Annotated in this window: 121 protein-coding genes and 3 pseudogenes (1 of these 124 only partly in view); 55 read left to right on the plus strand and 69 right to left on the minus strand. The window is 67.1% G+C overall.

What is annotated here, in order from left to right; translation table 11 throughout:
• Positions 1-230: pseudogene (locus A5752_RS27795) on the plus strand (HNH endonuclease signature motif containing protein); the annotation flags it as partial.
• Here A5752_RS27795 and A5752_RS19735 read toward each other — a convergent pair.
• The 13 genes from A5752_RS19735 to A5752_RS19795 all read right to left on the minus strand — a co-directional run bounded on the left by A5752_RS19735 (position 227) and on the right by A5752_RS19795 (position 14,317).
• Positions 227-1,492 carry a WS/DGAT domain-containing protein gene (locus A5752_RS19735; RefSeq protein ID WP_067089010.1) on the minus strand — a complete coding sequence of 422 codons (1,266 nt, stop codon included), beginning with the start codon at positions 1,490-1,492 and terminating at the stop codon, positions 227-229. The pseudogene A5752_RS27795 and the gene A5752_RS19735 overlap by 4 nt on opposite strands.
• Positions 1,493-1,502: 10 nt before the next feature.
• Positions 1,503-2,414 (minus strand): alpha/beta fold hydrolase, encoded by a 912-nt coding sequence (locus tag A5752_RS19740; protein ID WP_067089014.1) that lies wholly within the window; start codon positions 2,412-2,414, stop codon positions 1,503-1,505.
• 5 nt (positions 2,415-2,419) lie between these two features.
• Entirely contained in the window at positions 2,420-3,184 is a 765-nt protein-coding gene (locus A5752_RS19745) for a hypothetical protein (RefSeq protein WP_231983460.1), read from the minus strand.
• Positions 3,181-3,852 (minus strand): Rv1363c family protein, encoded by a 672-nt coding sequence (locus tag A5752_RS19750; RefSeq protein ID WP_067089016.1) that lies wholly within the window; start codon positions 3,850-3,852, stop codon positions 3,181-3,183. The genes A5752_RS19745 and A5752_RS19750 overlap by 4 nt, the downstream gene beginning before the upstream one ends.
• 133 nt (positions 3,853-3,985) lie before the next feature.
• Positions 3,986-5,491, minus strand: a complete 1,506-nt coding sequence (locus A5752_RS19755) for an MCE family protein (RefSeq protein WP_067089019.1) — start codon at positions 5,489-5,491, stop codon at positions 3,986-3,988.
• A 1-nt stretch (position 5,492) separates the two neighbouring features.
• Positions 5,493-6,644, minus strand: a complete 1,152-nt coding sequence (locus tag A5752_RS19760) for a virulence factor Mce family protein (protein WP_067089021.1) — start codon at positions 6,642-6,644, stop codon at positions 5,493-5,495.
• A complete protein-coding gene (locus A5752_RS19765; protein WP_067089024.1) occupies positions 6,644-7,972 on the minus strand; it encodes an MCE family protein in 1,329 nt (442 codons plus the stop codon). The genes A5752_RS19760 and A5752_RS19765 overlap by 1 nt, the downstream gene beginning before the upstream one ends.
• A complete protein-coding gene (locus A5752_RS19770) occupies positions 7,969-9,321 on the minus strand; it encodes an MCE family protein (RefSeq protein WP_067089546.1) in 1,353 nt (450 codons plus the stop codon). The genes A5752_RS19765 and A5752_RS19770 overlap by 4 nt, the downstream gene beginning before the upstream one ends.
• Positions 9,318-10,358, minus strand: coding sequence for a virulence factor Mce family protein (locus A5752_RS19775; protein ID WP_067089027.1), 1,041 nt, complete (start codon positions 10,356-10,358; stop codon positions 9,318-9,320). The genes A5752_RS19770 and A5752_RS19775 overlap by 4 nt, the downstream gene beginning before the upstream one ends.
• Positions 10,359-10,386: 28 nt before the next feature.
• On the minus strand, positions 10,387-11,844 hold the full coding sequence (locus A5752_RS19780) for an MCE family protein (RefSeq protein ID WP_067089030.1): 1,458 nt from the start codon (positions 11,842-11,844) through the stop codon (positions 10,387-10,389).
• A 2-nt stretch (positions 11,845-11,846) separates the two neighbouring features.
• Entirely contained in the window at positions 11,847-12,701 is an 855-nt protein-coding gene (locus tag A5752_RS19785) for an ABC transporter permease (protein WP_067089033.1), read from the minus strand.
• Complete coding sequence (locus A5752_RS19790) at positions 12,698-13,465, minus strand: MlaE family ABC transporter permease (RefSeq protein WP_067089035.1); 768 nt, start codon at positions 13,463-13,465, stop codon at positions 12,698-12,700. Before A5752_RS19790 ends, A5752_RS19785 begins: the two co-directional genes overlap by 4 nt.
• 237 nt (positions 13,466-13,702) lie before the next feature.
• The gene (locus A5752_RS19795) at positions 13,703-14,317 is read right to left on the minus strand and encodes a TetR/AcrR family transcriptional regulator (protein WP_231983461.1); all 615 of its coding nucleotides are present in this window, start codon (positions 14,315-14,317) and stop codon (positions 13,703-13,705) included.
• Positions 14,318-14,410: 93 nt separating this feature from the next.
• On the opposite strand from A5752_RS19795, the pseudogene A5752_RS19800 reads away from it, so the two are divergent.
• Positions 14,411-15,285, plus strand: a pseudogene (locus A5752_RS19800) (alpha/beta fold hydrolase).
• A gap of 97 nt (positions 15,286-15,382) precedes the next feature.
• Here the strand turns inward: A5752_RS19800 and A5752_RS19805 are convergent.
• Positions 15,383-16,339: a hypothetical protein gene (locus A5752_RS19805; protein ID WP_067089037.1), complete on the minus strand. Its 957-nt coding sequence runs from the start codon at positions 16,337-16,339 to the stop codon at positions 15,383-15,385.
• Positions 16,340-16,364: 25 nt separating this feature from the next.
• Here A5752_RS19805 and A5752_RS19810 point away from each other — a divergent pair, with 25 nt between their 5' ends.
• Positions 16,365-17,150: an adenylate/guanylate cyclase domain-containing protein gene (locus tag A5752_RS19810; RefSeq protein ID WP_067089039.1), complete on the plus strand. Its 786-nt coding sequence runs from the start codon at positions 16,365-16,367 to the stop codon at positions 17,148-17,150.
• Here A5752_RS19810 and A5752_RS27565 read toward each other — a convergent pair.
• Positions 17,132-17,308 (minus strand): hypothetical protein, encoded by a 177-nt coding sequence (locus A5752_RS27565; RefSeq protein ID WP_156614019.1) that lies wholly within the window; start codon positions 17,306-17,308, stop codon positions 17,132-17,134. The two genes, A5752_RS19810 and A5752_RS27565, sit on opposite strands and share 19 nt — an antisense overlap.
• Positions 17,309-17,350: 42 nt before the next feature.
• Here A5752_RS27565 and A5752_RS19815 point away from each other — a divergent pair, with 42 nt between their 5' ends.
• Together A5752_RS19815 and A5752_RS19820 are read left to right on the plus strand one after the other, a co-directional pair.
• Positions 17,351-18,028, plus strand: a complete 678-nt coding sequence (locus tag A5752_RS19815; protein WP_067089552.1) for a guanylate cyclase — start codon at positions 17,351-17,353, stop codon at positions 18,026-18,028.
• A 66-nt stretch (positions 18,029-18,094) separates the two neighbouring features.
• Complete coding sequence (locus A5752_RS19820; protein WP_067089040.1) at positions 18,095-18,340, plus strand: hypothetical protein; 246 nt, start codon at positions 18,095-18,097, stop codon at positions 18,338-18,340.
• Here the strand turns inward: A5752_RS19820 and A5752_RS19825 are convergent.
• The 3 genes from A5752_RS19825 to A5752_RS19835 form a co-directional block, all read right to left on the minus strand.
• Entirely contained in the window at positions 18,337-19,041 is a 705-nt protein-coding gene (locus tag A5752_RS19825) for an LmeA family phospholipid-binding protein (protein ID WP_082963999.1), read from the minus strand. The two genes, A5752_RS19820 and A5752_RS19825, sit on opposite strands and share 4 nt — an antisense overlap.
• A gap of 411 nt (positions 19,042-19,452) precedes the next feature.
• A complete protein-coding gene (locus tag A5752_RS19830) occupies positions 19,453-19,725 on the minus strand; it encodes a WGxxGxxG family protein (protein ID WP_067089045.1) in 273 nt (90 codons plus the stop codon).
• A gap of 152 nt (positions 19,726-19,877) precedes the next feature.
• A complete protein-coding gene (locus A5752_RS19835; protein WP_067089048.1) occupies positions 19,878-20,363 on the minus strand; it encodes an SRPBCC family protein in 486 nt (161 codons plus the stop codon).
• Between the two features lie 125 nt (positions 20,364-20,488).
• Between A5752_RS19835 and A5752_RS19840 the strand changes: the two genes are divergently transcribed.
• The gene (locus A5752_RS19840; protein ID WP_067089051.1) at positions 20,489-20,752 is read left to right on the plus strand and encodes a hypothetical protein; all 264 of its coding nucleotides are present in this window, start codon (positions 20,489-20,491) and stop codon (positions 20,750-20,752) included.
• Between the two features lie 7 nt (positions 20,753-20,759).
• On the opposite strand, the gene A5752_RS19845 is transcribed toward A5752_RS19840, so the two are convergent.
• From A5752_RS19845 to A5752_RS19860, 4 genes are read right to left on the minus strand one after another with little or no spacing between them, the layout of a single operon-like run.
• Entirely contained in the window at positions 20,760-21,308 is a 549-nt protein-coding gene (locus tag A5752_RS19845; protein WP_067089055.1) for a VOC family protein, read from the minus strand.
• A gap of 24 nt (positions 21,309-21,332) precedes the next feature.
• Positions 21,333-21,869 carry a GNAT family N-acetyltransferase gene (locus A5752_RS19850; protein ID WP_067089058.1) on the minus strand — a complete coding sequence of 179 codons (537 nt, stop codon included), beginning with the start codon at positions 21,867-21,869 and terminating at the stop codon, positions 21,333-21,335.
• A complete protein-coding gene (locus A5752_RS19855; protein ID WP_067089060.1) occupies positions 21,866-22,231 on the minus strand; it encodes a DUF1801 domain-containing protein in 366 nt (121 codons plus the stop codon). The genes A5752_RS19850 and A5752_RS19855 overlap by 4 nt, the downstream gene beginning before the upstream one ends.
• A 24-nt stretch (positions 22,232-22,255) precedes the next feature.
• The gene (locus A5752_RS19860; protein ID WP_067089063.1) at positions 22,256-22,654 is read right to left on the minus strand and encodes an ester cyclase; all 399 of its coding nucleotides are present in this window, start codon (positions 22,652-22,654) and stop codon (positions 22,256-22,258) included.
• A gap of 124 nt (positions 22,655-22,778) precedes the next feature.
• Here A5752_RS19860 and A5752_RS19865 point away from each other — a divergent pair, with 124 nt between their 5' ends.
• A complete protein-coding gene (locus A5752_RS19865; protein ID WP_067089067.1) occupies positions 22,779-23,150 on the plus strand; it encodes a VOC family protein in 372 nt (123 codons plus the stop codon).
• Between the two features lie 176 nt (positions 23,151-23,326).
• Here A5752_RS19865 and A5752_RS19870 read toward each other — a convergent pair whose 3' ends face one another.
• Positions 23,327-23,758: a hypothetical protein gene (locus A5752_RS19870; RefSeq protein ID WP_067089070.1), complete on the minus strand. Its 432-nt coding sequence runs from the start codon at positions 23,756-23,758 to the stop codon at positions 23,327-23,329.
• 82 nt (positions 23,759-23,840) lie between these two features.
• On the opposite strand from A5752_RS19870, the gene arr reads away from it, so the two are divergent.
• Positions 23,841-24,251, plus strand: coding sequence for an NAD(+)--rifampin ADP-ribosyltransferase (gene arr, locus A5752_RS19875; RefSeq protein ID WP_067089072.1), 411 nt, complete (start codon positions 23,841-23,843; stop codon positions 24,249-24,251).
• A 10-nt stretch (positions 24,252-24,261) separates the two neighbouring features.
• On the opposite strand, the gene ychF is transcribed toward arr, so the two are convergent.
• The gene (gene ychF, locus A5752_RS19880; RefSeq protein WP_067089075.1) at positions 24,262-25,335 is read right to left on the minus strand and encodes a redox-regulated ATPase YchF; all 1,074 of its coding nucleotides are present in this window, start codon (positions 25,333-25,335) and stop codon (positions 24,262-24,264) included.
• An 84-nt stretch (positions 25,336-25,419) separates the two neighbouring features.
• On the opposite strand from ychF, the gene A5752_RS19885 reads away from it, so the two are divergent.
• Complete coding sequence (locus tag A5752_RS19885) at positions 25,420-26,538, plus strand: DUF6542 domain-containing protein (protein ID WP_067089077.1); 1,119 nt, start codon at positions 25,420-25,422, stop codon at positions 26,536-26,538.
• Here the strand turns inward: A5752_RS19885 and A5752_RS19890 are convergent.
• On the minus strand, positions 26,535-28,328 hold the full coding sequence (locus tag A5752_RS19890; protein WP_082963982.1) for a penicillin-binding transpeptidase domain-containing protein: 1,794 nt from the start codon (positions 28,326-28,328) through the stop codon (positions 26,535-26,537). The genes A5752_RS19885 and A5752_RS19890 overlap by 4 nt on opposite strands.
• Before the next feature lie 11 nt (positions 28,329-28,339).
• Positions 28,340-29,341, minus strand: a complete 1,002-nt coding sequence (locus A5752_RS19895) for a 4-hydroxy-3-methylbut-2-enyl diphosphate reductase (protein ID WP_067089080.1) — start codon at positions 29,339-29,341, stop codon at positions 28,340-28,342.
• Positions 29,342-29,414: 73 nt separating this feature from the next.
• Between A5752_RS19895 and A5752_RS19900 the strand changes: the two genes are divergently transcribed.
• From A5752_RS19900 to A5752_RS19915, 4 genes are all read left to right on the plus strand, one after another.
• Positions 29,415-29,981 carry a lipid droplet-associated protein gene (locus tag A5752_RS19900; RefSeq protein WP_067089083.1) on the plus strand — a complete coding sequence of 189 codons (567 nt, stop codon included), beginning with the start codon at positions 29,415-29,417 and terminating at the stop codon, positions 29,979-29,981.
• A 22-nt stretch (positions 29,982-30,003) separates the two neighbouring features.
• Positions 30,004-31,242, plus strand: a complete 1,239-nt coding sequence (gene xseA, locus A5752_RS19905) for an exodeoxyribonuclease VII large subunit (protein WP_067089085.1) — start codon at positions 30,004-30,006, stop codon at positions 31,240-31,242.
• Entirely contained in the window at positions 31,239-31,451 is a 213-nt protein-coding gene (locus tag A5752_RS19910; protein ID WP_067089088.1) for an exodeoxyribonuclease VII small subunit, read from the plus strand. Before xseA ends, A5752_RS19910 begins: the two co-directional genes overlap by 4 nt.
• 63 nt (positions 31,452-31,514) lie before the next feature.
• A complete protein-coding gene (locus tag A5752_RS19915; protein WP_067089090.1) occupies positions 31,515-32,627 on the plus strand; it encodes a 3-beta-hydroxysteroid dehydrogenase in 1,113 nt (370 codons plus the stop codon).
• Between the two features lie 9 nt (positions 32,628-32,636).
• Here A5752_RS19915 and A5752_RS19920 read toward each other — a convergent pair whose 3' ends face one another.
• A complete protein-coding gene (locus A5752_RS19920) occupies positions 32,637-32,915 on the minus strand; it encodes a DUF1876 domain-containing protein (protein WP_067089093.1) in 279 nt (92 codons plus the stop codon).
• A 95-nt stretch (positions 32,916-33,010) separates the two neighbouring features.
• On the opposite strand from A5752_RS19920, the gene A5752_RS19925 reads away from it, so the two are divergent.
• On the plus strand, positions 33,011-33,727 hold the full coding sequence (locus A5752_RS19925) for an alpha/beta fold hydrolase (protein ID WP_067089559.1): 717 nt from the start codon (positions 33,011-33,013) through the stop codon (positions 33,725-33,727).
• On the opposite strand, the gene A5752_RS19930 is transcribed toward A5752_RS19925, so the two are convergent.
• Together A5752_RS19930 and A5752_RS19935 are read right to left on the minus strand one after the other, a co-directional pair.
• Positions 33,724-34,248, minus strand: coding sequence for a 2'-5' RNA ligase family protein (locus A5752_RS19930; protein WP_067089095.1), 525 nt, complete (start codon positions 34,246-34,248; stop codon positions 33,724-33,726). The two genes, A5752_RS19925 and A5752_RS19930, sit on opposite strands and share 4 nt — an antisense overlap.
• Before the next feature lie 141 nt (positions 34,249-34,389).
• Positions 34,390-34,839 carry an SRPBCC family protein gene (locus A5752_RS19935; protein WP_197500694.1) on the minus strand — a complete coding sequence of 150 codons (450 nt, stop codon included), beginning with the start codon at positions 34,837-34,839 and terminating at the stop codon, positions 34,390-34,392.
• Between the two features lie 76 nt (positions 34,840-34,915).
• On the opposite strand from A5752_RS19935, the gene A5752_RS19940 reads away from it, so the two are divergent.
• Genes A5752_RS19940 through A5752_RS19950 form a run of 3 tightly spaced genes read left to right on the plus strand, consistent with a single transcriptional unit; the run spans position 34,916 to position 37,744 of the window.
• A complete protein-coding gene (locus tag A5752_RS19940) occupies positions 34,916-35,692 on the plus strand; it encodes an SDR family NAD(P)-dependent oxidoreductase (RefSeq protein WP_067089100.1) in 777 nt (258 codons plus the stop codon).
• Between the two features lie 28 nt (positions 35,693-35,720).
• Entirely contained in the window at positions 35,721-36,548 is an 828-nt protein-coding gene (locus tag A5752_RS19945; RefSeq protein WP_067089102.1) for an SDR family oxidoreductase, read from the plus strand.
• A gap of 11 nt (positions 36,549-36,559) precedes the next feature.
• A complete protein-coding gene (locus A5752_RS19950) occupies positions 36,560-37,744 on the plus strand; it encodes an AI-2E family transporter (RefSeq protein WP_067089104.1) in 1,185 nt (394 codons plus the stop codon).
• Here the strand turns inward: A5752_RS19950 and A5752_RS19955 are convergent.
• Together A5752_RS19955 and A5752_RS19960 are read right to left on the minus strand one after the other, a co-directional pair.
• A complete protein-coding gene (locus tag A5752_RS19955; protein WP_067089106.1) occupies positions 37,725-38,534 on the minus strand; it encodes a dienelactone hydrolase family protein in 810 nt (269 codons plus the stop codon). The two genes, A5752_RS19950 and A5752_RS19955, sit on opposite strands and share 20 nt — an antisense overlap.
• 14 nt (positions 38,535-38,548) lie before the next feature.
• Positions 38,549-39,220 (minus strand): DUF4245 domain-containing protein, encoded by a 672-nt coding sequence (locus tag A5752_RS19960; protein ID WP_067089109.1) that lies wholly within the window; start codon positions 39,218-39,220, stop codon positions 38,549-38,551.
• Between the two features lie 54 nt (positions 39,221-39,274).
• Between A5752_RS19960 and glpX the strand changes: the two genes are divergently transcribed.
• The 5 genes from glpX to A5752_RS19985 all read left to right on the plus strand — a co-directional run bounded on the left by glpX (position 39,275) and on the right by A5752_RS19985 (position 47,650).
• The gene (gene glpX, locus A5752_RS19965; RefSeq protein WP_067089111.1) at positions 39,275-40,303 is read left to right on the plus strand and encodes a class II fructose-bisphosphatase; all 1,029 of its coding nucleotides are present in this window, start codon (positions 39,275-39,277) and stop codon (positions 40,301-40,303) included.
• A gap of 23 nt (positions 40,304-40,326) precedes the next feature.
• Positions 40,327-41,751 carry a class II fumarate hydratase gene (locus tag A5752_RS19970; RefSeq protein ID WP_067089114.1) on the plus strand — a complete coding sequence of 475 codons (1,425 nt, stop codon included), beginning with the start codon at positions 40,327-40,329 and terminating at the stop codon, positions 41,749-41,751.
• Between the two features lie 34 nt (positions 41,752-41,785).
• Positions 41,786-44,521, plus strand: coding sequence for an AAA family ATPase (locus tag A5752_RS19975; RefSeq protein ID WP_231983462.1), 2,736 nt, complete (start codon positions 41,786-41,788; stop codon positions 44,519-44,521).
• Between the two features lie 40 nt (positions 44,522-44,561).
• Positions 44,562-47,354 carry a helix-turn-helix transcriptional regulator gene (locus A5752_RS19980; RefSeq protein ID WP_082963983.1) on the plus strand — a complete coding sequence of 931 codons (2,793 nt, stop codon included), beginning with the start codon at positions 44,562-44,564 and terminating at the stop codon, positions 47,352-47,354.
• Positions 47,355-47,437: 83 nt separating this feature from the next.
• A complete protein-coding gene (locus A5752_RS19985) occupies positions 47,438-47,650 on the plus strand; it encodes a hypothetical protein (RefSeq protein WP_067089119.1) in 213 nt (70 codons plus the stop codon).
• 3 nt (positions 47,651-47,653) lie between these two features.
• On the opposite strand, the gene phoH2 is transcribed toward A5752_RS19985, so the two are convergent.
• From phoH2 to A5752_RS20005, 4 genes are all read right to left on the minus strand, one after another.
• Entirely contained in the window at positions 47,654-48,967 is a 1,314-nt protein-coding gene (gene phoH2 / locus A5752_RS19990; RefSeq protein WP_067089122.1) for an RNA 5'-3' helicase PhoH2, read from the minus strand.
• 219 nt (positions 48,968-49,186) lie between these two features.
• The gene (locus A5752_RS19995) at positions 49,187-50,014 is read right to left on the minus strand and encodes an acyl-ACP desaturase (RefSeq protein ID WP_067089124.1); all 828 of its coding nucleotides are present in this window, start codon (positions 50,012-50,014) and stop codon (positions 49,187-49,189) included.
• Positions 50,015-50,075: 61 nt separating this feature from the next.
• The gene (locus tag A5752_RS20000; RefSeq protein WP_067089127.1) at positions 50,076-51,539 is read right to left on the minus strand and encodes a glycine hydroxymethyltransferase; all 1,464 of its coding nucleotides are present in this window, start codon (positions 51,537-51,539) and stop codon (positions 50,076-50,078) included.
• Between the two features lie 23 nt (positions 51,540-51,562).
• On the minus strand, positions 51,563-52,774 hold the full coding sequence (locus A5752_RS20005) for a DUF885 domain-containing protein (protein ID WP_067089129.1): 1,212 nt from the start codon (positions 52,772-52,774) through the stop codon (positions 51,563-51,565).
• 30 nt (positions 52,775-52,804) lie between these two features.
• Between A5752_RS20005 and coaA the strand changes: the two genes are divergently transcribed.
• A complete protein-coding gene (gene coaA / locus A5752_RS20010) occupies positions 52,805-53,758 on the plus strand; it encodes a type I pantothenate kinase (RefSeq protein WP_067089131.1) in 954 nt (317 codons plus the stop codon).
• Positions 53,759-53,761: 3 nt separating this feature from the next.
• Here the strand turns inward: coaA and A5752_RS20015 are convergent, their stop codons facing one another.
• The 4 genes from A5752_RS20015 to A5752_RS20030 all read right to left on the minus strand — a co-directional run bounded on the left by A5752_RS20015 (position 53,762) and on the right by A5752_RS20030 (position 56,940).
• Positions 53,762-54,172 (minus strand): hypothetical protein, encoded by a 411-nt coding sequence (locus A5752_RS20015; RefSeq protein ID WP_082963984.1) that lies wholly within the window; start codon positions 54,170-54,172, stop codon positions 53,762-53,764.
• Positions 54,173-54,262: 90 nt separating this feature from the next.
• Positions 54,263-54,691 carry a hypothetical protein gene (locus A5752_RS20020; protein ID WP_067089134.1) on the minus strand — a complete coding sequence of 143 codons (429 nt, stop codon included), beginning with the start codon at positions 54,689-54,691 and terminating at the stop codon, positions 54,263-54,265.
• A 77-nt stretch (positions 54,692-54,768) separates the two neighbouring features.
• Entirely contained in the window at positions 54,769-56,127 is a 1,359-nt protein-coding gene (locus A5752_RS20025; protein WP_067089137.1) for a hypothetical protein, read from the minus strand.
• Positions 56,128-56,142: 15 nt separating this feature from the next.
• Entirely contained in the window at positions 56,143-56,940 is a 798-nt protein-coding gene (locus tag A5752_RS20030; RefSeq protein WP_067089140.1) for a (2Z,6E)-farnesyl diphosphate synthase, read from the minus strand.
• A 55-nt stretch (positions 56,941-56,995) separates the two neighbouring features.
• Here A5752_RS20030 and trhA point away from each other — a divergent pair, with 55 nt between their 5' ends.
• On the plus strand, positions 56,996-57,736 hold the full coding sequence (gene trhA, locus A5752_RS20035) for a PAQR family membrane homeostasis protein TrhA (protein WP_067089142.1): 741 nt from the start codon (positions 56,996-56,998) through the stop codon (positions 57,734-57,736).
• An 8-nt stretch (positions 57,737-57,744) separates the two neighbouring features.
• Here the strand turns inward: trhA and A5752_RS20040 are convergent, their stop codons facing one another.
• Genes A5752_RS20040 through mca form a run of 4 tightly spaced genes read right to left on the minus strand, consistent with a single transcriptional unit; the run spans position 57,745 to position 61,273 of the window.
• On the minus strand, positions 57,745-58,116 hold the full coding sequence (locus A5752_RS20040; protein ID WP_067089145.1) for a nuclear transport factor 2 family protein: 372 nt from the start codon (positions 58,114-58,116) through the stop codon (positions 57,745-57,747).
• Positions 58,117-58,126: 10 nt separating this feature from the next.
• Positions 58,127-60,139 carry a thioredoxin domain-containing protein gene (locus A5752_RS20045; protein WP_067089147.1) on the minus strand — a complete coding sequence of 671 codons (2,013 nt, stop codon included), beginning with the start codon at positions 60,137-60,139 and terminating at the stop codon, positions 58,127-58,129.
• Positions 60,123-60,407, minus strand: coding sequence for a hypothetical protein (locus tag A5752_RS20050; protein ID WP_067089150.1), 285 nt, complete (start codon positions 60,405-60,407; stop codon positions 60,123-60,125). Before A5752_RS20050 ends, A5752_RS20045 begins: the two co-directional genes overlap by 17 nt.
• A complete protein-coding gene (gene mca, locus A5752_RS20055) occupies positions 60,404-61,273 on the minus strand; it encodes a mycothiol conjugate amidase Mca (RefSeq protein WP_067089569.1) in 870 nt (289 codons plus the stop codon). Before mca ends, A5752_RS20050 begins: the two co-directional genes overlap by 4 nt.
• 119 nt (positions 61,274-61,392) lie before the next feature.
• On the opposite strand from mca, the gene A5752_RS20060 reads away from it, so the two are divergent.
• The 3 genes from A5752_RS20060 (at position 61,393) to A5752_RS20070 (ending at position 63,270) form a co-directional block, all read left to right on the plus strand.
• Positions 61,393-61,815 (plus strand): DUF4307 domain-containing protein, encoded by a 423-nt coding sequence (locus tag A5752_RS20060; RefSeq protein ID WP_067089153.1) that lies wholly within the window; start codon positions 61,393-61,395, stop codon positions 61,813-61,815.
• A 236-nt stretch (positions 61,816-62,051) separates the two neighbouring features.
• Positions 62,052-62,546 (plus strand): transcription elongation factor GreA, encoded by a 495-nt coding sequence (greA, locus tag A5752_RS20065; protein ID WP_067089155.1) that lies wholly within the window; start codon positions 62,052-62,054, stop codon positions 62,544-62,546.
• Between the two features lie 55 nt (positions 62,547-62,601).
• Positions 62,602-63,270 (plus strand): GOLPH3/VPS74 family protein, encoded by a 669-nt coding sequence (locus A5752_RS20070; RefSeq protein WP_067089158.1) that lies wholly within the window; start codon positions 62,602-62,604, stop codon positions 63,268-63,270.
• Here A5752_RS20070 and A5752_RS20075 read toward each other — a convergent pair.
• On the minus strand, positions 63,267-64,430 hold the full coding sequence (locus A5752_RS20075; RefSeq protein ID WP_067089159.1) for a cystathionine gamma-synthase: 1,164 nt from the start codon (positions 64,428-64,430) through the stop codon (positions 63,267-63,269). The two genes, A5752_RS20070 and A5752_RS20075, sit on opposite strands and share 4 nt — an antisense overlap.
• 54 nt (positions 64,431-64,484) lie before the next feature.
• Between A5752_RS20075 and A5752_RS20080 the strand changes: the two genes are divergently transcribed.
• A complete protein-coding gene (locus A5752_RS20080; protein ID WP_156614021.1) occupies positions 64,485-65,657 on the plus strand; it encodes an acyl-CoA dehydrogenase family protein in 1,173 nt (390 codons plus the stop codon).
• 6 nt (positions 65,658-65,663) lie between these two features.
• Here A5752_RS20080 and A5752_RS20085 read toward each other — a convergent pair whose 3' ends face one another.
• The 5 genes and pseudogenes from A5752_RS20085 to A5752_RS20100 all read right to left on the minus strand — a co-directional run bounded on the left by A5752_RS20085 (position 65,664) and on the right by A5752_RS20100 (position 69,880).
• Positions 65,664-66,299 carry a DUF2189 domain-containing protein gene (locus A5752_RS20085; protein ID WP_231983463.1) on the minus strand — a complete coding sequence of 212 codons (636 nt, stop codon included), beginning with the start codon at positions 66,297-66,299 and terminating at the stop codon, positions 65,664-65,666.
• A 123-nt stretch (positions 66,300-66,422) separates the two neighbouring features.
• Positions 66,423-66,641 (minus strand): annotated as a pseudogene (locus A5752_RS28345) (hypothetical protein); the annotation flags it as partial.
• 18 nt (positions 66,642-66,659) lie between these two features.
• Entirely contained in the window at positions 66,660-67,268 is a 609-nt protein-coding gene (locus tag A5752_RS20090; RefSeq protein ID WP_067089166.1) for an RDD family protein, read from the minus strand.
• Between the two features lie 108 nt (positions 67,269-67,376).
• Entirely contained in the window at positions 67,377-68,777 is a 1,401-nt protein-coding gene (locus A5752_RS20095) for a cystathionine beta-synthase (RefSeq protein WP_067089169.1), read from the minus strand.
• A gap of 41 nt (positions 68,778-68,818) precedes the next feature.
• Positions 68,819-69,880 carry an alpha/beta hydrolase fold domain-containing protein gene (locus A5752_RS20100; protein WP_067089172.1) on the minus strand — a complete coding sequence of 354 codons (1,062 nt, stop codon included), beginning with the start codon at positions 69,878-69,880 and terminating at the stop codon, positions 68,819-68,821.
• Positions 69,881-70,086: 206 nt separating this feature from the next.
• On the opposite strand from A5752_RS20100, the gene A5752_RS20105 reads away from it, so the two are divergent.
• Entirely contained in the window at positions 70,087-71,040 is a 954-nt protein-coding gene (locus A5752_RS20105; RefSeq protein ID WP_067089175.1) for an SGNH/GDSL hydrolase family protein, read from the plus strand.
• Positions 71,041-71,074: 34 nt separating this feature from the next.
• A complete protein-coding gene (locus A5752_RS20110) occupies positions 71,075-72,292 on the plus strand; it encodes an acetyl-CoA C-acetyltransferase (protein ID WP_067089178.1) in 1,218 nt (405 codons plus the stop codon).
• A 64-nt stretch (positions 72,293-72,356) separates the two neighbouring features.
• On the opposite strand, the gene A5752_RS20115 is transcribed toward A5752_RS20110, so the two are convergent.
• Positions 72,357-73,238 carry a type IV toxin-antitoxin system AbiEi family antitoxin gene (locus A5752_RS20115; RefSeq protein ID WP_067089180.1) on the minus strand — a complete coding sequence of 294 codons (882 nt, stop codon included), beginning with the start codon at positions 73,236-73,238 and terminating at the stop codon, positions 72,357-72,359.
• A 145-nt stretch (positions 73,239-73,383) separates the two neighbouring features.
• Positions 73,384-74,238, minus strand: coding sequence for a Bax inhibitor-1/YccA family protein (locus A5752_RS20120; protein WP_067089575.1), 855 nt, complete (start codon positions 74,236-74,238; stop codon positions 73,384-73,386).
• A gap of 166 nt (positions 74,239-74,404) precedes the next feature.
• On the opposite strand from A5752_RS20120, the gene A5752_RS20125 reads away from it, so the two are divergent.
• From A5752_RS20125 to A5752_RS20135, 3 genes are read left to right on the plus strand one after another with little or no spacing between them, the layout of a single operon-like run.
• Positions 74,405-75,451, plus strand: a complete 1,047-nt coding sequence (locus A5752_RS20125) for an enoyl-CoA hydratase/isomerase family protein (protein ID WP_067089183.1) — start codon at positions 74,405-74,407, stop codon at positions 75,449-75,451.
• Positions 75,448-76,224 carry an enoyl-CoA hydratase gene (locus tag A5752_RS20130; protein ID WP_067089186.1) on the plus strand — a complete coding sequence of 259 codons (777 nt, stop codon included), beginning with the start codon at positions 75,448-75,450 and terminating at the stop codon, positions 76,222-76,224. The genes A5752_RS20125 and A5752_RS20130 overlap by 4 nt, the downstream gene beginning before the upstream one ends.
• Positions 76,225-76,233: 9 nt before the next feature.
• The gene (locus A5752_RS20135; protein ID WP_067089188.1) at positions 76,234-77,952 is read left to right on the plus strand and encodes an alpha/beta hydrolase; all 1,719 of its coding nucleotides are present in this window, start codon (positions 76,234-76,236) and stop codon (positions 77,950-77,952) included.
• Here A5752_RS20135 and A5752_RS20140 read toward each other — a convergent pair.
• Together A5752_RS20140 and A5752_RS20145 are read right to left on the minus strand one after the other, a co-directional pair.
• Complete coding sequence (locus tag A5752_RS20140; RefSeq protein ID WP_197500690.1) at positions 77,949-78,323, minus strand: rhodanese-like domain-containing protein; 375 nt, start codon at positions 78,321-78,323, stop codon at positions 77,949-77,951. The two genes, A5752_RS20135 and A5752_RS20140, sit on opposite strands and share 4 nt — an antisense overlap.
• On the minus strand, positions 78,320-78,865 hold the full coding sequence (locus tag A5752_RS20145; protein ID WP_067089191.1) for a cysteine dioxygenase: 546 nt from the start codon (positions 78,863-78,865) through the stop codon (positions 78,320-78,322). The genes A5752_RS20140 and A5752_RS20145 overlap by 4 nt, the downstream gene beginning before the upstream one ends.
• A gap of 263 nt (positions 78,866-79,128) precedes the next feature.
• Here A5752_RS20145 and lpqV point away from each other — a divergent pair, with 263 nt between their 5' ends.
• Both lpqV and A5752_RS20155 read left to right on the plus strand, forming a co-directional pair.
• Positions 79,129-79,572 (plus strand): lipoprotein LpqV, encoded by a 444-nt coding sequence (gene lpqV / locus A5752_RS20150; RefSeq protein WP_067089194.1) that lies wholly within the window; start codon positions 79,129-79,131, stop codon positions 79,570-79,572.
• Between the two features lie 33 nt (positions 79,573-79,605).
• Positions 79,606-80,595, plus strand: coding sequence for a patatin-like phospholipase family protein (locus tag A5752_RS20155; protein ID WP_067089197.1), 990 nt, complete (start codon positions 79,606-79,608; stop codon positions 80,593-80,595).
• Here A5752_RS20155 and A5752_RS20160 read toward each other — a convergent pair.
• Both A5752_RS20160 and A5752_RS20165 read right to left on the minus strand, forming a co-directional pair.
• Positions 80,592-81,437, minus strand: a complete 846-nt coding sequence (locus A5752_RS20160; RefSeq protein ID WP_156614023.1) for a patatin-like phospholipase family protein — start codon at positions 81,435-81,437, stop codon at positions 80,592-80,594. The genes A5752_RS20155 and A5752_RS20160 overlap by 4 nt on opposite strands.
• Positions 81,438-81,487: 50 nt before the next feature.
• Positions 81,488-82,537: an NAD(P)H-dependent amine dehydrogenase family protein gene (locus A5752_RS20165; protein ID WP_067089199.1), complete on the minus strand. Its 1,050-nt coding sequence runs from the start codon at positions 82,535-82,537 to the stop codon at positions 81,488-81,490.
• Positions 82,538-82,624: 87 nt separating this feature from the next.
• On the opposite strand from A5752_RS20165, the gene A5752_RS20170 reads away from it, so the two are divergent.
• From A5752_RS20170 to A5752_RS20190, 5 genes are all read left to right on the plus strand, one after another.
• Entirely contained in the window at positions 82,625-83,764 is a 1,140-nt protein-coding gene (locus A5752_RS20170) for a BTAD domain-containing putative transcriptional regulator (RefSeq protein WP_156614025.1), read from the plus strand.
• A 51-nt stretch (positions 83,765-83,815) separates the two neighbouring features.
• Positions 83,816-85,498: a serine/threonine-protein kinase gene (locus A5752_RS20175; protein ID WP_067089202.1), complete on the plus strand. Its 1,683-nt coding sequence runs from the start codon at positions 83,816-83,818 to the stop codon at positions 85,496-85,498.
• A 97-nt stretch (positions 85,499-85,595) separates the two neighbouring features.
• Positions 85,596-85,934 (plus strand): DUF732 domain-containing protein, encoded by a 339-nt coding sequence (locus A5752_RS20180; RefSeq protein ID WP_067089205.1) that lies wholly within the window; start codon positions 85,596-85,598, stop codon positions 85,932-85,934.
• Positions 85,935-86,061: 127 nt separating this feature from the next.
• Positions 86,062-87,264, plus strand: a complete 1,203-nt coding sequence (locus A5752_RS20185) for a lipid-transfer protein (protein WP_067089208.1) — start codon at positions 86,062-86,064, stop codon at positions 87,262-87,264.
• Positions 87,265-87,282: 18 nt separating this feature from the next.
• Positions 87,283-87,597, plus strand: a complete 315-nt coding sequence (locus tag A5752_RS20190; protein WP_067089586.1) for a hypothetical protein — start codon at positions 87,283-87,285, stop codon at positions 87,595-87,597.
• Positions 87,598-87,606: 9 nt separating this feature from the next.
• Here A5752_RS20190 and A5752_RS20195 read toward each other — a convergent pair whose 3' ends face one another.
• On the minus strand, positions 87,607-87,903 hold the full coding sequence (locus A5752_RS20195; RefSeq protein WP_067089210.1) for a hypothetical protein: 297 nt from the start codon (positions 87,901-87,903) through the stop codon (positions 87,607-87,609).
• A gap of 99 nt (positions 87,904-88,002) precedes the next feature.
• On the opposite strand from A5752_RS20195, the gene A5752_RS20200 reads away from it, so the two are divergent.
• Entirely contained in the window at positions 88,003-88,899 is an 897-nt protein-coding gene (locus tag A5752_RS20200) for an alpha/beta fold hydrolase (RefSeq protein ID WP_067089213.1), read from the plus strand.
• Here the strand turns inward: A5752_RS20200 and A5752_RS20205 are convergent.
• The 7 genes from A5752_RS20205 to A5752_RS20235 form a co-directional block, all read right to left on the minus strand.
• The gene (locus A5752_RS20205) at positions 88,889-89,908 is read right to left on the minus strand and encodes an MmpL3/TtfA transport complex stabilizer (protein WP_082963985.1); all 1,020 of its coding nucleotides are present in this window, start codon (positions 89,906-89,908) and stop codon (positions 88,889-88,891) included. The two genes, A5752_RS20200 and A5752_RS20205, sit on opposite strands and share 11 nt — an antisense overlap.
• 384 nt (positions 89,909-90,292) lie before the next feature.
• Positions 90,293-90,700, minus strand: coding sequence for an STAS domain-containing protein (locus A5752_RS20210; RefSeq protein ID WP_067089216.1), 408 nt, complete (start codon positions 90,698-90,700; stop codon positions 90,293-90,295).
• Between the two features lie 165 nt (positions 90,701-90,865).
• Entirely contained in the window at positions 90,866-91,312 is a 447-nt protein-coding gene (locus A5752_RS20215) for an ATP-binding protein (protein WP_067089218.1), read from the minus strand.
• Between the two features lie 31 nt (positions 91,313-91,343).
• Positions 91,344-91,691 (minus strand): STAS domain-containing protein, encoded by a 348-nt coding sequence (locus tag A5752_RS20220; protein ID WP_067089221.1) that lies wholly within the window; start codon positions 91,689-91,691, stop codon positions 91,344-91,346.
• 185 nt (positions 91,692-91,876) lie between these two features.
• Positions 91,877-92,584 carry a GAF and ANTAR domain-containing protein gene (locus A5752_RS20225; RefSeq protein ID WP_067089591.1) on the minus strand — a complete coding sequence of 236 codons (708 nt, stop codon included), beginning with the start codon at positions 92,582-92,584 and terminating at the stop codon, positions 91,877-91,879.
• Positions 92,585-92,631: 47 nt separating this feature from the next.
• The gene (locus A5752_RS20230; protein ID WP_067089594.1) at positions 92,632-93,549 is read right to left on the minus strand and encodes an esterase family protein; all 918 of its coding nucleotides are present in this window, start codon (positions 93,547-93,549) and stop codon (positions 92,632-92,634) included.
• Between the two features lie 140 nt (positions 93,550-93,689).
• The gene (locus A5752_RS20235) at positions 93,690-93,971 is read right to left on the minus strand and encodes a DUF732 domain-containing protein (RefSeq protein WP_231983464.1); all 282 of its coding nucleotides are present in this window, start codon (positions 93,969-93,971) and stop codon (positions 93,690-93,692) included.
• Positions 93,972-94,468: 497 nt separating this feature from the next.
• Here A5752_RS20235 and ectA point away from each other — a divergent pair, with 497 nt between their 5' ends.
• From ectA to A5752_RS20270, 7 genes are all read left to right on the plus strand, one after another.
• Positions 94,469-94,933 (plus strand): diaminobutyrate acetyltransferase, encoded by a 465-nt coding sequence (ectA, locus tag A5752_RS20240; protein ID WP_156614048.1) that lies wholly within the window; start codon positions 94,469-94,471, stop codon positions 94,931-94,933.
• A gap of 18 nt (positions 94,934-94,951) precedes the next feature.
• On the plus strand, positions 94,952-96,241 hold the full coding sequence (gene ectB / locus A5752_RS20245; protein WP_067089224.1) for a diaminobutyrate--2-oxoglutarate transaminase: 1,290 nt from the start codon (positions 94,952-94,954) through the stop codon (positions 96,239-96,241).
• Positions 96,242-96,267: 26 nt separating this feature from the next.
• Positions 96,268-96,663, plus strand: coding sequence for an ectoine synthase (locus tag A5752_RS20250; RefSeq protein ID WP_067089228.1), 396 nt, complete (start codon positions 96,268-96,270; stop codon positions 96,661-96,663).
• On the plus strand, positions 96,660-97,574 hold the full coding sequence (thpD, locus tag A5752_RS20255) for an ectoine hydroxylase (RefSeq protein ID WP_067089230.1): 915 nt from the start codon (positions 96,660-96,662) through the stop codon (positions 97,572-97,574). The genes A5752_RS20250 and thpD overlap by 4 nt, the downstream gene beginning before the upstream one ends.
• Before the next feature lie 532 nt (positions 97,575-98,106).
• On the plus strand, positions 98,107-99,627 hold the full coding sequence (locus tag A5752_RS20260) for a hypothetical protein (protein ID WP_067089233.1): 1,521 nt from the start codon (positions 98,107-98,109) through the stop codon (positions 99,625-99,627).
• Between the two features lie 104 nt (positions 99,628-99,731).
• A complete protein-coding gene (locus tag A5752_RS20265) occupies positions 99,732-100,403 on the plus strand; it encodes a hypothetical protein (RefSeq protein WP_231983465.1) in 672 nt (223 codons plus the stop codon).
• The gene (locus tag A5752_RS20270; protein WP_067089602.1) at positions 100,400-101,107 is read left to right on the plus strand and encodes a Type 1 glutamine amidotransferase-like domain-containing protein; all 708 of its coding nucleotides are present in this window, start codon (positions 100,400-100,402) and stop codon (positions 101,105-101,107) included. The genes A5752_RS20265 and A5752_RS20270 overlap by 4 nt, the downstream gene beginning before the upstream one ends.
• Before the next feature lie 3 nt (positions 101,108-101,110).
• On the opposite strand, the gene A5752_RS20275 is transcribed toward A5752_RS20270, so the two are convergent.
• The 3 genes from A5752_RS20275 to A5752_RS20285 form a co-directional block, all read right to left on the minus strand.
• On the minus strand, positions 101,111-101,944 hold the full coding sequence (locus A5752_RS20275; RefSeq protein WP_067089605.1) for a DUF4344 domain-containing metallopeptidase: 834 nt from the start codon (positions 101,942-101,944) through the stop codon (positions 101,111-101,113).
• 175 nt (positions 101,945-102,119) lie between these two features.
• Positions 102,120-102,440, minus strand: coding sequence for a DUF732 domain-containing protein (locus A5752_RS20280; RefSeq protein ID WP_067089239.1), 321 nt, complete (start codon positions 102,438-102,440; stop codon positions 102,120-102,122).
• A 296-nt stretch (positions 102,441-102,736) separates the two neighbouring features.
• Complete coding sequence (locus A5752_RS20285; RefSeq protein WP_067089241.1) at positions 102,737-103,390, minus strand: SDR family oxidoreductase; 654 nt, start codon at positions 103,388-103,390, stop codon at positions 102,737-102,739.
• Positions 103,391-103,457: 67 nt separating this feature from the next.
• Here A5752_RS20285 and A5752_RS20290 point away from each other — a divergent pair, with 67 nt between their 5' ends.
• Both A5752_RS20290 and A5752_RS20295 read left to right on the plus strand, forming a co-directional pair.
• Entirely contained in the window at positions 103,458-103,793 is a 336-nt protein-coding gene (locus tag A5752_RS20290; protein WP_067089243.1) for an ArsR/SmtB family transcription factor, read from the plus strand.
• Positions 103,794-103,838: 45 nt separating this feature from the next.
• Positions 103,839-104,333 carry an SRPBCC family protein gene (locus A5752_RS20295; protein WP_067089246.1) on the plus strand — a complete coding sequence of 165 codons (495 nt, stop codon included), beginning with the start codon at positions 103,839-103,841 and terminating at the stop codon, positions 104,331-104,333.
• A gap of 21 nt (positions 104,334-104,354) precedes the next feature.
• On the opposite strand, the gene A5752_RS20300 is transcribed toward A5752_RS20295, so the two are convergent.
• Positions 104,355-105,710, minus strand: coding sequence for an acetamidase/formamidase family protein (locus tag A5752_RS20300; protein ID WP_067089247.1), 1,356 nt, complete (start codon positions 105,708-105,710; stop codon positions 104,355-104,357).
• Between the two features lie 169 nt (positions 105,711-105,879).
• Here A5752_RS20300 and A5752_RS20305 point away from each other — a divergent pair, with 169 nt between their 5' ends.
• The 4 genes from A5752_RS20305 to A5752_RS20320 all read left to right on the plus strand — a co-directional run bounded on the left by A5752_RS20305 (position 105,880) and on the right by A5752_RS20320 (position 109,566).
• Positions 105,880-106,215 carry a hypothetical protein gene (locus A5752_RS20305; RefSeq protein WP_067089250.1) on the plus strand — a complete coding sequence of 112 codons (336 nt, stop codon included), beginning with the start codon at positions 105,880-105,882 and terminating at the stop codon, positions 106,213-106,215.
• Between the two features lie 154 nt (positions 106,216-106,369).
• A complete protein-coding gene (locus tag A5752_RS20310) occupies positions 106,370-107,044 on the plus strand; it encodes a LuxR C-terminal-related transcriptional regulator (protein WP_067089252.1) in 675 nt (224 codons plus the stop codon).
• Between the two features lie 133 nt (positions 107,045-107,177).
• A complete protein-coding gene (locus A5752_RS20315; RefSeq protein ID WP_082963988.1) occupies positions 107,178-107,405 on the plus strand; it encodes a hypothetical protein in 228 nt (75 codons plus the stop codon).
• A gap of 601 nt (positions 107,406-108,006) precedes the next feature.
• Entirely contained in the window at positions 108,007-109,566 is a 1,560-nt protein-coding gene (locus A5752_RS20320) for a C39 family peptidase (protein ID WP_156614026.1), read from the plus strand.
• 32 nt (positions 109,567-109,598) lie between these two features.
• Here the strand turns inward: A5752_RS20320 and cynS are convergent, their stop codons facing one another.
• On the minus strand, positions 109,599-110,048 hold the full coding sequence (gene cynS / locus A5752_RS20325) for a cyanase (RefSeq protein WP_067089259.1): 450 nt from the start codon (positions 110,046-110,048) through the stop codon (positions 109,599-109,601).
• Positions 110,045-110,905, minus strand: coding sequence for a formate/nitrite transporter family protein (locus A5752_RS20330; protein ID WP_067089262.1), 861 nt, complete (start codon positions 110,903-110,905; stop codon positions 110,045-110,047). The genes cynS and A5752_RS20330 overlap by 4 nt, the downstream gene beginning before the upstream one ends.
• Positions 110,906-111,091: 186 nt before the next feature.
• Here A5752_RS20330 and A5752_RS20335 point away from each other — a divergent pair, with 186 nt between their 5' ends.
• Positions 111,092-111,147, plus strand: the 5' portion of a protein-coding gene (locus tag A5752_RS20335; RefSeq protein WP_067089265.1) for an NAD(P)/FAD-dependent oxidoreductase. Its footprint extends 1,306 nt past the window's final position; 56 of the gene's 1,362 nt are visible here — the first part of the coding sequence; the start codon lies at positions 111,092-111,094; the stop codon falls past the right edge of the window.

The following is a 111,147-nucleotide window of genomic DNA, read 5'->3' on the forward strand; positions in this document are numbered from 1 at the left end:
CCTACACCACCCACCCCGGCAGCCGCCTGCTGTTCCCCGACCTGTGCCAACCCACCGCAGCGGCCACCACCGACACCACCACCACCGACACCGACCTCGACACCGCGCGCACCCTGAAAATGCCGCGCCGCAAACGAACCCGCGCCCAAACCCGCGACAACCACATCACCGACGAACGCCGCCGCAACCAGCCCTACGCCGACGAACGCAACAAACCCCCACCCTTCTAAGGGCCGTCGGCTGTCAGAGCGACCTCCAACTTCTCGGCGTACGAGTCGATTTCGCCGATCGCGGATTCGGCCGCATGAACGCTGACGGCGATGGTGTCGCCGATGCCGTGGACGCCGTGCGTGAGTCCCATCATCGGAGACAACGCGGGGAAACCGGCCGTGATCACCACATGCGAATCTCCGAAGCGCAGATCTGCGGGTCCTCGGTTGACGCTCGAGACGACGGTGTTCCCGGTGACCGTCGGCGAGCGCAACGTCGTATCGAATTTGTCTACGCCCCAACGTAGTAACGCGGCGGGCACCGCAGCCGAGGCGCGGCTGGCCGCGATCATCGCGGGGTGCACGGCACGCCTTCGGCGTCGCTCCAGCTCATCGACGATCCGTTCGATACGCGCGTCAAACGGCATATCCGGATACAGGTTCACGCCCACGTTGCCGAAATGGTTGTGCGCGCGGCGCTCCCCCGCCTTCGCCATCGGCACCTCCGCGCCCAACAGCGACGGGTCATCACCCAACTCCCGCAGGTGCCCGGCCAATGCCGTCGACACCGCGGCCAGCACACCAACCGTCACCGTCGGCCCCCGAATCTCCGACCGCCGCCGGACCACCGTCCGGATGCTGCGCAGCCCCTCCGGCCGCGCATTGCTCCGCAAGGCTGGACGCGAATCCGCCTGGGGCGGAACCTGTCCGGCCTCGGTATCCCGGACGAGCCGCCCATGCGCTCGCGCCGCTGCAACACCCCGCCACGGCATCCGAAGCCCCCGGAACGGCTCCGGTGCCGCGATACCCGGTACCGCCGTCTGCCGCCCGAACAACCACGCCGCCAACGCCGATGACCGCATACCGTCCCCCAGCGCATGCGCCACCTGCAGCACCACGACCGCGCCGACGGCCGCGCCGGGAATCCCCTCGACACCCGGAAAGATGTGCAGTCGCCACGCCATGTCCCGCGGATCGAGTTGGTCCGCACTCAACCCCGCCACGGTCGCCAGGCATCCCGACCAGCTGCTGCCTTCGGCGTGCGTCACAAACTGATTCGGCGCGACATCCGCCGACACCCACTGCGGATACGTCAGCGCATTGCCGTCCCGCACCCTCATTCGCAACTCGCCACAGCCGCGCGCCCGGTCAACGACTCGCGCCACGGCCGCGTCGAGATCGCCAACGAGGCCCGCGAAACCATAGAGCAGGAACTGATCACTCGGGATTTTCGCCGACATCCAATACGTCTGCGCATCCACCGTGGCCAGCCGCCGGCTCATGTCCCCCAGGCTAAGCGCTCGCCGCGCCGATGAAGTCGATGATGTGTCCGGCCACCGCCTCGGGCTGTTCGAGCTGCAGGAAGTGTCCGGCCCGTTCGACCTTGGCGACAGCGCTACCCTCCGGCAGCACCCGCTGTACCCAGTGCGCGTAATCAGCTGAGGCACAACCATCGTCGGTGCCATGCAGATACAACGTCGGCAGCTGCGGCGCGGACAACCAATGCCGATGCAGTTCGGCGTACTGCGCGGGCGGCTTGCTGTTGCGCACGGTGGCCCGGTAGTACCCGAGCGCGGCGCGCCAGTTCTCGGGCGCGCCGATCGCGTCGAGCACGTGAGCGACATCCTCGGTCGCGTCGTAACCCGGCGACCACTGCCGCCACAACCGAGGCACCACCCACGACGCGGATCGCTCTGGCAGACCCGGCAATTGGAAATACATGATGTACCAGCTCCGCAGCAGCTGCCTGGGCAACTGCGCAGCGAGTTGCATCGCTTCCGGTGTCCGCCCGAGCGGCCGGAACGCCGCGGCCAGCGGCACCGACATGATCACGGCCTTCGAGAACGGGCTGTCGGGCATCGCCGCCAGCCCCGCCCCGGCGATCGCTCCCCAGTCATGTCCGACGAACACGTCGCGGCCCGTCGGACCGGCCGCGTCGAGCACCCGCAGCGCATCGTCCATCAGCGCCCCGACGTGATAGCTGCCGTCGGACGCCGTCGACGACGGTGCGTAACCCCGCATGAACGGCGCCACCACCCGCCAACCCGCGTCGACCAACAGCGGCGCCATCTTGCGCCAGCCATACGCGGTATCGGGAAAACCGTGCAGACACAACGCGATCGGTGCGCCGACGTCACCCCAACTCAGCGCGCGCAACCGCACGCCCGGCGCTTCGACGGCGATGATCTCGGGTTCGGCCGCCACGGCCTCTACACCGGGTCGAACTTCGAGATGAGCCAGCGGTCGTCGATCTTCTCCAGCGTCACCCGCACAGAGGAAGCCGTATCCGTCGGAGCATCCTGGCCGACGACCACGGTCTGGTTGACGAACACCAGCACGACGGCCTCGTTGGGATCGGCCGACACCGATGCCGCCGCCGGCACCGACGCCACCGCGGAGATCTGCTTCTGCTTCGCCCCGGGGATCACGATGTCGTTGATGAGCCCGGTGTAGGACTCCTCGAACTCACCGGTCAGCAGCGACCGTGCGTCGTTGAGTTGTTGTTCGACGGTGTCCGGTTTGTACGAGAGCATCGCCACCGTGCTGTCCTTAGCGACCTGTACCGTTTCGGCGCGCGCCACGTCTGAATTGCGCACCGAGTTGTCGATCCACTTCAGATAGCCCGCCCCGGCCGCCAACAGCAGCGCAAGCGCGGGCAGCACGCCGAACGCGACGACGCGGGCCCAGTTGACGCGCCGCTTGGGGGCGGCCTCCGCGGACTCGGTGGTCTCCTCCGCGGCGGTGGTCTCCTCAGCAGCCGTCGTCTCCGCGGACTCGGTGGTGTCCTCGGCGGCGGCGGTGCTCCCAGTGGTGGTCTCAGCAGTCGTCTCCGCCGCAGCGGGAGCCTCGGCCGTCTCCGCCGTCGACTCCGTCAACTCGACCGCCTCGGACGTCGACTCCGTGCCCTTCTCGGCGGACTCGTCGGTGGTGGCGCCGTCGGGGTTGCGCCTCGGAAGTCGGTGTCTCTTGCTCACGGTACGAACTCCACATTCGAGATCTTGGCCTCGTCCTCGCCGGTCTTCTGCACCGTGATCCTCATCCGCCAGGACCGCGGCTGTTGCTCGGGCGCCCCGGCATTGGTCGTGTTGACGGTGACGGCCACCAGCACCCGGGCCTCGTTGTCGTCGGACGACTCGATCCCCGCCTCAGAGATCTTGCCTTCAGACTTGGACTGCGCCTGTTTGACGACCTGGACGAACGGCTGCGAACGCGCCTGGAAGTCGTCGTAGAACGTGCCGGTCGACGAATCCAGGACGCGCTGCACGTCCTCCTCGGCGTGCTCATGGCTGATCGTGGTGAGGTTCAGCGCGCCCTGCCGCCCGACCTGCAGAAACAGGTTCTGAAGATCTTCGGCCTTATGCGACTCGTACGCCCGGTATCCGAGCCAACCGGTCAGCGCGGCCAGGGCCACCACGACCACCAGGCCGACGATGGTCGCCAGCTTTACGTGCGACATCGGCTGCTTGGGCGCTGCGGGCTCGGCGTCCTCTTCTGCACTCTGCGCGGCGTCGAAATCCTCGGCGTCGCCGGTGTCTTCGGCCGTTTCGGCAGCCGGCGTCGTCGACTCGGGACCTTCGGCGGCGGCATCGACGTCGGGGGTCGACCCGCTCACGTCCTCGCCGGGAGTGGTCTCGTCTGCCATCTACGTTCCTCTGCGGCCCGCGGGCCAAGTCGTGATCGGGTACACAGGTCGGCTACAACCTACGCGCAGGACACCATAGCGTCGGAACCTGGCCGTGGAGGGGCACCACGTCCGGATCGACTGAGATTAGGTGTCAGCTTCCCGGCGGGATGAGCATCGACTGCCAGGGCCTCTCGCCCGACGCGCCGTTCGCCAGGTTCGACTGCGTGTACACCTTGCCGTCCGGTCCGACGTAGGACCCCGACGCGGGATCGTATTCGGCGGCCGTGACAGCGGGCAGCGGCGGCGTACCCGGCGGCGGAGGCGTCAGCTCGGCGAGCGGCACATCCGGCGGCACATGCGGGATGGGCTGGCCCGACAGCGTCGCGTTCGGATCGCCCTTCCAGTTGTAGCCGTCGTTGAGCGGCACGTACTGCTCGTCGCTCTCGCACATCTGCCACGTCGGCGCCCGCTTACCCGGCACTGTGACACACGGCAGGTTGCGCGCGCCGCGGACGTTGAACGGGGCATCCTGCGGCGTCCGGCAGTACAGATCACCCTTCGGCCGGTCGGGATAGTCCTCGAACACCGGCACGCGCTGCTGCTGGGGCGGCAGGAACCCCGTCGTGCAGGGCGGCGGCAGGTTCTGCGGTGGCAGCGGCAGCGGCGCAGGGAGGGCCGGGAGGATCGCGTTCAGGTTGAAGATGAGCGCATCGCCCATGTAGTCCTGCTTGGTGTTGCGCTTGTGCACGCCCACCGCCTGAGTGACCGCGGTGCCCTGCGGCAGCAACACCAGGAACTGTTCGAGGCTCGGCTGGTACTTGAGGGCGACCTCGCCGACGCTGGCCAGGTTGGCCAGCACGATCGGCAGCGTGGGTTGCAACCGGTCGAACAGCGCACGCGCCTCTTCGGCTGCGCCGGGGGTCTTTTCGAGGACGCCCGCCAACGCCGGATCCTGGCTCTGCAGCTGACTGGTGATGTCGGCGAGGTTCGCCGCCCACGCCTGGATCGAATCCGACGTCTCGGTCTGGCTGTCCAGCACCGGCTTCGACTCGTCGATCAGCGTGAGCAGCGGATCGAGGTTCTTGCGGGCGTCGATGGCGAGCGTCGTACTGCCACTGACCAATCGCCGCAGTTCGGGTCCTAGGCCGCCCACCGCGACGTAGGCCTCGTCGACGACGGTCTTCAGGTTCTCCTGCGGAATGGCTTGCAGGCCGTGGGCCGTGTCGTTGAGCACCGTGTTGATGTCGGTAGGCACCCGAGCGCGGCTCGCGGGGATCACGTCGCCGTTTCTCAGCTCCGGGCCGTCCCCGCTGCGCGGAAGCAATTGGACGAACTGCTCGCCAACGGCCGACACGCTGTGCACCTCGGCCTCGAGGTCGGCGGGAATCCGGATGTCGGAGTTGAGCGACAACACCGCCTGGACGCCGGTGTCGGTGAGTTCGACGCTTTTCACCTCGCCGGCCTGCACGCCGCGATAGGTGACGTTGGCCCGCGGGTAGAGCCCGCCCGTTTCCGGCAGTTCGAGGGTGACGCGATACTGCCCCACGCCGAGCAGGTCCGGCAGCCGCATGTAGCCGAAGACCATGATCGCGAGCGCGACGGTGGCGATCATCGCGAAGATCGCGATCTGGATGAGGATCCGGCGGGTCATTCTCATGTCACGGCCCCTGATCCCAGCGATACGGCGCAACCAGCGGGTTGCCGCCCGGTGGCGGCACGTTGTGGTTGCACGGGCTGGGGAACTGTCCGATGGTGCGTCCCCACTGCAGCTCCAGCCACGTCAAGTTGCACTCGAACCGCGTCCCGGTGAAGAAGCCCGAGTCGATGCGGCTCAACGTCAGATCAAGTATCAACGTCAGGTTTGCGTAATCGCCGCGCATCCAGTTCAGCAGCGTTTCTTTCGGGAACGGGAAGGTGGGCAGGAAGCTCAGCGCGCGGGTGAGCGCAGGGCCGGCATTGGCCAGTTCCTGCAACACCACGCCCAGGTCCTTGAGCTCCTGCACGAGCGCTTCCTTGGTCTGGTTGACCGAGTCGGCGGCGAGCGCACTGAACCTGCCGAGCTGGGTCAGCGCCTCGGCGAGGTTCTCTCGCTGGTCCCGGAGTACGGCCAACGCATCGGGAATGGTCCGTAAAGCCTTGTCCACCACTGGCTTCTGCTCGGCGAACTGCCCGATCAGGTTGTTCAAACCCTCGGTGGCCTCGATGATGTCCTGCTTCTGATCGTCGAGATGGCCGATCGCGATGTCGAGCTGCTCGATCAGGCTGCGCAGGTCGTTCTCGCGGCCGGTGAAGGCGATGCTCAGCGCCTCGGTGATGTCGTGGATGTTGCCGATACCGCCGCCGTTGAGCAGCAGTGCGACCGAGGCCAAGGCCTGCTCGGTGCTGGGATACGCGCTCGACGACGACAGCGGGATCAGCGAGCCTTCCTTCAGCTTGCCTTGCGGCGCAACGTCTGTGGGCGGTGCCAGTTCGATGTGCAACGAACCCAGCAAGCTGGTCACGCCGAGCTTGGCGGTCGAATTTGCCGGCAGGTCGACGTTGCCGTTGAGCTCCATCGTCACCAACGCGTGCCAGTCCTGGCGTTGGATCTTGGTGACGTGACCGACGTTCACATCCGCGACGCGTACGCGAGAGTTCGGTTCGATGTTGTCGACGTCGGGCATCTGCGCCTGGATCGTGAACGCCCCCGGCCCAGTGCCTTCGACGCCCGGCAGCGGAACGGAGTTCAGCCCGCGCCAGTCCGAACAGCCGGACAACACCAGCGCCGACGCCGCGACGGCGACAGCTACGCGGATCAACCTGCGCCCCATCACGGCCCCATCCCAGGCGGCACCATCAGCCCGTGCAGACCGTCGGCCGGATTGGTCGTCACCGGCGCCTCCGCGGCGAGCGGCGGACCGGCCGGCGGCGGCGCGGGTTGCGCCATCGCCGACGGTGGCGGCGGAGCCTGCGCCGGAACAGGTTGCGGCGGAATGTAGTCGGGACGCAACCAGTCCTCGCTGTAGGTGAGCTCGTTCGGCCTCGTAGAGGCGCCCGAGAACACGTTCTGCATGATCGGCAGGAAGTTGTACTCGCGGTTCTTCAGGATCGGCGCCATGTACTGCACGCACAACTTCGCCGACTGTTCGGCGCCCAGCCGCGACGCCGCCTGGATCGCACCGCACAGGAAGGACAGCGGGTTGGCGAAGTTGTTGAGCATCGGCACGCTGCTGACCGCGCCCTGCGCGGGCTGCCAGATGTTCACATAATTCTGCAGCGTGTTGGGCGCGACGTGCAGGAACTGCTTGACGTCGGCCAGGCTGTCGGTCAACGCCTGGGTCACACCGGCCAACTTGTCCGACGTGGTGCCCAACGTCTCGCGGTTGTCCGCCACGAACGTCTGCACCTCGCCGACGACGTTGTTGAGATCGCGCACGGCGTTGGCGACTTCGTCGGGATTGTTGGCCAGCAGTCCCGTCACGGTCGCCAGGTTCTGGTTGAGCTGACGCATCACGTCGGTGCTGTCCTGCAACGCCGACACCAACAGCGCCAGATTCTTGACGGTGGAGAAGACGTCGGTGCTCTTGTCGCCCAGCGCCGTAACCGCCTGCGACAGTTTGATGACGGTGTCGCGGATGTTGGCGCCTTCTCCGCGCAGGTTGTCGGCGGTGGTGTTGATGAGCGATCCCAGCGGGCTCACTCCCCCGGGCTCTGTCGGCTGCAGTGTCTTGGCGAGCTTCTCCAACTGCTGCCGCACCTGGTCCCATTCGACGGGAACTGCGGTGCGGCTCTGCGGAATGACCGCGTCGTTCTTCAGCACCGGCCCTCCGGTGTAGGCGGGCGTGAGCTGGACGCTGCGCGCCGTCACGACGGAGGGCGACAGGATCGCGGCCTTCGCGTCGGCCGGGACCTTGTGCTTGCTGTCGTACCAGAACGAGATCTTGACGCGTTCGGGCTGCGGTTCGATCGACTCGATCTCGCCGACCCGCACGCCGATGATGCGGACCGCGTCGCCCGGATAGATGCCGTTGGCGTTCTCGAAGTAGGCGACGACATGTGTGCGGTTGACCCGTTCGGTGTTGCGGAACAACACGATTGCGCCGCCGGCCAGGATCACGACCAGCGCGGCGGCCAACAGGTTGCGGGCGGAGCGCGTCATTGTCCGCCCTCCGATGGTGCGAGATGGTCCACGGCGCCCGGTGCGGGCACCGCGACCGGGGACGGCGTCGGGTCAGGCGTCGACTGCAACCCGGGCGGCGCGATCGCGGGCGGTCCGGGCGGCGGTCCGCCAGGCGGCGGCGCCGGAATCGGTTCGCGGTACGGGTAGCAACCCGGACCGGGCAACGGCAGGCCCGGGAACCCACACGCACGGTCCTCGGGGTTGCCGGTGATGGCGTCGGGAACCGTCAGGCGCGGTTCGCCACCCTGACCCGTGCGCGGGAAGGGCACCGGCAGCGCGGGCGTCCCGGGCTGCCCGACCTGCGGGTCGGTGAGTTCGGAGGGCAACTTCACGTTCGGGTCCAGGCCCAGATCGGAGAACGCGGCGTCGATGAACGGCTGCAGGAACTGCCCCGGAAGCAGGTTGGCCACATAGGTTTTGAAGAACGGGCCACCGGACACCGACTCGCCGAGTGACATCGAATAGTCGGTGAGCAGCTCGAGCGACTTCTGCAGGCGTTCCTTGCGGTTGTCGATGATCGTCAGGACGCCGTTGAGCTTCTCGAGGGCCGGTTTCATGGTCTCGCGGTTCTCGGCGATGAAACCGCCCAACTGCCTGCTGAGTGCCGAGATGTTGCCCGAGACCTCATCCAGCGCCGCGCTCTGGCTCCTCAGCTCGGCCAGCAGTGCGTTGGTGTTGTTGACCAGGCTGACGATCTGGTTGCTGCGTTCGGCCAGCACCGTGGTGGCCTTGTTCGCGTTGCCCAGCAAGCCGCGAAGTTGCTCATCGCGCTGGTTCAGCGTGTCGGAGAACCGCGCCACGCCTTCGATCGCGACGCGCAGTTCTGGCGGCGTCTCGGAGAACGTGTCGGCCAAGACGCGCAGCGAATCGGACAACTGGTTGGTGTTCAGGCCGCTGATCGCCATCGCCAACTCGCCCAACGCATCCGGCAGTTCGTACGGCGCCGTCGTGCGGTCGAGGGGAATCGTGCCCTCCTGTCGCCCTTCACCGCGCGACGTGACCTCGAGGATCTTCGTGCCCAGCAGACCCTGGGTCTTGATCGCCGCCTCGGTGCGCTCACCGATTCGGATGTGCTTGGCGACGGTGAATTTCACCAGCGCGCGCGACCCGTCCAGCTCGATCGACTGGACCTGGCCCACCTCGAAACCGGAAACCTGAACGGCCTCACCGGGTTCCAGCCCGCCCACTTCGGAAAAATAGGCCGAGTACTCGTTGCCCTTCAGGAACGGCAGCCGCTGGTAGTTCAGCGACCCCAGCACGATGGCGATCGTCAACGCCAGACCGACGGCGCCGATGACCAATTGGTTGCGTTCGGAGAAAGGCCTCATCGCGGCGCACACCTCCCCGTGGACTGCCCGGCGACCTTCACGTATACCGGCTGACCGCCCTTACCGTTGAGCTTGAGCACGATGTCACAGAGATAGAACGTGAAGAAGTCACCGTAGATGCCTTGTCGCGCAAGCGCCTGATATGCATCCGGCAACGTGTTGAGCAGGTTGTCGAAGTACTCGTGGTCGGCCACCACGATTCCCGCGGCGCGGTCCGTCTCCTGGATCGTCTTTGAGAACGGCGGGCGGGCTTCGGCGAGAAGGTCGGTGATGGTCGCGGCCGCGGCGTTGGTGTACGCCAACCCGTTGCTGATGTCCTGTTTGCGCCCCTGCAGCGTCGCGACGAGTTCCGACAGCGCGTCGACGGCCTTTGCGAACTGGTCGCTCTGGTCGCCGAGCGATCCCAGCACGACGTTGAGGTTGACGAGGACCTCACCGATAAGCCGGTCACGGTCGGCCAGCGTTGTCGTCAGCGCCGCAGTCTGGGACAGGAACGAATTGATCGTCCCGCCTTGGCCCTGCAACGCCTGAATCAGCTGGCCGGACAACGCATTGACCTGATCGGGGTCCAGCGCCCGGAACAGCGGGCGGAACCCACCGATCAGGGCGTCGAGGTCGAGCGCTGGCGACGTGCGGGCCAGCGGGATCGTGCCGCCCGGCGCGAGCTTCTTGACTCCGCCTGCCCCCTCCTCGAGCGCGAGGTAACGGCCGCCGATCAGGTCGTCATAGCGGATGACCGCCCTGCTGCCCTCGGTCAGCACCACCGACTCGTCGGCGGTGAACTCCACCCGTGCCGTCGTATCCGGTTGTATCTCAACCTTTTTGACCCTGCCGACCTCGACACCGGCGATGCGGACGAAGTCACCGTTCTCCAGTCCCGTGACGTTGGTGAACTCGGCCACGTAGCTGTTGGTGACCTCCCCGAAGCGCATCTGCCCGAAGACCGCGAACAGCCCGAACACGCCGAGCACGCACACCCCCAGGAACGCGGCGAGACGCAGTGCGTCCCGTCGAACCCTGGCGTTCACGCTCGACATGGCGTCTTACCTCTCATCGCGTCGTGGATCATCCGAACGGGGGGCCCGGCCGGGCCGGGATGGGCAACGGTGTCGGCGGCAGCGGCGTGGGCTGCATCTGCGCCGGCGAATGGACGATGAACGGCTCCGATCCCGGGGTGGCGCCAGGATCGCGGGGCGCCATCGGCGGCGGCGCCGCGGGCAGACCCGGCCACAGCGGGGTGCCGTCGTCGGCGTACAGGTCCGCGCCGTAAGCGGGGGCGCCCGGATACGGGATCGGACCAGGCGCGGGTCCTCCGAACAGGTTGCGCACGCTCGGCGGTTCGGGTACGGCGCGGGTGACCGGGAGGTAGTTGGCATAGCCCGGGAACCCGATACCCGGGTTCGGGCGCCAGTCGAGTCCGGTGCCGAATCCGGTGTTGGTGACCAGGTTTCGCACCGGCCAGTTCTTTGCGACGTCGGGCAGCGAGCCGCAGCTGGGCTTGCCTCCCGGCCCGCCCTTGGCGCCGATCACCGGCAGGTGGTTGGGGTACTTGTACGAATCGTCACCCAGCGTCAGGCCCACGTCGAGCACCAAAGTCCGGCCGTTGCCACCCGGTGCGTCGTACCCGCCGGTGTCCAACAACGTCTTTGCGCCGGTCAGCAGGCAGGTGTACTCCGGGCTGTATTTGAACAGAAGGTTCGTCGTCGGCTCGAGAACGTTGATCGCCTTGATGAGGTTCTGCTGGTTCGGCGCCAGCAGGTTGATACCGCTGTTCGAGAACCCGATGGTGGCCAGCAGCAACGCATCCAGTTGGCTGGCGCGCGCGGTCACCGTGGCGCTGGTGGTGCTGGCCGCGTCGAGAGTGGTCACGAGGTCCTGGGCGGCAGCGCTGTAGGTGTTGTTGAAGTCCCGCAGTGCCCGCAAGTCCTGAGTGATCGTCTCGTTGCGCGGGTTGAGTTCCAGCAGAACCTGATTCGCATCCGTGGTGGCCTGGCCGATCCGCTCACCCTGTCCGCGCACGCCCTCGGCCAGCGCGTAGAGGGTGCTGTTGAGTTTGGCGGGGTCCACCTGCTCGAGCACGTCGACCACGTTCTGGAACACCGTGTTGGCCTCGACGGTGACGTTGCGTGACACGATCACCTGACCGGGTTCGAGCCGCTGCCTGCTGGGGTCGCTGGGATAGATCAGGTCGACGAACTTGGCGCCGAAGACCGTCGTCGCCCTGATCTGCGCCTCGACGTTGGCGGGAATGAATTCGAGTTTGTCCCTGTCGATCTCGAGCTTCAGCGCCACCGGTTCGGAGCCGCCCTCGATCGCGGCGACCCGGCCGACCTGCACGCCGCGCAACTTGACCTTCGCGTTGGTCTCCATCACCAGACCCGAGCGTTCGGAGGTCAACGTGACGGTCTCGGTCTTCCTGAACGAGCCGACGAACAGCGCGTATGTCAGCCACAGCGCCACCACGATCAATATCGCGAGGATCAATGTCCACCAGGCGGGGTGCAGGCCTTCTCGATCGTCCATCGTCACCCGGCCAGGTTGAAGTTGCCGGACTGGCCGTACACCGCGAGCGAGAGCATGACGAGGACGAAGGCGGCGACGATCAACGACGTACGCACCGCACGCCCCACGGCCTCCCCCACACCGGCGGGCCCGCCGCGCGCGGTGAACCCGTAATAGGTGTGCACGAGCATGATCACCACCGACAACGCAATGCATTGACCGAACGACCACATCAGGTCGGTGGGGTTGAGGAACGTCCGGAAGTAGTGGTCATACACGCCGGTCGACTGTCCGTAGATCACCGTGGTTCCGAACCGCGCCGCCCAGAACGCCATCAGCACGCCAACGCAGTACAGGGGGATCACGACGAGGAAGCCCGCGATGACACGGGTCGAGGCGAGGAACGCGATGCTGCGGATGCCCATCACCTCGAGGGCATCGATCTCCTCATTGATGCGCATGGCGCCGAGTTGCGCGGTGGCTCCGGCACCGATGGTGGCGGACAACGCGATCGCGGTGGTGGCCGGTGCGATCAAGCGCACGTTGAAGTAGGCCGAGACGAACCCCGTCAGGGCCTCGACGCCGAGTTCGGAAAAGTCGCTGTAGCCCTGCACGGCCACCAAAGCGCCAGTGGTCACCGTCAGGAAGCCGACGATGGCGACCGTGCCGCCGATGATGATGAGTGCGCCGGCGCCGAGCCCCATCTCGGCGATGATCCGAACCAGTTCCACCCGGTAGTGGAGCAGGACGTAATGCATGTTGCGCAGCGTGCGGCCGTAGAACTTGGTCTGCATGCCGATGCGGTTCCACGGATCCGCCACGCTGCGGAACCGGCTCTTGAGCCAGGGGAACTGAGAATGCGGCCGAGAGACGGTCATTGCGTGATTCTGATCGCCACGGCTGTTGCGACGATGTTGATCGCGAACAGCGCCATGAATGTGAACACCACGGTTTCGTTCACCGCGTTACCGACCCCGGCCGGTCCGCCGCGCACGGAAATCCCTTTGTAGCAGGCGATCAGGCCGGCCGAGAGGCCGAACAACGCCGCCTTCACCAGCGCGATGATCACGTCGGTGGCGCCGATGATCAGGGTGAGGCCGGCGGCGAACGCACCGGGCGAGACGTTCTGGATGTAAACCACGAAGAAATACGCGCCGGCCAAGCCGACCAGAATCACCGTGGCGGACAACGCCAACGACACGATGGTGGCGGCCAGCACCCGCGGAACCACAAGCGCCTGAATGGGATCGACGCCCATCACTCGCAAGGCATCGAGTTCCTCACGAATCGTGCGGGCGCCCAGATCGGCGCACATTGCGGTGGCGCCCGCTCCGGCTACCACCAGAACCGTCACGATGGGCCCGATCTGGCGCACCGTGCCCAGAGCGGCGCCCGTACCGGAGAAGTCCGCGGCACCGATCTCTCCGAGAAGGATCGTCTCGATGAACGTCAGCAACACCGTGTAGGGGATCGTCAGCAACAGCGTCGGCACGATCGAGACGCGTGCGACAAACCACGATTGACTGATCAGTTCGCGCCATGCGAAGGGCGGCTTGAAGATAGACACCAAAGTGTCGAGCGCCATCGAATAGAAGCCGCCGAAGGCGCGCACGGGCTTGGCAATTGCGGTGGAGGCGACCATCAGTCGGGCCTTGCCCGTGTGGGGTGACCTGCCATAGGTCGTCCAACCTTCCTCGACACCAACAACCCGCGCCCGTGATGGCTGTGGCGCAAGGGTACACACGGGCGGCCGCCGGGGAACCGTATATCGGGAATTTACGGTTGAGCAACCGCCAAAGGGGCTGAGGTGAGTTTCCCCACTACAGGGCCGAAGATATCCGGCCGCGCAGGCTTGCAGGACCGCCGTCGCGTACGGAGATCATCTCCTTTCGGAGACATACTGGCCGGCCCCCAGAGCGCGCAGCGCGAAGTCGAGGACCCGGGCCTTGGCCCGTCGCAGACCGTCGTGGTCGTCGAACGTCTGGATGATCAACACGCGGCTGATGATCGCGTTGATCGCGACGGCGTCCTGCTCGGGATCGGTCAGCGGGAACGATCCGTCGCTTCGGCCGCGCCGCAGGATCTCCGCCAGCGAGCGCTCCCGGTCGGCGTGGGCCTCCTCGCGCGTCGCCCGGTAGCCCCTGGCGGCGCGCACCTCGTCGGAGTCGATCACGGTGAAATGCATCCGCATCTGGTCGTCGCGGATCAGCCCGAACATCCCCTCGATCCACGCTTCGAGCTGTTCGGCGGGGATGCCCGACTTGTCCTCGACGATCAGGTCGAGACGCCGAGCCAAAGCGCCGGTCTCCTCGCGGAGCATGGCCAGGAACAGCTCGTCCTTGGATTCGAAGTGACGGTAGAAGGCACGCGTCGACACCCCCGCACGCTGCAAAATCGCCGCGACGGGGACGGGGCCCGCGTGCGGTTGTGAGAGACAGGCATAGGCAGCCTCGATGATGCGCTCACGGTCCTGGTCGGCGAACTCCGGCTGCACGAGAGCAAAGTATATTGACGCTCTCATCAAGGACACCGGGATCGGCGGAATTTCCCGGTGGGTAACGTGAGCCACCGGGGCGAGAGGACGGCCGTGAGCGCGACTGACAGCGAACCGCAGACCGTGAAGTTCCGCGGGTCTGAGGACATCACCTTGGTGGCCGACGAGTGGAACCGCGGCGCGCACACCGAGCGTCCCTCCGTACTGCTCCTGCACGCGTACTGCTCCTGCACGGCGGTGGTCAGAACCGCTATTCGTGGAAGAAGACCGGCCACATCCTCGCCGGCCTCGGTCTGCACGTGGTCGCGCTGGATTCCCGGGGCCACGGAGACAGCGACCGAGCGCCGAACGCCAACTACACCGTCGACGCGTTGAGTGCGGACACGCTCGCGGTCGTCGAACAGATCCGCCGTCCAGTCGCTCTCATCGGCGCGAGCATGGGCGGGATGACGGGCATGCTGGCGGCGGCCGCTGCGGGACCGGAGAAGGTGACCAAGCTTGTGCTCGTGGACGTCGTGCCGCGATACGAAAAGGACGGCAGCGCGCGCATCCGCGAGTTCATGTCCAGCGGGATAGAGGGTTTCGAGTCGCTCGAGGAAGCGGCTGACGCGGTGGCCGCCTATCTGCCGTACCGGAAGCGCTCGCGCAACCCCGAAGGCCTGAAGAAGAACCTCCGATTCCGCGACGGACGATGGTTCTGGCACTGGGATCCGGCGTTTCTCACCGCGCCGATCGACGATCGATTCGTCCGCGAGGAGAAGCTCGAGCACGCGGTGATGAGCTTGACCATCCCGATTCTGCTCATCCGTGGGAAACTCTCGGATGTGGTCAGCACTGCGGGCGTGAAGGACTTCTTGGAGAAGGTGCCTCGCGCGGAGTTCGTCGAGCTCTCCGAGGCCGGCCACACCGCCGCCGGTGACGACAACGACGCGTTCTCCGAAGTCGTGGTGCAATTCGTCAGCCGGTGACCACAGAACGCCGCACCGTGCGCCGAAACTGAACCTTTGTGCCAATAAATCGTGAAACCTCGTGCAGAAATTCAGTTTCGGACACGGCAGCATCAGATCAGGCCAGCAGCGGCACCGCGGCGTGGCGGTCGTTGGTGAGGATCTCGAACATCGCCCGACGGTGGGCGACCAGTTCGGCACGCTCGAACGCCTTGCCCGCCACCTGAATTCGGCAGGTGGCGATCGCGGAGTTGTAGCAGTACTTCGCGGTGCCGTCGGTGTCGGTGTACGTCAGCCCGATCACGTCGGACGGTTCGGCCACGATCTCGCCCTCGATCATCTGCTCACCGATCCGCCCGCCGAACGTCCACGTGAAGGGGCGGTAGTGGCCGTGGGTCTGGAGGCTCCCGCGGATCGATCGCACCGCGAATTCCTGGCCGGCGTGCCGGAACACGAACAGCGTCACACCCGGTAGCAGCACCGGCCCGAGCGCGGCACGGGCGGTGACGATTTCGAGCGTCGTGTCGGGCGCGTTGTCGAATCCGCAGACCTGGCCGTACGCGTACGACGGTGTGTGCCGGGTGCCCCAGTTGTGGTTGACGCTGCCGCTCCACCCGTCTAGCACGAGGCGGACGTCGTCGAGTTCGAGCAGCCCGTCGAACCGGGCGAGGGGATGGCGCACCGTGGTCTTGGCGGTCGGAAACCGTGCCGCGTAGGCACGGTCACTGAGCAGCCGGACCTCCGGCTCGTCGCCCGGAGTGATCCGCAGGTCCCAGCGCGCCGAGCGATGCCCGCCGGTGACCACGCCTTCGGCCGACCGGTCGTCGAGCATGGTCGCACCGATCCGCGCGGTCCAAGTGTCGTAGTTGTAGTCGGCCGACCCGATCGGGTACGGCTCCTTGAGCGCGCGGTTGCCCGCTCCGTCGGGATCGAAGATCATCACCCACACATCGGCGACCGGCTCACCTGCGGTGGGAAGCAGCAGCGTCTCCCGCAACCACAGCGCCTGGGGCGACTCGGGGTGGTTGGCGCGGATGTAGCGGCTCTCGTAATACGGGGGCTCCGCGGGCGTCACAGAATCAGCATCCAATACTTGAGGGGTGACCGGAGCCCAGATCGCGGCCTACATTCTGGCGATAGCCGCGACGGCCGAAGCCATAGCGCTGGGCGTGCTGTGGATGCGGTACACCCGTCAGCGCGAGGAACTCGATGAGGCGCGCCGTCGCCTCGACACGAAGAACATGCTGCTCAGCGGCGGTCGCGAAGCGGTGAAGCAGGTGTGGCAGACCGCGAACATCCTGCGTAAGGACGGCCTCGGCGCGGCGGTGAGAACCTCGATCGAGGACCTCGCCGATTGGGCCGAGGTGGAGCGACCTGACCTGGCCCGGCTCGCACCGAGCGGCAAGATGGTGATCTTGTTCTCCGACATCGAGGACTCGACCGCGCTCAACGAACGCATCGGCGACCGCGCTTTCGTTCGGTTACTGGGGCGGCACGACAAGATGGTGCGACGCCACGTCAAGAAGCATTCGGGTTACGTGGTGAAGAGCCAGGGCGACGGATTCATGGTCGCGTTCGCGCAACCCGGCGAGGCGGTGCGATGCAGCATGGATGTGCAGCGGTCACTTCGTCGGCCGCCCAACGGTATTCGTGTCCGCATGGGAATCCACATGGGTAAGTCGGTGCGCCGCGGCGACGACCTGTTCGGACGCAACGTCGCGATGGCCGCGCGGGTGGCGAACGAAGCCAACGGCGGTGAGGTGCTGGTGAGCGAGGTGGTGCGCGACGCGCTGGCCGACGTCGACGACATCGCGTTCGACGACGGCCGCGACGCCCAGCTCAAGGGGTTCAGCGGGTCATACCGGCTCTACGCCGTCGAGTCCTGACCGCCGGCGTTGGCCTCGGCGACCCGCTGGTGCAGCCGCGCCCTGATGTCCTCGGGCGTGTAGGAGTTGCGGCGTCGTTGATCGCGCGCGACCAGCACGCCGCCCGCCACCACACCCGCGACGCTCGCCAGCCCGACCCACTTCCAGATACCGCGCATAGCGGTCAGTCTGCCTAAGCTGCGGTGGTGAAACCAACCACCGTGTCGTTGGAACAGGCCCTGGAGGCGACGCGCACCGGCGACCTGTGGCTGTTTCGCGGACGCTCCGGGCCCGACCGGGCGATCCAATCGTTGACCAACAGCCCGGTCAACCACGTCGGGATGACGATCGCGATCGAGGATCTGCCACCACTGATCTGGCACGCCGAACTCGGGGACAAGCTGACCGACATGTGGACCGGCCGCAACCAGCGCGGCGTGCAACTCAACGACGCCCGCCAGGTGGTGGAGCGGTGGATCAACAACTACCACCAGCGCTGCTGGCTGCGTCAGCTCACGCCGTACGCCAACCGCGAGCAGGAGGACCGGGCGCTGAAGGTGGTCGCCCGCATGGACGGCACACCGTTTCCGAGCACCGCGCGGCTGACCGGCCGCTGGTTTCGCGGGCGCCTCGCCGCCACCGACTTCACGCGCGGGATTCCGTTCGTGCACAGGAGGGTTCGCGATGCGACGGCGCGCAGGAAGCAGGAACAGCTCCAGGTGGGGATGCAGACCGCGTACTGCGCGGAGACCGTCGCCATCACCTACGAGGAGATGGGCCTGCTCACGTCGGAGAAGCACTACAACTGGTTCGACCCCGGCTCGTTCTGGAGCGGTGACACCCTGCCGCTCGCGCCCGGCTATCAACTGAGCCCCGAGATCGCCGTGACCCTGGACTGATCAGCCCCTTCGAGCGGCACCGAAAGCGGTCGGCGGAGCCATCACCACCGTCCCGCTGTGTAGTGCGTGGCGGCCGCACCCCTGCGTACGCTCGATGAGGTGCCGCTGTCCACCGCCCTACGCATCGCCTCGATACTGATCGTCGTCAAGGCCGTCCTGATCGGCGCGGTCTACTGGCGCCGCGCCGAGATCATGGGGCGCCCCGTGGACGCCGGTCTCGTCGCGTGGACCGTGCTGGCGGGCCTGGTGGCGGTGGCCGTGCTGCTCACCGTCATCGCGCTCGTCGCGCGGTATCTGCGTGATCGCGGCTAGAGGCGCGCGAAGCAGGGGTTGGCGTCCTCCTTGGGAATGGCGGCATCCCGGCTCGAGAACTTCCCGACTACGCCGGAGTCGGTGACCTCGACACTGTCGGCGTGGATCCCGAGCGGGTAGTTGTCGTTGAGTTTTTTGGTCAGGTCGTTGAGCGCCGTCTGCACCGCGTCCTTGGGCAGCGGGCCGGTGACATCGAGGACCTGCAAATTCAGGTCGCCGTCGGTGACGACGGGCTTGGCGGTGACGCTGTTGTCGCCGGCCTCCAAGATCACAGTCCCCGCCGCAGAATCGGTGCGCACCCCGGTGACCAGGTTGCCGACGCCGGGCAGGTTCGCCGCGACGGTGTCTTTGATACCGGCCGACTTCCAACTCAGGGTCGCGTCGAGTGATCCAATGGTGCCCTTGGAATCGCCCGTGTCCTGCAGCCGCACGTCGGCAAGGGTGACCTGCGCGGTCATGCCGTCGGCGCTCTGCACCCGCTTGCCGTCGGTGGTGACCGAGATGTTGGTGTAATGCCCGGTCATGTGTTGCCACAAGAACGGCGGGTTGACGCCGAACGAGATCTTGACGCCGTCCTCGGTCACGCACTCGGCGACCTCGGTCAGGATGCTGTCCGCGCGCTGCCGGGCATAGAGCTCACCGGCGGCGAGGCCACCGGCCAGTAGGGCGACCAGGATGACCGCGAGGAGCGCGATCGTCATCTTGTTGACGCCACGGCGGCGGCGCGGTTTCTCACCCCCGTCCGGAGCGGATCCGAAGGACGGCGGTGGCGGCGGAGCCGGCCGCTCGATCTGCTGGGTCGGCCGCACGTCGGCCGGAGACGGCGGACGCGGAATACGTTGCGTGGGACCCGCACTCGCGGGACCCTTGCGTGCGCGAAGCTGTTCGGTCGGCTGATCGTGGTGCGCCGGGGCCGGTTGAGTTGGTGGCTCCGGCGGCCGCGGCGGCGGTCGTCGCTGGCCCGGATGCGGGGGCGGCGCGCCGCGGCCCCGCCAGTCAGGCGGACCCGGGCGGTGCGGCGGCTGCGTCACGTGCGCGATTCTGCCCTATCGGTACTCGAGAAGCCCCCGCCAGGCTTTGTCACCTGGCGGGGGCCATAAATCGATCAGGAGCTACACGCGCGGAGGCGGGTTCGTGCCCGTGTTACGGACCCCCGGATAGTCGGCGTCCCTGCGCTTCTTCAGACCGAGGAGGCCCAACAGGCCGAGGAGCCCCGCGAGCCCCCACAGGCCCGTGTTGTCGCTCTCCTGCTCGTGCTCGACATCCTGCTGAGCGACCGTTGTGGTGGTCGTTGCGGGCACCATCAGGTCGGTCGCGTTCGCCACACCGGCGCCGCCGAACAGCAAGCTGAGCGTCATTGCGCCGACGGCCACTGTCTTCTGCATTTCTATTGCTCCTTTTGTGTCTGGAGCTATTCGACCCATGGGCACTTTGCCCACCCCCCTAGCTCGGGCACAGGTCTACCCAAAGGAAACTCGCCCAATCCCGTGCACGGGAAAATCGGCCAAATGCATCGTGCGTGCATCGCTTGACCGTCTTACTCGGCGCGAAACACGATCTGTCGCTTGGCGAGGTAGGCGGCCAGGTTGTCCAGTGAGGAGTTCATCCCGTCCGCATGGTGGGCCGCCGAGATCCCGAAAGGCACGTCGTCGGCGCGCAGTTCCACGCGCGTACCGCCGTCGACCCGCGTCACCGTCCACGTCATGGTCATCGTGCCGCCGAAAGACGCGTCGGCCGAGTCGAACTCGACGGTTTGGACGACTCGATCGTCGGGTTCTATCTCGACGAAGCGAGCCTCGACGACATCGGAGTCGGCGTCGCTCTTGGGCCCGTGCGCGGGCGAATCGACGTACGTCAGGATCATCCGGTACGAGCCGCCGGGGCGGGCGTCGAAGTGTTCGAACCGACCGGTCATTCCGGCCGGAGGCAGCCACTCGGCGAGCGCCTCGGGGTCGACGAGCGCTTCGAAGACACGGCTCAGCGGAGCCTTGACCACCTTCGACGCGGTATCTGTGCGTGCCATCGACAAACATTGAACCCGATTCCGCCGGCCACGTTTCTTGGGATCGGTAGCAGCTCTCGCCGCTTGTACTTGCCGCATCGGCGCCGCGACACAGCGCGACGCATTCGCGGAAGGAACGAGCGGGAATGACGAACTGGCTGAAGAAGACGATGGTCGGCGCGACGTTGGCGGGCACGGTGGCGCTCGCGGCGGGATTGGCTGCAGGACCTGCGGGCGCTACGCCGTCACCGCATCCGCAGTGGAGGATCGAGTACGCCGATCCCACGGTTCCCGGCGACGGCTGGGTGCACACCCCTTCGACGCGGTTGTGCGACGGTTCGGTGCGGGTCGCCGGCACGACCGCGCAGATGTGCGACGGCTCGGTGCGGGTGGCCATCCCTGCACCGTGACCGGTCGTCAACGAGACAACGTCCGCCTACCCTGCCAGGTGACTCCCGGAACGGTGTTCGCCAGATCCGGTCTGGCTTTCGCGAACACGCGCAGTGCGCGGTCGAACGACCAAACCTGGCGCGGGGTGGGCACTTTCGGCACCCACGCCAACTCCCAGTGGATGCCATTGATCGGGTCGTCGAAGAACACCGCGTAGTAGCCGGGCCAGTACTGCGGATACTCCCGCGGTGTGTCGGTGACCGGGATATCGCGCGGGATCAGAAACTCCCGATGGAGGCGGTCGACTTCTTTTCGGCTGCGTGCCCATAGGGCGATGTGGTTAATGCCGACGGCCTGGTCAGCGTGGGTCAACTTGGCCCCGGTGCGGGCGGGTTGGATTCCGATGTAACTGTGGGGGTTGACGTAGCGCGTCATGTAGTAGATCGACTGGTACTCCATGTTCAGCGACGAGAAGCTGCTGTACCCCAGCCAGCCGAACAGCGCGTCGTAGAACGCGATCGATTCGTCGTAGTCCAGGACCGCGAACTCGACATGACTGACCCCGCGCCACCGCATACTCCGCCTCCCGACATCCTTGTACTACAGAGTGTAGTACTCGTACGTCAAGACCGTCGTCGTTTCTCCGGATGGGGTCGCCTCGTTCCGGGGACCGCCCGTCTGTACGAAGCCGACGCTTTCCAGTACCCGACGAGATCCGACGTTCTCCGGGGCGGTTCGTGCGGTCAGCCGAGTGAGTCCCACCTCCGCGGCCAGGCCAGCGACCGCCGACAGGCCTTGACGAGCCGCGCCGCGACCGCGTCCCTGCGGAGCCAACCAGAACCCGACCTCCGCAGTGGACTCGTGGATGTCAAAAAGGACGATGCTGCCGAGGAAATCGTCGGACAACATGTCCGCGATGGCCAACACGGCGAGCGTGTCGTCGGCCAGCCCGCGAGCGATGACGCCGTCGATCTGGCCACGCACCACCTCTGCCGAGTATTCCCGCAGCGGTAGGTGCCCGAACCGTCGTACTGCGGCATCGTGGGTGCCCGCCGCGAATGCGTGCGCGTCGCCGTGCCGGAGCCGCCGGACCGACACGTTGCCTTCGCTGCGGGGTAACCGGTCGGCGATCCTCACTTGCGGCGCTTGGCCGCCTTGTTGCTGCGGTTGACCTCGACCGCCGTGTTGATAAGCGCCTTGAACTTCTCGGGATCCAGCTCGTCGTCTTCCTGCAGATCGATCGAGCGCCCCACCGGTGCGTGCAGGCTCGCGTTGAACAAGTTGTTCGGGTCGGCGATCGACGAGCCCTTGGCGAAGTTCACCTTCACCTTGCCCTTGTACATCTCGAGGGTGCAGATGAGCCCGTCCAGCGAGAACGCAGGCACACCATCGGGGTTCGACGGTTTACGCCATTTGATCTCCTCGACGACATCGGGTTCGGCTTGTTTGATCAACGACCGGATTTCGTCGACCCGATCTACGCGCCAGTCTTCGGACATGAAGTCGAATTTAGCCTCTCGCCGCTAGGCCTTTCGCAACATCTGCTCGCGAACGGCCTCCTTGTCGATCAACGACCACACCTCGACGATTCGCTGCGCTTCGAAGCGGTAGAACACGTGCTCTGCGAAAGAAACCGGCCTTCCGGTCGGCTCGATCCCGAGAAACGTGTGCCGCGGAGTGCAGCGGAAGGAGAGACGGCAGGCGACGAACCGGTCGTCGGCCAGGAGGATTTCGGGGTCGTACAGCAGATCCGGTGTCGCGGCGGTGTCCGCTTCCAGCAAAGCGCGGTAGTCGGCGAGCGTCATGCGTTTTCCGTTGTAGGACAGCCGATCTGCCACGAAGATGCCGAGGTCGGACCACCGCCGTTCGTTCAGGCATCCCAGGTAGTCGCGATAAACGGCCGACAGGTCACGCTCACTCATTCCGCGATGGGCCTCCGAGGCATGGTTTCACCCTATTCGGCGGGGTGCGGCCGAAACCAGCCCGAAGCGGCCCTGTGCGGAAGAATCGCTTGGAGTGACAAACGCCGAGCGCGGAGGGGAAACGATGGCCAATCGCTGGTCCGGACTGACGATCGATTGCGCTGATCCCGTTCGGATGTCGACATTTTGGGCGACGCTGCTCGACATCCCGGTGTCGAGCGAACACGGGGATGATCCGGACTGGGCAACTGTCGGTTCGCGTTCCGGACCGTTGCCGCGACTCACTTTTCAGCGCGTTCCCGAACCGAAGGCCACGAAGGTACGCATACACCTCGACGTGGAGGTGGACGACATCGCCGCGGCACGGGATCGGGTCGAGGCCCTCGGTGGACGATGGACCGGCGTCCGCCACGACTACGACGAGGGCGTGGTGCTGGTCATGCTCGATCCCGAGGACCACGAGTTCTGTCTGGTCCAGTACTACGTCGCGAGTTGAATTTGACCCGAGCTTCGGCGCTGACCGGGGTGAACGGATTGACGAGGTTGCCATCGGGATCGCGGTTCTCGCCAACGAGGCCAGCGCACCGACCGGCGTGGGCGAGACAAGCTTGATGCCCGTAGGCTGGATGCGCACACCGACAACTCGTGTCGACCCGTCACCGTCGGGCCGGGTTACTGCTGTCCTTCCAGCAGGTGGGCATACGGGTCCCCTTCGGAACCAACGGATTCCGGCATCGGATAGTAGGTCTTGATGAGAAGGTTGCCGTCATCGTCCCAGGCGAACGTTTCGATACTGTAGGCCGTCTGGACATTCGGTTCGGTGCCGAAATGATTTTCGCAGACCCATGCCATCTCGTTGCCGTTCACCTGGACGGTGATCATGTTGATCCTGAGAATCGGCTGGAACATGTCGAAGGCGTCGGTCGTAACCGCTGCAAATCCGCGCTTCTCCTCGGTCCCGACCGGGTCGAACATGCGGACCTCGCCGGGGCAGATCGTGCGCCACGACGCCACCCACTCGGCTTTCTTCCCCGAGTTCCACAACTCCGCATGCTTGGACGCGTGCGCCAAGCGGGCCTTCCGGCTCGGGACCTTGCTGGACATTCATCCAGCTTAATGGGCTCGTTGGTTCATCTCGTGGACGACGCCATGCAGACGTCTCATCGCGGGGCCGTAGCCTCGGGACATGAACGCCGCGTTGGAGAAGGGGCCGTTCTACCACGGGACGAAGGCCGACCTGAAGCCGGGCGACCTGCTCACCGCGGGCTTTCCGTCGAACTACCGGCCCGAGATCCTGATGAACCACATCTATTTCACGGCGCTACGCGACGGTGCGGGGTTGGCGGCCGAGCTCGCGGCAGGCGACGGCATGCCGCGGGTGTACCGCGTCGAACCGACCGGTGAATTCGAGGACGATCCGAACGTCACCGACAAGAAGTTCCCGGGCAATCCGACCCGCTCGTACCGCAGCCGCGAGCCACTGCGCGTGGTCGAGGAAGTCCACGACTGGAAGCGGCTGTCTCCCGAGGAACTCCAGGCGTGGCGCGAACGACTCGCGAAGATCCCCACCGACGAACGCGGGGAGATCATCAACTGAAGCGATCGACCTAGACGTTGAAGCGGAACTCGACCACGTCGCCGTCGGCCATGACGTAGTCCTTGCCCTCCATCCGCACCTTGCCCGCCGCCTTCGCCGCGGCCATGGACCCCGCCTCGATCAGGTCGTCGTAGGAGACGATCTCGGCCTTGATGAAGCCCTTTTCGAAATCGGTGTGGATGACGCCGGCCGCCTTCGGCGCGGTGTCGCCCTGGTGAATCGTCCACGCGCGGGACTCCTTCGGCCCCGCGGTGAGAAACGTCTGCAACTTCAGCGTGTGAAAACCCGCCCGCGCCAACGCATCCAGTCCACGTTCGGTCTGGCCGATCGACTCGAGCAGCTCGGCGGCCGACTCATCGTCGAGCTCCTGCAGCTCGGCCTCGATCTTCGCGTCCAGGAAGACGGCGTCGGCGGGCGCCACCAGCTCGCGCAGCTCGTTTTTGCGTGCCTCGTCGGTCAGCACCGCCTCATCGGCGTTGAACACGTACAGAAACGGTTTCGTCGTCAGCAGGTTCAGCTCCCGCAGCGGTGATGCGTCGACGCCCGCGGCGAACAGCGTCGTCCCGTTGTTGAGAACCTCCTGTGCGGCCACGGCGGCGTCGTGCGCCGGTCGGCGTTCCTTGTGCGTCCTGGCTTCCTTCTCCAGCCGCGGAAGCGCCTTTTCGAGCGTCTGCATGTCCGCGAGGATCAACTCCGTCTCGATGACCTCGATGTCGGACTTCGGGTCGATGCGGCCGTCGACGTGAGCTACGTCATCGTCGCTGAACACCCGCACCACTTGGCAGATCGCGTCGCTCTCGCGGATGTTGGCGAGGAATTTGTTGCCCAGCCCAGCGCCTTCCGAGGCGCCCTTGACGATCCCGGCGATATCAACGAAGGTGACCGGCGCATGAATGATCTTTTCCGAGCCGAACATCTTGGCGAGCTCCGCCAATCTCGGATCAGGCAGCGGCACGACACCTTCGTTGGGTTCGATCGTGGCGAACGGGTAGTTGGCCGCGAGGACGTCGTTCCGCGTCAACGCGTTAAACAGCGTCGATTTTCCGACGTTCGGCAGGCCGACGATTCCCAGGTTCAAGCTCACAGGGTCCAGAGTCTAGGAGACCGTGCCGGGCACGCCCGAACCGCGCTGACAGCCACACGGAGTGAAAGCCGGTACGGTCTACCTGTGTCAGCACAGCGCGCACGGTCGGCCGTCGTCGCCGACCACCGCTCCGCGCATCCCAACTTTCCCGGTGTACCCGGGTGGGGTGCTGTGCTGATCGCGGTCACCGCAACGACGATCGGGTTCGCGTTCGACGCCGGATCGGGCAGCAAGGAACTCAGCACGGTGTTCGCCGCCTGCTACGTCCTGGGCTGCCTCGCTGCCGTACTGGCGGTCCGACAGCAGGCGGTGTTCACCGCGGTCATTCAGCCGCCCCTGCTCCTGTTCGTGACCGTGCCGGGCTCCTACTTCCTGTTCACCGGCGGCCAGTTCACCGGGCTCAAGGATCTGGCGATCAACTGCGGCTATCCGCTCATCGAACGCTTCCCGCTGATGTTCTTCACCTCGGCTGCCGTGCTGCTGATCGGCATGTGCCGCTGGTACATCGGGATGTCGGCCCGTCGCGCGTCCCCCGCCGCCGCCGAGGACTCCGAGGCGCCGAAACCTGCGCTCGCCACGGCGGCGGCCACCGCGGCGACGGCGATTGTGACGAAGGTCAAATCGCTGATCGCCTCGCGGCGCCGTGACGAGGACGACGAGGTCGCCGCCCCACCGCGCCGCAGGCGTCCCCAGGGCGCAGGCCGGACCGCCAGGACCGACAGGGCGGCATCGCGCGCCGGCAGGCCCGCCGCGGATCGCACCGGCCGGCCGAGGCGCACGACGACGTCGCGGTCCCGCCATGTCCGGCCGCCCGAGGTCGAGCCGATCGACCCGCTCGTCGAGCGTCCGCGGCGCGCTCGCTCCGGCCGACACGCCGAGCCGTCCGGCGCGCCCGAACCTCGTCGCCGGCCTCGCACACCCAACCCGCGTCAGCCCGGTCCTCCCCCGTCCGAACGCCGCGCGGGCTACGACCGCAGGGGTTTCGACCGAGCCGCCGACCGCCCCGAGCGTCGTCGCCGCTTCGACAACTACGAGCCTCGTGAGCCGCACGGCCGCAACGGCGCCACGAACGGCAACGGGACCCATCACCCGATCTCCCGTGTGCGTTACCGCGGCGAGGAGGCCGGCGACCGCGCGGAGTACCGCACCCGCCGCAGCGCACCCCGCGGCTACGAGGCCGACTCCTGGGAGTACGACATCTAGCCTCCGGCACGCAGGAAGCGGCCCGCGGCGTCCACCGCCGGAGCGGAGCTGCCGGCGTCGCTGATGAACACCGCCAGCGCCAGATCGCCGTCGATGCCGACGAACCAGCCGTGAGCGTGGGTGTCGTCGATGTACTCGGCGGTGCCGGTTTTGCCGAGCATGCCGGGGATGTCCTGCAGCTGCTGGGCGGTCCCGCCGGTGACGGTTTCGCGCATCATCGACCGGACCTGCTCGGCGACAGCCGCAGGCACCGGATCGGGCGTGCGGTCGGGCTTGCCGGGCTGCCCCTCGACGATCGCCGGCGCCGGTGCCGAACCCCGCGCAAGAGCGGCGGCCACCAGCGCCATTCCGAACGGCGACGCGGTGACCTGGCCCTGGCCGATCCCCTCCTCCACACGCAGCGCCGCCGTGTCGGCCTCCGGCACCGAGCCGGTGACGGTCGTCATCCCGGGGGCGGTGTAGTCGATGCCGAGGCCGAGTTGCGCGGCCGCCTTGGTCAGCGCGTCCGGCGGCAGGTTCACCGCCAGCCGGCCCATGGTGGTGTTGCAGGAACGGGCGAACGCGGTGTGCAGCGGCACGTCGCCGAGGTCGAAGTTGTCGTCGTTGGGGATCTGCCTGCCCTCGATGTTCTCGGTCGCGGGACAAGCGACGATGCTGTCGGGGGTGACCTGGCCGGCCTGCAGCGCGGCCGACACGGTCACCGTCTTGAACGTCGAACCGGGCGGATAGAGGCCTGTCAGCGCGATCGGCCCCTGCGCGTCGGCGGCCGCGTTCTGCGCGACGGCCAGCAGGTTTCCGGTGGACGGCTGGATCGCCACCAGCGCCGCCGGCGGGGGCAACGGCGCGAGCGCTTCTTCGGCGGCCCTCAGCATCGCGATGTCGAGTGTGCTGGCGATGTCGCCGACGGGCTTGGCGTCCTGGCCGCCCACCCTCCGCGGTCCCGTACGCGTCTGCGCGCTGACCGCCCATCCGGCGGCCTGATCGGTGCGCTGTTGCCACAGTTCGGTCAGCCCGGCCAGGGTCGGCGACGTGAGCGTCTTGTCGGTCGCCAGCAGCCGCGTCTGCGGCGCGAGCGTGACGTTCGGCAGCGCGGACAGCTGGGCTTCGATCGGCGCGAGGTCTTCCTGGCGCAGCGTGACCGCGGTGACCGGTTTACCGCCCGCCACGTCGAGGTCCGCGCGCAGCGACTCGCCGGTGATCCCCGGCGCGATCGGATTGACAAGCGCGGCAACGGCATTCACGTCCGCACCGGGCGAAAGGTTGACCAACGTGACGATGTGCTGGGTCAACAACTCGGCGCCGGTGCGGTCGAGGACCCGTGCGGCCGGTTCGGGGGTGAGCGTGCTGTAGGACAGCGGCCCCTCGTCGAGACCGGGAGCGACGGTCGCCGGGGACCAGTCGATCTTGACGTCGTCGCCCGAGGCGGTTGCGGTGCCGTTCGTCGTGTAGGCCCACTCGCTCGCTCCGTCGCGGAACTTCCAGGTGGTGTCGAGGCCGAAGGTCGACGGCCCGTCGTCGTTGTGCTGCACCGACGCCACCTTGACCTGCACATCGGTGCCGAGGCTTTCGAAGAGCTTGGTCAGCGTCTCCGCCGCGGCGGCGGAATCGGTCGTCACGGCCGCGGCGGCGGTGGCGTCGCCCTTCGACAACGCATCGGCGAACGCCCGCAGCGCGGTGTTCAGGCGGTCTTCGGCGTTCGAGCAACCGGCGGCGGCCAGGATCAGCGCCACCACCAGCAGCGCGCGTGCGGATACTGCGAGATTTACCAACGATTTTCGCGGTGAGTGCACGCTCGATGACGTTACGCGCGCGCGGGGCGGATCTCCCTCGGCAACGCGAACACGAGCGTCTCGTTGGCCGTCGTCACCGGCTGTACGGTCTCGTAGCCGTAGTCGGCAAGCCGCTCCAACACGCCGCGCACCAGGATCTCGGGCACCGAGGCGCCGGAGGTGACGCCGACGGTCGTCACGCCGTCGAGCCATGCGGGGTCGATGTCGTCGGCGTAGTCGACCAGGTGGGCCGCGTCGGACCCGGCGCCCAGCGCGACCTCGACCAGGCGCACGGAGTTCGACGAGTTGCGCGAACCGACGACGATCACCAGCTCGCATTCTGGGGCCATCGCCTTGACCGCGACCTGGCGGTTCTGGGTGGCGTAACAGATGTCGTCGCTCGGCGGGTCCTGCAGCGTCGGGAACTTCTCCCGCAGCCGGCGCACCGTCTCCATGGTCTCGTCGACGCTCAGCGTGGTCTGCGACAGCCAGATCACCTTGCTCTCGTCGCGCACGGTGACGTTGTCGACGGAGTCCGGCCCGTCGACGAGCTGCACGTGGTCGGGGGCCTCACCGGCGGTGCCGACGACCTCCTCGTGGCCCTCGTGGCCGATCAACAGGATGTCGTAATCGTCCCTGGCGAACCGCTTGGCCTCGTTGTGGACCTTTGTGACCAGCGGGCACGTCGCGTCGATGACCTTGAGGTCGCGCTCCTTAGCGGTCTGGTGCACGGTCGGGGCGACGCCGTGGGCGGAGAACACCACGATCGCGCCCTCGGGCACCTCCTCGGTCTCGTCGACGAAGACGGCTCCCGCCTTGGCCAGCGTCTCGACGACGTGCCGGTTGTGCACGATCTCGTGACGCACGTAGACCGGGGCGCCGTGCTTCTCCAGCGCGCGCTCAACGGTCTCGACGGCGCGATCCACCCCAGCGCAGTACCCCCGCGGTTCGGCCAGCAGCACGCGTTTACCGGTCACGCCACCGGCGACCGAGCTCGAGGCGCCCGGAATCCCCATGTTGATAGTCGGCGGCATGACAACCAGGGTACGCACAGAGTCGTTCCAAGGCCCTTCGTCCCAGCCGAGAAGTCGCCCGTAGGCTGTGGCCATGGCAACCGCACCGTATGGGGTCCGTCTGCTGGTTGGCGCGGCGGTAACCGCCATCGAGGAAACCCGCAAGCTGCCCCAGACCATCCTGATGTACCCGATGACGGTCGTCAGTTCGCTCGCGCACCTGGTGATGAAGGTGCAGCAGGACGTCGCCGACCTGGTGAACAAGGGTGACGAGACGCTCGAGTCGATCTTCCCGCCCAAGGACGAGCAGCCCGAGTGGGCCACCTTCGACGAGGACCTCGACGACTCCGGGACCGACAGCGAAGCAGCCGGCGACGGCGAGCGGATGACCGAGGGCCGGTTCGCGCTGTTCAGCAACGCTGACCCGCAGGCGGCCGCCGAGCGCAACGGCGAGGACGATTCCCTGGCGATCGGCGAGGCCCCCGAGATCGTCAACGAGCTCGACTACGAGTCGCTGACGCTGGCCCAGCTGCGGGCGCGGCTGAACACGCTGCGCGTGGCCGACCTCGAGGCACTGCTGGCCTATGAGGAGGCCACCAAGGGCCGCGCGCCGTTCCAGACGCTGCTCGCCAACAGGATCACCCGCGCATCCGCGAAGTGACGACCCCAGCGGGGCTGGGAATATGACCGACGCCGAGCAGGGCCAGTCACCGGAGAATCCGTTTCCGGTCCGCTCCGTCTCGATGAAGATCAAGGACTGGATCGAGCGGCTGGGAACGGTCTGGGTCGAGGGGCAGGTCGCCCAGCTGTCGACGCGCCCCAACTCCGGCACCGCCTACATCACGCTGCGCGATCCGTCGGTCGACATGTCGTTGTCGATCACTTGCCCGCGCGAGCTGGTGCTCAACGCGCCGGTGAAGCTCACCGAAGGCACCCGCGTCGTCATGCTGGGACGGCCGAACTTCTTCGTCGGCAGAGGGTCGTTCTCGTTGCGGGTCAACCAGATTCGCGCGGTCGGTGTCGGCGAGCTGCTGGCACGCATCGAGCGCCTGCGTCAGCTGCTGCACGCCGAGGGGCTTTTCGACCCGCGCCTCAAGAGGCCGATCCCGTTCCTGCCGCACACCGTCGGGCTCATCACCAGCCGTAGCAGTCACGCCGAACACGACGTGATCTCGGTGGCCACCAATCGCTGGCCCGCGGTGCGTTTCGCGGTGCGCAACACCGCCGTGCAGGGCCCCAACACGGTGCCCCAGGTCGTCGAGGCGTTGCGCGGGCTCGACGCCGATCCCGACGTCGACGTGATCGTCATCGCCCGCGGCGGCGGCAGCGTCGAGGACCTGCTGCCCTTCTACGACGAGACGCTGTGCCGCGAGATCGCCAAATGCACCACACCGGTGGTCAGCGCGATCGGCCACGAACCCGACAATCCGCTGTGCGACCTGGTCGCCGACATGCGCGCCGCCACGCCGACCGACGCGGCCAAGCGCATCGTCCCCGACGCCGCCGCCGAGCAGGCGTACATCACCGACCTGTGCCGGCGAGGTGGCAACGCGCTGCGCAACTGGGTCACCCGCGAACAGCGGGCCCTGGATCAGTTGCGCAGCAGACCCGTGCTGGCGCAGCCGATGGCCGCGGTCACCGCCCGCGCCGACGAGGTCGACCGCCTGCGCGTCACCGCCCGCCGGGACGTCACCCGGCTGGTGGCCACCGAAACCGATCGCATCGAACATCTGTCGGCGCGGCTGAGCACACTGGGTCCGGCGGCGACGCTGGCGCGCGGCTACGCGGTCGTGCAGACGATGCCGGACGCCCAGGTGCTGCGCACCACCGCCGACGCCACGAAAGGTGTGCGGTTGCGCGTGCGGGTGGCCGACGGGGCGATCACTGCGATCAGTGAAGGGCCGGAAGGGGCAGGAAAATGAAGCCCATTAGTGAACTGGGATATGAGGAAGCGCGCGAGGAACTCGTCGCGGTGGTGCAGCAGCTCGAACAGGGCGGTCTCGATCTCGACGCGTCGCTGAAGCTGTGGGAACGAGGCGAAGAACTGGCTAAACGCTGTGAAGAGCATTTAGCTGGGGCCCGCAAGCGCATCGAGGATGCACTGGCGGCCAAAGACACCGAGGAAAGTTGACACCGCAACCAATAATCACTCGAGGGGTCGAAACTGTAACACGTTTCAGTTACTCTGCTCGCCATGGGTGACTCAACGCTGACCACCGAACTGGGCCGAGTGCTCGTCACCGGCGGGTCCGGATTCGTCGGCGCCAACCTGGTGACCGAACTGCTGAACCGCGGCCACGAGGTCCGCTCCTTCGACCGGGCCCCCTCGCCGCTGCCTGCGCACCCCGGACTCGAGGCCGTCGAAGGCGACATCTGCGACCCCGAACAAGTGGCGGCCGCGGTCGCCGGAATCGACACCGTCTTCCACACCGCCGCGATCATCGACCTGATGGGCGGGGCGTCCGTCACCGATGAGTACCGCAAGCGAAGTTTCGCGATCAACGTCACCGGGACCGAGAACCTGGTGCGCGCCGCGCGCGCCGCCGGTGTCAAACGGTTCGTCTACACGGCGTCCAACAGCGTCGTGATGGGCGGCAAGCGCATCTCCGGCGGCGACGAAACCCTGCCGTACACCGAGCGGTTCAACGACCTGTACACCGAGACCAAGGTGGCCGCGGAGAAGTTCGTGCTGGCCGCCAACGGGGTCGACGGTCTGCTCACCTGCTCCATCCGCCCGAGCGGCATCTGGGGCCGCGGCGACCAGACGATGTTCCGAAAGGTGTTCGAGAGCGTGCTGGCCGGGCACGTCAAGGTTCTCGTCGGGAGCAAGAACGTCAAACTCGACAACTCCTACGTGCACAACCTGATTCACGGTTTCATCCTCGCCGCCCAGCATCTCGTCCCGGGCGGCAGCGCGCCGGGGCAGGCGTACTTCATCAACGACGGCGAACCGATCAACATGTTCGAGTTCTCCAGGCCCGTCGTCGAGGCATGCGGTAGGCGCTACCCGAAGATCCGGGTCCCCGGTCGCCTGGTGTGGCTGGCAATGACCGTCTGGCAGTGGCTGCACTTCCGGGTCGGGATCCCCAAACCGATGATCGAACCCCTTGGCGTAGAACGGCTTTACCTCGACAACTACTTCTCGATCGCCAAGGCCGAACGCGACCTGGGCTACCGGCCGTTGTTCACCACCGACCAGGCGATGGCCGAATGCCTGCCGTACTACGTCGATCTGTTCGACCAGATGAAGAACGCGTCGAAGGAACCGGCGGTCAGCGTCGCGGCGGCCGCATCACCCGAGGGCTGAGCCGAACCGTCAGCGGACCAGGTGGACCGGTTGTTGCGTGTTCTGCTCGATCTGCGACGACGCGCGCTGTAGCAGTTCGGCGCCGAGCGCGATCAGTCCCCGTGCCGCGGCGATCTCCTCGCCGACCAGTGGCTGCGCGGAGTCGCGGGGGTTGCGGTAGGCGTCGCCCTGAGCGGTCACCGTCTCGCCGTCGTCGCGGGTGGCCCGCACGGTCGCGTGGGTGTGGGTGTCGTCCTCGTTGAACTCGATGTCGATGCGCCAGGCGTTGTCTTGGACTTTGTCGTACATAGCAATCACCTTCCGGATACCAGCGTGCTCCTCCGATCGGCGATTCGCACGCGTTTGAACCGCGCCACGAGGGGCGACCAGGCAAGGTGGTGGTGATGGTCGAGTCACGATTCACAACCAACGCGGGTGCGCGGCTGCACTACCTGGATTCCGGCGGGCCCGACCGCGGGGCGCCGGTGGTCTTCGTTCCCGGCTTCACCGACGTCGCCGACGACTACCTGGCGGTGCTGCCGTTGTTCGGCCGACGGGCGGTGGTGGTCGACCTTCGCGGGCACGGCCGTAGTAGCGCGCCTGAAAGCGGTTATGACTCAGGGGTTCTCGGCGGTGATGTCGCCGCAGTGGTCGACGCGGTGACCGACGGCCCGGTCCACCTGATGACGTTCTCCCGCGGTACTCCCTACGCGCTGACATGGGCTCTGGCGAATCGTGAGCGCGTCCGCTCGGTCTCGATCGGCGACTACGTGCCCGAGGAGATCACGCTCCCGGAGGAGGTCTCGGAGTTCCTGCTGGACGGGCGGTGGCGCGGCACCCCGGTGCACGAGCGGGTGAACCGCGCCGCAGGGGAGGCGATCTTCCGCGCCGCCCGCAGACAGTCGTTCTGGGAACCGATGGCGCAGTGGCAACCTCCGCTGCTGGTGGTGCGCAGCCCGAATAGCCCGTTGATCTCCGACGCCGCCTGGGCGCGTTACCGGGCGTTGTTCCCGTCGGCCTCGCTGCACGTGTTCGCCGACTCTCCGCACGACATCTTTCGCCCCGACCGCGAGCGCTATCCGGCGTTGGTGCGTGCCCACATCGACGCGGTCGACGGCTAGGGCAATGTCACCAACGGCGTGACTTCGCCTGTGCCGCTGTTGATCAGCGCCGCATTGTCCAAACGTGCGCGCAACGGCAGGACGTCCATCACGGTGCCCGCGAGGGTCGGCAGCTGATCGAGCGTCGCGCGCGGCGCCAGCGAGCAGTGCGGTACCCAGACTCCCGGCCGGTAATGCTTGTGCAGGTCGGCGCCGCTCTCCACGAGGGCCTCGGCGATCCGCTGCTGGCGGGCCACCAGCTCCGTGCTGACTCCCGCGACCAGCCACACCCGCCCCCGCCGAAACAGACCGATCCCGTCGAAGGTCAGCTCGACGGGGTCACCCGGGTCCAGTGCGGCGAGTGCGTCGGCGACGGCGGCGTCGTCCCATTGGCGCAGCACCGCGTACGACAGGTGCGGCAGGTGCCTGCCGTGGGTGTGCGAGCGCAGGCTTGGCACGCCGATCTCCTCGAGCCGATCCCACAGGCCTTTTAAGGCCCGTTCGGCGCGGCGGTCGAAGAGCAGGCAGACGGCGAGGGCCACGTCACGGATATTGCCATCCGAGGCGGGCCCGCTGCGTCACCCGCGATGGGGTCGCTGCACCGATTTCTGCCGCAGGGTCGTGAAATCGCCGCGCGGACAACCCTGCTGCAGAAGTCGATGCACTCACCAGGGCGCAAAGGGTCAGCCGGATTCGGCGGCCTTCTTGATCGCCGCCAGCGTCGCGGGGATGCCGGTGCGCGCCGCCTCGCGACGTTCGGCGATCTGGGCGTCGGCCTGATCGCCGTAGCGTTCGCGAAAGCCGTCGATGCCCTTGGGCCGCAGCTCCCAGTGTTCGGTCAGCGTGGTGCCGCCGTCGGCCGGTTCGAAGGTGTAACCCCAGTAGACCCAGCCGTTGTTGACCTCCCAAGCGAACTCGCGCCCGGGATCGGCGGCGACCACCTGCGAGCGCGTCTCCCAGGTGCGCGAGGGTGTTTCGTTGCGGCCGGTGAACCACGCGCCGACCCGCGGGCCGTCGCCCTCGTCCCACCAGCACGCCCGGCAGATCGGGCTCCACTCGCCCATCCGGGTCACGTCGGAAACCATCGCGTACAACTCGTCGGGGTCCGCGGCCACGTGAATCGACTCGCTCATCTTCAGATCGCTCACCGGTCGAGTGTGTCAAAGCGCTAAGTTGAAACGCGTTCTACTCCGTCGAAGGGGCAACTGTATGAGCAACGGGCCGTCCGCCAGGGAAGCGGTGGTCATCGGCGCGGCATCGGGAATCGGTTGGGCGACGGCGCGCGCGCTGACCGCGCAGGGAGACCGCGTCACGCTCGCCGACCGCAACGTCGACGGGGCCCGCGAGCGCGCCGCCGAACTCGGAGACCCGCACACCGCCGCCCACGTCGAGGTCACCGACGAGGCCTCTGTGCAGGCGCTGTTCGAGCAGACCGGACCGCTCGACGTCGTGGTCAACTGCGCGGGGTTCAGCACCGTCGGGATGATCACCGACCTCGCCGTCGAGGACTTCCGCTCGGTCGTCGACGTCTGCCTCAACGGCGCGTTCATCGTCGCCAAGCACGCCGGCCGCACGCTGCGCGAAGGCGGTGCGCTGGTGTCGATCAGCTCGCTCAACGGCCGCCAGCCCGCCGCCGGAATGAGCGCCTACTGCGCCGCCAAGGCGGGGTTGTCGATGCTCACCCAGGTCGCCGCGCTGGAGTGGGGACACCGCGGCATCCGCGCCAACGCCGTGGCACCGGGCTTCGTGCACACCCCGCTGACCGCGCCGGCCGCGGCGGTTCCCGGCGTCGTCGAGGAGTACGTCGAGAACACCGCGCTCGGCCGCGCGGGCACGCCGGAGGACATCGCCGAGGCGGTGCTGTACCTGTGCTCGCCGAAGGCGTCGTGGCTGACCGGCGAGGTGCTGGACCTCAACGGCGGCGCCCACATGAAGCGCTACCCCGACGTGATGGGGCACGTCATGAAACTGGCGGGATCGCAGTGATGAGCGCTCGCGCGAAGAACAGACGGCTATGAGTTTCACCGGAAAGCAGGCCCTCGTCACGGGCGGCGGCTCGGGCATCGGCGCCGCCTTGTGCCGGGCACTCGTTTCCGCGGGCGCCGATGTCGTGTGCACCGACGTCGACGGCGAGGCGGCCCAGCGGACGGCGGCCGGTCTGGGCACCAAGGCCCGGGCGGCTCGCCTCGACGTGACCGACGCCGCGGCGGTGCAGGCGGCCGTCGACGACGTCGTGAACCGCTCCGGGCGACTCGACCTGATGTTCAACAACGCCGGAATCGTCTGGGGCGGCGACACCGAACTGCTGACGCTGGACCAGTGGAACGCGATCATCGACGTCAACATCCGCGGAGTGGTGCACGGTGTGGCGGCCGCGTACCCGTTGATGGTGCGTCAGGGCCACGGCCACATCGTCAACACCGCGTCGATGGCCGGGCTGACCGCCGCCGGACAGGTCACCAGCTACGTGATGACCAAACACGCGGTCGTCGGGCTCAGCATGGCGTTGCGCTCGGAGGCCGCCGCGCGCGGTGTCGGGGTGCTCGCCGTGTGCCCCGCCGCGGTCGAGACGCCGATCCTGGACAAGGGCTCGGTCGGCGGTTTCGTCGGCCGCGACTACTTCCTGCAGGCCCAGGGCGGCAAACCTTACGACGCCGACCGCCTCGCGAGCGACGTGCTGCGCGCGATCGAGAAGAACAAGCCGATTCTGGTCAAACCTCGCATCGCCCACGCGCAGTGGATGTTCGCGCGACTCGCGCCCGCGCTGATGAACCGGGTCTCGATGCGGTTCATCGCCGACCAACGCGCCAAACAAGCGCAAGCGAGGTCCCGCACGCTGTAGACATAGCGGCAATGAGTACCGAGTTCTCGCTGTCTCAACGCCGCGCGCTGGCCATCGCGACCGTCATCGCGATCGCGTTCGGCGCCTACTTCCTGCGCGGGTACTTCATCCTCATCGTGGTGGCCGCGGTGGCGGCCTACTTGTTCTCACCGCTGTACGCGCGGCTCAACAAGCGTATGGGCAGCGGGTTGTCGGTGACGCTGACCCTGCTGGCGGCGTTCGCGGCGGTGATCGTGCCGCTGAGCCTGTTCGTGGCGCTCGCCGTCGTCCAGATCACGACCATGGTCGAGCGGGTGGCCGAGTGGGTCGCCCGGACCGACCTGTCCGCGCTTGGCGACCGCGCGCTGCAGTTCGTCAACGATCTGCTCCGCCGCGTGCCCTACATCGACACGACGGTCACGCCCGAATCGCTGCGCAGTTCGATGGCGCGGGTCGCCCAGGAGGCCGGCCAATGGCTGCTCGGCCTGCTGCAGGGCGCGGCGGGCGGCCTGTTCGGCGGGATCACCGCGGCGATCCTGTTCGTGTACGTCTTCGTGTCGCTGCTGACGAACCGCGACCGGGTGGTGGCGATGATCCGCCAACTCAACCCGCTCGGCGAGGACATCACCGACGTCTACATGGCGAAGATGGGCGCGATGGTGAAGGGCACCGTCATGGGGCAGTTCGTCATCGCGGTGTGCCAGGGCGTTGCGGGTGCCGCGTCGATCTACCTCGCGGGGTTCCATCAGGGCTTCTTCCTGTTCGCCGTGCTGTTGTCGGCGCTGTCGGTCATCCCGCTCGGCAGCGGCATCGTGACGATCCCGTTCGGTATCGGAATGATCCTGTTCGGCAACGTCTTCGGCGGCGTCTTCGTGGTCCTGTTCCACCTGATCGTGGTGACCAACATCGACAACTTCCTGCGCCCGATCCTGGTGCCGCGCGAGGCGCGGTTGGACGCCGCGCTGATGCTGCTCGCCGTTTTCGCCGGCATCAGCATGTTCGGCGCGTGGGGAATCGTGATCGGCCCGGTGTTGATGATCGTCATCGTCACCACGATCAGCGTCTATCTCGAGGAGTACAAAGGCGTGCCGATGCGGCGGCCCGACAGCGACGACGAGAAACCCAAGCGCCGAAACCCGTTGTGGTGGTTGGGCCGTCGCATCAGAGAGGCTCGGGGCAAATCGAAGGAGCCGAAACCTAAACCAGTCGCTCCCTGAGGAACGCCACGACGCGTTTGAGCGCCGCGTCGGTCGGATGCCCTTCCCGCTGGCGCAGTTCCAGCGTCAGCACCGAATGCGCCGCCGGGCCGAATCCGTGCTCGTTGCCCTTGCCCGAATCGATCTCGATCACCTCGAACGCGTCGCCGAGCCGCTCCTTGAGCGTCTTGAAGCGCTCCGAGGGCACCAGCCGGTCACCGCTGAAGCGCAGCCCCAGCGCGCACAAGCCCTCATCTGCGGTGCGGCGCTCGATGACCCGCAGCTCCGCCTCGGACAGTCCGGGGTCGCGGCGCTGCTTCGGCGTCAGTGGCAACGGCAGCGACGGTTGGCTCATCACCGGGGCGAGCACGCTGTCGTCGACCGCCGCGGCCAACGCGAAGCCACCGGTGAAGCACTGCCCGATGACGCCGACCCCTTTGCCGGGGGTCTGCTCGTTGAGATCGCGGGCCAGCGCCCGCAGGAAGTGCGCGACGGGGCGGTCGGCGTTGGTGGCGAACGCGGCGAACTCCTTGGCCACGCACCCGCGCACCATCACCGGCACCATGCCCGGCCGCATCGGCGGCGCGCCCGGGGTGCCGAACAGCGAGGGAATGGCAACGGTGAACCCCGCGTCGACTAGGTGGTTGCCGAGGGCCAGCACCCCGGGATGGGCACCGGGCATCTCGGGGATGAGCACAACGCCGGGCCCTTCACCCTTGCGGTAGACGTCGTGGGTGTAGCCGGCCGCGGTGAAGGGCGCGACGGCCCATCCGGTGAGGTCGGCTTCCGGAGCGGCATCGGCGGCGGTCATGAGCTCCCCGTGGTCTAGGGCAGGGGCGCCGCGGACTGCGTCGCCGCCGCCAGCGTACGAAAGTCGCCGGTGTTCGCGGCGCCGGTCAGCGCGATCTGTGCCGGTCCCGTCGGACCGGTCAGCCGCGCGGTCCACACCGGTTCGGCTGGCTTGCCGTCGCTGTCGCTGCCCTCGTAGACCACCCACTTGACCCCGTCGACGTCCTGGACCCCGGTGGGCACGACGTCGGAGTCCAGCGATCCGACCAGCTTCTCCTCGTCGGCATTGCTCTGGGTCAGGCTCACGTAGAGCCCGCTCGGCGCGAGATACCCGACGGTGGAGCTGACGGCGCGCACCGGCTGCCCCGTCGCGGGATCGGTGCGTCCGGCTTCGATGCCGCCGCGGCTACCCGAGTTCGACTGCCAACCGTCCGGCAGCGCCGGGATCCGGATCGGGATCCTCAGCGCGGCGGCGTCGGCACGAAGAGCCGCGGGCGCGTCGTAGGACGGGACCGGGCCCTGGCCGGGACCGCCGGCCTGAAACGAGCACATCCCGAGCAACCCCGCCAGCACGATGCAGGCCACCACCAGCGGCGCCATCGACCAGAACATGTCCCGGCCGTCATGCAGCAGCCGCGACTTGGCGGCCCGGGCCGGTCGGCCGGCCTCATTCGGCCGGCGTGGCGCAGGAGCCGGTTGCGTGGTCACCCTGCCAGTATCCCAGCTCCCGAACGCGGACCGGCTAATGGGACAATCTGGGCCATGAGTCCGACCCGTGGTGAAGCCCCAGATCGAAATCTCGCGCTCGAGCTCGTCCGAGTGACCGAGGCAGGCGCCATGGCCGCGGGCCGCTGGGTCGGCCGCGGCGACAAGGAGGGCGGCGACGGTGCGGCCGTCGACGCGATGCGTGAGCTGGTGAATTCGGTGTCGATGCGCGGCGTCGTGGTGATCGGCGAGGGTGAGAAGGACAACGCGCCGATGCTCTACAACGGCGAGGAGGTCGGCAACGGCGACGGACCGGAGTGTGATTTCGCCGTCGATCCGATCGACGGCACCACGCTGATGAGCAAAGGCCTGTCCAATGCCATCTCGGTGCTCGCGGTCTCCGAGCGCGGGACCATGTTCGACCCTTCCGCGGTGTTCTACATGAGCAAGATCGCCGTCGGACCGGAGGCGGTCGACGCGATCGACATCACCGCCCCGATCGGGGAGAACATCCGCCGGGTGGCCAAGGCCAAGAACGTATCGGTCTCCGATCTGACGGTCTGCATCCTGGACCGGCCCCGCCACCAGCAGTTGATCGCCGACGTGCGGGAGGCGGGGGCGCGGTGCCGGCTGATCACTGACGGCGACGTCGCGGGAGCGATCTCGGCGTGCCGGCCGAACACCAGCACCGACATGTTGGCCGGGATCGGCGGGACGCCCGAGGGCATCATCGCCGCGGCCGCGATCCGCTGCATGGGCGGCGCCATCCAGGGTCAGTTGGCACCCAAGGACGACGAGGAACGCCAGAAGGCGCTCGACCGCGGCTACGACCTGGACCGCGTGCTGACGACCGAGGATCTGGTCTCCGGCGACAACGTCTTCTTCTGCGCGACCGGCGTCACCGACGGCGACCTGCTCAAGGGCGTGCACTTCTACAGCGGCGGCTGCACCACGCAGTCGATCGTCATGCGGTCCAAGTCGGGCACCGTGCGAATGATCGAGGCCTACCACCGCCTGTCCAAGCTCAGCGAGTACTCCGCGATCGACTTCACCGGCGACAGCAACGCCGTCTATCCGCTGCCGTAAATCACTGACAAGTAAGGACATTCATGAGCGTCGAGTCAGACAGCGCAACCGAGACCGAGTACCGCATCGAGCACGACACCATGGGCGAGGTCCGGGTGCCGGTCAACGCGCTGTGGCGCGCGCAGACCCAGCGGGCGGTCGAGAACTTCCCGATCTCCGGGCGCGGGCTCGAGCGCACCCAGATCCGGGCTCTCGGCCTGTTGAAGGGCGCGTGCGCACAGGTCAACAAGGACCTGGGTCTGCTGGCACCGGAGAAGGCCGATGCGATCATCGCCGCCGCGAGTGAGATCGCCGACGGCCTGCATGACGACCAGTTCCCGATCGACGTGTTCCAGACCGGCTCGGGCACCAGCTCGAACATGAACACCAACGAGGTCATCGCCGGTATCGCGGCGCGCAACGGCGTGACCGTGCACCCCAACGACGACGTCAACATGTCGCAGTCGTCGAATGACACCTTCCCCACTGCGACGCACATCGCCGCAACGGAAGCGGCTGTGCGCCATCTGATCCCCGCACTCGAGGTGCTGCACGAATCGCTGACGTCCAAGGCGCGGCAGTGGCGCACCGTGGTGAAGTCGGGGCGCACTCACCTGATGGACGCCGTTCCGGTGACGCTGGGCCAGGAGTTCAGCGGCTATGCCCGCCAGGTCGAGGCCGGCATCGAACGGGTGAAGGCCACACTCCCCCGGCTCGGCGAACTGGCCATCGGCGGCACCGCGGTCGGTACCGGGCTCAACGCGCCCGACGACTTCGACGAGCGTGTCGTCGCCGTGCTGCGCGAGCAGACCGGGCTGGCCGAATTGCAGGTTGCCGCCAACCATTTCGAGGCCCAAGCCGCCCGCGACGGGCTGGTGGAGGCGTCGGGTGCGCTGCGCACGATCGCGGTATCGCTGACCAAGATCGCCAACGACATCCGATGGATGGGCTCGGGCCCGTTGACCGGTCTCGGCGAGCTGCAGCTGCCGGATCTGCAGCCGGGCAGCTCGATCATGCCGGGCAAGGTGAACCCGGTGATCCCCGAGGCGGTCACGCAGGTGGCCGCACAGGTGATCGGCAACGACGCCGCGATCGCGTGGGGCGGCGGCAACGGTGCGTTCGAGCTGAACGTCTACATCCCGATGATGGCCCGCAACATCCTCGAGTCGTTCAAGATCCTGACGAACTCCTCGAAGTTGTTTGCCGAGCGGTGCATCGACGGCCTGGTGGCCAACGAGGACCGGCTTCGCGAGCTGGCCGAGTCGTCACCCTCGATCGTCACACCGCTCAACTCCGCGATCGGCTACGAGGAGGCCGCCGCGGTGGCCAAGCAGGCGCTCAAGGAGAAGAAGACCATCCGTCAGACCGTCATCGATCGAGGCCTGATCGGCGACAAGCTGTCCGAGGAGGAACTGGACAAGCGCCTCGATGTGTTGGCGATGGCCAAGGTGAAAGACGACGAGCGCTAAGGACATTCGCTCTCCCTCCCTGGCTGATCGCCCGGTGGAGGAGAAAGCGGTAGCGGACTTCCTCGACTCCGCATCGCAATCGCCCTCGGCCCTGCTGATCGAGGGCGAGGCCGGCATCGGCAAGACCACGCTGTGGCAGGCGGCGCTCGAACGCGCCGGCCGGCGCGGTTTCCGCGTGCTGTCGGCCCGCAACGCCGGCGCCCAGTCGGTGCTCGCCTACGCCACGTTGACCGCGCTGCTCGCCGACGTCGATACCGCCGAGTTCGGTGATCTGCCGCTCGCCCAACGTGGCGCCGTCGAACGGATCCGGCGGGCCGACCGCGCCGACGGCGCAGCCACCGACCAACGCGCTGTCGCGGCGGCGTTCCTGTCGATCGTCGAGAAGCTGGCCGCTCGACAGCCGCTGGTGCTGGCCATCGACGACGTGCAGTGGGTCGATCCGTCCAGCTCGCATGTGTTGTCGTACACGGCACGTCGGCTCACCGGGCCGGTCGGCGTGCTCGGCACTCTGCGCACCGACGGCGAAACCGCCGACGACGCCTGGTTACAACTGCGGCGGCCCGATGCCACCCAACGAATCCCCCTGCGACCGTTGACGTCGCGTGCGCTTCAAGCCGTCGTCACCCAGCATCTCGAGCGCCCGCTGTCGCGGGCGAAGATGACCCGCATCTACCAGATCTCGGGCGGAAACCCCTTCTACGCAATCGAACTGGCCAAGGTGGCCGATCGCGAGGCCGATGGTCCGCTGCCGAATACCCTGGCCGCGGTGGTCGAGGCGCGACTCAGCGGGCTGACCGCCGAGACCATGCGTGCACTGCTGGCTGCCGCCTCCGCCGCCGAACCGACCGTCGGCCTGGTGGCCGCCGCGATCGACGTCGAACACGAGCAGGCGGTCGAACTGCTCGAGGGTGCCGAGCAATACGGCGTCGTCCTCATCGACGGCAGCCGGATCCGCTTTTCGCATCCCCTGTTGGCCACCGGCGTGTACACCGGTGTCTCCGCCGACGAGCGCAGGCGTATGCACAGCAAGCTGGCCGCGGTGGTCGACGAGCCCGAACTGCAGGCACGCTATCTCGCCCTCGCCGCCACCACCGAGGACTCCGGCGGTCATCGCGAAGCGGTCGCCGCGCTAGAGCGAGCGGCCGCGACCGCCCATGCGCGCGGCGCCCCCGCCGCCGCAGCGGAGCTGATCGAACTCGCCATCTCGCTCGGCGGTGACACCCCCGAACGGCGGATGCGATTGGCGGCGTACTGCTTTGACGGCGGAGATCCGCCAAGGGCGCGCGCCCTGCTGGAGGGCGTCGTCGCCGATCTCGCTCCGGGACCGCTGCGCGCGGAGGCGCGGCACATGCTGGCGGTGGTCCGGTTCATCGACGACGGCTACACCCAAGCGGTCGAACTGCTGGCGACCGCGCTCGGCGAGGACCATCCGGACGGCCCGCCGAAGGCGATCATGCTCACCACGCTTGCGTACGGGTTGTTCATGACCGGCGACCCGATCGCCGGCCGGCGCCGGGCCGAGGAGTCCGTCGCGTGCGCCGAAGAGCTCGGCATCCCTGGCCTGCTCAGCCTGGCCCTCGGGGTGCGGGCGACGATGCGGTTCCTTCTCGGCGGCGGGTTGGACGAGGAGAGCATCCGCCGCGCCCTCGAACTCGAAGACACCGAGACCTTCGCCCCGATCATGTTGCGGCCCAGCGTCGAACACGCGCTGATGTTGGCTTGCATCGGGGATCTCGACACCGCGTACGAGCGCATGAAGGAGATCTCGCGCCGTTGCACCGAGAGAGGTGCTGAGGGCGAGGTGGTCTTTGTCGACTTCTACGTCGCGTTGACCCGGATCTGGCGTGCCGACCTCGCCGAGGCCAACCGGGTGGCCCGCGAAATCGCCGATCTGGCACGGCAACTCGGCGGGGAGTTCCCGGCAATGCTGAACCTGGTGCTGCAGGCGTGGCTGGCCGCATACGAAGGCGCCGAGAACCGGGCCAGGCTGTCCGCGGCGGACGCGATCGATGCCTGCCGGCGCAGCGGCACCGCATGGCACGAGGATTGGACGCTGACGGCGCTCGGCTTCCTGGAGGTCTCGCTCGGAAATTACGGAGCGGCGATGGATTTCCTCGAACCGCTGGTGTCGCGCCTCTCGCCGGAGTGCACCGAGATCCAGGCCGCGGCGTTCGTACCGGACGCGGTCGAGGCGCTGGTGGAGCTGGGCCGCGCGACCGAGGCCGAACCGCTTGTGGCCGTGTTGGAAAGCAATGGCCGTCGCCTCGACAGGGCGTGGATGCTGTCGGTCGGCGGCCGCTGCCGGGCGATGCTGCACGCCGCCGCGGGCGATCTCCGCGAGGCTGTGGGCTGCGCGCGCCGGGCATTGGACGATCACGCACGGTTGGCGATGCCGTTCGAAGGCGCGCGGACTCAACTGCTGCTCGGGCAGTTGCAGGCCCGGTTGCGTGAGCCGGACGCCGCGGCGACCCTGAACGAAGCGCTGGCCACCTTCGAGGCCCTGGGCACCCCGGTGTGGGCGGAGCGCGCCAGGACCTCCCGCGATGAGCTCCGGTCCGCCACGTCGGCGCCGGCCGCCCTGACCGCGGCCGAGCTGCGCATCGCCGAACTCGCGGCCGCCGGCCTGACGAACCGCGACGTGGCCGGCGAGTTGTTTCTCAGTGCAAAGACCGTCGAGGCCACCCTCGCGCGGGTGTACCGCAAGCTCGGCATTCACTCCCGCGCCGAGCTGACCCGCGCGATGGGTCAGCCGGGCCGCCAAGGGGTATAGACGGGTCGACCGTTTACGGCTCAGCTGCAATTGTGAGTAGGTGCCAGGGGACACGGGACACACTGTGATCGGCCAGTCGACACATCAGCGCGCCATCGCGACCTTCCTGGACTCGATTGCGCTCGGCCCCTCGGCGTTACTGATCGACGGGGAAGCCGGAATCGGGAAGACGACACTGTGGCTGGCCGCCGTCGAGCAGGCCCAGCTGCGCGGTTTCCATGTGCTCTCGACGCGGCCGGCGGCCGCCGAGTCGGTGCTCGCCTACACCGCGCTGGCCGACCTTCTCGAGGAAGCCGACCCGCGCACGTGGGCCGACCTGCCGACACCGCAACTCCTCGCGGTGGACCAGGTGCTCCTGCGGGCCGACAACGATGCGGTGACCGACCAGCGCGCGGTTGCCGCCGCGTTCCTCTCGGTGGTGGAACGACTCAGCGAGGACCGTCCTGTGCTGCTGGCCATCGACGACTTGCAGTGGCTCGACCCGTCGAGCAGGCACGTCATCGCGTTCGCGGTGCGGCGGCTCACCGGCCGCATCGGGGTGCTGGCCAGCCTGCGCGCCGAGGCCGGCGACGGCGCGGGCGACGACTGGCTCGAGTTGTCCCGGCCCGATGCCGTTCGCCGAATCCGATTGAGCCCGCTGAATGTTCAAGACCTGCATCGCGCCGTCTCCGCACGGTTGCGGCGGCCCTTCTCGCGTCCGACCATCGGCCGGATCCATCAGGTTTCGGGCGGAAACCCGTTCTACGCCATCGAATTGGCGCGTTCACTCGACGAACGGGCACCGGGAATCGACGCGTCGCTGCCTCGCACCCTCACCGACGTCGTGCGAACCCGCTTGGGCAGTCTCGACACCGACGTCCACGACGCGCTGCTGGCCGCATCGTGCCTCGCCGTCCCGACGGTCGAGGTGGTGGCGAACGCGACGACCGGCGACGAGGACCGGTTGGTCGAGCTTCTCGAGATCGCCGAGAGCAAGGGCATCATCGCGATCGACGGCAACCGGATCCGGTTCTCCCATCCGCTGTTGGCCAGCGGTGTCTACTCCCAGGCGTCGCCGGGCCGTCGCCGTGCGATGCACCGCCGGCTCGCCGAGATCGTCGACGAACCCGAGTTGCGGGCAAGGCATCTGGCGCTTGCTACGACCAAGGGCGACGAGGTCACCCTTGCCGCACTCGACACCGCGGCGGAATCGGCGAGGGTGCGTGGCGCGCCCGCCGCCGCCGCCGAACTGGTGGACCTGGCGATCGGCCTCGGTGGCGACACCGCGGAACGGCGATTGCGTTCGGCGCTGCACCATTTCGACGCCGGCGATCAGGAGCGGGCGGCGGCCGTGCTGGAGGAGGCCATCGACCAGCTGCCGACCGGCGCGCTGCGCGCGGAAGCGTTGAGCAGGCTGGCGGTGGTTCGGCTGTACGGGGCCGGCTTCATCGAGAGCGCACGGCTCCTGCGTGAGGCGCTCGACGAGGTACACGACAATCATGCGCTGCGCGTGCAGATCCTGATCACGTTGGCCTACACGCTGTTTCACGCCAATCAGCTGCAACAGGGCCTGGAAACCGCAGTGGAGGCCGTCGCGAGTGCCGAGCGCCTCGCGCACCCGCACCTGCTCAGCATGTCGCTCGGGATGCTGGTCATCCTGCGCTTCGCCGCCGGGCAGGGCTACGACGAGGAGACGTTGCAGCGAGCGCTGCGGTTGGAAGATTTCGAGGCCTACGCACCGTTGGTGTTCCGGCCCACCATGCAGCACGCCCTGCTGCTGGAGTGGACCGGCAGGCTCGACGAAGCGCGCGCAGTCGTGGAGAAGATCCGCTCGCGGTGCCTGGAGAAGGGCGAGGAGGGTGAGCATGTGTTCGTCTCCCAGCACGTCGTGACGAACGCGATCGCGCGCGGCGACTTCGTCACGGCCAATCTGGTCGCCGAGGATGCCCTCGAAAAGGCCCGCCAACTCGGCGGCAACACCGCGATGTTCTTGACCCAGAGCCTGCGCGCACAGTTGACCGCGTTCGCCGGGCAGGAGGCCGCCGCCCGCCAGGCGATCGAAGATGCGCTCGAATGCGCAAGGGCCACCGGCACATACCGCATGGCCGAGCGGGTCCGGGCCACCCTTGCGTTCCTCGAGGTGTCGCTCGGCAACTACGAGGCCGCGGCGGCCGCGCTGCAGCCGATGCTCTCGGAATTCGACCCCGACCACACACCGACCGAACTGCCCAATGCCGGCTATCTGCCGGATGCAATCGAAGCACTGATACATCTGGACCGCATCGCCGACGCCGAGCGGCTGACCGCGGCGCTGGAGAGCAACGGTCGCCGGGTGAACCGGGACTGGATGCTCGCGGTGGCCGCGCGGTCACGCGCGATGCTGCTCGAAGTGCTCGGCGACCTCGACGGTGCCCGCGAGGCGGCGCAGCGGGCGATCGCGGTACACCGTGAGCTGCCGATGCCGTTCGAGTGGGGACGAACGCTGTTGGTCCTCGGCCAGATCGAACGCCGTCAGCGCAAGAAGGAATCGGCGTCGGCCCACCTTCAGGAGGCGTTGGAGCTCTTCGAACGCCTCAACATCCCGTTGTGGGCGGCCCGGGCCCGTGCCGAGCTCTCCCGCGCGAACGTCGGGCCGCAACGCACCGGCGAGTTGACGCCCTCCGAGCAGCGGGTCGCGGAGCTCGTCGCATCCGGAATGAAGAACCGCGACGTCGCGGCGGAGCTGTACATCAGCCCGAAGACCGTCGAGGCCAACCTCGCGCGCATCTACCGCAAGCTGGGGATCAAATCCCGAGCCGAGCTGGGCCGACACATCGGGCGCCCGAGCGGGCCGGCTACAGGGGACCACGCGTAGGGAAACACCCTATTCCCTGCGTCCGGTCGCAGGACCTACCGTCGAGATCGCTGTCCCGCCACCCGCCATCGACTGGAGAACCGGTGCGTCTCGACGAAGCTCCCGCGACCCTGACCGACCACGGCACCGCCCTGGTCACGACGGCCACCAGCCAGCCCGCTGTGAGCACCGGATTCGCGGTGCTGGGCCTGGTTTCGCTGCTGGACCTGCCACGCGACCGCACCGACCGGGTGGTGGCACTCGGTGGTGCTGCTGCCGCCGGTTGGTACCTGGTCCGCAGCAACCGTCGTCGCTAGCCGTCAGGGCAGTGCGCCGGGGCTGATCTCCTCGAGCATCTCGGTCACCAGCGCCGCGATCGGTGAGCGCTCGCTGCGCAGCAGCGTGATGTGGGCGAACAACGGGTGGCCCTTGAGCTTCTCGATCACCGCCGCCACACCGTCGTGCCTGCCGACGCGCAGGTTGTCGCGCTGGGCGACATCGTGGGTGAGCACGACGCGTGAGCCGGCGCCCAACCGCGACAGCACGGTGAGCAGCACATTGCGTTCCAGCGACTGGGCCTCGTCGACGATCACGAACGAGTCGTGCAGCGAGCGGCCGCGGATGTGGGTCAGCGGCAGCACCTCGAGCATTCCGCGCGAGAGCACCTCCTCGAGCACCGCCGGGCTGGCCAGTCCTTCCAGGGTGTCGAAGACCGCCTGCGCCCATGGCCCCATCTTGTCGCTCTCGCTGCCGGGCAGATAGCCGAGATCCTGCCCGCCGACCGCGTACAGAGGCCGGAACACCACGACCTTGCGTTGGGTGCGGCGCTCGAGCACCGCCTCCAGTCCCGCGCACAGCGCCAGCGCCGACTTGCCGGTGCCCGCCTTGCCGCCGAGCGAGACGATGCCGACGGACTCGTCGAGCAGCAGGTCCAGCGCGACGCGCTGTTCGGCCGAGCGGCCGCGCAACCCGAACGCCTCCCGGTCGCCGCGCACCAACTGCACCCGCTTCTCCGGCGTCACCCGACCCAGCGCGTGCGATGTGCCGCCGAGCAGCCGAATACCGGTGTGGCAAGGTAGGTTTCGAGCCGCCTCGAGATCGATCTCACCCTCGGCGAACAACGCGTCGATGTCGTCGGCCACGACCTCCACCTCGGTCATGCCCGTCCACCCGGACGTGATGACGTCCTGGGCGTGGTACTCGTCGGCCGACAACCCGACGGCACCGGCCTTGACGCGCAACGGAATGTCCTTGCTGACCAGCGTGACATGCTTGCCCTCGGCGGCGAGATTGGCCGCGACGGTGAGGATCCGCGCGTCGTTGCTGTCGTTGCGGAACCCGGCGGGAAGCACCGACGGGTCGCTGTGGTTCAGCTCGACGTGCAGCGAACCTCCTTGTGTCCCAACGGGAATCGGCTGATCCAGCCGACCGTGTTCGAGCCGCAGGTCGTCGAACAGCCGCAGGGCCTGACGCGCAAACCAGCCGAGCTCATGATGGTGCCGCTTGGCTTCGAGTTCGCTGATCACCACCAGCGGAACCACGACCTCATGCTCGGCAAAGCGCGTGCAGGCCCAGGGATCTGACAACAGCACGGAGGTGTCGAGCACGTAGGTCCGGAGAGGCGAATCGATCACGTAGCGCTCCTGCTATCCGCGGGTCCCCCGCGAACCGTCGGCGGACACTGCGGCACCAGGGCCGGGGCCGGCCCTCTCGTGATCGCAACGATCGGGTACCGCCCGGACAGCAAAGCACGTCGCTAGCCATCGCAAATGACGCTACTCCCGTTGCGGCACATGCGCCGTGCAGGCGCGCCGTAGTGTCGCCGCTGCTCGCCTTAGGCGATGAGCGCCCTGTTAAGCGGAGGTGAAATCGCGCAGCTTCGGCTCGTCGGCCAGACCCCACGCGGCGATCCGGTCGGCGGTCACCCGTCGCAACTCCTCCGGCCCGAAGATCCCGGCCTCGGCGACGTGTTGCACCTTGTCCGCATACGCGTCGATGTCACCGCCGACGACGTCGAGTTCGGCTGCGCGGCGCGCGATGGCGTCGATCGTTTCGTCGCGGCTGGAGGACAGTAGATGCGAGACGAGGTTGGCGAAGAACTCCTCATGGCGCTCTTCGTCGCGCGCGATGCGCCCGACGAGGTTCTTCAGCACCGGCTCGGTGACCTTGGCCTCGAGGTTGCGGCAGAACACGGCGTGCGCGCGTTCGAAGAAGGCCATGAACACCAACCGCTCGACCTGGCTGTAGGTGTCGGCGCGGTAGCCCTTCATCACGTGCTCGACGCGCACGTCCTCGTTGGCGGCCGGGTCGATCTCCCGGGTGACGACGAGGTAGTTGCGCAGCGCGATCGCGTGCAGGTGCTCCTCGGCGGTCCACCGGCCGATCCAGCGGCCCCACTTCTCCTCGAGGATGAAGCTGAAGACGAACTCGCGGTGGAAGCTGGCGAGGTTGTCCTTGGTGATGAGCAGGATCTCGAGCGCATCGGTGACGTCCTTGGGCAGGGTCACCTGCGACGGATCCCAGTCCTTACCGCCCAGGAACGCGAAGTTCTCGCCTTGGTCGAAGGGGACGTAGTCGTGCGCGTACCAGACGTCCTCGGTGTCGATGTGACGACGCAGCTCCTGCTGCACGACCGGCTCGAGTTCGAGGATCAGCGCATTCGGTACAGGTTTCTGTGCCATGCGGTTACAGTAACCCAATTCTGTGGGAATCGTAAAATTCCCGCCCAGCGTGCCGCGTGAGCTAGAGCGTCAGCCCCGGATACAGGGGGTTCGCGTCCAGCAGCTCGGCCGAGGCGGTGTGCACGCGCTCGGCGGTGCCGTCGGCCAGCGTGTACTTGGCCTTCGACGTGCCCTGAGGTTGAGTGTTCGACAGCACGTCGACGATGAGTTCGGCCACGCGGTCGAAGTCGTCCGCGCCGAATCCCCGGGTGGTCAGCGCGGGGGTGCCCAGCCGGATCCCGCTGGTGTACCAGGCCCCGTTCGGGTCCGCGGGCACCGAGTTGCGGTTGGTGACGATGCCCGCGTCGAGCAGGGCCGACTCGGCCTGGCGGCCGGTCAGGCCGAACGAGGTGACGTCGAGCAACACGATGTGGTTGTCGGTGCCACCGGTGACCAGACCGGCGTCGCGCTTGAGGAACCCGTCGGCCAGGGCCTGGGCGTTGTCGGCGACGCGCTGCGCGTAGGCCTGGAAGGCGGGCTGGCGGGCCTCGGCGAGCGCGACGGCCTTGGCGGCCATGACGTGCGACAGCGGTCCGCCCAGCACCATGGGGCAGCCCTTGTCCACGGCGTCGGAGTACTCGGGCTGGGCGAGCACCATCCCGCCGCGCGGCCCGCGCAGCGACTTGTGGGTCGTCGTGGTGGTGACGTGGGCGTGCGGCACCGGGTCCTCGTCGCCGGTGAACACCTTGCCCGCGACCAGGCCCGCGAAGTGCGCCATGTCGACCATCAGCGTCGCGCCGACCTCGTCGGCGATCTCGCGCATCGTGGCGAAGTTGACCCGTCGCGGGTAGGCCGAGTAGCCGGCCACGATGATCAGCGGCTTGAACTCGCGGGCGGCCTGGGCCACGGCCTTGTAGTCGAGGAACCCGGTGTTCGGGTCGGTGCCGTAGCTGCGCTGGTGGAACATCTTGCCGGAGATGTTGGGCCGGAAGCCGTGGGTGAGGTGGCCGCCCGCGTCCAGCGACATCCCCAGCAGCCGCTGGTTGCCGAGCTTGTTGCGCAGCTTCTCCCAGTCGGTCTCGGACAGGTCGTTGACGTGCTTGAGGCCGGCCTCGGCCAGTTCCGGAGCCTCCACGCGGGTGGCCAGGATCGCCCAGAAGGCGACCAGGTTGGCGTCGATGCCGGAGTGCGGCTGCACGTAGGCGTACGGCGCCCCGAACAGCTCGCGGGCGTGTTCGGCGGCGATGCTCTCGACCGTGTCGACGTTCTGGCAGCCCGCGTAGAACCGGTGTCCGATCGTCCCCTCGGCGTACTTGTCGGAGAACCAGGTGCCCATCGTCAGTAGCACCGCGGGCGAGGCGTAGTTCTCGCTGGCGATCAACTTGAGCGAATCCCGTTGATCGGCAAGCTCTTTGCGCGTGGCGGCCGCGATACGCGGCTCGACCGACTCGATCACCTGCAACGCGGCCCGGTAGGCGGCGCTCGCGGTCTCGGCGTACGCCGCGCCAGGAGCGGCACCGTTGGAGGTCACGGGTTCTGCAGTCATGGGGTTCAGCCTAGTCGGGCGCCTCAGGCCGCCCGCAGGACCGACGGGATCAACGGTTCGTCGAGGAGGGTGCCGAACCGCTGGGTCAGGCCGACGTCGGAGGGCCTGGCGTCCAGCCAGCCCCGCAGCAAGCGGTAGCCCTCGACGTAGGTGCTGGTGTAGGCGCGCCACAGCGGCGACGATAGGAACCGCAGCATCTGGCGGGCGCGCTGGTCGTTCACCAGCAGCCACCGCTTGAGGAACGCGACGACGTCGTCGACGTCGCGATGCTCGTCGTGCAGCATCAGCGCCGCGTCTTGACGCACCTCGGCCAGCGCAGCCGTCGCCTCTGACACCGCCTGAGCCCGTTCGCCGTCGAACCGCAGTCCCAGGTCGGCGTAGATCTCGCTCGCCCATGCGCCCCAGTCCGCGCCGACCGCCGCGTAGAGCGCCAAGTCGGCAAGGCCCTCGGCCATCAGGCATTGCGGGGTGTTGACCAGAAAGATGGTCTGCTCGGCCTGTCCCCTGCCCTCGACCAGGCCGACCTCCTTGCGGCAGTGCTCGGTGTGATGGCCCGGATACGACTCGTGCGCGACCAGCCGCGGCAGGTTCGACATCTGCTGTTTGAGGTCGGCGTTGACGGCGACGGTCGACTTGCAGTCCCCGTGGTAGTAGTTGAACCCCGACCACGGCTTGTCGGTGACCACCTCGTAGGTGATGGTCTCCGCGTCGGGCAGCGGGTACTCGGCGCGCACCCGGTCACGCAGCGCGCTGGAGAACGCGTGAATGCATTCCTCGAGGCGCGCAGGCGGAATCTCCTCAGCCGCGCGGTACGCCTGCATCCGGTCGGCGAGCGGACCGGACCCTTCCAGCACCTCGTCGAGCCGGCGATGGGCCTGGCGGTAGCGCTCCGGGTCGCCCTTGCCGATGTGCACGTCGAAGTACGCCTCGACCTCGTCGACGAAACCGACCTGGTCACCGGCGAACTTCCGGCCCGCGCACGCCAGCGCCCGCAGGTGCGCGCCGATGTAGTCCTTGCGCGGCTGCTCCAGCCCGTCGACCGAGGTCACCTCGCCCAGCAGCCGCTCGGCCTGCCGGGCCAATTCCGCGGGATCGGGCTGCGGTTCGGCGGCGACGGCGCGGCGCAGCGCCGGATCACCGGTGAACGAGTCGACGTAGCCCTCCTCCACCCGGTCGAAGCGCAGACCGAGCAGCAGATACTCGCGAACCAACGAATCTGAGGTGCTGGCGTCCATGTTCACAACCGTAGATGCAACACTGGGCGCATGGCGCGGCTGAGCGAACCCAGCCCATACGTGGAGTTCGACCGGAGTCAGTGGCGGAATCTCCGCATGTCGACCCCGCTCAAACTGACCGAGGACGAGCTGAAGAAGCTGCGCGGCATCGGCGAGAAGATCGACCTGCTCGAAGTCGAGGAGGTGTATCTGCCGCTGGCCCGGCTGATCCACCTACAGGTCGCCGCGCGCCAACGGTTGTTCGCGACCACCGCCGAGTTCCTGGGCGGTGACGGCAACGGCGAGTCGGCGCAGAACCCCGACCGGCCGGTGCCGTTCGTGATCGGCGTGGCGGGCAGCGTCGCGGTCGGCAAGTCCACGACCGCCCGTGTGCTGCAGGCACTTCTGGCGCGCTGGGAGCACCACCCGCGCGTCGACCTGGTGACCACGGACGGGTTCCTCTACCCGAACGCCGAGCTGGTTCGCCGGAACCTGATGGGCCGCAAAGGTTTCCCCGAGAGTTACGACCGCCGCGCGCTGATGCGGTTCGTCACGACGGTGAAATCAGGTGCGGAATACGCGTGTGCGCCGGTGTACTCGCATCTGCTCTACGACATCGTGCCCGGCGAGAAGCAGATCGTGCGGCATCCGGACATCCTGATCCTCGAGGGCCTCAACGTGCTGCAGACCGGGCCCACGTTGATGGTCTCTGACCTCTTCGACTTCTCGGTCTACGTCGACGCCCGCATCGACGACATCGAGCAGTGGTACATCGATCGCTTCCTCGGCTTGCGCACCACGGCGTTCGCCGACCCGGCCTCGCATTTTCACCACTACGCCACGCTCACCGACGAGCAGGCCGTGTTCGCCGCCCGCGACATCTGGCATTCGATCAACCGGCCCAACCTGATCGAGAACATCCTGCCGACGCGGCCGCGGGCGACGCTGGTCCTGCGCAAGGACGCCGACCACTCGATCAACCGGTTGCGCCTGCGCAAGCTGTAGCCGTCACCGGTTGATGCGGCGGATTCCCTGGTATTGCAGTTCGGCCATCACCAACGTGTAGACGCCGGTCGCCAGGGTCAGCACGACTCCGGTGCTCGTCAGCGGGAAGACGTCGGCCAAGACGAACACGACGGTGGCGACGGTGTACGCCACGTTTCCGACCGCGATCACGATGCCGGTGGCTTTCACCGACGGCATGGCGGCGAATGCGAACACACCGATCGCGAACGCGATGAAAACAGCGCCCACCGCGTACTCGAATGCGACCGACGTCCCTGAGATCTCGGCCAGCCACCCCGCCAGCAAGACACCGGCCAGGCCCATCAGCCCGCTGGCGATCGCGTCGGCCCGCAATGCGAAACGCAGGAACGAGTCGTTGGACTCGCGCAGTCTTGGCGTGGAGATAGCGGTCATCGTATTTCCTTTCTGGTGGGGTGAGGGGACCGTTCCGGAGCCGACGCCGCAACCTCTGACGACGGCGGCTCCGGACCAGTCATGTGGGGATCACGTCAGCCGACGGATCCCGAGGTACTGGGCCCACGCGAACGCGACGGTCGCGACGGTGAACGCCGCGATGCCCACGACGCCGAATTCGGTCAGCGGCAGCAGGCCGGCCACCAGCACCGCGCTCACGACGACCGCGAACGCGACGTTGCCGGCGAGCACGCCGACGCCGAGGCGCCGAACATCGGGCACCGCGGCGCCCAGGAACAGCGCGAGGCCGTAGGCGACGAGCGCTGCGCCGGCGATCCACTCGCTGGTGGCCGACAGACCGCTCACTCGGGAGAGCGGATCGGCGGCCATCACGATGATCAGCCCGAGGCCGCCGCACAGGGTCGCATCGGCGCGCAATGCGAAGCGCAGGAGGGAGTCGGTCCCGACATCGCCGTCGTCGTCGGCGGTGTCGCGGATCGGGCGGGTTGCTGTGGTCATGGCACCGACACTGCTCAGATCCCGCTGCCAGATCGACGCAGAACGCTGCCAGCTACTGCCAACCGCAGGTCACGGGTTCAGGCGTCGCTTCGCGCGGCGACCAGGTTGCCGCGCAGGTCGGCGGCGATCAGCCGCGCCGCCGCGTTCTGCCAGTTGTGCAGCGACCGTTGCGGCACCTCGGTGACGAACCACTGCCAGGCCAGGCGGGCGACGGGATCGAGCCCGGCGGCGGTGGCGTTCTGCGCATAGGCCCGCACCCCGACGACGTACGGGAAGTACAGCGAGTTGTAGTGGCGCCACTCCTCGGTGGTGCCGAACTCGCCACCGTCGCGCGGCTTGAGCCGGGCGATGCGCTCGGCCAGCAGCGCCTTGAGTTCGGTCGCGCGTTCCAGCGGCTGATCGGGTGCACCGCGCGCCGCCAACCGCTCGTCGATGATCGGCAATCGGGTCAGCGGGCTGGCGATCAGCTTCGAGAGATCGCCGTAGTGGCCCAGCGCGCGGCGGGTCAGCCGGGCGAACGCCTCCTCGTCGACGCCGTCGAGCGGGTTGTCCTTGCGCAGCGGCAGCGCCGCCTCGGTACTGCGCAGCGCGGCGCGGTCGGCGCGGAGGGTCGGCGACCGCGAGAACGCCAACCTGTCGAGCGCGCCGGCCAACGGGTCGGCCAGCACGTTGATCGCGATCGCGACCGCCAGGCTGGTGAACAGCAGTACGGTCAGCGCGGTGTCGTGGCCGGTCACGGCCAACCCGACCAGAGCCTGCCCGCCGAACAACACCGCCACCACCGTCGTCGCCGCGAAAGAGCGCAACATGTCGGCGCGCAGCGCCTGTCCCTCGTCGAACGCGTCGCCGATCGCGACCGCCACACCCAGCAGCGCCACGTCGAACCCCGTCGACGCCAACGCCAACCAGCTCGGCACCAAACCCAGCGGGATCACCAGGATCGCGTTGCCCAGCGCGAAGAACAGCGTCGCGATCACCACGAACCCGACGACCCGGCGCGGCTGCGACCGGCGAATCACCGCGTGCGCCAGAGCTCCCAACGACGACAGCGACACCGCCGCGAACATCACCCAGTGGCCGGTCCGCAGTGGACCGTCGACGCTTGAAGCCATCGCGGCGCCGACGAACGCCGCCGCGGCGACCGCCGCCACCAAACCGAGCTCACCCGCGCGGCTGCGCCAGGTGTCGCGCGGCCGGGACATCTCGAGGAGCACCGCGAACCATGCGATGCCGGGAACGGCGACGAGGTAGACCTCGATGCGGCCGAGCACGTCGGCGCCGCTGATCGTGCGCACGGCGTCCAGCGCCACCACCGCCGCGAAGCTCGTCAACCCGATCGCGGCCAGAACCAGCACAGGTTTTCGGGGGTCGCGGGCCAAAAGATAGAGCCCCAACCACCAGCTGAGCGCGAAGACCACCGCCGACAGCGCAGCCATGTTCTCAGTGTGGCATCACATTCCGTACCGGCGATGGCGGCCGGTGTAATCGCGCAGCGCGCGCAGGAAGTCGACCCGTCGGAACGCGGGCCAGTACGCCTCGGTGAACCACATCTCCGAATAGGCGCTCTGCCACAACAGGAAGCCCGACAGCCGCTGCTCCCCCGACGTCCGGATGACCAGGTCGGGATCGGGTTGGCCGGAGGTGTAGAGGTTCTCCGAGATCGCGTCGATGGTGACGGCCTCGATGAGCTGTTCACCGGTGCTGCCGTTGGCCAGCTCCTTGGACAGCAGTTGGCGCACCGCGTCGACGATCTCCTGGCGGCCGCCGTAACCCACGGCGAGGTTGACATGGAAAGTGTGGGTAGGAGCCTCCGACTGCGTCGACCCGACCGCATCGCGCAGCCGGCGCGCCGGCTCCTCACCGATCAGCTCCAGATCGCCGACCGTGCGCACACTCCAGTGGTTGGCCGGCGCGCAGATCTCCTCGACGACGTCGGTGATGATCTCGATCAGCGGGGACAGCTCGTCGGGGGCGCGCTGCAGATTCTCCGTCGACAGCAGATACACCGTCGCCATCTCGATGCCGATCTCCTGGCACCAGCGCAGCATCTCGGCGATCTTCTTGGCGCCCATCCGGTATCCCACGCTGACGTCGTCGTGGCCAAGGTCACGCGCCCACCGGCGGTTACCGTCACACAAAACGGCAATATGGCGTGGCAGTTGGGATTTGGCCCGCGCCAGCTCCTGGCGAAGCCGCAACTCGTACAGCCGGTAGGCCGGCTCTTTGAGGCGCGGGGGAATGAGCTCCACGAAGATCCAGACTACTGTGAGGTTCGATAACCCCCATGGCATTAGTGGAGGTGAGATGACGCGATCCATCGACGAGACCGATTCCGACAAGGCGCGCGACCCGCAGAGCAGCCCGGAGGACTTCCCGGAAGCCGTCGTCGACGGTGTCGCCAGCTTCATCAACAAACCGCGTGCCCGAGGCTGGATCCACGTCTACGCGGCGGTGATCGCCGCCATCTGCGGCGCCACGCTGGTGTCGGTCTCCTGGTCGGTGCAGTCCACGCGCGCGGGCATCGCGACCCTGATCTACACGCTCACCATCGTGGCGATGTTCAGCGTCAGCGGCGCCTACCACCGGGTCAACTGGAAGTCCCCGACCGCCCGCAAGTGGATGAAGCGACTCGACCACTCGATGATCTTCGTGTTCATCGCGGGCAGCTACACGCCGTTCGCCCTGTTGGCCCTGCCGGAGACCGACGGCATGGTGCTGTTCTGGATCGTCTGGGCCGGGGCGATCGCGGGCGTGCTGCTCAAGTGCTTCTGGCCGTCGGCGCCGCGGTGGGTGGGCGTGCCGCTCTACATCCTGCTGGGCTGGGTGGCGGCCTGGTTCGTCGGACCGATCACCCACGGCGCGGGGGTCGCCGCGCTGGTGTTGTTGATCGTCGGCGGCGCGCTCTACAGCATCGGCGGCGTGCTCTACGCGCTCAAGTGGCCCAACCCGTGGCCGACGGTGTTCGGCCACCACGAGTTCTTCCACGCGTGCACCGCGGTGGCGGCCATCTGCCACTACATCGCGATGTGGTTCGCCGTCTTCTAGGGCGTTCCCTAGAGCTGGGTGACGTTCTCCGGGGTCCAGTAGGCCTTCATCGAGGCGATCTTGCCCTCCTCGTTGAAGGTCATGACGCTGATGATCTCGATGCGCATCTTGTTCTCGCCGAGGTCGATGGTCAGCGACCAGAAGAACGCCACCTCGTTCCCGAGCGCGCGCAGCGTGACGACGTCGGCCTGGGCGCCCATCGTGGGCAGCGCGTCGTAGAACCCACGGATCGCCTTGCGGCCGATGTGCACCTCACCGCCGACCGGATCCTCGACAGTGGCGTCGTCGGCGTACAACTCGGCGATGTCGTCGGCCTTGCCGTGGGCGGCCAACTCGAGGTAGCGGGTGACGGTCTTGGCGTTGTCTTCCGGCGTCGGCATGCGCCGAACGCTACACGGACGCGCCCAGTGCGGCAGCGAGTTCCGGTGCGGTGGTGACCGGCAGGTCGCACGTTCGGCCGCGGCACACATAGGCGGCGTCGGCACCGTCGACGCGGTCGCGGTCGGTCAGCAGCTCGGACGAATTCACCGCACCACCGACGACGACAGCCCCGCCCGGCGCGAGCCGCCGCGCGGCCGACAACAGCTCCGACCGCGCCGGGTCGCACGCCACCGCGATCTGGATGGGCCCGCGCACCGCCGCCTCCGCGACCGCGAGCCAGTGACCTCCGGAACGCGGCAGCCGGGTCAGGATCGGTGTGGCCGCCGCCAGCGTGGCGTCGGCCGCCGCGGCGTAGCGGTCGGCCCGTTCGGCCGGTACCAGGTGCGCCGCGGTGAGCAGTGCCTCGGCGATCAGCGACGCTCCCGAGGGCGTCGCCCCGTCGAGCGGGTCGGCCGGGCGGACCATCAACGCCTCGGCGTCGTCGGCGGTGTCGAACCACCGGCCGGGGCGCTGCGGGTCGGCGAAGTGGTCGAGCGCGATGTCGAGCAGCGTCGTCGCCGCTTCCAGCCACTGCAGATCGCCGGTCATCTGGTGAACGGTCAGCAGACCGGTGGCCAGCGCGCCGTGGTCCTCGAGGATTCCGGTGCTGTCGCCCACCACCCCGCCGAGGCTGGCCCGACGGAGCCTGCCGTCCACCATGTGCAGGTCCCAGATCGCCTGCGCGCATCGCGTTGCGGCGTCGAGGAATTCGGGCCGGTCGAGTGCGACGGCGGCTTCTGCCAGCGCGGTGATGACCAGGCCATTCCACGCGGTGACGATCTTGTCGTCGCGGCCCGGTTGGGGCCGGGTGAGCCGAGAAGCCAGCAACGCCGCCCGCACCCTGGTGAACCGTTCCGGCTCGTCGGGGTCGCGCGGCAACTGCAGCACCGACGCGCCGCGCTCGAAGGTGCCCTCGTCGGTCACCTCGAAAAGCTCTGCCGCCCAACGTCCGTCGTTGCCGCCCAGGACCTCGCGCAGCTGCGCAGGGGTGAACACATAGGTCAGCCCCTCCACCCCGTCCGCGTCGGCGTCCAATGATGAGGTGAACATGCCGCCGGCGCCGAGCTCGTCGATCATGAACGTGGCGGTCTCGGCGGCGACCCTGTGCGCCAACGGATTTCCTGTCCGCCGCGCCCAGTGCGCGTACACCCGCAACAGCAGGGCGTTGTCGTACAGCATCTTCTCGAAGTGTGGGACCACCCAGGCCGCGTCGACGCTGTAGCGCGCGAAACCCCCGGCCAACTGGTCGTAGATGCCGCCGCGGGCCATCGCCGTGCAGGTGCGCTCGACGGTCTCTGACGGCATGACGTCGCCGGTGCGCTCATGGTTGCGCAACAGTCCCTCGAGCAACGCCGACGGCGGAAACTTCGGAGCGCCCGCCGGATTCGTGGCGAACCCGCCGCGGGCCACGTCCTCGTCCTGCAGCGCCGCGGCAACGGCGTGGTCGCACAGGGCCGGTTGCAGCGGCGGCCCCCCGCCGGGCAGCCCGGCCGCCATCGACCGCAGCTCCTCGGTGATCCGGTCGGACGCCTCCTCCACTTCACCGCGGCGGTTGCGCCAGGTGTCGGTCACCGCGGCCAGCAACTGGAGGAAGGTCGGCTTCGGGTAGTAGGTGCCGCAGAAGAACGGCCTGCCGTCCGGGGTGAGGAAGCAGGTCATCGGCCAGCCGCCCTGGCCCGTCAGCGCGACCGTCGCGTTCATGTACACCGCGTCGAGGTCGGGCCGCTCCTCGCGGTCGACCTTGATGCAGACGAACGCGTCATTCATCGCCGCGGCCACCTCGTCGTCGTCGAACGACTCGTGGGCCATGACGTGGCACCAATGGCAGGCCGCGTAGCCGATCGACAGCAGGATCGGTACGTCACGAGCGGCCGCCTCGGCCAGCGCCTCGGGCGTCCATTCGCGCCAGTGCACCGGATTCCCGGCGTGCTGGCGCAGATACGGGCTGGTTGCCCGCGCGAGGGTGTTAGCCCCCGGGCTCACGCTTCGTCCCGTCGGGCGGCGCCTCCGATTCACTCGGCGCCTGCGCCCCGTCGGACGGCTCGGCGATCTGCTCCGCCTCCGGCGCCTGCACGTCGAACGACTTCGGCACCTTGCGCAGCTGCCGGTTCATCGACCACACCAGCAGGAACGTCCCGATCAGGAGCAGCACGACGACCAGAAGGCCGATCGGGCTGGCCTTTCCGAAGTCGGGTCCGGTGTCCCGTGGCGGGTCCTGGGCCAGCATGCCTACGGCGAGCAGCAGGTTCATCGGTCCTCGATCCCGGCGAAGAGGTCGTCCTCGGGCAGCGACACCGGCACCCGGGAGCGGGCCAGCTCGAACTCCTCGGTGGGCCAGAGCCGTTGCTGCCACTCGATCGGGGCGCGGAAGAAGTCCCCGTTGGGGTCGATCTGGGTGGCATGCGCGCGCAACGCGTCGTCGCGCACGGCGAAGTACTTGGCGCACTCGATGCGGGTGGTCACCCGCTTGGCGAAGATGTCGTGATCGGGGTCCCAGTGCTTGAGCCACTTGTCGAAGGGCCCGACCTCGCCGTGTTTGGCGAACTCGTCCTGCAGCAGTTGCATGCGCTGCCGCAGGAAGCCGTGGGTGTAGTACAGCTTCTGGACGTTCCACGGCTCGCCGGCGTCGGGGAACAAGCGGTGGTCGCCGGCCGCCTCGTAGGCAGCCATCGACACCTGGTGGCACCGGATGTGGTCCGGGTGCGGATAGCCGCCGTTCTCGTCGTAAGTGGTCATCACGTGCGGCCGGAACTCGCGCACGACGCGGACCAGCGCCTCTGCCGGTTGCTCGAGCGGAACCACGCCGAGGCAACCTTCCGGCAGCGGTGGCGGCGGGTCGCCTTCGGGCAGGCCGGAGTCGACGAAGCCGAGCCAGTGGTGTTCGACACCGAGGATCTCGGCGGCCTTGGCCATCTCGTCGCGGCGGATCTCGGCCATCCGTCCGTGGACCTCGGGCAGGTCCATGGCGGGATTGAGGATGTCGCCGCGCTCGCCGCCGGTGAGCGTCACGACGAGCACGCGGACGCCCTCGTCCACGTACCGAGCCATCGTGGCGGCGCCCTTGCTGGACTCGTCGTCCGGGTGGGCGTGCACCGCCATCAACCGCAGTTCGCTCAACCTGCTCTGCCTTACCATCGCGCTGTCGTCTCCGGCCATATCAACCCGCGGAGACTTTTCAGTAGTCCCTATAGTTCCAGTTCTGTAGATCTATCCGACCGACGGGCATAGAAAACTAGATGATCGATCGCCCCGCCGCACGCTATGGGCGTCAGCGGCTGTCCCGTGGCCGCCGCCGCTGGATCGTCGTCGGCTTGACCCTGCTCGCCCTCGCCGTGGGTGTGGCGATCGCCGTCGTCGCGTTCGACCGGTTCGAAGGCGAGCCGGTCAAGGGTGAGCTGAGCGCCTACGAGCTGATCGACGACCAGACGGTGTCGGTGACGATCAGCGTCACGCGAGAAGACCCGTCCCAACCGGCCGTCTGCATCGTTCGGGCACGATCCATCGACGGCGCCGAGACCGGTCGGCGCGAGGTGCTCATCCCGCCGTCGACGCAACAAACCGTCCAAGTGACCGCGCCCGTCAAGGCCACCCGCCAGCCCGTGATCGGCGACATCTACGGCTGCGGAGCCGACGTGCCGCCCTATCTCGTGGCGCCTTGAGATCACGGTGATTCGTCGGCCCAGCAAACGGCGAACTGCGAATTTGTGAAAACCGGTTGACCCTTCGGTGCTACCATGGGCGAGTACACGGTTCCTGCTGGAGCCGTGTATTGCTGCATTTGGTGCTGTGATCGAACGCGCCGACGCGGCAATACACGTCAAGCCCCGGCGCCGTACCACCAGACTTCTTACGCGAGAAGAGCGCGAGAACACGCAATAGACAGGAGCGCGACGACATGACCGATACGCAGGTCACCTGGCTCACGCAGGAGGCATTCGACCGGTTGAAGGCGGAGCTCGACCAGCTGATCGCCAACCGGCCCGTCATCGCCGCTGAAATCAACGACCGTCGCGAAGAGGGCGACCTCCGCGAGAACGGCGGATACCACGCCGCCCGCGAGGAGCAGGGCCAACAGGAGGCCCGGATTCGTCAGCTGCAGGAACTGCTCAACAACGCCAAGGTCGGCGAGGCGCCCAAGCAATCCGGTGTCGCGCTGCCCGGCTCGGTGGTCAAGGTGCAGTACGGCGACGACGAGAGCGACACCGAGACCTTCCTGATCGCCACCCGCCAGGAGGGCATCAGCGACGGCAAGCTCGAGGTGTACTCGCCGAAGTCCCCGCTGGGCGAGGCGCTCATCGACGCGAAGGTCGGCGACGTGCGCACCTACACGGTGCCCAGCGGCAGCACGGTCAAGGTGAAGCTGCTCGAGGCCGAGCCCTACCACGCCTGACGAAGGCCTCCGGCTGAATTCGGGTCCGGGGGTGGGTGCGGTTTAGCATCCGCTCATGGCGCAGATCGCCGAGGACCTGTTCCTGCTGCTGCTCGACAACGCGTCCGCGCAGCCCGTTCTCGATCGTGTGCGACGTGAGCGGGTCCTGGCCGCGGCGGTGCTGCTCGATCTGGCCCTGGCCTGCCGGGTGCGGCCCTCGGTCGACGGCGAGCCGGTCGAACCGGGCCGCCTGATTGCGTTGTCGGTGCCGGGCCCGCCGGATCCGGTGACCCAGCCGGCGTTCGAGCTGTTGCAACGCCGCCCGCTGCGGCCGCGGACCGCGGTCAAGCGGCTGGCCAAGCACACCGAAGGGCAACTCGCCGGCCACCTGGAGCGCACCGGGCAGATCCGCCGTGTCCCGTTGCCGGACAAGCGGTTCGGGCACGACTTCGCCTGGCCGCTGACCAATCGAAACCGGGCGGGACAGGCCCGTTCGGCGCTGTTGTCGGCGCTGTTCGATCGCACCGCGCCGACGCCGTCCACGGCGGCGATCATCTCGCTGCTGCACGCGGTCGACGGTCTGGGCGCACTACTGAGCCTCAACGACCGCGGGTGGCGGTGGGTGCACGCGCGCGCCGGCGAAATCGCGCTCGGCAGTTGGGTCGACGAGTCCCCGACGGCGCTGCCCGAGATGAACCTCGCGGTCACGGCCTCGGCGCTGCGTCCGGCGCTGCGCAGCGGCTAACTCAACGCCTGTTCGAGGTCGGCGAGCAGATCAGCGACGTCCTCGATGCCGACCGACAACCGCACCAGATCGTCGGGGACCTCCAGTTGGGAACCGGCCGTCGAAGCATGGGTCATCGCGCCGGGGTGCTCGATCAGTGACTCGACACCACCCAGCGACTCGGCGAGGATGAAAACCTCTGTGCGCGAACAGAACTTGCGCGCGGCCTCCGCCCCCCCGCGCAGCCGCACGGAGATCATGCCGCCGAACCCGGTCATCTGCCTGGCCGCGACCTCGTGGCCGGGATGGCCGGGCAGGCCGGGATAGAGGACGGTCTCGATCGCGGGATGCCCGTCGAGGAACTCGGCGATGACGGCCGCGTTGTCGCTGTGCCGCTGCATCCGGACCACCAGGGTCTTCAGGCCGCGCAGCGTGAGGTAGGCGTCGAACGGTCCCGGCACCGCACCCGCGCCGTTCTGCAGGAATGCGAATGCGGCGTCGAGCTCCTCGTCGTTGGTGAGCAGGGCCCCACCCACCACGTCGGAGTGCCCGCCGATGTACTTGGTCGTGGAGTGCAACACGATGTCGGCGCCCAGCAGCAGCGGCTGCTGCAACGCGGGCGAGGCGAACGTGTTGTCCACCAACACTTTGACGTTCGAGTCCGCCCCGATCCGGGCGATCGCGCTGATGTCGGCGATCGAGAGCAGGGGGTTGGTGGGCGTCTCCACCAGGATCAGCCGGGTGTTCGGCGTGACCGCGGCGCGCACCGCGTCGAGATCGGCGAGCGAGACGGCCGTGTAGTCGATGCCCCAATTGGTGAAAACCTTGTCGATCAGCCGGAATGTCCCGCCGTACGCGTCATCGGGCATCACGACGTGATCGCCGGGCCGCAGGATCGCCCGCAGCGCGCAGTCGGTGGCGGCCATGCCCGACGAGAACGCCCGACCGTAGGCGGCCGACTCCACCGCGGCGAGGGAGGCCTCCAGCGCCCCCCGGGTGGGGTTGCCGGTCCTGGCGTACTCGTAGCCGCCGCGCAGCCCACCGACCCCGTCCTGCGCGAACGTCGAACTGGCGTAGATCGGGGCGTTGACGGCGCCGGTGGCCAGGTCGGGGCGGACGGCGTGGATGGCCGTCGTGGAAAGGCCGCGAGTGGACAGACCGTGCGTTTGCTTCTCAGACATCACCGCTCAGCCTAGCCACGACTGTGAGCCGCGCCGACCGGGTAGACATGTCCCATGAGCTCTGCGACCCGCCTCGAGGACATGCTCGAGCTGGATTCCCTGCTGTCACCCGAAGACATCGAACTGCGCCAGACCGTGCGCCGGTTCGGCGAGCAACGGTTGAGGCCGTTCATCGCCGAATGGTTCGAGACCGGTCAGGTCCCGGTGCGCGAACTGGCCGCCGATTTCGGCAAGCTCGGCCTGCTCGGCATGCACCTGACCGGTTACGGCTGCGGCGGGTCGACCGCGACGGCCTACGGCCTGGTGTGCCAGGAACTCGAGGCCGTCGACAGCGGGCTGCGCAGCCTGGTCTCGGTGCAGGGCTCGCTGGCGATGTTCGCGATCCACCGCTGGGGCAGCGACGAGCAGCGCAACCAGTGGCTGCCCGCGATGGCCGCCGGCGAGGCGATCGGATGCTTCGGGCTGACCGAACCCGACTTCGGGTCGAACCCGGGTGGCATGCGCACGAACGCCAAGCGCGACGGGTCCGACTGGATCCTCAACGGTTCGAAGATGTGGATCACCAACGGCTCGGTCGCCGACGTGGCGGTCGTGTGGGCCCAGACCGACGACGGAGTGGCCGGCTTCCTGGTGCCCGCCGGCACGCCCGGTTTCGAGGCCACCGACATGACGCACAAGCTGTCGCTGCGGGCCTCGGTGACCTCAGAGCTGCACCTCGACGATGTCCGGCTGCCCGACGACGCGAAACTGCCCGAGGCCCGCGGGTTGTCCGGGCCGCTCAGCTGCCTGTCGGAGGCCCGGTTCGGGATCGTGTTCGGCAGCGTCGGCGCGGCCAGGGACTGCCTGCAGGCCGCACTGGACTATGTCGGCAGCCGCGAGGTGTTCGACAAACCGCTGTCGGCCTATCAGCTGACCCAGGCCAAAATCGCCGACATGGCAGTCGAACTCGGGAAGGCTCAACTTCTCGCGCTTCACCTGGGCAGACTCAAGGACGAGGGGCGCATCAAGCCCGAACAGGTCAGCTTCGGCAAGCTCAACAACGTCCGCGAGGCCATCCAGATCGCCCGGCAGTGCCGAACCCTGTTGGGCGCCAACGGAATCACCCTGGAGTACCCGGTCATCCGGCACGCGAACAACCTGGAGTCGGTGCTGACCTACGAGGGCACCTCGGAGGTGCACCAGTTGGTCATCGGAGAGGCGCTGACCGGTGTCAGCGCCTTCCGATGAACCGTTCTACTGCTGCGGAACCTGCGGCGGCGGGCCCGGCGGCAGAGGTTGCGGGTTCAGTTCGGCGACCTGACCACCGCTGAGCTTGCGGTACGCGTAGACCTCGATCAGCGCGCTCAGCGGAAGCGCGACGAGCAGGCCCACACCGCAGAGCAACGCACCGACGAGCGTGACCGCGACGACCACGAGGAAGGTCAGCAGCACCTGACCGAAGTTGTTCTTCGCGATGTCGAAGCTGGTCTTGATGGCATCGATCGGCGACAGGTTTCGGTCCAGCAGGGCGATGACGGTGAACATCGTGAAGATGGCCACGATGAACCCAGGGATGAAGCACAGCGCGAAGCCGATCGAGGTCAACACTCCGACGATCACGCTCGCGATGATGACGGCACCGACGTTGCGCGGCTTGAAGAACGACCCGATGGTCACCCGTTCGCCGTTGGCGACGCTCAATATGCCGTTGTAGTAGGCGGATTGAATGATTCCGCCGACCACCAGGGCCACGATCCAGCCGAGGATGGTGATCGCGATACCCGCCGGTCCGGAGACGTTGTACGAGAAGCTGAATCCGTCGCCGTCGGACGAGTAACTCGTCGACTCCGGGTCGACCACGGCCGACAGAGTGCCGAAAATGGCCTGCAACACGACGATGATCAGGCCGTAGACCAGCGTCGGGACGATCAGCGCCGCGGCGTTGGAGGTGAACTTGCCCCACGCCCACGAGAACGCGTCGCCGACGCTGTACTGCTGTGCCCCTGGGAATCCCGGCCCACCCGGCGGCGGGTAGCCACCGGGAGGCGGGTAACCGCCAGGCGCGGGCGGCGGATAACCGCCCGGTGGCGGGTAACCGCCCTGCTGCGGAGGTGGCGGGTAACCGCCCGGAGGCGGTGGCGGCGGCTAGCCCCCCGGCGGAGGCGGAGGTGGATAACCACCGGGCGGAGGTGGCGGGTTGTTTCCCGGCGGAGGGGGCGGTTGATCAGTCATGTGACCTTTCCCGGTTGACTACAACGGTAAGCAGACGGTGCTGATGAGTTTATCCGCAATGGTCTGCCGTTTGGCGTCCCACAGCGGGAACAGATATCCGATGTAACAGATCGCGGCGTCGATGATGTGTGCCAGTTGACGAACCACCGACATACCGAAACCGATTGGCTGGCCGGTCTTTTCGCCCACAACCTTGAACTTCAGCATGGACTTGCCGATGCTCGACCCGGTGGTGCCCTGGCGGTAGCCGTAATTCCAGATCACGTACGCCAGAACGAGTATCGACGTGATCGTGACCGCGAGCTGGCCGACCGTGGACGCACCCGTCGCACAGAACTCGCCGAGTTCGTACTCGGAAATGTCGGTGATGCAAGCGGTTTCCTGGGTTCCGAGCAGCAACGCGTAACCGATACCCCACAGGATGAAAATCGGGATCGAGTCGACCAGCCAGGCCAGCACGCGGGTGAACCACGACGTGTAAGCCTCTTTCGGCAGCGCTTGAACCGGTTGTGCCGGAGGTGGATAACCCGTCGCCGTCGGCGGGGTGCCGTCACCTTCTGGCGGTGGCGGATAACCACCAGGCGGTGGGGGCGGATAGTCTCCGGGGGGTTGCGGCTGATCGGTCATCGGACGACTCCAGTCTGCTTCTTAGCTGGGATCAAGCGTGCTTACATTACCGGAGATGCGCCCCTGTGCAGGGATTTCTGCGCGGAATGCAGACGTCCGAAGCGAGTGCTAGCGAACCCGGCGCTTACTGCCTTCCGACAGGAAACCGAGCAGGTCGTGACGGGTCAGCACGCCGACCGGCTTGCCTTCCTCGACAACCATCACGGCGTCGCACTCGCGAAGTTCTTTCGCCGCGGCACTGACGGTTTCGCCCGCCCCGATCAGCGGTAGCGGCGGGCTCATGTGGTCGGCCACCGCGTCGGCGAGCTTGGCGCGACCTTCGAACACGGCCGAAAGCAGTTCGCGCTCGGACACGCTGCCCGCGACCTCTCCCGCCATCACCGGCGGTTCGGCACCGACTACGGGCATCTGCGAGACGCCGTATTCGCGAAGGATTCCGATCGCGTCGCGCACCGTTTCCGACGGGTGCGTATGCACCAGGTCGGGCAACGCCCCCGACTTTCCGCGCAGCACGTCGCCGACCGTCGACTCCTCCACCGAACCGTCGAGCCGGCTGCGCAGGAACCCGTAAGAGGACATCCAGTCGTCGTCGAAAATCTTTGACAGATAACCTCTTCCGCCGTCGGGCAGAAGAACGACGACGAGCGCGTCGGGCCCGGCTTGCTCGGCCACCTTGATGGCCGCGACCACGGCCATGCCGCAGGACCCGCCGACGAGCAACGCCTCCTCGCGGGCCAGCCGACGCGTCATCTCGAAGGAATCGGCGTCCGAGACCGCGATGATCTCGTCGGGTACCGCGGGGTCGTAGGCCTTGGGCCAGAAGTCCTCGCCGACGCCCTCGACGAGGTACGGCCTGCCGGAGCCGCCCGAGTACACCGATCCCTCCGGATCGGCGCCGATGATGCGGACCTTGCCTCCGGAGACTTCCTTCAGGTAGCGACCGGCGCCGGTGATGGTGCCGCCGGTGCCCACACCCGCGACGAAATGGGTGACCTTGCCGTCGGTGTCGGCCCAGATCTCGGGGCCGGTCGTCTCGTAGTGCGACTCCGGGCCCATCGGATTGGAGTACTGATCGGGCTTCCACGCCCCGTCGATCTCGCCCACCAGCCGGTCGGACACGCTGTAGTAGCTGTCGGGATGGTCGGGCGGCACCGCCGTTGGGCAGACGACCACGTCGGCGCCGTAGGCGCGCAGCACGTTCCGCTTGTCCTCGCTGACCTTGTCGGGGCAGACGAATATGCACTTGTATCCGCGCTGCTGGGCGACGAGAGCCAACCCGACGCCGGTGTTCCCCGACGTCGGTTCGACGATCGTGCCGCCGGGCCGCAGCTCACCGCTGGCCTCCGCGGCGTCGATCATCTTGATCGCGATGCGGTCCTTGGAGCTGCCGCCCGGGTTGAGGTACTCGATCTTCGCCGCGACCGTGCCCGCTCCCTGGGGGACAACGGAGTTCAGCTGTACCAGGGGGGTGTTGCCGATGAGCTCACTGACGTGCCGGGCGATCCGCATGACTCCATCGTGTCAGGCGGCTTTCCCCGTCACCAGCTGGGTTACCAGGTGGCCTCTCGGATGTAGTCGCCGATCTGACGCAGTGAGCGTTTGGCCTCGGGCACGATCGGCGCCGCGATCTGGAAGACGTGCATCTGCCCTGGCCAGACGCGGACCTCGACCGGTACGCCGGCGGCGGCCAGCCGCCGCGCGGCCTTGCGGGCGTCACTGACCAGCACCTCGGACCCCGAGACGTGGATCAGCGTCCGGGGCAACCCGGGCTCGATGTGGTCGAGCGGCTCGTAGACCTCTTCGGCCGGGCCGTCCTTGCTGCTCCGCTTCGCGGCCTCTTCGATCAGGTCGACCAGCGCGTAGAACGCCCGCGGCGGGAACATCGCGTCGGTGCGGATGTTCGGGTGGTTCGCGCGGGCCTCGTTGTCGATCTCGAACAGTGGGGACATCGTCACCATCGCGGCGGGCACCTCGCCCTCGAGGCCTTCGCGCTGCAGGCGTTCGGCCAGCGCAAGCGCCAGGTAGCCGCCCGCCGAGTCGCCGGCCAGCACGACCTGCTCGGGCTCGTAACCCTGCATTCGCAGCCATTGGTAGGCGTCGTAGCAGTCGTCGATGGCCATGCCGACGGAGTGCTTCGGGATCATCCGATAGTTGACCACCAGCACCGGGCAGTCGGCGTAACCCGACAGCGCCTGGACCAGTCGGCCGTGCGAGTTGACGCCGCAGGTCAGGAAGGCCCCGCCGTGCATGTAGAGGATGACGCCGCGTTTGCCGTCCACGGGCAGCACGCCGGGCGCCCGGACAAGTTGCGCGGTGCAGTTCGGCAAAGAAATCGTGGCGCGCACGGTGCCGGGTGCGGGCCGCGCAATACGCGAGACGAAATCGACCAGGCCCCAGGGCCACGGCAGTCGCGGCGCGTAGCTGCCGATAGCTAGCGTGGGCCTCACAGTTAGCAGAGCCGCGAGGGATGCCAGGCGGCCACCGAGGCTTGGACCGTCTTCGACAACCTCTACCGGCGCGCCGTCGCTGACCGGGAATTTGCGCGGTTTACGCGCGTGAACAGGCGATACTCCTGGCCGGCGAACATGGCCGACCTTGCTTGGTGCGGTCATGACAACCACCCCCTCCGACGTTTCAAGCCGCCGTAGTGCTGAGTACGCCTAATTTTCTGGACGTGACTCGCGTCTTAGCTTGACACCATACGTTCATTTCAACAATCAGCGAGTCATATTCGATACCGGAGTTGATACCGCAATGTGACCCCCTAAGGCTTCTCGCCACGCGGGTAGCCCGAGAAAACCCACTTAAACTTGCCTGCGTGGGCACACCGCGACGGACGACCACCATCGCGTTTGCGGCCGCGGCCACCATCGGGTCCGCTTACGTCGGTGCGCGCAACCTGCTGATCGGGCAGGCCGATCAGGCGCGACGCGTCATCCCGCAGGCGTGGGACATCCCGCCGCGGGCCGACGGCGTGTACTCCCCCGGCGGCGGTTCCGTCGAGCGGTGGCATCGTGACGTGCCGTTCGACCTGCATCTGATGGTGTTCGGCGACTCCACCGCCACCGGTTACGGCGCCACCACCGCCGAAGAGGTGCCCGGGGTCCTGCTTGCACGGGGACTGGCCGAGGTCTCCGGGAAGCGGATCCGGCTGAGCACCAAGGCGATCGTCGGGGCGACGTCGAAGGGACTGGCCGGCCAAATCGACGCGATGTTCGTGGCGGGGCCACCGCCCGATGCGGCCGCGATCATGATCGGCGCCAACGACATCACCCGGCCGAACGGCATCCGACCGTCGGCGCACCGGTTGGGAAAGGCAGTGCGGCGGTTACGCGCCGCGGGCGCCGTCGTGGTGGTCGGGACGTGCCCCGACTTCGGCGTCATCACCGCGATACCGCAACCGCTGCGCGCGATCGCCCGCAGCCGCGGCCTGCGGCTGGCCCGCGCCCAGACGGCCGCCGTGCGGGCCGAGGGCGGCGTTCCCGTGCCCCTGGCCGATCTGCTGGCGCCGCACTTCCGGTCCACCCCCGACGTGCTGTTCTCGCCGGACATGTTCCATCCGTCTGGCGCGGGATATGCGCTCGCCGCGCAGCAACTGCTGCCCGCGCTCTGTAATGCGTTGAGCGACTGGCTCGGTGGTGTGGCGCCGGAGTTGCCGTGGCGGACGCGCTCGGGCGAGGGCTTCGCGCTGCTGGCCCGGGTCGGCGGGCTGAGCAGGCTGTGGCGGCGCTCGACTGGGGTCCCCGCACCCATCGTGGCGTCCGCGAGCTAGGTTCTCCTCATAGCCACCGATGCGAGGAGACACCATGCCTGAAGCCGTCATTGTCGCGACCGCGCGGTCGCCGATCGGCCGCGCCGCGAAAGGTTCACTTGTCGACATCCGGCCCGACGACCTGGCCGCGCAGATGGTGCGCGCGGTGCTGGACAAGGTGCCCGCGCTGGATCCGCGCGAGATCGACGACCTGATCATGGGCTGCGGGCAGCCCGCGGGCGAGGCCGGGTTCAACATCGGCAGGGCGGTCGCCGTCCAGCTCGGTTACGACTTCCTGCCCGGGACGACGGTGAACCGCTACTGCTCGTCGTCGCTGCAGACCACCCGGATGGCGTTCCACGCGATCAAGGCCGGCGAGGGACATGCGTTCATTTCGGCTGGCGTGGAGACGGTTTCGCGTTTCCCGAAGGGTACGGCGGACGGTTGGCCGGACAGCAAGAACCCGTTGTTCGCCGACGCCATGGCCCGCTCGGACCAGGCGGCCGCGGGCGCCGAGGAGTGGCACGACCCGCGTGAGGACGGCGTGCTGCCCGACGTGTACATCGCGATGGGCCAGACCGCGGAGAACGTCGCGCTGCACACCGGCATCAGCCGCGAGGATCAGGACCACTGGGGTGTCCGGTCGCAGAACCGCGCCGAGGAGGCCATCAAGAACGGCTTCTTCGAGCGCGAGATCGTCCCGGTGACGCTGCCCGACGGCACCGTGGTGTCCAAGGACGACGGTCCGCGCGCGGGCACCACCTACGAGAAGATCAGCCAACTCAAGCCGGTGTTCCGGCCGAACGGCACCATCACCGCGGGCAACGCGTGCCCGTTGAACGACGGCGCCGCGGCGGTGGTGATCATGTCCGACACCAAGGCTCGCGAGCTGGGCCTCACGCCGCTGGCGCGTGTGGTCTCGACGGGCGTGAGCGGGTTGTCGCCGGAGATCATGGGACTGGGCCCGATCGAAGCGACGAAGAAGGCGCTCGCCAACGCCGGGATGTCGATCGGCGATATCGACCTCTACGAGATCAACGAGGCGTTCGCCGTCCAGGTGCTCGGCTCGGCGCGCGAACTCGGGATGGACGAGGACAAGCTCAACGTCTCGGGCGGCGCGATCGCGCTGGGCCATCCGTTCGGCATGACCGGCGCGCGGATCACCGCCACGCTGCTCAACAACCTGACGACCTACGACAAGACGTTCGGCCTGGAGACGATGTGCGTCGGCGGCGGCCAGGGCATGGCGATGGTGCTCGAGCGGCTCTCCTAGCTCTTCGCGTTGACTCTGCGCTCACGGCGCTTATCCGTGCGAAAATCGCGCCGTGGACGCAGAGTCAAGGTGTAGCTGACCGTCCAGTCGCTCTGTTCCAGGCCCTCCGCAACCGCGCCAGTACGTCGACCGGATGGTGCCCCTTCGTCACGCGTATCACGTTCCAGCCCGAATCCTGTATGTATTCGGCGCGTTTGAGGTCGTAGGCGACACGGATCGGATCGTTCCAGTGCTGACCACCGTCGTACTCGAGCGCGAGACGGAGATCCTCCCACCCCATGTCGAGGTAGAACATCGTCCATCCATCCGGCCCAGCGACGGGTATTTGGGTACGCGGACGGGGGTAGCCGCCACGAATAACCAACAGCCGCAACCATGTTTCCTTCGGAGATTCCGCTCCGGCGTCCATCAGTGCAAGTGCCCTCTCGAGACGACGCAGGCCGCGGGTGTGCCGGTGCGCTCGGGCGAGCTCTTCGACCGCGGACGTCTTGAACCTGGTGGCAGCAGCGAGTGCATCGAGGCGAGCGACCGCACTACTCAGCGAACCACGGCGGCCCAGGTCGAATGCTGTGCGCTCCGCAGTGGTGACGGGGATACCATCGACTCGCTCGAACTCGTTGGACAGCAACAGGTCGTGGCGAGTCACTACACCGCTCGGAGAACGCGCGTTACGCCAGATCAACTCGACAGGCACGTCGTCGTCGATCCATTTCGCGCCCAGCATCGCCGATGCCGCTGCCCCGGCAATAACCGCTTCGCGGTGTGACCACAGCCAAGCGGCAACGGTGCGCTGCCGTAGGGTCGGCTCGATTTCTCTGTCCAAGTAGACATTCGGCATCAGCGGCCGGTAGTACCGGCGCAGCTGATACCGGTTCAGCACACCCTCTGCGAGCGCTTCCGTGCCGACGAACGGCAATCGTCGGAGCGCAGGCCTGCTATCCCCCATGCCGCCAGCGTGCTGATCGCAACCGACCAATTGACATTCACTTTGCGTTCATGGCGCGAAATTGTGGATAAATCGCGCCATGGACGCAGAGTCGACGCGCGAAAAAGGCCCGGCACGTTTCGTGCCGGGCCTTTTCGTGAGTCTGCTAGTCGCTGTTGAAGTACGCCAGCAAGCGCAGGATCTCGATGTACAGCCAGACCAGCGTCACGGTCAGGCCGAGCGCGATGCCCCACGCCGCCTTCTCCGGCGCACCGGCGCGGATCATCTGGTCGGCCGCGTCGAAGTCGATCAGGAAGCTGAACGCAGCCAGGCCGATGCAGATCAGCGAGAAGACGATGGCGAGCGGGCCGCCGCTGCGCAGGCCGAGGCCCTCACCGCCGCCGACACCGAACATCGCGAGCACCAGGTTGCCCAGCATCAACACGACGACGCCGAACAGGCTGGCCACGATGAAGCGGGTGAACTTCGGCGTCACGCGGATCGCCCCGGTCTTGTAGACCACGAGCATGCCGGCGAACACGCCGATGGTGCCCAGAACGGCCTGGCTGATCAGCGCTCCGGCGCTGACGCCCGACACCATCAGGTTGGCCACCACGAACGAGAACGCACCCAGGAAAAGGCCCTCGAGCGCCGCGTAGCTCAACACGATGCCCGGGTTATCCTGCTTGCGTCCGAACGTCGCGATCAGCACCAGGACCAAGCCGCCGAGCGCGCCCACCAAGGTGAACGGCATGGCGAGGCCGATGTTCTGCGCGACCAGGAAGTACGAGACGACCGCGACGGCCGACAGCACGGCGAGCGTGACACCCGTCTTGGTGACGACGTCATCGATGGTCAGCGGCCGCGCAACACCCGCCTGCCGCTGCTCCGGGTACTGCGACACATAGGGGTCGGCGTGTACCGCCTGCGTACCGTAGCCGGCGGCCCCGGTACCGAATTGCGCATATCCGCCCTGCGTCCTTGGCAGGGTGCGAAATACGGGGTTGCTGGATTCCCGCACCGTCGGTTCCTCTCGTGTGAAGTCGATCGTCAATCGGCGAACACACCGTCAACGATCCGTGTCCCTGGTTCGGTTCCCGGCAACGCCGTCGAACTTTCCCAGCTTGTTCCCAGGAAACCCTACCCAAAGCAATCGCAGGTCGGGCGACGTTCTACATTGCATACCCGTGGGCGAAAACGAGGATGTCCTAGTAACAGTTGACCGCGGCGTCGGCCTGATCACCCTCAACCGGCCCAAGGCCATCAACTCGCTGAACCACTCCATGGTCGCGACCATGGCGCGCGTGCTCACCGACTGGGAGGGCGACGATGCCGTCACCGCCGTCGTGGTCGACGGCGCCGGCGAACGCGGCCTGTGCGCGGGCGGCGACATCGTCGCGCTCTACCACAGCGCGCGAGCCGAAGGCTCCGAGAAGGGCCGCGAAGCGCGAGCGTTCTGGTACGACGAATACCTGCTCAACGCACAGATCGGCCGGTTCGCCAAACCGTATGTCGCCCTGATGGACGGCATCGTCATGGGCGGCGGCGTCGGGGTCAGCGCACACGGCAACGTTCGGGTGGTCACCGACACCACCAAGATGGCGATGCCCGAGGTCGGCATCGGCTTCGTTCCCGACGTCGGGGGCCAACTGATTCTCTCGCGCGCCCCCGGCCGGCTCGGCTATCACGCCGCGCTCACGGGTGCGAACTTCGACGGCGCCGACGCCATCGCGATGGGCTTCGCCGACCATTACGTCCCCCACGACAGGCTCGCCGATTTCAAGGCCGCGATCGTCGCGGACGGCATCGACGCCGCACTCGCCGCCCATGCCACCGAGCCACCGCCGAGCAACCTTGTGCGCCAACGCGAATGGATCGACGAGTGCTACGCGGGCGAATCCGCGCTCGACATCGTCGCCGCCCTGCGCGGCCGTGGCGACGCCGCCGCCGAGGCGGCCGACCTCATCGAGACCCGCTCACCCGTCTCGGTTTCCGTCACGCTGGAAGCCCTGCGCCGCGCCGCCGAGCTCGCCACACTCGAAGACGTGCTGCGGCAGGAGTACCGGACGTCGTGCGGGGCCCTGCGCTCCCACGACTTCGTCGAGGGCATCCGCGCCCAGGTCGTCGACAAGGACCGCAACCCGAAATGGTCGCCCGCCTCGCTGGCGGCGGTCACCACCGCCGACGTCGAGGAGTACTTCACGCCGGCCGATCGCGAACTGGAGTTCTCATGACCGATTACGAGACCATTCTCGTCACGCGCGACGACCGCGTCGCGACCATCACCCTGAACCGGCCCAAGGCGCTCAACGCGCTCAACAGCCAGGTGATGCACGAAGTCACCTCCGCCGCAGCCGAATTGGACAATGACCCGGCGATCGGCGCAATCATCATCACCGGCAACGAGAAGGCCTTCGCCGCCGGCGCGGACATCAAGGAGATGGCCAGCCTGTCGTTCGCCGACGTCTTCTCCAGCGACTTCTTCGCCGCCTGGGGCAAGTTCGCGGCCACCCGCACCCCGACGATCGCGGCCGTCGCCGGATACGCGCTCGGCGGCGGATGCGAATTGGCGATGATGTGCGATCTGCTGATCGCCGCCGACACCGCCAAATTCGGCCAGCCCGAGATCAAACTCGGCGTGCTGCCCGGTATGGGCGGTTCGCAGCGGCTCACCCGCGCCATCGGTAAGGCCAAGGCGATGGACCTGATCCTCACCGGTCGCAACATGGACGCCGAGGAGGCCGAGCGGGCGGGCCTGGTGTCGCGGGTGGTGCCCGCCGACACGCTGCTCGACGAGGCCAACGCCGTCGCCAAGACCATCGCCGGGATGTCGCTGTCGGCCTCGCGGATGGCGAAGGAGGCCGTCAACCGCGCCTTCGAATCCACGCTGGCCGAGGGACTTCTGTACGAGCGCCGGCTGTTCCACTCGGCGTTCGCGACCGAGGACCAGACCGAGGGCATGAACGCGTTCACCGAGAAACGCCCACCGAACTTCCGCCACCGTTAATCTTCGGGGGTGACAGACGCCCGCGACGACACCACCGATACGACGGTCGACGAACCGCCGCGGGAGGAACAGGCCGACAAGCCGAAAGACACCGCGTGGTGGGTGCGGCGCTACACCTTCACGGGCACCGCGCTCGGGCTGATCTTCATCTGGCTCTCGCTGACGCCGTCGTTGCTGCCCCGCGGGCCCTTGTTCCAGGGTCTTGTCAGCGGCGCCGCAGGCGCTTTCGGATACATGCTCGGCGTGTTCGTGGTGTGGCTGGTGCGCTACATGCTGTCCAGGGACACCACCCCGCCGGCACCGCGGCAGGCGTGGATCGCGCTGGCGGTCATCGGCGTCATCGGCCAGGTGTTGATGATCGTTTACTTCCACATCTGGCAGGACGAGGTGCGCGACCTCAACGGCGTAGCACGCATGGGCTTCTGGGAGCACCCGCTGACCGCGGTGCTGTCGATCGTGACGCTGTTCGTGCTCGTCGAGATCGGGCAGTTGATCGGCAAGCTCGTCCGGTTCCTGGTACGCCAGCTCGAACGCGTTGCGCCACCGAGGGTCTCGGCGGTAGTCGTCGTGGTACTGCTGCTCGCGCTCACGATCGCCCTGCTGAACGGCGTCGTCGTGCGCTTCGCGATGAGCACCATCAACCGCACGTTCGCCGCGGTCAACGACGAAACCGATCCCGACTTCCCCGCGCCCACTTCGCCGTTGCGCTCCGGCGGCCCCGGATCACTGGCCAGCTGGGAGTCGCTCGGCCACCAAGGCAGGGTGTTCGTGGCTGCGGGGCCGACGGTCGAGGAGTTGACGGCGTTCAACGGCCGGCCGGCCGTCGAGCCCATCCGCGCCTACGCCGGACTGCATTCCGCGGACGGCATCAAGGCCACCGCCGAGTTGGCCGCCCGCGAACTCCAGCGCACCGGCGGGCTGGACCGTGACGTCGTCGCGGTGGCCACCACCACCGGCACTGGGTGGATCAACGAGGCCGAGGCCTCGGCGCTGGAATACATGTACAACGGCGACACCGCGATCGTGTCGATGCAGTATTCGTTCCTGCCGAGCTGGTTGTCGTTCCTCGTGGATAAGGAGAACGCGCGCCAGGCGGGCCAGGCGTTGTTCGAGGCCGTCGACGCGCTGATCCGCGAGATGCCAGAAGGACAGCGACCGCGCCTGGTCGTCTTCGGCGAGAGCCTCGGATCGTTCGGCGGCGAAGCGCCGTTCCTCGCGCTCAACAATCTCGTCGCCCGCACCGACGGCGCCCTGTTCAGCGGTCCGACGTTCAACAACACGATCTGGACGCAGCTGACCCGCGACCGCGACCCCGGCTCGCCGATGTGGCTGCCGATCTACGACGACGGCGAGAATGTGCATTTCGCCGCGCGCGCCGAGAATCTGGCCCGCCCCGACGCACCGTGGGACAACCCGCGGGTGGTGTACCTGCAGCACGCCTCGGACCCGATCGCGTGGTTCAACCCGGATCTGCTGTTCGCCGAACCGGATTGGCTCAAGGAACCGCGTGGATACGACGTCTCCGGTCGGATGCAGTGGATCCCGGTGGTGACGTTCCTCCAGGTGTCGGCGGACATGGCGGTGGCGGTCGACGTGCCCGACGGTCACGGTCACGTCTACGTCAAGGATGTGGCCAACGCGTGGGCGGCGATTCTGCAGCCGCCGGGATGGACTCCGGAGAAGACCGAGCGCCTCCGACCGCTGCTGTCGAACGACGAGAACGCTTAAGCCAGCACGGTCTTCAACGCGTGGTATCCGCCGATGACATCGGTCGCGCGGTGCAGCCCGAGGTCGAGCAGCGACGCCGCGGCCAGGCTCGAGGTGTAACCCTCCGAGCAGAGCACCACCCATTCGACGTCGTCGTCGACGGCCTGCGGCAACCGGGCGTCGCTGGTCGGATCGCAGCGCCACTCGAGCACATTGCGCTCGATCACCAGCGCTTGATCCACCTCACCCTCGCGGGCGCGCTGGGCCTGAGGCCGGATGTCGACCAGGATCGCGCCGCGGTCCAACGCCACGGGCACCTCGGATGCCGGCATCCGGCGCAGCCGGGCGCGGGCATCGTCCAGAATTCGGTCGATACGACTCGTCACGATCATCCCTCCGGCGCGTCGGTCAACTCGGTCCGGTTGCGGCGCAACGTATTCCGATCTGTGACCTCGTAGTACGACATCGCGGTCAACGGCGGCGAGTAGGCGTGCACGCTCAACGTCGGCGTGATGGGGGCCGACGTGTCGCGATCGGGCGCCCACACCACGTCGTGCACCCATCCCAGCGGGAAGGCCGCCTGATCCCCGGCGCGCAGCCGACGATGCCGCAACGCCCCGCCGTCCCAACGGGTTTCCCGCAGCGCACCCGAAACTACGGTCAGCGCGCCGAGCGAGCCGCCATGGTCGTGCATCTCGGTCGACCGGTCGGGCACCCAGCTGATCAACCAAATGTCGAGCTCGTCATCGCCGTGAAGGCGCGTGAACCACCGCTCGTCGCGGGGTGGGCCGCCGGCCGGCAGCAGGTGGTCGTAGCGGCCGCTGAGCACATTGTCGGCGCCACGGTCGGTGGCGAGCAGAAGATCGGGCAGACGCAGCCTGGTCGGCGCGGAGACTGCGGGGACGGCAGGGGGCAGGACTGCAGGGGAGACCATGAAAGCTCCAAGGAAACCGGAAACGGGCAGGGCGGGGCGCTAAGCCCAACAACACTCCTGGCGTCCGGTCGTCATGGCCGCAAGTCTGGCACGGGTCACCCGCCACTTCCCGGACCGTGGCCGTCCCTCCCGGACGGGTGAGGCATCGCCGCAGGCCAGGCGCATGATTGCGGCGTCGGAGAATAGATTCACCGTGAGCCCAACCCCGACGATCCGTCCAGCCGGTGTTCGCCGCCGGCCGGCCATTGCCTAGATTGACCGACATGCGCATGCGTCACGGCGTCGCGGCGGCCGCAGCGATGATCGCTGTCGTCGCGGGATGTTCATCGGACACCGAAGGCACCTCCGAGGAGGCCTCGTCGCCGACCGAGTCGGCCTCCGCCGCTCCTGATTCGGAAACACCCACGGCGGCACCGGGATCCGTCGCGGTCTCCCCCGGCGGCGTCACCACGGCGGTCGGCGCCCCTGCCGACTCGACCGAGGAGGAGTACGCCAAGGCCTGTGAAGCGGCATGGCAGTTCATGGCCGAACGCGGCGGCGACCCGAAGGACCACATCGAGCCCTACCTCGGCATGCTCCAATCCACGGATTCGGCGGGGCCCGGCACGTACGGCACCCCCTGGTCGCAGTTGCCGCCACCGCGTCAGGCCGCGGTGATCGTCGCCGTGCAGGCCGCCGCCGACCACCTCTGCGACACAAACGGCTGACCCGCACCCGTCCGGGCGCGGGACAATGGTGGCATGGCTAAGCGGGTCGCACTGGCGCTGGGTAGTGGCGGCGCCCGCGGCTACGCCCACATCGGGGTGATCGAGGAACTGCAGGAGCGCGGCTACGAGATTGTCGGCGTCGCCGGATCGTCCATGGGCGCCCTCGTCGGTGGGCTGCACGCCGCGGGAAAGCTCGACGAGTTCTCCGAATGGGCCAAGTCGCTCACCCAGGGCGCCGTGCTGAGGCTGCTCGACCCCTCGATCACCGCGGCGGGCGTGCTGCGCGCTACGAAGATCCTCGACGCGGTCCGCGACATCCTCGGTGACGTTCGCATCGAGGACCTGCCGATTCCCTACACCGCGGTCTCGACGGATCTCATCGCCGGCAAGTCGGTATGGCTGCAGCGCGGCCCGGTGGACGCCGCGATCCGGGCGTCGATCGCGATACCGGGGGTGATCGCGCCGCATGTGCTCGACGGCCGCCTGCTCGCCGACGGCGGCATCCTCGAACCGCTTCCGATGGCGCCGATCGCGGCCGTCAACGCCGACCTCACCATCGCGGTGTCCCTGGCAGGCAGCGAGGCCGGCGGCGCCGAGGAGCCGGCCCCGCACGGCTCGCGCGCGAGCACCGAATGGCTGACCCGGGTGTGGCGCAGCACCACGTCGCTGTTCGAGTCCAATGCGGTGCTGAATCGTTTCGGCACCGCGCAGGAAGGCGATCCCGCGGAAGGGGACAGCGAGGAAGAACTCGTCGACGCCACCAAGGAGGCGTCGGCGGTGGTGCCCAAGCTCGGCAGCTTCGAGGTGATGAACCGCACGATCGACATCGCCCAGGCCGCGCTCGCGCGGCATCAGCTCGCCGGGTACCCGCCCGACATGCTCATCGAGGTGCCGCGTTCGGCCTGCCGCAGCCTCGAGTTCCACCGGGCCGCCGAGGTGATCGACATCGGGATCGAGTTGACCGCCGCCGCACTGGACGCGTTCGACTCCGCACCCGAAAGCGGCACCGCTACCGGGGATTAGAGGCCGAGGTGGTCGGCGATCTGGGCTGCGACTGTGCGGCCCTGCCGGCGTCCGGCGTGCGCCGACGGCGCCCGGCATGCGGGATCGAGCGGGTTGTCTCCGAACCCCGCGAGCGACTCGTCGTCGGCGAACACAGCGAAGGCGCCGTGTGCTTTGGCCTCGTCCCTGGCCGCGGTCCCGAACGGCGACGGTGACGACAGACCCTGCGGAATCAACGCGACCAGAACATCGCAGTCGTCGGCGAGCGCCAGGTTGACGGTGCTGCCGACGCCGCCGTCCATGAACCGGCGCGGCCCGATCGTGACGGGCGGCCACACCCCGGGCACCGCGCAACTCGCCGCGACCGCGTCGACGAGCGAGACGCCCGAGGAGCGGTCGAAGGCCACCAATTCACCGGTGACGGCGTCGATCGCGGGGATGCGCAGATCGCGGTCCGGCCAGTCGTGCGACGGCAGCCGCTGCTCGATGACCCTCCGGCGCACCTCTTCTGTGACGGTGTCGGCGGAGAGCGCGACGGCACCGATGCGCTGCAGTTTCTCGGTTTTCGAGCCGGGCGTGGTCATCGCCTTGAGGAACATCTCGGTGATGCCCTCGATGCCTGCACCAGGGTGAATCTCCGACGACGTCGCCGCGATCTGCCGCTCGAACAACGCCTCCAACCCGAGTCCGCTGACGAGTTGCGCGGCGACCGTGGATCCGGCGGATGTACCGACAAGGACATCGGAGGCCAGCAACGCCTCGGCGGTGGCGGGTGATTCGTCGGCGATACCCGCCAGGATGCCGGTCTCCCATGCGATCCCCGCCAGGCCGCCGCCGGCCAGTACCAGTGCGCGTCTCGTCACAGCCCGTGAGTGTGCCAGGCGACGGGCGTCCGTCGACGCGGCCCCCGGAGCTAGGCGAGTCCCTGGGCGGCCTTGCCGCTGATCAGCGGCAGATCCAGATACGTTGCGATACCAGGTTCGGCGGCGCACACGGCAGGCACCGAGTTCACGCAGTGCGCGGCGGTGCCGACGATGCCGTACTCCGGCCCCTCCCCTCCGACCGCCGACTGGAAACCCTTGACGACGATGTTGACATCAGGATTGCCGCGGACCTCCATCTCGTACCGCTGACCTTCCGGGCCGAATGTCCAAGCGGGGTCGAGGTTTTCCTCACCCATCAACCAGTTCACGGTGACCCGCACCACCGGCTCCTCGTCGACAAGGGCCTCCCAGTGGAATTTTCGCCCGGCAACCTGACCCGGTTCGATAACGCCGATCGGGGATTCGATGGGTGCCGTCGCGACCGCGATCTCCTGCGAAGAACGAACTTTCGAGTCGGCGCGGAAACCCATCTTGTCGACGATCATCTTGACCGCCTGGATGAAACCCCCGTCGAGCAGCTTCTGCATCGGACCGCTGAGCGCTTTGTCGGGCACCTCGCCGAAACCCATCACATGGCGCACGACGTCGGGCGCCTCATAGGTGCGCAGGTCCGAGAATTCCTCGGCCCGAACGAAAGTCACGCCCGTCGAGAAGGCGGAGAACAGAAGCGGAAACTTCTCGCTGATCCCACCGGGCGCGATGCCGGTGCCGTGCAGAGTGGCCTTTCCCGCGATCGCGGCCTCACGCAGCGGTGCGCCCTGCCGGTCGCTGGGATACACCCATCCGACGGGTGTGACGACGTTCTTACCGGAGCGCAGCAACGCGGCCACCTCGTCGGGATCGGGCAGCAGCGGGGAGTAGATCACGGCGTCGGCGTCGAGGGCCAAGATGTCGTCGACGCTGTTGGTCGCGGTCACGCCCAGCGGCTCGGTGCCGATGATCTCGCCGACGTCCTTGCCCGCCTTCTGCGGCGAGTGCACCCAGCATCCGACCAGTTCGAGGTCGGGGTGTTCGAGAACGCCCTTGATCGCCGCGACGCCCACGCCACCGGTCGCCCACTGCACCACCCGCAGGCCCATACCGACTCCTTCACCGAGAAACTAGAACACGTTCTACTCTTGCAGGTCTACACCACAACCCCACCCGTGCGGGTCACAATGACCGCGATGGCCGCGATCAAGATCGGGTTCGGTGTGCTGGGGCCGCTGGAGATGACGGTCGACGGCGCCCCGGTTGCGTTGGGCACCCCCAAACAACGGGCGGTGCTGGCGGTGCTCGTGATGAACCGCAATCGGCCGGTCTCCACCGACGCGTTGATCACCGCGGCGTGGGAACAGTGGCCCCCGGCCGAAGCCAGGGCCAGCCTGCACTCCTACATCTCGAATCTGCGAAAGCTGCTCGGCACCGTGGGCGCCGATCCCAAGTCGGCGTTGGTGAATGCCGCACCGGGATATCGGCTCAACGTCGATGACGCCGCATGCGACCTCGGCCGCTTCGTCGTCGAGAAGGCCGCGGGGGTGCAAGCCGCTGCGGCCGGTCAGTTCGAGCAGGCGAGCCGGCATCTGCGCAACGCGCTGAACGAGTGGCGCGGACCCGTGCTCGACGACCTGCGTGACTTTCAGTTCGTCGACGCATACGCCACCGCGCTCACCGAGGACAAGGTGATCGCCCACACCGCCCACGCCGAGGCCGAGATCGCTTGCGGGCGTGCGTACTCCGTCATCACCGAACTCGAGAGCCTGGTGGGCGAACATCCTTACCGCGAGCCGCTCTGGACGCAGCTGATCACCGCCTACTACCTCGCCGAGCGGCAGTCCGATGCGCTCGATGCGTATCAGCGGCTCAAGACCACGCTCGCCGAGGACCTCGGCATCGACCCGGGTCCGACCATTCGCGCACTGCACGAGCGGATCCTGCGCCAGCAGCCGCTCGATGTTCGAAAGGCCGCGCAGACCACCGCCGTCCACACCGTCGGCGACATCGCGGCGCGGACCGCGATCGCCCCGTCCTCCGCCGTGGCGGCTCTGCACTCGGCCACCGGACAGATCCATCCACTGACGGCGACTGCGACCAGGATCGGGCGGTTGGCCGACAACGACATCGTGCTCACCGGCGCCAGCGTGAGCCGCCACCACGCCGTGATCATCGACACCGGGACCAGCTTCGTCGTCTCGGACCTGCGGTCGGCGAACGGTGTCGAAGTGCGCGGCGAGCGCATCCGCGGGACGGCGATGCTCGGCGACGGCGACCGCATCCGCATCTGCGACCACGAGTTCACGTTTCGGATAGACCCGCATCCGGCCTGATGCCGGTTTAGTGTGTTTTCGTCGGCCAGCCAACCGCCCCGAGGAGCTCCGATGACCGACCCCGAGCCGGGGGAATCTCGTGTGGGTTCCCAGATCGGCCCGTATCGGCTGCGTCGGCTGCTGGGCAAGGGCGGCATGGGCGAGGTGTACGAAGCCGAGGACACCGTCAAGGACCGGATCGTCGCGCTGAAGCTGTTGCCCGAGGCCGCTTCCAACGACCCCGTCTTCCGCAAGCGGCTACGGCGCGAGGCGCACTCGGCGGGGCGACTACAGGAACCGCATGTGGTGCCGATTCACGACTACGGCGAGATCGACGGCCTGCTGTACGTCGACATGCGCATGATCGACGGCACCGATCTGCGCAAGGTGCTCAAGAACTACGGCCCGATGACGCCCGCGCGGGCGGTGGCCATCATCAGACAGGTCGCCTCGGCTCTGGACGCCGCACACGAGAGCGGCATCATGCACCGTGATGTCAAGCCCGAGAACATCATTCTGACGCGCGACGACTTCGCCTATCTCGTCGACTTCGGCATCGCCAACGCCGCCACCGACGAGAAACTGACCGAACTGGGCACCGCGGTCGGCACCTACGCGTACATGGCGCCGGAACGCTTCACCAACGACGAGGTGACCTACCGCGCCGACGTTTATGCGCTGACTTGCGTTCTGCACGAATGCCTCACGGGCTCACAGCCGTTCCCTGGCGACAGCGTGAGCGTCGTCATCACCGCGCACCTGATGCAGCCGGTGCCCAAACCCAGTCGGCAGCGGCCGGGCATTCCGACGGCTCTCGACGCGGTGATCGCCCGCGGCATGGCCAAGAAGCCCGAGGATCGGTACGCCAGCGCGGGCGACCTCGCCGCAGCGGCGAACGACGCTCTGACACAACGCGATCAGGATCAGGCAGCCACCATCCTGCAACGCAGCGAGGCAGCGGGGGTGGCAACTCCCCCACCGCAGGCGTGGTACCGGACGCCCCCGCCGACACCACCGCCGACACCGCCACCGAGTGCGCACCCCGCGTTTCACACACCGCCCGGCGGCGGTCCGCCGAGCGGCCCGATGTGGGCCACCCCTTCACCATCGGGACCGCACCCACCCGGACCGCCGCGCAAGGGCACCCCGTGGCTGCCGATCGCCGCGGCGATCGCGGTCTTCGTGTTGGTGCTGGGGGCCGTCGGGATCTGGTTCGCGGTGAAGCCCGACGACACGCCGTCGGCGTCGACCACGACGACGGCCACGTCGACACCGACCACCGAGCGCACCACCCGCAGGCCACCGCGCACCACGACGCCCGCACCGAATCCGGACTCGTTCGACGCCAAACTGCTCGGGATGCTGCCGCGCGGCTACAACGACGGCGTGTGCCAGCCGGTGAGCCCACCGGCCACGGGGGCACTGGCGACCGTGGACTGCGGACCGGCCTCTCCGCAGGGCGGACCGGCGAACGCGCGGTACTCGCTGTTCGCCGACCAACCGGCGCTCGACAAGGCCTTCGACGACTCCGTCGCGGCCAATCAGGACCTCGTGCCGTGCCCGAACAGCGACGCCGACTCGCCGACCACCTGGCACTACACCGAGACTCCCGACCAGGTCGAGGGCCGCATCGCCTGCGGCGTCTTCAACGGCAACCAGGACATCGCCTGGACCATCAACGAGAACCTCCTGCTCGGTGACGCGCAGGGCGGCAACCTCGCCGACCTGCACAACTGGTGGCTGAAGTACGCCTGACGGTCCGCCAAGACTGCTTCAAGAATCCTTCAAGCGCGCCATCCGACCCTGATGTCAGCCCGGGAACCACCGGGAACCGACACCCACAGGAGTCACGATGTTCGCTTCGCACCGCCTCGCCACGATCGGCACCGCGCTCGCGATGGCCGCGCTCGGATTGGGCGCCGTCACCGGAGCCGGCACCGCCGCCGCGCTCAGCTCGGAAGACGACACCTTCCTGTCCGAGATCAGCGCCGAGGGCATCGCATACGACAGCCCCAGGGCCGCCATCGGCACCGCGCACGACGTCTGCACAAGGCTCGACGACGGCACCGACCCCGTCGCGCTCGGCATGGAGATCCTCGAGAACACCGATCTGACCACCGAACAGGTCGCGACGTTTGTCATCGCATCGGTCGACCATTACTGCCCCGGCAACTCCGTGCTTTTCGGCTGACCCTCGAACTCGCGGGGCCCTGCTGCGAGGGGTGGGGCCCCGCCTTCGCCGGTTGCTGTCCGGGCCGCTAGACACGTCGCGCGCTGTATGTTTGTCGTCAATCGCAGCGCAGCGAAAGGATGAGGGTATGTCGAGCGCCAGAAGCAACAGGGTTTTCGTCGTCGGCGTCGGGATGACGAAGTTCGAGAAGCCGGGCCGCCGCGAGGGCTGGGACTACCCCCAGATGGCCAAGGAATCGGGCACCAAGGCGCTCGATGACGCCGGCATCGATTACTCCGAAGTCGAGCAGGGATTCGTCGGTTACGTTGCCGGCGACTCGACCTCGGGCAACCGGGCGCTCTACGAACTCGGTTTGACCGGCATTCCGATCGCCAACGTCAACAACAACTGCTCGACGGGTTCCACAGCGCTCTTCCTTGCCGCACAGACGATCCGCGGCGGACTCGCCGACTGCGTGATCGCGCTCGGTTTCGAAAAGATGCAGCCGGGCTCCCTGCAGGGCGGCCACGACGATCGTGAATCACCGATGGCCAAGCATGTCGCGGCGATGGCCGAGATCGACGAGTTCGGTTTCCCCGTGGCGCCGTGGATGTTCGGCGCCGCGGGCCGTGAGCACATGCGCCAGCATGGAAGCACCGCAGAGCATTTCGCGAAAATCGGATACAAGAACCACAAGCATTCGGTGAACAATCCGTATGCGCAGTTCCAGGAGGAGTACACCCTCGACGACATCCTGGGCGCGAAGATGATCTCCGACCCGCTGACCAAGCTCCAGTGCTCGCCGACCTCGGACGGCTCCGGTGCGGCGATCGTGGCCAGCGAGGAATTCGTCGACAAGCACGGACTGGCGGGCCAGGCGGTGGAGATCGTCGGCCAGGCGATGACCACCGATTTCCAGTCCAGCTTCGACGGCAGCGCCAAGAACCTGATCGGCTACGACATGAATGTTCAAGCTGCGCAGCGCGTTTACGATCAGTCCGGGCTCGGTCCCACCGACTTCCAGGTGATCGAACTGCACGACTGCTTCTCTGCCAACGAGTTGCTGCTGTATGAGGCCCTCGGCCTGTGCGGCGAAGGTGAGGCGCCCAAGCTCATCGACAACAACGACACCACGTACGGCGGGCGTTGGGTCGTCAACCCCTCCGGCGGGCTGATCTCGAAAGGCCATCCCCTCGGTGCGACCGGCCTCGCGCAGTGCGCGGAGCTGACGTGGCAGTTGCGCGGCACGGCGGACAAGCGGCAGGTCGAGGGTGTCACCGCGGCGCTTCAGCACAACATCGGGCTCGGTGGCGCGGCCGTTGTGACCGCTTACCAGCGCGCCGAGCGCTGATAGGGAATCATGGACCGCATGCGGACCACATGGATCCTCGCCGGAGCCGCAGCCCTCGTGGGTGCGACAGTCGCCGCACCCGCGGGCCTCGCGTCGGCCGACGACCAGGAATCGGCGCAAGAGGTCATCTCCAAGCTACAGGACCAGGGGTACAACGTGACGATCGACAAGATCGGCACCGCCCCGATGTCCGAATGCGTGGTCACCAGCGTGCGCAATCCCCAGCAATTCACCCAGCTGGTGCCGCTCCTGGGCGGCAACCAGGACGGGGTGTTGTTCCCGGTGACCATCAGCAAACCGATCTCGGTATCGCTGGACTGCAGCGGTCGTTAGGAATTCGCCTCACCGGCGCGAGCAGTCCGCGGTGACCGTGATCGTGCGCTGGGCGACCACTTGGATCAGGTCGTCGCCGCGCCGCACCAATTCCGTTCGCTCGCGGGCGTTTCGCACATCAGTGACGACACACTTGTCGAGTGGCGCGCTCCCGATCCGGTTGACCTTGACATCGAAGCCCTGCGCCTCGAGCGTGGCGATGGTCAGCTGGGCCGATTCGGCGGCCGAAGCGATCGCGGGGGGCGTGAGGATCGCCCCGCACGCCGCCGCGGCGAGCCCGGTCATTGTCAACAGTATTGCGCGCATGGCGCGCTCCCTTCGTGTCGTGAAGGCCCCTGCGGCCTTTCAGGGGGTACGACGGGTTAGCGGCGCCAAAGGTTCAACACCACTTGCCGGAGGGATGGCGTGACGGCGGAAGTGACGACGCGCGACGGCCGTCGACTCGCCTACGAAGAGGTCGGTGATCCGAACGGACCGCTCGTCATCCACAATCACGGCGGGCCCAGCAGCCGCCTTGAGGTTCGCCTTCTGGCCGATTCCGCGACGAGCAACGGCATCCGACTCGTCGGGGTCGACCGCCCGGGCATCGGACGCTCCAGCGTTCAGAAGGCCCGGTCCTACGGCGGCTGGGCGGAGGATCTGACGGCCGTTGCGGATGCACTCGGTCACCGCGAGTTCGGCGTGACCGGATGGTCGGAGGGTGGCCCGTGGGCACTGGCTGCGGCCGCTTACATCGATCCGCAGCGGTTACGTCACGTCAGCAGCATCGCGCCCGGCAGTTACGGCGCGTTCGGCGACAACTCGGCAGCACCGTACCTGTCGAAGGTCGACGCCATGGGTGGTCGGTTGGCGCTCCGGTTCCCTGCGGGATTCAAGCTCATGTACGCCGCGCTGGGCTTGTCCGCCAAGCACATGCGCAACGGATTCCTGAAGACCCTTCGCGGCTCGGTCAACGAGTACGACCAAGAGATCCTCAGCCGGTCCGAGGTCGCGGACGACTTCATGAACGCGGTGGCCGAATGCTTCGCCCCCGGATCGGTCGGCTTGGTACGAGACGCCGAACTGCTCTATCGGCGTTGGGATTTCGATGTCTCGCGGATCGACCGACCCGTGCATCTGTGGCAGGGACTCGACGACCGGCTCGTGCCGGACCCGATCAACAAGGCGGTGTCCGATGCGATGCCGGGCGCGGTCTGGCACCCCGTCGAGGGCGCCGGTCACTTCGTCGCGATCGGCTCAGGCGACGAGATATTCGCCGTCGCGGCAGCCGAACTCCAGACGCCGCGACGTCCTACGCGGTGAGCGTCTCCAATTCGCGCATCGCGGGCGTCGCTATGGGGTCGGTCGCGACGAACTCCGAATAGAGCATCGGCATCGTCGCATCGACGGCGAACATCGTCACACCGCCCGCGTAGTCGGCCACGTAGAGGCGACCACCGCGCGAATCGACCGTCACACAGGACGGGCGGGCTTCGAGGGTGATCGTGTCGATGATCTGCAAGGTGAGCGTGCACAGCACCGCGACATGGTCGTAGTCGACGATGTATGCCCTGCTCTTGTCCTCACCCATCGCAAGTTGGGTTGGGGCACCACCGATCTCGATGATGTCGGTGATGCGCCCCGTTGTCGTGAGGTCCACCACGTGCACCACGCCACCGCGAGCCCGGTCCGAGCTGAGGACGAACGCCGTGTCGTCCGCGAGCGCGATATCGCGAATCGGGGAACCGATCCGCACCGCGCCGCCGACGCGCCCGGTCTCGAGTTCGACTGTGACGACCGCGCTGCCACGCGCATCGGTGGTGGCGACGTAGAGCTTGGTTCCGGTCGGGTCGACGGCGAGTGCGTCGATTCCGATGCCGGCGCCGGTCGCGACGTCGATGGTGCCCACACGGTCGGCGGGGATGTCGATCACCGCGATGTCGATGCGCCCGTCACCGGTGCGCCCGGCGTAGACCCGCTTACCGTCGGGGCTGACCGCGAGCGCCGTCACGTTGTCCGCCAGCGGATACGACGCGATCACCGACCTGGTCGCCGTATCCAGCACGGTGACCTCGTCCTTGTGGCTCCACGAGGAGGTGCTCACGTAGGCGCGGTCGTCGTGGATCGCGACCGCGAACGGTTCACCGTGAACGGCGACGATCGCCTCCGCCGCCAGGGTCCGGGCATTGAGCACGGCGACGCTGTCGTCACCGGGGTGGGTGACCAGCGTGGTACCCGCGCCGGTCGCGGCGATGTCGCCGATCGGCCCTCGACTCAACTCGACGGCACCCAGCGCGGTGGGCCCATGTTCGGGCATCAAAAAGTCAGCCATTGTCTTTCGGTACCTCCGCCGGATGCGTGTACCGGCCCTAGATTCCAAGTCGTATCGCGCCGTTTCGGCGCGGTCTGCAACGAGTCTAGCGACGAATTCGGACATCCCCGGGCGACGCGATAGGCGGGCACCGAGCGTCCCTGTGAACCTCTCAGACACCGCTTAGAAAAGCGCCCGTTACCCGATTGTTACCTCTTGGTGCCTTCGAATAAACGGTTAATGACCTGTGTAAACGGTGGTGCCGCAAGGCGTTCCGAAGAATGTGGCCGACGGCACGTATTACGAATTCTTAGCTTTACGGCCCAAAGTGAGCCGTAGATCACAGGGCGACACGCCAGCAAATCGGCAACAGGCGCCACGACCGTCACACAGACCGCAGAGCGACTACCGCACCAGACGCAGCCTCGGCCTTTGCGGCGGCGACGGCGGCTGCACATTCACCATCGGAATCAGCTCCTCGGGGTCGCACAGCGCCAGCACCCGCGACGCCGCGACGCCTGGGACCACGCACCACGACACGCCCACCCGCAGCAGTCGGGCGTTGAGCGCGTGAAGTGCGGTCACCCCGTCGATCGCGAAGAAGTCCAGACCGGACAGGTCGAGGGTGACACGCGCGGCGTCGGTGACCGCGTCGAGGACGATCGCCGCGAAGTCCTTGACGTTTGCGGCATCGATTTCACCCGTCACCGACACGACGATGTGGTCTGGCCCACCGACGGCGCAGGTGGTGGAGACGACGGACAGCACCCGCCTGGGCTGCGATGGCGGGCGGTGGACCGCGACGACGGACATTTCTCGGTACCCGACCGCGTCCGGTTACCGGGTTCCGCGCTTGGCGCAGGTACCGGATTCAGGACGGTCGACGCCCCGGGGTTCATTACCCATACATGCGCTCGCTTTCTGCGATGGAAGTCAGCGAAGCGCCTTTACCCGCGTCGGCCGCGGACCAAACACACGTCAGGCGGATGTGGCGAACGGCTCATCCGAGGCGAGCCGGCAGTCGTCGAACTCGAGCTGAACGCGGGTGCCTGACGCCGACCCGTCGACAGTCGCGCGGTCGGACAGGGCCCGCATCAACTGGATGCCGCGACCGCGGGTGCTCGCCGCGTCCGGCTCTTTCTCCAACCAGGCGCCCTGGTCGGTGACGATCGCGGTCAGTCGACGCTCCTGGGCGTCATAACGGGCCGTCACGGACATCGTCCCGGCCTGCTCGGAGTCCACGTAAGCGAACTCGGCGGCGTTGGTCAGGGCCTCATTCACCGCGAGCAATAGGTCGCTGAGGCGGTCGGCGTCGAGCGCGAAGTTCGACTTCAACCACTGTGCGAACGCATTGCGGAACTCGGCAACGGTCTGCGCATCAGCAGGACCGTTACTCGAAAAGCCAAGTTCCGTCGGAGCGTTCATGTCGTTTCTGATTACCCCGTCCGGCCGCGGCTCAAGCTGTGATGTTGTCGAGCGCGACGTCGAGCGAGGAAAACAGGTCGATCAAATCGGCGATCCCCGTGATCTTCAGTGGCCGGCTGGTGGCGGAACCCTCCGCGACGACCGCGAAGCGGGTCTCGGTGCCGTCGGTCTGGTTGTGGGTCTCCATCAACACCTGCATGCCCGCGGATCCCAGGAACTCCACGCTGGTCAGGTCGACGATCAGACCGACCGGATCCTTACCCAACGCCGCCTGCACGGCTTCCCGCAGCTGCGGTGCCGTGAGCATGTCGAGGTCACCGGAGGCGGCGACGACAGCGACGCGTCCCACCCAGTTCTCGGTACAAAGTTGTCCGTCCAAGCCTCACCTCTTGTTTGGCAACCACCGTAGCGGTCATGGCCGTTCACGCGAGGCTGCAGTCTTAACCCGCGCAATAGGGTAGCGACTTCACGGTACCGATGCATAAACGGGGACCCATTCGCGCCGGTCAGGGCCCACATGGTCGATGAGTGGTGGGTGGTGCGCCGGCCAAGGGGCAGCGGCGGCTACGCGGGCGAATGCGGCCGGCTGACCAGTTGCACAGCGATCAAATGCAGGGGCGTGTTCTTCTCCTGGGAGAGCTTCACCAGCAGGTTGAACGCGTCAGCGGCGTCGAGATCGAACCGCTCCATGATCATGCCCTTGGCCTGACCGATGATGTCGCGCGATGCCAGCGCGGTCCGGAACTGATCGTCGCGGCGCGCGCTCGCCAATCCGATCGCGGCGTGTGCCGCCACCGCCAACCCCAGGTCCTCGAGTTGCGCGGTGAACGCGTGCGCACGCTCCGAGTACAGGCTCAGCGCCCCGATCTCCGACTCATGGGTATAGAGCTGGATGGACAAGCTGGAGCGCACCGGCGTGACTTCGAGTGCACGCTGCATGAACTGCGACCATCGGTTCTCTGATTCGTAGTCGTCGACGCGCACCGTCACCCGATCGTGGATGGTGTCGACGCAGGGTCCCTGCTGAAGGCTCTCCTGCAGGTTGTCGAGTTCTTTGGGCACCGGACCCGTGGCCGCAACGGAGCGGACCCGCCGACTCTTGGGGTCCACCAGCGAAATGCCCGCATGGTCGACACCCGGCAGGATGCGGACCGCCGTCGCAGTGACCTCGTCGACAAGATTGTCGACGCTCATGTCTGCGCCCTTTTGGCTGTGCAGGCTGCGCGCCAGCCGCGCGATCTCGTCATGAAGACCGCCGGAGTCATCGGTCATGTCCACCCCTGGATCGATTTCCCGGCCCATCGTACGACCGCAAGCCGTCAGGGTTGGGCGGCCCCGAGAATGCGCACGAGATCGGGCTTCATCGCCTGCAGCTGCGAACCCCAATACGCCCAGGTGTGCGTACCGTCTGGCGGGAAGTTGAACACCGCGTTGCGTCCGCCGGACGCGAGGTACTTGCGCTGGAATTCCTTGTTCGTCGACAGGGTGATGTTCTCGAGGAACTGCGCGCTGTACTGCGCCCCGAAGTTTGCGCCGTCGTCGAGTTCGGAGGTCGCGCCGTTGCCGCAGTAGATCCACAGCGCGGTGTTGTTGGCGACCAGCGTGTTGATGTTGGCCATCGGATCATTGCGGCGCCATGCCGGATCCGACGACGGGCCCCACATATCGGTCGCGTTGTAGCCGCCCGCATCCTTCATCGAGAAGCCGATCAACGTGGGCCACAGCCCGCTCGACGGGTTGAGATATCCCGACAGTGAACCGGCGAAGATGAACTGCCTCGGATGCCAGACGGCGAGGGTCAGCGCCGCACTGCCCGACATCGACAGCCCCACAACGGCATTGCCGAGCGGGTCCTGGCCCCGGTTGGCTGCAAGCCAGGCGGGCAGTTCCTGGGTGAGGAATGTCTCCCACTTGTAGGTCACGGTGCCTGCGCTTCCCGCCGCCGGGCGGTACCAGTCGGTGTAAAAGCTGGCCTGGCCGCCAACGGGCATGACGACCGAGATGCCGGATTGGTAGAACCACTCGAACGCACCGGTGTTGATGTCCCAGCCGTTGGCGTCCTCCTGTGCGCGCAGCCCGTCGAGCAGATAGACCGAATGCGGACCGCCGCCCTGGAACTGCACGCGGATGTTGCGGCCCATCGACGGCGATGGCACGTCGAGGGTTTCCACAGGGAGCCCATCCCGCGAATATGCAGCCGCCGTGGGGATTTCGATCCCCACGCACACGAGCACCATCGCGATCAGAGCGACCAAGAGTCTGCCGGCAGACGAATTCACGCGGGGAAGCTAGCAATCCGCGTCCCTGCGAAGAACGCGCCACGCACCGCTTGACCCGCTTGTTACCAAAAGTCAGCCGCGACGTCGCCGGCACGCGGTCAGCAGCCGAGTTCGACTACCGCGAGGCTGACGATGTCGCCGGCGGCGGCGGTCGAGATTCCGAGGTCGTCGCGGATCTTCATCACCGTCTCCGCGGCCGGCACGCCACGTGCCGCCTCCGCGCATACGAAGTTGCCCGCGGAGATCAGCTGATCCGCGCCGAGGAACACGTACTGTTCCTGAAGCTGGCGCACGAACTGGGCATGGTCGGCTGCAGCGGGCGCGGCTAACGCGACCGCGGTGGCAGCGGCAGCGATCAGCAATCCGATGATGCGTCGCACGAAAAATCTCCTTCGATACCTCATTGATGTCGCGCGCTCATCGGCATTGACCGCGCACGAGAAAAGCGCCGGAGCGGGACCCCCGAACACTCCATTTGTCAGTCCAGGCAGATTGACGGCTGCGTCACAAACTACCCGTCGTTAGCCGATCAAAACATTGACGGGTCCGCTAGATAACGTTTTGATAACGCTTGATCACGTGACGGGTGTCTCAAGTATCGGCATCCGCGCAGGTGATTCGCCGCTGCGTCGCGCACCAAGCGGGCGTGCGCGAGGGGTCGAAACTTGCCTGTCATTTTTTGCTGGCATACGGTCATAACGCCGATGACGTAACTGATGTGACTCGATAATTTTGTTCGGTGGTGACAACGCAAGTGACCATTCGCGACCCGGGCTTGGCTCCGGATGAGCGGAATGCTGGTTCGAAAGCGCCAGCAGTACAGCCAATTTCATGGACCAATCATCTTCGGTCGCCCAATGAGGGCGATGCCGTCGCGATGCATCGCCTGGTGGCCGAGACCGAAGTACTCGATCTGAATTCCACATACACCTATCTGTTGATGGCCACGGACTTTGCCAGTACTTCGATTGTGGCGGAGAAAGACGGCCAGATCTGCGGGTTGATCACCGGCTACCACCCGCCCGCGCGACCCGAAGTGCTCTTCGTCTGGCAGGTGGCAGTCGCGGCGACCGCCCGAGGAACCGGACTGGCCAGCGCAATGCTCGACGACCTCGTCCATCGCGTCCGCGCCGAGCGTCGGGGCCACCCCGTCACCGTGGAAGCCACGGTGGCGCCGAGCAACTCAGCGTCCCGTGCGTTCTTCGGTGCGTTCGCTCGGCGAAACGGGGTGCCCCTCATCGAAGAGCCCCGCTTCAGCGCCGCGCACCTGGCCGCCGACCAGTCCCACGAGGACGAGCCGACGGTCCGAATTGGACCCATCACCACACCTTTGGCCGACTAGACACCTCAGAAAGGACACATGTCTACGCCAGCAACACTCCCCCGTCCCGACGAATCCGACCTCCCCGAGGTGTACTCCTCGGTCGAGTCCGAGGTCCGCAGCTACTGCCGGGGCTGGCCGGCCACCATGGCCGTCGCCCAGGGCTCGTGGGTGACCGACACCTCCGGTCGGCGCTACCTCGACTTCTTCGCGGGAGCCGGCGCGCTGAACTACGGCCACAACAACCCCGAGTTGAAGCGGCCGTTGATCGAGTACCTGACCAACGACAACATCGTGCACTCGCTCGATATGGCGACCGCGGCCAAGACGGAGTTCCTGCAGAACTTCGAGCAACTGATCCTCAAACCGCGCGGTCTCGATTACAAGGTGCAGTTCCCGGGGCCTACCGGCGCGAACGCCGTCGAGGCGGCCCTCAAGCTTGCGCGCAAGGTCACCGGTCGTGAATCGATCATCAACTTCACCAACGCGTTTCACGGAATGACGCTCGGTGCACTGTCGGTCACGGGTAACTCGATGAAACGGGCCGGCGCAGGCATCCCGCTGGTGCACGCCACGCCGATGCCATACGACAACTACTTCGGCGGCGCCACCGAGGACTTCCACTGGTTCGAGCGGGTGCTCGATGATTCGGGCGGCGGACTCAACCATCCTGCCGCGGTGATCGTCGAAACCGTCCAGGGTGAGGGCGGCCTCAACGTCGCGCGAATGGAATGGCTGCAGGCGCTCGCCGAACTGTGCAGCCGCCGCGAGATCCTGCTGATCGTCGATGACGTGCAGATGGGCTGCGGGCGCACCGGTCGCTTCTTCAGCTTCGAGGAGGCCGGCATCGTTCCCGACATCGTCACGCTGTCCAAGTCGATCAGCGGATACGGTCTGCCGATGGCGCTGACCCTGTTCCGCAGGGACCTCGACGTGTGGACCCCCGGGGAGCACAACGGAACGTTCCGCGGCCACAACCCGGCGTTCGTGACTGCCAGCAAGGCGCTTGAAATCTATTGGCAGACCGAGACGTTCAGCGACGACACCATCTCCAAGGGTGAGCAGATCCGCGCTCGCCTGGAGAGCATTGCCGCGCAGCATCCGGGCATCAGCGCGCGCGGACGAGGAATGGCACAGGGCCTCAAGTTCGAAGACGCGCCGATGGCCTCGGCGGTGTGCCGCGCGGGGTTCGATCGCGGCGTGCTCATGGAGACCAGCGGCCCCTCCGACGAGGTCGTCAAACTGCTTCCGCCGTTGACCACCTCCGAGGCGGACCTCGACGCGGGCATCGACGTGCTCGCCGAGTCCGTCGCCGCGGCGCTTTCCTGACCACATTCACTTGAAAGGAGCACGACATGATCGTGCGTACCACCGACGAGATCACCGGCACCGATCGCGATGTGTCGGCGAAGGACTGGAGATCCAAGCGCATCATCCTCGCGGGCGACGGGGTCGGCTTCTCCTTCCACGAGACCACCATCAACGCGAACTCCGTCAGCGAGTTCCACTACCGCCACCACGTCGAGGCGGTGTGGGTGGTCGAGGGCACCGGCACCCTGACCAACCACGAGACCGGTGAAGAGCACCCCCTGCGCCCGGGCACCATGTATCTGCTGGACGGGCATGAACGTCACCGCGTCACGTGTGATACTCAGCTTCGGATGCTGTGTGTGTTCAATCCTCCAGTGACCGGCCAAGAGGTCCACGACGAAACCGGTACCTATCCACCCCCGGCGGTGCAAGCAAGTTGAGCGAAACCCGATTCACTGACTCCGTAGACAGATATCCGACGCGCCTCGCGGAACCGTCCGACCCCATCCCCCGCGCCGAGCCAACGGTCTGGGGAAGCGAATCGGACGGCCCACTGGGCGACGCCGACCTCCAGTCGATCGACGCCAACGGTTACCTGCTGCAGCGTGAGGCGGTGGGCGACAACTGGATCTCGACGTTGCGCGGCGAGCTGGACAACATCGACGCCAAGGCCGATCGGGAAGATCCGCGGATCATCCGCGAACCCGGCGGCAGCATCCGGTCGGTGTTCCAACCCCACCTGTTCAGCGATGTCATCTCCGAGGTGATCACCCTCGACACCGTGTTGCCCGTGGCCCGCCAGCTGCTGGGCAGCGACGTCTACCTGCACCAGGCGCGGATCAACCTGATGCCCGGGTTCACCGGGACCGGCTTCTACTGGCACTCCGACTTCGAGACGTGGCACGCCGAGGACGGCATGCCTGCGATGCGGGCGGTGTCCTGCTCGATCTGGCTGACCGAGAACTTCCCCTACAACGGGTCGCTGATGGTGATGCCGGGTTCGCACAAGACGTTCTATCCGTGCGTCGGTGCAACGCCGAAGAACAACCACACGTCGTCACTGGTGAAACAGGAGATCGGCGTCCCGAGCCACGCCACGCTCACCGAGGCCGCCGCCCGCCACGGCATCGACCAGGTCACCGGACCGGCCGGCACGGCCCTCTGGTTCGACTCGAACATCATGCACGGGTCGGGGTCGAACATCACTCCGTATCCGCGGTCGAACGTCTTCCTGGTGTTCAACTCCGTCGAGAACCAACTCGTCTCGCCCTACGCCGCCGAGACCCCGCGGCCGGAGTACCTGGCCGCCAGGGACGGCCAGCCGTTCAACATTCCGTCGCTGGTGCAGTAGTCACGGTGGACGGCCGCGACGGGCGTCCACCGCAACTCGATTGACAGCGACGATCCTCGCCGGCTGATTTGCTCCATATGCCGAGCAGGCCGAGCCCTCCCGGCGATCCGACGCGCTGACATGCGCTTTGGCAGCTACCCGCGGTGCTCCGCTTCGCAAATTGGACAGACGTGGTCGCGCTGCAGACCGAGCGGCTCACCTGGCCCCTGGCGCCTTGACCCTCTCCGCAGGACCGTCACGCGCACAGCAACCTATCGCTCTACAAGTCATGTTTGCCACAGGTATTCCAAGATCGTTCCGTACCGAACGGCACGCGCCTCGACAGCGAAGAGCTCTTGCGGTGCTCATGATCGACCCTGACGACTAATTCGGCGTTTAGCAAGTTCAGAGGCCCATATCTGATGCGGGCACGACGATGGGCGGCACCCGACAGCAATCATCCAACGGAAAACCTGCTGTGAGACTTGCCATGAATATCAACGCTGGCGTAGGTTGCTGACAGCTCGACGCGCAACAAACCAGGGGAGGGGCTATGAAAGCCAGCGCCAAGAAATGCATGACCGCCGGGGTGGCACTTGTGGGGGCAGGTGTCATCGCCGCAGGTCCGGTCGCACCGGCACCAGCGAACATCGCAGATGACAGCCGGTCGTATGAGGTGGCGCTGACCGCCGCCGCGCAGAAGACCGAGATCGACAACCAAATCGAAGCCACGCGGACTTTGCTGGAGGACCTCGCGTCCGGCGGCCTGCTCGAGGACTTCATCACGGGCACCCTCGAGGCGTACAACCGCTCGGGCGCCGACGCCGTGAACAACCCGCGCCCGGTCACCGGGCTCGACGCGGTCGGCCGCATCGGCCAGGGAGTCGCCGCATCAGGTCTGCGGCTGGGCGCCACCGCGCTCGCCCCGCTTCGCCTGATCGAACTCGCCCAAGCCATCAGCGACGGTAAAGGCGAAGAGGGTTTCCGAGCACTGGTGACGAACATCGTCGATGCACCGCTGTGGGTGGTCGACCCCGCGTTGTTCGCGTTGCGTGACGCGTTGCCCGCGCCGCTCGGCGGCAAGGACGGGCTCGTCATGGCCATCCGCGATCAGTTGTACCGGCTCACCGCCGAGATCAACGACGGGTTGGCGCATCCGGGTGCGATGGTGCAGCGCTTCGTCGACGGGACGATCGAAGCGTTCGAAGCAAAGGGCCCGGTCGAGTACGTAGCGGTCAAGGGACCGATCGACGCGTTCTCGCGTGTCACCCAAGGCACCATCGCGAGCGCGCTGAGGCTCGCCGCCGCTGCCGTCCTCGGCCCGGTGGGCGTGATCCAGGTGGCTGCCGCGGTCGCCCAGGGCAATACCGAAGATGCGCTCAAGGCCGTGGAGAACATCGTCGACGGACCGCTGTGGGTGGCCGACCCGGCCCTCTACGGCCTGCGCGATGCGCTGCCCGCGCCGCTCGGCGGACCGAAGAACCTGGTCGAGAACTTCCGCAACGGCCTGTGGAGCGCGACCGAGCGGATCAACGGCGCAATTCACGACGCCGTCGAGGGGTCGGCGCCCGAGGCGGTTGAAGAGAAGAAGACTCTCCTCGCCGGCGACAAGAACCCGGTGGCAGCAACTTTCTCGGCTCGGTCTGCGCAGGACGAGCTGAAGGACGAGAACAGCGATCCCGAAGTGAAGCTCAGTTCGGAGCAGCCGAAGACCACGCAACAGGTGAAGCGGACTCTGCGGGACCTGCTGCCGAAGAAGCCGGCCGTCAACGTGTTCAAGCCGTCGCCGAACTTCTCGACGAACAGCGTGTCGAGCGGTGAGCAACCCAAGGTTGACGCCGCCGGCGACGACGTGACCACCAACGCGCCGGCCGATAAGGGCGCACCGGTTGCCAGCGGTTCAACGGGCGGCACCAACGCCAACAACGACCGGGGTTCGTTCAACAACCGCCGGGGCGCCTTCAACGGCCACCGCAGGGGCAACGATCGCGGCGGAGCGAACGCCACCAACAACGGCGGCGGCGCCGGTGGCGCCAACGGCGAAGGCGGGCAGTCGGGTAACACCGGCAACTAGTTCTTCACCCAATCGGCAGCCCCGGGGCGATTGCGCGCCGGGGCTGTCGACCGTTTTCATCGAACCAACAGAAACGCCGGTTCCGCTCAATTACTTTGGCTCATGTGGAACCACCCCACAGCTTCTTACGGGAGTCATCCGCTTCGGTGGTGCACCACGGGGACTACCTCAACCGGGATCTCCACCGGGCGCTCTGCGGTCTCGTGCTCACCAGCCCGACCACGCACGACGAGGCCGCGAACGACCTGGCCGTCTGCCCCGACTGTGAAGTGAGGCTGGCGGAGTACCACGCCGCATGGTGGCGCGAACGAGCCTTGGCCGCCGAGACGGAGCTCGGAGAACTCCGCGCGGAATACCGCCGGCTGACCGAGCACGATGAGAGTCAGCGCGAACCCGACGTTGTCATCGCCCACGACAGCCCCGGCACCGAGGATGAGCCGACGTCGTTGCTCGGGCACGCGCGGGTCGAGCTCGTGAGTCTGTGCCGCCAGTGCGACGGGGCCGTGCCCTACTGGCGTTTGAAGACAGCCATGCAGGCGTTCAGCGACAAGCTCAGTCCCGACGATCGAGTGCTTCTCGCCCAGGAGATCGGTGCCGACGGAAATCTGATGCGGTGGTCCACGACGGAAGTCGTCAGGCTCGGATGGGAGATCACCAACAGCCCCGTCCGGGAGGAGTCCGAGGCCATGTGGGACGCCTGGACACATGACGCGTACCAGACCCCCAAGAAGAACAAGTGGCGGCTGGGCCGGTCGCGGTCGCGGGACGCCAGTTGACGGCCAATTCCCCGGGCCGCTTGCAACCGCTCTATCTCCTGGCCGACAGCCAGCTGTTGTTCTGGAAGCGCGGCGACCACCTGCTTCTCGAGTCGGCGATCGGTGATCTGGCCGACAACCTGCCGGTCAGCGCCGCCTACATCGGCGCCTCGAACGGCGATCGTCCCGAGTTCTACGAGATCTTCGAAGCGGCCGTGGAGGCCGTCGGGATCACCGACCGACGCATGGTCGATTCGTCTTTCGGCGCGGGCGATCGGGACTTTCTCGGGCGGGCCGGGGTGATCCTCCTCGCGGGTGGCGATGTGCGGCGAGGCTGGAACGTCCTCGAGAGAACCGGGATGGCAGACGTGATCCGGACGCGCTACGCGCACGGCGCGCTGCTGATCGGGATCTCGGCGGGCGCGGTCCAGCTCGGGCTCTACGGCATCGTCGAGAAAGCGCAATCCTCGTCAACCGAGTTGATCAACGTGTTCAAGTTCGTTCCCGCCATTGTCGACACGCACGACGAGCGCTCCGAGTGGGCGCGGCTGGCGGGCGCCATCCAGAGGATGGAGGGAGCCGCGGCGGGACTCGGCATCCCCTCCGGCGGCGGGCTCATCGTCCACGACGACGGAACCGTCGAGCCTTTGCGACTTCCCGTAGACGAATTCCGTTATGAGGCAGCCGGTGTCGTGCACTCTCTGCTCTACCCGCCAAAGGACTGACCGCTACTTGAAATACGGGTCGAGCAATGTCGACCAGGCTTTGTCGAGTTGTTCCCACTCCTCTGGGCATCCAGATGCTCGGTCCTCGGGCAGCTCACCGCTGGATACGAGATCGGCATTGGCCTTGGGGTCCGATCCATAGATCCAGCACTCCAGGTTGTACATCCGGGTCTCGTCCAAGGAGTGTTCATCGGCGAATTCGTCCGCGCTGATCACCGTGTTTTGAGCACCGGAGGCGCCGAACGCACGCGCGAAGTCCTTGACCGCCTGGACAGATTCGGGATCGGCTCGACCGTCTTCGCCGGGGGCCAGCAGGATGTATGCGGCGAGCTGGTCGGCCACGTCCTCCTCGCGTCCGGTCGCGGGCAGGTCGTAGATGCTGATCGTCATGTGCCCCACCTCGTGGTAGAACGTCGCGTACTCGGAGTTCAACGCCGACTCGGTGGGATCGGGATCGCCCGCCTCTCTGAACACTCGCTGCGCCCAGTCCGCATCCTCGTAACAGAGGGTGATGGTGTTGTCGTTGGCACTCCAGAACGCGTTCGGTTGTCCGCACTCCGACCCGCGTAACGAGATGTCGTGCGGCAGCTTGAGCGTCTCGTTGATATCGGCGGCGAGGCTTTCGAGCAGTTGATCGTTCTGCATGATGTCGCGCCCGTTGGCCGCTTCCGGCGTCGTGGCCGCGTCGTAGAAGATGACCATCTCGCCGTCGGCGGGCGCATTGGGGTCCGGAGATGGATCGGGATTCTCTGCGGCCGGAGACTGTTGCGAGTCACGCGATTTCGACTTGGTGGTTGCGTCCGAGGACTCCCCTCCGGAAGCACCACAACCCACCATCAACACCGCGGCCGCCACCACGGGCAGAATCCGAGACGGCCTCACCCGGCGCACACACTCTCCCGTTGATTCAACTGTCACAGGCTGTGTTCCTTTCTCGGTCCGCCGAACGCGCGAATGCTGCGCCGATCCTGGGGCAGGCGCGCACGCGACGGGGCATTGCCGATCAGCGGGATCAGCCTCCGGTGACCTTGTCTTCGTATTCGGGGCAGAACGCCGCCGTTGCCGCGCCGATGAGCACGCCTGCATCGTGTGGATCGAGATGCTCAGCGAGACCGGCGATTTCGCTGTCGAGGGTCGCGCCGTTGGCCCAGTCCGTGCACACACCCTTGCCTGCCTCGACCATGTTGTCAGGGGTGGCGCCCGGCCAGGTGACTCCCGCATCTTCGAGAACGTTGACGAAGACGTCTTCGGGACCGGCCGCCGCCAGCGGTGCACACATGAAGGCGGACGCGGTTAAGCCGCCCAAAATCGCGGCCACGAGATTTGGCTTCATGCTGGTTCTTTCTGCCGTTGACCGAACTCGCCGAATCGTGGCACGACGGAAAGGTTCACGGACGAATTTCGCAAAATGGCTAGCCGAAATTCGAATTGGCTGGCGGGGGCTATTTTCGGCCGCGAAGCTCTCAACTCGACGAATGCGCCGCTGCGGCGAACGGACCATACCGGATGGAATGCAACGACCCGTCATAGTGCCGAAATAAGCGTGCAATAACGCCATTCTTCTGACGCGCGTACCATTCCGAAATATCGAACGGCAGAGTCCCCTACTTCGTGATCGGCTCGAGGCACTCACGTCAGATGAGTCAGGGCTTCATCGATCGGCATATCGCCGTTGTTGAACTCGATGGTGCGCCCAACGGTGGTGTCGTTCGCCAGGCAGGCGGCGGCAACCGCAGCGACGTCTTCGCGCGACACCTGGCCACCGGCGGCGTCGGGTCCGATCGCAATGCGACCGGTCCCCGGCTCGAGCGTCAGACCGCCAGGACCCAACACCGTCCAACGCAGACCGCTCTCCCTCAGATGCGCATCAGCTGCGGCCTTCGATTCGGCGTAGTGAAAGAACGAGTTGTCCTTCGGAACACCGTGATCCAGCTTCGCGCCGAAATACGAGACCATGATGAACCTGTCCACGCCCGCCTGCTCGGCGGCATCGATGACGCGGATCGCGGCGTCACGGTCCACCGCGTAGGTCCGCGTCGGGTTGCCGCCGCCCGCACCCGCAGAGAACACCACGGCGTCGTGCCCCTTCACGATGTCGGCGAGCGCTTCGGTGTCGAGGTTCTCGATATCCGCCACCAGCGGCTGCGCTCCGGTCACCATGACCTCTTCGGAGTGATCCGGGTTGCGGAACACCGAGGTCACCTCGTCACCACGTTCACTGAGGATCCCGGACAAGTGCAGTGCCACCTTGCCGTGGCCACCGATGATCAGAATGCGTGCCATACATCCACGGTAGCTCGGCCTGACATATTCCTTGACAGGAATATGTCCTCGGTCGTACCGTCGTACCGTGCAGTCGACGGTCTTCGGAGCTCTGGCCGAGCCAAGCCGTCTGAAGATCGTCGAATTGCTACGCACAGGGCCACTTTCGGTCGGTGAGATCGCCGAAGCGCTGGACATCCGGCAGCCGCAGGTCAGCAAACACCTTCGGGTGTTGGGTGATTCGGGCATCGTCGCCGGCGAAGCGCTGGCCCGGCGACGGATCTACCACCTCGAGTCCGCACCGTTCGAGGAAATCGGCCGCTGGGCCGAATCGTTCGCACAACTGTGGGAGGCCCGTCTCGACTCCTTGGGCCGTTATCTCGAATCGATCAGCGAAAGGACCGAAGGCCACGCCCAAGACTGACCGCTCCCCCGCCAAATCCCACCGATCGCTACAGGAGAATCCGCCATGTTGATGCAGATGTTCAAGAAGACCAAGGAGTTGAATCTCGAACGCTCGTACCCCGCGCCGATCGAAACCGTATGGCAGGCATGGACAAATCCCGACATGGTGCGGCAGTGGTGGGGCCCCGAGAAAACCTTCGTGCCGGAGTGCGAGATCGACCTGGTGGTCGGCGGCAGGATTGACATCGTCATGGAGGCCGGCGAGGCCATGGGCAAGTACCAGGGCACACGCTGGCCGATGAGCGGGACGTTCACCCGCATCGAACAACATTCGCGACTGACGTATGACGCGCGGTCGTGGACCGAGGGTGAAGAGGACGGTTCGACCATCGAGCACACCAACGACGTCGTCCTCACCGAGCGCGACGGTAAGACCGTTGTCACGCTGCACGTCACGATCACCAACATCGGCACCAAGGCCAAGATGGCGGCGTTCGGGATGAAGTGGGGTTACAAGGCTTCGCTCAACAAACTCGAGAAGTACCTGTCGTCGCGCTGACGCGCCGCCGGTCGTCCAGAGTCACGCCGCGAAGTGCGTCTTGTAGATCTGGCCGTGCACACCCACCGCGCGGTCGACGACCTGTGACACCACGAAATCGGATGCGGCCGAGAGGTATGCGTAGGCCGTGGCGCGGTCCATCCCCCGATCGTTCTGCAGGAAGTCGAGGGCATTGACCACTGCGCGCCGCATCGCAATGTTCAGATCGCTGCTGTTGCCTCCTATCGCGCCGTCGGGATCGGACAATCCTATTGGCACCCACGCAGATTCGGTCTCGGCGAACGGATAGCGATAAGCGACGGAAGGCGCGTCACCGGATCCCGGCTTACAGACCGTCAGGCGATAGGTGCCGCGCAGCGATCCCTCCATCGCGGTCAGCGCCACCTCGCCGTCGCCCATCGCCATGTGGGGATCGCCGACATAGAACAACGCTCCCTCGGCGAACACGGGGAGATAGAACGTGGAGCCCTCCCCCAATAGCCGGATGTCGATGTTGCCGCCCCCGATGGTCGGTGGGATCGAGTTCGCGGTCGCCGCGGTGGGGTCGCGATCCTGAGAGAAGGCGACACCCATGATTCCCATGAAGGGCGACAACGGGAATCGAACACGGGCGTCACCGTAGGACATGACGCCGTGACCGTCTTCGACGGCGGTGAAGGTGGACACGTTGCCGTACTCGGTGGGGTCGGCGTTGGGTCTGTGGTCGGTGGCCACGGGCGGCATCACCTCTTCGATGCTGATGCCGTCCGGCGCCGAGCCGTCGGACTTGCGGGCAAGCGCACCTTTTCCGTGGCGACTCGAGACCACGCCGTAGGGAACGCGCGGAATAGCCTGAAGCGTCTCGATTTTCAGCACGTCACCGGGCTCGGCGCCGTCGACGAACACTGGGCCGGTCACCACGTGCGGACCGTCCTTGTCGAAGTTGCGTGGCGTGCGGTTGTACTCGGCCGCGACGGCGATCGCGTCCTGCAGCACATCCGACTCGCTGACTCCCTTGCCGCCGAAGTACTCGACCGGATTGCGGCCCTGGTCCTCGAGGATCCCTTCGTGGGACACCGTGTCCACGGTGATCGTCTGTCCCGAGCGCATCGTCTTCACCGGTGTGGCGTGCACGGTCGGGACATAGCCCCACAGCACCTGATCGGGTACGGATTGCAGGTAATGGTCGCCCGCGATGTCACCGTGGTCGGGTTGGAGGACCTCGAAGCGGCCGGTGCCGGCCCCGGTTGCCGCGGGGGTGTCGCCCGTCGTGCAGGCGGCCGCGACGGCACCGATGCCCGCGCCCGCCCCCACCGCTGCCACCGCGCGAACGAAATCGCGCCTTCCGATCCCTCTGGTGATGGTTTCGGCGGCAGCTTGTGCGAACGACTCATTCATCTAGGTGACCTCCGGGTTGTCGGTCGTCCCGAAGCTACCCACGCGGTGTTGCGTCGATGTTGCCGTCAGGTTCGAGACCGTTGACGTCGGGCACGGCCGAATCGAGCCGAAACGAACGCGGAACGTCTAGCGTCAGGTAGAGACTCAGGCTCACGCGGGAGGTGTCGAGATGCGCGGTCAGCGATTCATCGTGTCGGTGGCGAGCGCAGCGGCCGCTGCGATCATCGCGGCGTCAGGCGTCGCGCACGCCATGCCGCCCCCGCCGACGCCGGATCTGGCCAGTGCGGAGTGGACCGTGACCGACGGCTATCTGACTAAGCAGATCGGATGTACGCCGGACACACCGGGTGACCCGGTTTCAATCACGTGGGACCCGCCGGGCTTCATACCCGGCGTGGGTGGTACGGGAATGATCCACGACGCCAATCCCGCTCTCGGCGGGCAGTTCTCGGCAAATTGGGTGCCCCACCCCGGCTTCTGGAACGTCGAGTACCAGTTCTGCTGAGCCATCTCGTAGGCTCGGTGTTTCACGTTTCAATCAGTGCGGTTACGGGCACCCGTTCGGACGACGCGACCGCATCGTGCGCCCGACGCGCAGATGTGAGCTCGAACCGCTCAAACTGCAGCGCCTGTCTGCACGACATAGGGGGATCAGCGGCATGCCGCCGGACGACGGGGAGCGTTCGACATCGGTCGTCGTCGTCGGCAATCAACGCGTGGTGTACGCGGGCATCGAGGCGTGGTTGAGGCGCAGCCGCCCGCGCACGACGGTCGTCGATCATTTCACCAGCCCGGTGGAGTTCGCTGCGGCACACCGTGTCGGCTCCCCGGGGCTCGTCGTGTTGTTCGACCTTGCCTGCGACGGCGGCAGACCGGATCTCGACGCGCTCCGACAGATCTGCGACGCGGGCCACCGTGTCGTCGTCCTCACCTGTTCGCTCGACGACGATGTCGCGTCTGCCGTCGGGGACGCCGGCGCCGTCAGCTGTATCGCCAAGCACGAGCCCGAGCATGTGCTGGCGGCGGCGATCGACGCCGCCGCTCGCAACGAACAGCCGCGAACGGTCCCGCAGATGACCCCGGCCTCTCACAACCGCGGCCTTGAGGCTCGACCGCAGCTGACGCACCGCGAGCGTCAGGTACTCATCGCCTGGTTCCAGACCGAGAACAAGAACGCGGTCGCGCAGCGGTTGTACATCGAGCCCTCGACCGTCGCGACCCATCTCCAGAGGGTGCGGGCGAAGTACGCGGCGGTCGGCAGGCCGGCCCCCACCAAGGCCGCTCTGGTCGCCAGAGCCATCCAGGACGACATCCTCGACGTCGACGATCTGTGAGCCTGTGCCACTGACCAGTGTCATCTGAACAGATGAACTAACTAACGTTTGCCTCTCACGCTGATAACGGTTGCGTTAATACTTTCAAGCCCGCATACAGCGGTGGTCGGTCCCATCTATGAGAGGCACGAGCATGAAGAGAACGATCGCCGCGGGAACGCTGGCGCTGGGAGGGCTGCTCGCCCTCGGTGTCGGTGTGGCGCACGCGGACGAGGTCCAAGTGGAGGGCGCCTACTCGACGCTCGATGCCTGCCAGGTCGACGGTCCGAACGTCGAGATCGCGCAGGGCGATGCGAACTACGGGCACTGGGATTGCCGTCAGGGCGGCGACGGGCTCTGGTACGTCTGGCTGAGCAGCTGATGAGTCATTCGGTGAGCGGTCGGGCGGAGGTATCGGACCGGCGATGAATTCTGCCAAGGTTGCACTGCGGGTCGCTGCGCTGCGGGTCGGGGCCGTCGCTTTCTCGCTCGGGGTAGCGGGGTTGGTCGGCACCGCAGGTATGGGGACGGCGTTCGCCGATGGAGGACAGTCGTCCTCGAGCTCATCGTCGGATTCCTCGAGTTCATCGGCGGGGTCGGCGTCGAGTTCGGCAAGCTCGTCGGTCGGCTCAACGGAAAGCTCATCGACCGCACACACGGATTCGGACTCGACGGGCGGATCCACCGCGTCGGGTACCAGGCCGCGGACGACGTTCGGCTCGGGCCGGTCGACGACGAAACCCGACCGCGACTTGTCGGAGACTCGTTCCACCCGGAGTTCGTCGTCCGAGCGGACATCGCGGAGGACCAAAGTAGATTCTTCCGCGGAATCGTCGGCGAAGGACACCGCAACGGAGTCGGCGTCTTCGTCAAGCACCGGTTCGGCCACGTCGGCGCCGGTTACGAAGACGGTCGAAGACGTCGCCAAGAGCCAGACGAACACTCCTCCTGAGCTGGTCGACTCCGCTCCGATCGTCGCCGAGGTGACGACTGAGCGAGAGTCGAGAAAGAACCGATCGGACCGCGTCGCCGCCGAGTCGCCGCCGTCTCACAGAGCCACCGCAGCCGTTATCGGAAGCACGTCGCAAGCGAACAACGACACCGGTGATCGATCGCTCGCGCGCGTAACCGATTCCGGCGCAACCGACGTCACTGCGTCGCGCACGGCCACCAACGTCGAGACCGTCGCCGAGACGCCGACGACCGCCGTGGAAATCGATGCGCCGCTGATGTTGTCGGAGAATGTCGGCGCGGACAATCACGGCACGATCGCCCAGTCGGGCGATCCCGCCCCGTCCACCGCGCCGATCGGCGTTGTGTCGGGTCTGCTCTCGGCAGTCGGCCTCGGCTCGCCGTTGTCGACCGTCGACGGGCCGGTGGACCCGTTGCCGGGCGTGTTTCTCGTGGGCTCGCTGGATCTGGTCCGCCGTGACCTCGAACAACTGAACGACAGTCAATCCGCTGACGACACCCAGCCGGTCACGAACACTCTGATCACCGAAACACCCTCGGAAGAACTGCTTCCCGTCGGCACCACCGCGGCAGCGGATTCCAACTCGGAACCGCCCCCCGTGTGGACGGTCCCCGATGAGCTGACCGTCGAACCGACGTCGGCCGAACGTACCGCGGCTTACATGAAGGCGCAGGCCGAGCGGATCGAGGCGTTCAACGAGGCGCAGGCCGCTCGGAAAGAAGCGTTCGACAAACAGCTGGCCGCGTACGCGGACAACCCGCTGGGGGCGCTCGTCGGCAGCGTTGGCTACGTCGTGTCCGAACTCGTGAACACCGCGGCAGTCGTAGTGACGGAATTCGTCAACTACATCTCGTTCGCGGTCACGGAGTTCATCCACGGGCTGACGGACTGGTTCACCGCGCCGGCCGTCTTCTCCGGCCTGTACGGCGACCCGGACGGAAGCGCGCAGTACTGGCGAGCGCAATCGGCCGAGAACTGCGTCTTGCAATCGGCGGCGATGATCGTCGGCCAACTCACGGGAACCACGCCCGAAGAAGCCGAAATCGCCGACAAGGCAATGGCGCTCGACAGTGTGGTCGACCCGACCCGGAAGATGTATCTGGGCTTGGATACCAAAGACCGCGTCGCCGATAAAGACGCTATCGCTCTGCTGGATCGTGAGTACGGCATCAAGGCCACCATGACGACATACGACAAGACGGAGGGCAACCTCGCGCTGCGAGCCCTGGCGGCCGCACTGGACGACAACACGAAGGCCGTGTCGGTCGGCGTCCAGGGCGCAACCATCTGGAATGCCGTCGAGGGCGAACCGCTGCCCGGCATCTCGTCGGCGGACCATCAGGTGGTCGTGACGGGCATCGACTTCACCGAGCGGGTCGTGTACCTCAACGACAGCGGGTTCCCCGAGCAGGGGAAGAAGATGAAGGTCCCGCTGGACGCCTTCATGAGGGCGTGGCACACCGACAACTACGAGACGTGGGTCGCGGAGCTCAAGCAGCCGAGGAGCTCAACGGCCGATGTCGCATCCGCCCGCATCTCCCACGATGGGCTGCTGCTGGAGGTGGCGTAGGCATCTCCTGCGCCGCGCCTGCGGCGTCGCGGCTACCAGCGGTAGTCGAGGAACTTCCCGTCGAACGTGACCACGACACGATCGCCGTCGGGATCCTCGCGGCGCCGGACGTCGACCTTGAAGTTGATCGCACTCATGATGCCGTCGCCGAACTCCTCGTGGATGAGTTCTTTGATCGCAGGCCCGTAGACGGCGAGCGCCTCCTGGAACCGGTAGATGGTCGGATCCGACAACAACTTCGGGTCGATGCCGCGAGCGGGTTGAAGCTGCAGGCTCTCCCCTACCGCGGCGTCCAGGTCGAGCACGGCGCAGGCGCGTTCGGCCTGTGCTTCCGACATCGGGTGTTGACCCAGCAGCGCGGCAACGCACCAGACTCGGGGCGCATCCAGGGCGTCGGCGATGTCGGCCCAGCTCAGACCCTTTCGGGTCTTCGCGGCGATCACGAGTGCGGCTGCATCGGTCTTGGGCATGATCGGGTTCATGCGCTGACCTTATTCACCTCGGCGCCGGCCGAGGGGGTGAGGGTCGGCAGCTCGAACCTGGGCGCCCCGGTACGGGCATGGGTTGCGAACAACGTGAGTCCGACGAACGTTATCCCTCCCACGAGATTGCCTACCACCGTGGGAAATTCGTTCCAGATGAAGTAGTCCGCGATCGAGAAGTCACCGCCGAGCATGAGGCCGGACGGGAACAGGAACATGTTCACCACCGAATGTTCGAAACCCATGTAGAAGAACAGCATGATCGGCATCCACATCGCGATGACCTTGCCCGACACGCTCGTGGACATCATCGCGGCCACCACGCCGGTCGACACCATCCAATTACAGAGGACCCCGCGGACGAACAACGTCAGCATGCCGGGGGCGCCGTGCTCGGCGTAGCCGACGGTGCGGCTGTGCCCGATCTCGCCGAGCCGCTGCCCGACCTCATTCGGGTCGACGCTGAACCCGTAGGTGAAGACGATGGCCATCAAGAAGGCGACGGTGAGCGCGCCGGCGAAGTTGCCGACGAAAACCCAGCCCCAATTGCGCAGCATCGTGCGCACGTTGACACCGCGGCGCTTGTCCAGCAGCGCGAGTGGCACGAGCGTGAACACGCCGGTGAGCAGGTCGAAGCCGAGAAGGTAGAGCAGGCAGAACCCGACCGGGAACAGCACCGCGCCCAGCAGTGCGTTGCCCGTCTGCACCGTGATCGTGACGGCGAAGGCGGCGGCCATCGCGAGGATCGCGCCGGCCATGTAGGCACGGATCAGCGTGTCGCGCGTCGACATGTGGGCCTTCGACTCGCCGGCGTCGATCATCTTTCCGACGAACTCGGACGGACTGACGTAGGACATCGCTACGAACCCTTCTGGTGGACGGTTGCCGTCAACGCTTTCGCACCGCGGTTGCAGAACAGCGACCTCGCTTATGCATCCGTGTTGCCGAATCCGCACAGGGGCAGATCTGCGGCTGTGAGATCCGGGCGTCGTCACGACCGGGTGCGCTTCGCCAGAGCGCGGCCGGGGAATACCGTTGCGGTGATGAGCTCGCAACGGCCCAGGGTCCTGATCATCGGTGGCGGATTCGGGGGTTTGTT

It is taken from the genome of Mycobacterium sp. 852002-51961_SCH5331710 (assembly GCF_001665535.1).
Lineage (GTDB): Bacteria > Actinomycetota > Actinomycetes > Mycobacteriales > Mycobacteriaceae > Mycobacterium.

What these genes read in the sequence shown, in the direction of transcription:
- A5752_RS19750 (WP_067089016.1), bottom strand. Translation starts at nt 3,852, where the DNA reads ATGGCAGACGAGACCACTCCCGGCGAGGACGTGAGCGGGTCGACCCCC.
- A5752_RS20080 (WP_156614021.1), top strand. Translation starts at nt 64,485, where the DNA reads ATGAGCTCTGCGACCCGCCTCGAGGACATGCTCGAGCTGGATTCCCTG.
- A5752_RS20300 (WP_067089247.1), bottom strand. Translation starts at nt 105,710, where the DNA reads ATGAATGAGTCGTTCGCACAAGCTGCCGCCGAAACCATCACCAGAGGG.
- A5752_RS19760 (WP_067089021.1), bottom strand. Translation starts at nt 6,644, where the DNA reads ATGGGGCGCAGGTTGATCCGCGTAGCTGTCGCCGTCGCGGCGTCGGCG.
- A5752_RS19785 (WP_067089033.1), bottom strand. Translation starts at nt 12,701, where the DNA reads ATGACCGTCTCTCGGCCGCATTCTCAGTTCCCCTGGCTCAAGAGCCGG.
- A5752_RS20230 (WP_067089594.1), bottom strand. Translation starts at nt 93,549, where the DNA reads ATGGTGCTCGTGTGCGTGGGGATCGAAATCCCCACGGCGGCTGCATAT.
- xseA (WP_067089085.1), top strand. Translation starts at nt 30,004, where the DNA reads ATGACCGACGCCGAGCAGGGCCAGTCACCGGAGAATCCGTTTCCGGTC.
- lpqV (WP_067089194.1), top strand. Translation starts at nt 79,129, where the DNA reads ATGCGCATGCGTCACGGCGTCGCGGCGGCCGCAGCGATGATCGCTGTC.
- A5752_RS20165 (WP_067089199.1), bottom strand. Translation starts at nt 82,537, where the DNA reads ATGGGCCTGCGGGTGGTGCAGTGGGCGACCGGTGGCGTGGGCGTCGCG.
- A5752_RS19825 (WP_082963999.1), bottom strand. Translation starts at nt 19,041, where the DNA reads ATGACGATCGCGCTCCTCGCGGTCATCCTGGTCGCCCTACTGGCCGGT.
- A5752_RS20315 (WP_082963988.1), top strand. Translation starts at nt 107,178, where the DNA reads ATGAAGAGAACGATCGCCGCGGGAACGCTGGCGCTGGGAGGGCTGCTC.
- A5752_RS20280 (WP_067089239.1), bottom strand. Translation starts at nt 102,440, where the DNA reads ATGAAGCCAAATCTCGTGGCCGCGATTTTGGGCGGCTTAACCGCGTCC.
- A5752_RS19835 (WP_067089048.1), bottom strand. Translation starts at nt 20,363, where the DNA reads ATGGCACGCACAGATACCGCGTCGAAGGTGGTCAAGGCTCCGCTGAGC.
- A5752_RS19790 (WP_067089035.1), bottom strand. Translation starts at nt 13,465, where the DNA reads ATGGTCGCCTCCACCGCAATTGCCAAGCCCGTGCGCGCCTTCGGCGGC.
- A5752_RS27565 (WP_156614019.1), bottom strand. Translation starts at nt 17,308, where the DNA reads ATGCGCGGTATCTGGAAGTGGGTCGGGCTGGCGAGCGTCGCGGGTGTG.
- A5752_RS20020 (WP_067089134.1), bottom strand. Translation starts at nt 54,691, where the DNA reads ATGACCACAGCAACCCGCCCGATCCGCGACACCGCCGACGACGACGGC.
- trhA (WP_067089142.1), top strand. Translation starts at nt 56,996, where the DNA reads ATGACGCGATCCATCGACGAGACCGATTCCGACAAGGCGCGCGACCCG.
- A5752_RS20250 (WP_067089228.1), top strand. Translation starts at nt 96,268, where the DNA reads ATGATCGTGCGTACCACCGACGAGATCACCGGCACCGATCGCGATGTG.
- A5752_RS19860 (WP_067089063.1), bottom strand. Translation starts at nt 22,654, where the DNA reads ATGAGTGAGCGTGACCTGTCGGCCGTTTATCGCGACTACCTGGGATGC.
- A5752_RS20070 (WP_067089158.1), top strand. Translation starts at nt 62,602, where the DNA reads ATGGCGCAGATCGCCGAGGACCTGTTCCTGCTGCTGCTCGACAACGCG.
- A5752_RS20310 (WP_067089252.1), top strand. Translation starts at nt 106,370, where the DNA reads ATGCCGCCGGACGACGGGGAGCGTTCGACATCGGTCGTCGTCGTCGGC.
- A5752_RS20015 (WP_082963984.1), bottom strand. Translation starts at nt 54,172, where the DNA reads ATGACCGCTATCTCCACGCCAAGACTGCGCGAGTCCAACGACTCGTTC.
- A5752_RS20190 (WP_067089586.1), top strand. Translation starts at nt 87,283, where the DNA reads ATGCGGACCACATGGATCCTCGCCGGAGCCGCAGCCCTCGTGGGTGCG.
- A5752_RS20005 (WP_067089129.1), bottom strand. Translation starts at nt 52,774, where the DNA reads ATGGACGCCAGCACCTCAGATTCGTTGGTTCGCGAGTATCTGCTGCTC.
- A5752_RS20115 (WP_067089180.1), bottom strand. Translation starts at nt 73,238, where the DNA reads ATGGGGGATAGCAGGCCTGCGCTCCGACGATTGCCGTTCGTCGGCACG.
- A5752_RS19955 (WP_067089106.1), bottom strand. Translation starts at nt 38,534, where the DNA reads ATGACCGCCGCCGATGCCGCTCCGGAAGCCGACCTCACCGGATGGGCC.
- ectB (WP_067089224.1), top strand. Translation starts at nt 94,952, where the DNA reads ATGTCTACGCCAGCAACACTCCCCCGTCCCGACGAATCCGACCTCCCC.
- A5752_RS20145 (WP_067089191.1), bottom strand. Translation starts at nt 78,865, where the DNA reads ATGGTCTCCCCTGCAGTCCTGCCCCCTGCCGTCCCCGCAGTCTCCGCG.
- A5752_RS19915 (WP_067089090.1), top strand. Translation starts at nt 31,515, where the DNA reads ATGGGTGACTCAACGCTGACCACCGAACTGGGCCGAGTGCTCGTCACC.
- A5752_RS19995 (WP_067089124.1), bottom strand. Translation starts at nt 50,014, where the DNA reads ATGGCACAGAAACCTGTACCGAATGCGCTGATCCTCGAACTCGAGCCG.
- A5752_RS20330 (WP_067089262.1), bottom strand. Translation starts at nt 110,905, where the DNA reads ATGTCCTACGTCAGTCCGTCCGAGTTCGTCGGAAAGATGATCGACGCC.
- A5752_RS19925 (WP_067089559.1), top strand. Translation starts at nt 33,011, where the DNA reads ATGGTCGAGTCACGATTCACAACCAACGCGGGTGCGCGGCTGCACTAC.
- A5752_RS19910 (WP_067089088.1), top strand. Translation starts at nt 31,239, where the DNA reads ATGAAGCCCATTAGTGAACTGGGATATGAGGAAGCGCGCGAGGAACTC.
- A5752_RS20195 (WP_067089210.1), bottom strand. Translation starts at nt 87,903, where the DNA reads ATGCGCGCAATACTGTTGACAATGACCGGGCTCGCCGCGGCGGCGTGC.
- A5752_RS20175 (WP_067089202.1), top strand. Translation starts at nt 83,816, where the DNA reads ATGACCGACCCCGAGCCGGGGGAATCTCGTGTGGGTTCCCAGATCGGC.
- A5752_RS19945 (WP_067089102.1), top strand. Translation starts at nt 35,721, where the DNA reads ATGAGTTTCACCGGAAAGCAGGCCCTCGTCACGGGCGGCGGCTCGGGC.
- A5752_RS20040 (WP_067089145.1), bottom strand. Translation starts at nt 58,116, where the DNA reads ATGCCGACGCCGGAAGACAACGCCAAGACCGTCACCCGCTACCTCGAG.
- A5752_RS19780 (WP_067089030.1), bottom strand. Translation starts at nt 11,844, where the DNA reads ATGGACGATCGAGAAGGCCTGCACCCCGCCTGGTGGACATTGATCCTC.
- A5752_RS20060 (WP_067089153.1), top strand. Translation starts at nt 61,393, where the DNA reads ATGATCGATCGCCCCGCCGCACGCTATGGGCGTCAGCGGCTGTCCCGT.
- A5752_RS20100 (WP_067089172.1), bottom strand. Translation starts at nt 69,880, where the DNA reads ATGACCGCACCAAGCAAGGTCGGCCATGTTCGCCGGCCAGGAGTATCG.
- A5752_RS20225 (WP_067089591.1), bottom strand. Translation starts at nt 92,584, where the DNA reads ATGACCGATGACTCCGGCGGTCTTCATGACGAGATCGCGCGGCTGGCG.
- arr (WP_067089072.1), top strand. Translation starts at nt 23,841, where the DNA reads ATGAACGCCGCGTTGGAGAAGGGGCCGTTCTACCACGGGACGAAGGCC.
- A5752_RS20090 (WP_067089166.1), bottom strand. Translation starts at nt 67,268, where the DNA reads ATGACCGATCAGCCGCAACCCCCCGGAGACTATCCGCCCCCACCGCCT.
- A5752_RS19935 (WP_197500694.1), bottom strand. Translation starts at nt 34,839, where the DNA reads ATGAGCGAGTCGATTCACGTGGCCGCGGACCCCGACGAGTTGTACGCG.
- A5752_RS19840 (WP_067089051.1), top strand. Translation starts at nt 20,489, where the DNA reads ATGACGAACTGGCTGAAGAAGACGATGGTCGGCGCGACGTTGGCGGGC.
- A5752_RS20000 (WP_067089127.1), bottom strand. Translation starts at nt 51,539, where the DNA reads ATGACTGCAGAACCCGTGACCTCCAACGGTGCCGCTCCTGGCGCGGCG.
- A5752_RS19940 (WP_067089100.1), top strand. Translation starts at nt 34,916, where the DNA reads ATGAGCAACGGGCCGTCCGCCAGGGAAGCGGTGGTCATCGGCGCGGCA.
- A5752_RS20180 (WP_067089205.1), top strand. Translation starts at nt 85,596, where the DNA reads ATGTTCGCTTCGCACCGCCTCGCCACGATCGGCACCGCGCTCGCGATG.
- A5752_RS19865 (WP_067089067.1), top strand. Translation starts at nt 22,779, where the DNA reads ATGGCCAATCGCTGGTCCGGACTGACGATCGATTGCGCTGATCCCGTT.
- A5752_RS20075 (WP_067089159.1), bottom strand. Translation starts at nt 64,430, where the DNA reads ATGTCTGAGAAGCAAACGCACGGTCTGTCCACTCGCGGCCTTTCCACG.
- A5752_RS19870 (WP_067089070.1), bottom strand. Translation starts at nt 23,758, where the DNA reads ATGTCCAGCAAGGTCCCGAGCCGGAAGGCCCGCTTGGCGCACGCGTCC.
- glpX (WP_067089111.1), top strand. Translation starts at nt 39,275, where the DNA reads ATGAGTCCGACCCGTGGTGAAGCCCCAGATCGAAATCTCGCGCTCGAG.
- A5752_RS20095 (WP_067089169.1), bottom strand. Translation starts at nt 68,777, where the DNA reads ATGCGGATCGCCCGGCACGTCAGTGAGCTCATCGGCAACACCCCCCTG.
- A5752_RS19770 (WP_067089546.1), bottom strand. Translation starts at nt 9,321, where the DNA reads ATGAGGCCTTTCTCCGAACGCAACCAATTGGTCATCGGCGCCGTCGGT.
- A5752_RS19830 (WP_067089045.1), bottom strand. Translation starts at nt 19,725, where the DNA reads ATGCAGAAGACAGTGGCCGTCGGCGCAATGACGCTCAGCTTGCTGTTC.
- cynS (WP_067089259.1), bottom strand. Translation starts at nt 110,048, where the DNA reads ATGAACCCGATCATGCCCAAGACCGATGCAGCCGCACTCGTGATCGCC.
- A5752_RS20305 (WP_067089250.1), top strand. Translation starts at nt 105,880, where the DNA reads ATGCGCGGTCAGCGATTCATCGTGTCGGTGGCGAGCGCAGCGGCCGCT.
- A5752_RS19735 (WP_067089010.1), bottom strand. Translation starts at nt 1,492, where the DNA reads ATGAGCCGGCGGCTGGCCACGGTGGATGCGCAGACGTATTGGATGTCG.
- A5752_RS20260 (WP_067089233.1), top strand. Translation starts at nt 98,107, where the DNA reads ATGAAAGCCAGCGCCAAGAAATGCATGACCGCCGGGGTGGCACTTGTG.
- A5752_RS20050 (WP_067089150.1), bottom strand. Translation starts at nt 60,407, where the DNA reads ATGAACCTGCTGCTCGCCGTAGGCATGCTGGCCCAGGACCCGCCACGG.
- A5752_RS19775 (WP_067089027.1), bottom strand. Translation starts at nt 10,358, where the DNA reads ATGTCGAGCGTGAACGCCAGGGTTCGACGGGACGCACTGCGTCTCGCC.
- A5752_RS20205 (WP_082963985.1), bottom strand. Translation starts at nt 89,908, where the DNA reads ATGGCTGACTTTTTGATGCCCGAACATGGGCCCACCGCGCTGGGTGCC.
- A5752_RS20295 (WP_067089246.1), top strand. Translation starts at nt 103,839, where the DNA reads ATGTTGATGCAGATGTTCAAGAAGACCAAGGAGTTGAATCTCGAACGC.
- coaA (WP_067089131.1), top strand. Translation starts at nt 52,805, where the DNA reads ATGGCGCGGCTGAGCGAACCCAGCCCATACGTGGAGTTCGACCGGAGT.
- A5752_RS19950 (WP_067089104.1), top strand. Translation starts at nt 36,560, where the DNA reads ATGAGTACCGAGTTCTCGCTGTCTCAACGCCGCGCGCTGGCCATCGCG.
- A5752_RS20140 (WP_197500690.1), bottom strand. Translation starts at nt 78,323, where the DNA reads ATGATCGTGACGAGTCGTATCGACCGAATTCTGGACGATGCCCGCGCC.
- greA (WP_067089155.1), top strand. Translation starts at nt 62,052, where the DNA reads ATGACCGATACGCAGGTCACCTGGCTCACGCAGGAGGCATTCGACCGG.
- A5752_RS19755 (WP_067089019.1), bottom strand. Translation starts at nt 5,491, where the DNA reads ATGAGAATGACCCGCCGGATCCTCATCCAGATCGCGATCTTCGCGATG.
- A5752_RS20110 (WP_067089178.1), top strand. Translation starts at nt 71,075, where the DNA reads ATGCCTGAAGCCGTCATTGTCGCGACCGCGCGGTCGCCGATCGGCCGC.
- A5752_RS19920 (WP_067089093.1), bottom strand. Translation starts at nt 32,915, where the DNA reads ATGTACGACAAAGTCCAAGACAACGCCTGGCGCATCGACATCGAGTTC.
- A5752_RS20155 (WP_067089197.1), top strand. Translation starts at nt 79,606, where the DNA reads ATGGCTAAGCGGGTCGCACTGGCGCTGGGTAGTGGCGGCGCCCGCGGC.
- A5752_RS19765 (WP_067089024.1), bottom strand. Translation starts at nt 7,972, where the DNA reads ATGACGCGCTCCGCCCGCAACCTGTTGGCCGCCGCGCTGGTCGTGATC.
- A5752_RS20185 (WP_067089208.1), top strand. Translation starts at nt 86,062, where the DNA reads ATGTCGAGCGCCAGAAGCAACAGGGTTTTCGTCGTCGGCGTCGGGATG.
- A5752_RS19970 (WP_067089114.1), top strand. Translation starts at nt 40,327, where the DNA reads ATGAGCGTCGAGTCAGACAGCGCAACCGAGACCGAGTACCGCATCGAG.
- A5752_RS20215 (WP_067089218.1), bottom strand. Translation starts at nt 91,312, where the DNA reads ATGAACGCTCCGACGGAACTTGGCTTTTCGAGTAACGGTCCTGCTGAT.
- A5752_RS20210 (WP_067089216.1), bottom strand. Translation starts at nt 90,700, where the DNA reads ATGTCCGTCGTCGCGGTCCACCGCCCGCCATCGCAGCCCAGGCGGGTG.
- A5752_RS19895 (WP_067089080.1), bottom strand. Translation starts at nt 29,341, where the DNA reads ATGCCGCCGACTATCAACATGGGGATTCCGGGCGCCTCGAGCTCGGTC.
- A5752_RS19900 (WP_067089083.1), top strand. Translation starts at nt 29,415, where the DNA reads ATGGCAACCGCACCGTATGGGGTCCGTCTGCTGGTTGGCGCGGCGGTA.
- ectA (WP_156614048.1), top strand. Translation starts at nt 94,469, where the DNA reads ATGCATCGCCTGGTGGCCGAGACCGAAGTACTCGATCTGAATTCCACA.
- A5752_RS20130 (WP_067089186.1), top strand. Translation starts at nt 75,448, where the DNA reads ATGACCGATTACGAGACCATTCTCGTCACGCGCGACGACCGCGTCGCG.
- A5752_RS19845 (WP_067089055.1), bottom strand. Translation starts at nt 21,308, where the DNA reads ATGCGGTGGCGCGGGGTCAGTCATGTCGAGTTCGCGGTCCTGGACTAC.
- A5752_RS20275 (WP_067089605.1), bottom strand. Translation starts at nt 101,944, where the DNA reads ATGGTGGGTTGTGGTGCTTCCGGAGGGGAGTCCTCGGACGCAACCACC.
- A5752_RS20170 (WP_156614025.1), top strand. Translation starts at nt 82,625, where the DNA reads ATGGCCGCGATCAAGATCGGGTTCGGTGTGCTGGGGCCGCTGGAGATG.
- A5752_RS20285 (WP_067089241.1), bottom strand. Translation starts at nt 103,390, where the DNA reads ATGGCACGCATTCTGATCATCGGTGGCCACGGCAAGGTGGCACTGCAC.
- A5752_RS19855 (WP_067089060.1), bottom strand. Translation starts at nt 22,231, where the DNA reads ATGTCCGAAGACTGGCGCGTAGATCGGGTCGACGAAATCCGGTCGTTG.
- A5752_RS20025 (WP_067089137.1), bottom strand. Translation starts at nt 56,127, where the DNA reads ATGGCTGCGCTGTCGGCGGTGGTCTTCGCGCTCAGCTGGTGGTTGGGG.